Annotated in this window: 123 protein-coding genes, 1 tRNA gene and 2 pseudogenes (1 of these 126 only partly in view); 55 read left to right on the top strand and 71 right to left on the bottom strand. The window is 62.5% G+C overall.

The features are described from left to right. From ABMA59_RS23795 to ABMA59_RS23780, 4 genes are all read left to right on the top strand, one after another. On the top strand, positions 1-221 hold the 3' portion of the coding sequence (locus ABMA59_RS23795) for a helix-turn-helix transcriptional regulator (protein WP_349007879.1). 10 nt of this gene lie to the left of the window's left edge; only the last 221 of its 231 coding nucleotides appear in the window; its start codon lies off the left edge, out of view; the stop codon is at positions 219-221. 72 nt (positions 222-293) lie between these two features. Further along, positions 294-497, top strand: a complete 204-nt coding sequence (locus ABMA59_RS23790) for a hypothetical protein (RefSeq protein ID WP_349007878.1) — start codon at positions 294-296, stop codon at positions 495-497. A gap of 34 nt (positions 498-531) precedes the next feature. Beyond that, a complete protein-coding gene (locus tag ABMA59_RS23785) occupies positions 532-891 on the top strand; it encodes a hypothetical protein (protein WP_349007877.1) in 360 nt (119 codons plus the stop codon). 709 nt (positions 892-1,600) lie between these two features. Further along, positions 1,601-1,882: a hypothetical protein gene (locus ABMA59_RS23780; RefSeq protein WP_349007876.1), complete on the top strand. Its 282-nt coding sequence runs from the start codon at positions 1,601-1,603 to the stop codon at positions 1,880-1,882. Positions 1,883-2,003: 121 nt separating this feature from the next. Here ABMA59_RS23780 and ABMA59_RS23775 read toward each other — a convergent pair whose 3' ends face one another. After that, positions 2,004-2,726, bottom strand: a complete 723-nt coding sequence (locus ABMA59_RS23775; RefSeq protein WP_349007875.1) for a Crp/Fnr family transcriptional regulator — start codon at positions 2,724-2,726, stop codon at positions 2,004-2,006. A gap of 171 nt (positions 2,727-2,897) precedes the next feature. Between ABMA59_RS23775 and ABMA59_RS23770 the strand changes: the two genes are divergently transcribed. Both ABMA59_RS23770 and ABMA59_RS23765 read left to right on the top strand, forming a co-directional pair. After that, complete coding sequence (locus ABMA59_RS23770) at positions 2,898-3,188, top strand: hypothetical protein (RefSeq protein WP_349007874.1); 291 nt, start codon at positions 2,898-2,900, stop codon at positions 3,186-3,188. 59 nt (positions 3,189-3,247) lie between these two features. Continuing rightward, on the top strand, positions 3,248-3,490 hold the full coding sequence (locus ABMA59_RS23765; RefSeq protein WP_349007873.1) for a DUF6894 family protein: 243 nt from the start codon (positions 3,248-3,250) through the stop codon (positions 3,488-3,490). A 245-nt stretch (positions 3,491-3,735) separates the two neighbouring features. Here ABMA59_RS23765 and ABMA59_RS23760 read toward each other — a convergent pair whose 3' ends face one another. The 17 genes from ABMA59_RS23760 to ABMA59_RS23680 form a co-directional block, all read right to left on the bottom strand. After that, positions 3,736-3,927: a hypothetical protein gene (locus tag ABMA59_RS23760; protein ID WP_349007872.1), complete on the bottom strand. Its 192-nt coding sequence runs from the start codon at positions 3,925-3,927 to the stop codon at positions 3,736-3,738. A 184-nt stretch (positions 3,928-4,111) separates the two neighbouring features. Then, the gene (locus tag ABMA59_RS23755) at positions 4,112-4,864 is read right to left on the bottom strand and encodes a hypothetical protein (RefSeq protein WP_349007871.1); all 753 of its coding nucleotides are present in this window, start codon (positions 4,862-4,864) and stop codon (positions 4,112-4,114) included. Then, on the bottom strand, positions 4,861-5,640 hold the full coding sequence (locus ABMA59_RS23750) for a hypothetical protein (protein WP_349007870.1): 780 nt from the start codon (positions 5,638-5,640) through the stop codon (positions 4,861-4,863). Before ABMA59_RS23750 ends, ABMA59_RS23755 begins: the two co-directional genes overlap by 4 nt. Beyond that, positions 5,637-7,169: a M15 family metallopeptidase gene (locus ABMA59_RS23745; RefSeq protein ID WP_349007869.1), complete on the bottom strand. Its 1,533-nt coding sequence runs from the start codon at positions 7,167-7,169 to the stop codon at positions 5,637-5,639. The genes ABMA59_RS23750 and ABMA59_RS23745 overlap by 4 nt, the downstream gene beginning before the upstream one ends. 95 nt (positions 7,170-7,264) lie before the next feature. Further along, on the bottom strand, positions 7,265-7,507 hold the full coding sequence (locus tag ABMA59_RS23740) for a hypothetical protein (protein WP_349007868.1): 243 nt from the start codon (positions 7,505-7,507) through the stop codon (positions 7,265-7,267). Beyond that, positions 7,498-8,007 carry a hypothetical protein gene (locus ABMA59_RS23735; protein WP_349007867.1) on the bottom strand — a complete coding sequence of 170 codons (510 nt, stop codon included), beginning with the start codon at positions 8,005-8,007 and terminating at the stop codon, positions 7,498-7,500. Before ABMA59_RS23735 ends, ABMA59_RS23740 begins: the two co-directional genes overlap by 10 nt. Before the next feature lie 2 nt (positions 8,008-8,009). Then, positions 8,010-8,282 carry a P27 family phage terminase small subunit gene (locus tag ABMA59_RS23730; protein ID WP_349007866.1) on the bottom strand — a complete coding sequence of 91 codons (273 nt, stop codon included), beginning with the start codon at positions 8,280-8,282 and terminating at the stop codon, positions 8,010-8,012. Between the two features lie 335 nt (positions 8,283-8,617). Further along, positions 8,618-8,782 carry a hypothetical protein gene (locus ABMA59_RS23725; RefSeq protein WP_349007865.1) on the bottom strand — a complete coding sequence of 55 codons (165 nt, stop codon included), beginning with the start codon at positions 8,780-8,782 and terminating at the stop codon, positions 8,618-8,620. After that, on the bottom strand, positions 8,779-9,147 hold the full coding sequence (locus tag ABMA59_RS23720; RefSeq protein WP_349007864.1) for a hypothetical protein: 369 nt from the start codon (positions 9,145-9,147) through the stop codon (positions 8,779-8,781). The genes ABMA59_RS23725 and ABMA59_RS23720 overlap by 4 nt, the downstream gene beginning before the upstream one ends. 260 nt (positions 9,148-9,407) lie before the next feature. Beyond that, positions 9,408-9,917: a hypothetical protein gene (locus ABMA59_RS23715; protein WP_349007863.1), complete on the bottom strand. Its 510-nt coding sequence runs from the start codon at positions 9,915-9,917 to the stop codon at positions 9,408-9,410. Positions 9,918-9,953: 36 nt separating this feature from the next. Next, the gene (locus tag ABMA59_RS23710) at positions 9,954-10,184 is read right to left on the bottom strand and encodes a hypothetical protein (RefSeq protein WP_349007862.1); all 231 of its coding nucleotides are present in this window, start codon (positions 10,182-10,184) and stop codon (positions 9,954-9,956) included. Between the two features lie 280 nt (positions 10,185-10,464). Further along, positions 10,465-11,634, bottom strand: a complete 1,170-nt coding sequence (locus ABMA59_RS23705) for an AAA family ATPase (RefSeq protein WP_349007861.1) — start codon at positions 11,632-11,634, stop codon at positions 10,465-10,467. Between the two features lies 1 nt (position 11,635). Next, positions 11,636-11,896 carry a hypothetical protein gene (locus ABMA59_RS23700; protein ID WP_349007860.1) on the bottom strand — a complete coding sequence of 87 codons (261 nt, stop codon included), beginning with the start codon at positions 11,894-11,896 and terminating at the stop codon, positions 11,636-11,638. Then, complete coding sequence (locus ABMA59_RS23695; RefSeq protein ID WP_349007859.1) at positions 11,893-12,768, bottom strand: hypothetical protein; 876 nt, start codon at positions 12,766-12,768, stop codon at positions 11,893-11,895. The genes ABMA59_RS23700 and ABMA59_RS23695 overlap by 4 nt, the downstream gene beginning before the upstream one ends. After that, positions 12,765-12,995 carry a hypothetical protein gene (locus ABMA59_RS23690; RefSeq protein ID WP_349007858.1) on the bottom strand — a complete coding sequence of 77 codons (231 nt, stop codon included), beginning with the start codon at positions 12,993-12,995 and terminating at the stop codon, positions 12,765-12,767. The genes ABMA59_RS23695 and ABMA59_RS23690 overlap by 4 nt, the downstream gene beginning before the upstream one ends. Next, on the bottom strand, positions 12,952-13,161 hold the full coding sequence (locus ABMA59_RS23685) for a hypothetical protein (protein WP_349007857.1): 210 nt from the start codon (positions 13,159-13,161) through the stop codon (positions 12,952-12,954). Before ABMA59_RS23685 ends, ABMA59_RS23690 begins: the two co-directional genes overlap by 44 nt. Position 13,162: 1 nt before the next feature. Continuing rightward, positions 13,163-13,342, bottom strand: a complete 180-nt coding sequence (locus tag ABMA59_RS23680) for a helix-turn-helix domain-containing protein (RefSeq protein ID WP_349007928.1) — start codon at positions 13,340-13,342, stop codon at positions 13,163-13,165. Positions 13,343-13,530: 188 nt separating this feature from the next. On the opposite strand from ABMA59_RS23680, the gene ABMA59_RS23675 reads away from it, so the two are divergent. The 6 genes from ABMA59_RS23675 to rimO all read left to right on the top strand — a co-directional run bounded on the left by ABMA59_RS23675 (position 13,531) and on the right by rimO (position 19,198). Further along, positions 13,531-13,980, top strand: coding sequence for a hypothetical protein (locus tag ABMA59_RS23675; protein WP_349007856.1), 450 nt, complete (start codon positions 13,531-13,533; stop codon positions 13,978-13,980). Next, a complete protein-coding gene (locus ABMA59_RS23670) occupies positions 13,970-15,127 on the top strand; it encodes a tyrosine-type recombinase/integrase (RefSeq protein ID WP_349007855.1) in 1,158 nt (385 codons plus the stop codon). The genes ABMA59_RS23675 and ABMA59_RS23670 overlap by 11 nt, the downstream gene beginning before the upstream one ends. 97 nt (positions 15,128-15,224) lie before the next feature. Then, positions 15,225-15,314, top strand: a tRNA-Ser gene (locus ABMA59_RS23665). A 993-nt stretch (positions 15,315-16,307) separates the two neighbouring features. Further along, positions 16,308-16,772 (top strand): Ros/MucR family transcriptional regulator, encoded by a 465-nt coding sequence (locus tag ABMA59_RS23660; protein ID WP_349007854.1) that lies wholly within the window; start codon positions 16,308-16,310, stop codon positions 16,770-16,772. A 260-nt stretch (positions 16,773-17,032) separates the two neighbouring features. Beyond that, positions 17,033-17,728, top strand: a complete 696-nt coding sequence (locus ABMA59_RS23655) for a TerC family protein (protein WP_349007853.1) — start codon at positions 17,033-17,035, stop codon at positions 17,726-17,728. A 150-nt stretch (positions 17,729-17,878) separates the two neighbouring features. Continuing rightward, the gene (gene rimO / locus ABMA59_RS23650) at positions 17,879-19,198 is read left to right on the top strand and encodes a 30S ribosomal protein S12 methylthiotransferase RimO (protein ID WP_349007852.1); all 1,320 of its coding nucleotides are present in this window, start codon (positions 17,879-17,881) and stop codon (positions 19,196-19,198) included. On the opposite strand, the gene ABMA59_RS23645 is transcribed toward rimO, so the two are convergent. After that, a complete protein-coding gene (locus ABMA59_RS23645; protein ID WP_349007851.1) occupies positions 19,199-19,852 on the bottom strand; it encodes a glutathione S-transferase family protein in 654 nt (217 codons plus the stop codon). It abuts the gene before it with no gap. A gap of 163 nt (positions 19,853-20,015) precedes the next feature. Here ABMA59_RS23645 and ABMA59_RS23640 point away from each other — a divergent pair, with 163 nt between their 5' ends. Next, a complete protein-coding gene (locus ABMA59_RS23640) occupies positions 20,016-21,161 on the top strand; it encodes a Gfo/Idh/MocA family protein (RefSeq protein WP_349007850.1) in 1,146 nt (381 codons plus the stop codon). A 115-nt stretch (positions 21,162-21,276) separates the two neighbouring features. Here the strand turns inward: ABMA59_RS23640 and ABMA59_RS23635 are convergent, their stop codons facing one another. The 14 genes from ABMA59_RS23635 to ABMA59_RS23570 all read right to left on the bottom strand — a co-directional run bounded on the left by ABMA59_RS23635 (position 21,277) and on the right by ABMA59_RS23570 (position 34,816). Beyond that, on the bottom strand, positions 21,277-21,720 hold the full coding sequence (locus tag ABMA59_RS23635) for a hypothetical protein (protein WP_349007849.1): 444 nt from the start codon (positions 21,718-21,720) through the stop codon (positions 21,277-21,279). A gap of 210 nt (positions 21,721-21,930) precedes the next feature. Next, positions 21,931-22,935 (bottom strand): substrate-binding domain-containing protein, encoded by a 1,005-nt coding sequence (locus ABMA59_RS23630; RefSeq protein WP_349007848.1) that lies wholly within the window; start codon positions 22,933-22,935, stop codon positions 21,931-21,933. 134 nt (positions 22,936-23,069) lie between these two features. Continuing rightward, entirely contained in the window at positions 23,070-24,074 is a 1,005-nt protein-coding gene (locus ABMA59_RS23625; protein ID WP_349007847.1) for a substrate-binding domain-containing protein, read from the bottom strand. 58 nt (positions 24,075-24,132) lie between these two features. Further along, positions 24,133-25,236, bottom strand: coding sequence for an ABC transporter permease (locus tag ABMA59_RS23620; protein ID WP_349007846.1), 1,104 nt, complete (start codon positions 25,234-25,236; stop codon positions 24,133-24,135). After that, positions 25,226-25,966 (bottom strand): ATP-binding cassette domain-containing protein, encoded by a 741-nt coding sequence (locus ABMA59_RS23615; RefSeq protein ID WP_349007845.1) that lies wholly within the window; start codon positions 25,964-25,966, stop codon positions 25,226-25,228. Before ABMA59_RS23615 ends, ABMA59_RS23620 begins: the two co-directional genes overlap by 11 nt. A gap of 156 nt (positions 25,967-26,122) precedes the next feature. Continuing rightward, entirely contained in the window at positions 26,123-26,344 is a 222-nt protein-coding gene (locus ABMA59_RS23610; RefSeq protein ID WP_349007844.1) for a hypothetical protein, read from the bottom strand. A gap of 216 nt (positions 26,345-26,560) precedes the next feature. Continuing rightward, positions 26,561-27,631 carry a BMP family ABC transporter substrate-binding protein gene (locus ABMA59_RS23605; RefSeq protein WP_349007843.1) on the bottom strand — a complete coding sequence of 357 codons (1,071 nt, stop codon included), beginning with the start codon at positions 27,629-27,631 and terminating at the stop codon, positions 26,561-26,563. Positions 27,632-27,703: 72 nt separating this feature from the next. Continuing rightward, on the bottom strand, positions 27,704-28,624 hold the full coding sequence (locus ABMA59_RS23600; RefSeq protein WP_349007842.1) for an ABC transporter permease: 921 nt from the start codon (positions 28,622-28,624) through the stop codon (positions 27,704-27,706). A gap of 2 nt (positions 28,625-28,626) precedes the next feature. Then, complete coding sequence (locus ABMA59_RS23595) at positions 28,627-29,742, bottom strand: ABC transporter permease (RefSeq protein WP_349007841.1); 1,116 nt, start codon at positions 29,740-29,742, stop codon at positions 28,627-28,629. Further along, positions 29,742-31,313, bottom strand: a complete 1,572-nt coding sequence (locus ABMA59_RS23590) for an ABC transporter ATP-binding protein (RefSeq protein ID WP_349007840.1) — start codon at positions 31,311-31,313, stop codon at positions 29,742-29,744. Before ABMA59_RS23590 ends, ABMA59_RS23595 begins: the two co-directional genes overlap by 1 nt. 107 nt (positions 31,314-31,420) lie before the next feature. Beyond that, on the bottom strand, positions 31,421-32,398 hold the full coding sequence (locus ABMA59_RS23585; RefSeq protein ID WP_349007839.1) for a quinone oxidoreductase family protein: 978 nt from the start codon (positions 32,396-32,398) through the stop codon (positions 31,421-31,423). A 102-nt stretch (positions 32,399-32,500) separates the two neighbouring features. Continuing rightward, positions 32,501-33,319 carry a phosphatidylcholine synthase gene (pcsA, locus tag ABMA59_RS23580; protein WP_349007838.1) on the bottom strand — a complete coding sequence of 273 codons (819 nt, stop codon included), beginning with the start codon at positions 33,317-33,319 and terminating at the stop codon, positions 32,501-32,503. Then, positions 33,292-33,906 (bottom strand): DUF1326 domain-containing protein, encoded by a 615-nt coding sequence (locus ABMA59_RS23575; protein ID WP_349007837.1) that lies wholly within the window; start codon positions 33,904-33,906, stop codon positions 33,292-33,294. Before ABMA59_RS23575 ends, pcsA begins: the two co-directional genes overlap by 28 nt. Positions 33,907-33,922: 16 nt before the next feature. Continuing rightward, the gene (locus ABMA59_RS23570) at positions 33,923-34,816 is read right to left on the bottom strand and encodes a DUF2182 domain-containing protein (protein WP_349007836.1); all 894 of its coding nucleotides are present in this window, start codon (positions 34,814-34,816) and stop codon (positions 33,923-33,925) included. 84 nt (positions 34,817-34,900) lie between these two features. Between ABMA59_RS23570 and ABMA59_RS23565 the strand changes: the two genes are divergently transcribed. Continuing rightward, a complete protein-coding gene (locus ABMA59_RS23565) occupies positions 34,901-36,115 on the top strand; it encodes a UbiH/UbiF family hydroxylase (RefSeq protein ID WP_349007835.1) in 1,215 nt (404 codons plus the stop codon). Here the strand turns inward: ABMA59_RS23565 and ABMA59_RS23560 are convergent. After that, positions 36,086-37,054, bottom strand: a complete 969-nt coding sequence (locus tag ABMA59_RS23560) for an AEC family transporter (RefSeq protein WP_349007834.1) — start codon at positions 37,052-37,054, stop codon at positions 36,086-36,088. The two genes, ABMA59_RS23565 and ABMA59_RS23560, sit on opposite strands and share 30 nt — an antisense overlap. Before the next feature lie 123 nt (positions 37,055-37,177). On the opposite strand from ABMA59_RS23560, the gene hspQ reads away from it, so the two are divergent. Genes hspQ through ABMA59_RS23545 form a run of 3 tightly spaced genes read left to right on the top strand, consistent with a single transcriptional unit; the run spans position 37,178 to position 38,420 of the window. Next, entirely contained in the window at positions 37,178-37,501 is a 324-nt protein-coding gene (gene hspQ / locus ABMA59_RS23555) for a heat shock protein HspQ (protein WP_349007927.1), read from the top strand. Positions 37,502-37,509: 8 nt separating this feature from the next. Then, on the top strand, positions 37,510-37,788 hold the full coding sequence (locus ABMA59_RS23550; protein ID WP_349007833.1) for a hypothetical protein: 279 nt from the start codon (positions 37,510-37,512) through the stop codon (positions 37,786-37,788). After that, entirely contained in the window at positions 37,767-38,420 is a 654-nt protein-coding gene (locus tag ABMA59_RS23545; RefSeq protein WP_349007832.1) for a nucleotidyl transferase AbiEii/AbiGii toxin family protein, read from the top strand. Before ABMA59_RS23550 ends, ABMA59_RS23545 begins: the two co-directional genes overlap by 22 nt. A gap of 131 nt (positions 38,421-38,551) precedes the next feature. Here the strand turns inward: ABMA59_RS23545 and ABMA59_RS23540 are convergent, their stop codons facing one another. After that, complete coding sequence (locus tag ABMA59_RS23540) at positions 38,552-39,808, bottom strand: L,D-transpeptidase family protein (RefSeq protein ID WP_349007926.1); 1,257 nt, start codon at positions 39,806-39,808, stop codon at positions 38,552-38,554. A 415-nt stretch (positions 39,809-40,223) separates the two neighbouring features. On the opposite strand from ABMA59_RS23540, the gene ABMA59_RS23535 reads away from it, so the two are divergent. The 8 genes from ABMA59_RS23535 (at position 40,224) to aat (ending at position 47,825) form a co-directional block, all read left to right on the top strand. Beyond that, complete coding sequence (locus ABMA59_RS23535; RefSeq protein ID WP_349007831.1) at positions 40,224-40,517, top strand: DUF982 domain-containing protein; 294 nt, start codon at positions 40,224-40,226, stop codon at positions 40,515-40,517. A 712-nt stretch (positions 40,518-41,229) separates the two neighbouring features. Next, a complete protein-coding gene (locus ABMA59_RS23530) occupies positions 41,230-42,447 on the top strand; it encodes a phytanoyl-CoA dioxygenase family protein (protein WP_349007830.1) in 1,218 nt (405 codons plus the stop codon). A gap of 74 nt (positions 42,448-42,521) precedes the next feature. Further along, positions 42,522-43,922: a M48 family metalloprotease gene (locus ABMA59_RS23525; protein WP_349007829.1), complete on the top strand. Its 1,401-nt coding sequence runs from the start codon at positions 42,522-42,524 to the stop codon at positions 43,920-43,922. A 42-nt stretch (positions 43,923-43,964) separates the two neighbouring features. Beyond that, the gene (locus tag ABMA59_RS23520) at positions 43,965-44,774 is read left to right on the top strand and encodes a DsbA family protein (protein WP_349007828.1); all 810 of its coding nucleotides are present in this window, start codon (positions 43,965-43,967) and stop codon (positions 44,772-44,774) included. Positions 44,775-44,906: 132 nt separating this feature from the next. Then, positions 44,907-45,341 (top strand): type II 3-dehydroquinate dehydratase, encoded by a 435-nt coding sequence (gene aroQ, locus ABMA59_RS23515; protein ID WP_349007827.1) that lies wholly within the window; start codon positions 44,907-44,909, stop codon positions 45,339-45,341. Between the two features lie 32 nt (positions 45,342-45,373). Continuing rightward, positions 45,374-45,838, top strand: coding sequence for an acetyl-CoA carboxylase biotin carboxyl carrier protein (accB, locus tag ABMA59_RS23510; RefSeq protein ID WP_349007826.1), 465 nt, complete (start codon positions 45,374-45,376; stop codon positions 45,836-45,838). Between the two features lie 12 nt (positions 45,839-45,850). Beyond that, positions 45,851-47,194 carry an acetyl-CoA carboxylase biotin carboxylase subunit gene (gene accC, locus ABMA59_RS23505; RefSeq protein WP_349007825.1) on the top strand — a complete coding sequence of 448 codons (1,344 nt, stop codon included), beginning with the start codon at positions 45,851-45,853 and terminating at the stop codon, positions 47,192-47,194. A gap of 13 nt (positions 47,195-47,207) precedes the next feature. Beyond that, positions 47,208-47,825 carry a leucyl/phenylalanyl-tRNA--protein transferase gene (gene aat, locus ABMA59_RS23500; protein ID WP_349007824.1) on the top strand — a complete coding sequence of 206 codons (618 nt, stop codon included), beginning with the start codon at positions 47,208-47,210 and terminating at the stop codon, positions 47,823-47,825. A gap of 10 nt (positions 47,826-47,835) precedes the next feature. On the opposite strand, the gene ABMA59_RS23495 is transcribed toward aat, so the two are convergent. Beyond that, a complete protein-coding gene (locus tag ABMA59_RS23495; protein WP_425475975.1) occupies positions 47,836-48,273 on the bottom strand; it encodes a DUF2155 domain-containing protein in 438 nt (145 codons plus the stop codon). Between the two features lie 111 nt (positions 48,274-48,384). Then, on the bottom strand, positions 48,385-48,783 hold the full coding sequence (locus ABMA59_RS23490) for an NADH:ubiquinone oxidoreductase subunit NDUFA12 (RefSeq protein ID WP_349007823.1): 399 nt from the start codon (positions 48,781-48,783) through the stop codon (positions 48,385-48,387). Positions 48,784-49,000: 217 nt separating this feature from the next. Here ABMA59_RS23490 and ABMA59_RS23485 point away from each other — a divergent pair, with 217 nt between their 5' ends. Next, positions 49,001-49,333: a hypothetical protein gene (locus ABMA59_RS23485; protein WP_349007822.1), complete on the top strand. Its 333-nt coding sequence runs from the start codon at positions 49,001-49,003 to the stop codon at positions 49,331-49,333. A 66-nt stretch (positions 49,334-49,399) separates the two neighbouring features. Here the strand turns inward: ABMA59_RS23485 and ABMA59_RS23480 are convergent, their stop codons facing one another. Together ABMA59_RS23480 and gatB are read right to left on the bottom strand one after the other, a co-directional pair. Then, complete coding sequence (locus ABMA59_RS23480) at positions 49,400-49,891, bottom strand: GNAT family N-acetyltransferase (RefSeq protein ID WP_349007821.1); 492 nt, start codon at positions 49,889-49,891, stop codon at positions 49,400-49,402. A 1-nt stretch (position 49,892) separates the two neighbouring features. Next, the gene (gatB, locus tag ABMA59_RS23475; protein WP_349007820.1) at positions 49,893-51,395 is read right to left on the bottom strand and encodes an Asp-tRNA(Asn)/Glu-tRNA(Gln) amidotransferase subunit GatB; all 1,503 of its coding nucleotides are present in this window, start codon (positions 51,393-51,395) and stop codon (positions 49,893-49,895) included. 186 nt (positions 51,396-51,581) lie between these two features. On the opposite strand from gatB, the gene ABMA59_RS23470 reads away from it, so the two are divergent. Together ABMA59_RS23470 and ABMA59_RS23465 are read left to right on the top strand one after the other, a co-directional pair. After that, positions 51,582-51,947 carry a hypothetical protein gene (locus tag ABMA59_RS23470; protein WP_349007819.1) on the top strand — a complete coding sequence of 122 codons (366 nt, stop codon included), beginning with the start codon at positions 51,582-51,584 and terminating at the stop codon, positions 51,945-51,947. A 296-nt stretch (positions 51,948-52,243) separates the two neighbouring features. Then, positions 52,244-52,501 carry a YjhX family toxin gene (locus ABMA59_RS23465; RefSeq protein WP_349007818.1) on the top strand — a complete coding sequence of 86 codons (258 nt, stop codon included), beginning with the start codon at positions 52,244-52,246 and terminating at the stop codon, positions 52,499-52,501. Positions 52,502-52,542: 41 nt separating this feature from the next. On the opposite strand, the gene ABMA59_RS23460 is transcribed toward ABMA59_RS23465, so the two are convergent. Together ABMA59_RS23460 and ABMA59_RS23455 are read right to left on the bottom strand one after the other, a co-directional pair. Then, the gene (locus tag ABMA59_RS23460; protein WP_349007817.1) at positions 52,543-52,974 is read right to left on the bottom strand and encodes a CBS domain-containing protein; all 432 of its coding nucleotides are present in this window, start codon (positions 52,972-52,974) and stop codon (positions 52,543-52,545) included. A gap of 106 nt (positions 52,975-53,080) precedes the next feature. Further along, positions 53,081-53,812, bottom strand: a complete 732-nt coding sequence (locus tag ABMA59_RS23455) for a rhomboid family intramembrane serine protease (RefSeq protein ID WP_349007816.1) — start codon at positions 53,810-53,812, stop codon at positions 53,081-53,083. A 410-nt stretch (positions 53,813-54,222) separates the two neighbouring features. Here ABMA59_RS23455 and ABMA59_RS23450 point away from each other — a divergent pair, with 410 nt between their 5' ends. From ABMA59_RS23450 to ABMA59_RS23440, 3 genes are all read left to right on the top strand, one after another. Continuing rightward, positions 54,223-54,861 (top strand): PAS domain-containing protein, encoded by a 639-nt coding sequence (locus ABMA59_RS23450; RefSeq protein WP_349007815.1) that lies wholly within the window; start codon positions 54,223-54,225, stop codon positions 54,859-54,861. A gap of 119 nt (positions 54,862-54,980) precedes the next feature. Then, on the top strand, positions 54,981-55,598 hold the full coding sequence (locus ABMA59_RS23445; RefSeq protein ID WP_349007924.1) for a PilZ domain-containing protein: 618 nt from the start codon (positions 54,981-54,983) through the stop codon (positions 55,596-55,598). Between the two features lie 398 nt (positions 55,599-55,996). After that, positions 55,997-56,602: a transglutaminase-like cysteine peptidase gene (locus tag ABMA59_RS23440; protein ID WP_349007814.1), complete on the top strand. Its 606-nt coding sequence runs from the start codon at positions 55,997-55,999 to the stop codon at positions 56,600-56,602. Between the two features lie 125 nt (positions 56,603-56,727). On the opposite strand, the gene ABMA59_RS23435 is transcribed toward ABMA59_RS23440, so the two are convergent. Further along, positions 56,728-57,258: a gamma carbonic anhydrase family protein gene (locus tag ABMA59_RS23435; protein ID WP_349007813.1), complete on the bottom strand. Its 531-nt coding sequence runs from the start codon at positions 57,256-57,258 to the stop codon at positions 56,728-56,730. Between the two features lie 47 nt (positions 57,259-57,305). Beyond that, positions 57,306-57,629, bottom strand: coding sequence for a DUF6949 family protein (locus tag ABMA59_RS23430; RefSeq protein WP_349007812.1), 324 nt, complete (start codon positions 57,627-57,629; stop codon positions 57,306-57,308). A gap of 112 nt (positions 57,630-57,741) precedes the next feature. On the opposite strand from ABMA59_RS23430, the gene ABMA59_RS23425 reads away from it, so the two are divergent. Continuing rightward, the gene (locus tag ABMA59_RS23425) at positions 57,742-58,479 is read left to right on the top strand and encodes a hypothetical protein (RefSeq protein WP_349007811.1); all 738 of its coding nucleotides are present in this window, start codon (positions 57,742-57,744) and stop codon (positions 58,477-58,479) included. A gap of 51 nt (positions 58,480-58,530) precedes the next feature. Here the strand turns inward: ABMA59_RS23425 and ABMA59_RS23420 are convergent, their stop codons facing one another. From ABMA59_RS23420 to ABMA59_RS23400, 5 genes are all read right to left on the bottom strand, one after another. Then, positions 58,531-58,734 (bottom strand): DUF3126 family protein, encoded by a 204-nt coding sequence (locus ABMA59_RS23420; RefSeq protein WP_349007810.1) that lies wholly within the window; start codon positions 58,732-58,734, stop codon positions 58,531-58,533. Positions 58,735-58,890: 156 nt separating this feature from the next. Beyond that, on the bottom strand, positions 58,891-59,739 hold the full coding sequence (gene cysE / locus ABMA59_RS23415) for a serine O-acetyltransferase (protein ID WP_349007809.1): 849 nt from the start codon (positions 59,737-59,739) through the stop codon (positions 58,891-58,893). Between the two features lie 150 nt (positions 59,740-59,889). Further along, on the bottom strand, positions 59,890-60,663 hold the full coding sequence (locus ABMA59_RS23410; protein ID WP_349007808.1) for an alpha/beta fold hydrolase: 774 nt from the start codon (positions 60,661-60,663) through the stop codon (positions 59,890-59,892). Between the two features lie 14 nt (positions 60,664-60,677). Then, positions 60,678-61,196 (bottom strand): DUF192 domain-containing protein, encoded by a 519-nt coding sequence (locus tag ABMA59_RS23405; protein WP_349007807.1) that lies wholly within the window; start codon positions 61,194-61,196, stop codon positions 60,678-60,680. A 24-nt stretch (positions 61,197-61,220) separates the two neighbouring features. Further along, complete coding sequence (locus tag ABMA59_RS23400; RefSeq protein ID WP_425475974.1) at positions 61,221-61,814, bottom strand: cold-shock protein; 594 nt, start codon at positions 61,812-61,814, stop codon at positions 61,221-61,223. Positions 61,815-62,038: 224 nt separating this feature from the next. Between ABMA59_RS23400 and ABMA59_RS23395 the strand changes: the two genes are divergently transcribed. Next, positions 62,039-62,479, top strand: a complete 441-nt coding sequence (locus ABMA59_RS23395) for a VOC family protein (protein ID WP_349007806.1) — start codon at positions 62,039-62,041, stop codon at positions 62,477-62,479. A gap of 76 nt (positions 62,480-62,555) precedes the next feature. On the opposite strand, the gene ABMA59_RS23390 is transcribed toward ABMA59_RS23395, so the two are convergent. Then, positions 62,556-62,984: a VOC family protein gene (locus ABMA59_RS23390; RefSeq protein WP_349007805.1), complete on the bottom strand. Its 429-nt coding sequence runs from the start codon at positions 62,982-62,984 to the stop codon at positions 62,556-62,558. Positions 62,985-63,236: 252 nt separating this feature from the next. On the opposite strand from ABMA59_RS23390, the gene ABMA59_RS23385 reads away from it, so the two are divergent. The 4 genes from ABMA59_RS23385 (at position 63,237) to ABMA59_RS23370 (ending at position 68,213) form a co-directional block, all read left to right on the top strand. Next, positions 63,237-64,769 (top strand): acyl-CoA carboxylase subunit beta, encoded by a 1,533-nt coding sequence (locus ABMA59_RS23385; RefSeq protein WP_349007804.1) that lies wholly within the window; start codon positions 63,237-63,239, stop codon positions 64,767-64,769. A gap of 837 nt (positions 64,770-65,606) precedes the next feature. Further along, the gene (locus tag ABMA59_RS23380; RefSeq protein WP_349007803.1) at positions 65,607-66,164 is read left to right on the top strand and encodes a hypothetical protein; all 558 of its coding nucleotides are present in this window, start codon (positions 65,607-65,609) and stop codon (positions 66,162-66,164) included. Between the two features lie 158 nt (positions 66,165-66,322). Further along, a complete protein-coding gene (locus ABMA59_RS23375; protein ID WP_349007802.1) occupies positions 66,323-67,306 on the top strand; it encodes a carbohydrate kinase family protein in 984 nt (327 codons plus the stop codon). Beyond that, complete coding sequence (locus tag ABMA59_RS23370) at positions 67,296-68,213, top strand: pseudouridine-5'-phosphate glycosidase (protein ID WP_349007801.1); 918 nt, start codon at positions 67,296-67,298, stop codon at positions 68,211-68,213. The genes ABMA59_RS23375 and ABMA59_RS23370 overlap by 11 nt, the downstream gene beginning before the upstream one ends. A 4-nt stretch (positions 68,214-68,217) precedes the next feature. On the opposite strand, the gene ABMA59_RS23365 is transcribed toward ABMA59_RS23370, so the two are convergent. Beyond that, complete coding sequence (locus tag ABMA59_RS23365; protein ID WP_349007800.1) at positions 68,218-68,538, bottom strand: TfoX/Sxy family protein; 321 nt, start codon at positions 68,536-68,538, stop codon at positions 68,218-68,220. A gap of 95 nt (positions 68,539-68,633) precedes the next feature. Here ABMA59_RS23365 and ABMA59_RS23360 point away from each other — a divergent pair, with 95 nt between their 5' ends. Then, entirely contained in the window at positions 68,634-69,131 is a 498-nt protein-coding gene (locus ABMA59_RS23360) for a GFA family protein (RefSeq protein WP_349007799.1), read from the top strand. Positions 69,132-69,204: 73 nt separating this feature from the next. Here ABMA59_RS23360 and ABMA59_RS23355 read toward each other — a convergent pair whose 3' ends face one another. Together ABMA59_RS23355 and ABMA59_RS23350 are read right to left on the bottom strand one after the other, a co-directional pair. Beyond that, positions 69,205-70,521: a hypothetical protein gene (locus tag ABMA59_RS23355; RefSeq protein ID WP_349007798.1), complete on the bottom strand. Its 1,317-nt coding sequence runs from the start codon at positions 70,519-70,521 to the stop codon at positions 69,205-69,207. A 103-nt stretch (positions 70,522-70,624) separates the two neighbouring features. After that, positions 70,625-71,449: a cell envelope integrity EipB family protein gene (locus tag ABMA59_RS23350; protein WP_349007797.1), complete on the bottom strand. Its 825-nt coding sequence runs from the start codon at positions 71,447-71,449 to the stop codon at positions 70,625-70,627. Between the two features lie 138 nt (positions 71,450-71,587). Here ABMA59_RS23350 and ABMA59_RS23345 point away from each other — a divergent pair, with 138 nt between their 5' ends. The 4 genes from ABMA59_RS23345 (at position 71,588) to ABMA59_RS23330 (ending at position 74,635) form a co-directional block, all read left to right on the top strand. Further along, positions 71,588-72,052 carry a RidA family protein gene (locus ABMA59_RS23345; RefSeq protein WP_349007796.1) on the top strand — a complete coding sequence of 155 codons (465 nt, stop codon included), beginning with the start codon at positions 71,588-71,590 and terminating at the stop codon, positions 72,050-72,052. Between the two features lie 10 nt (positions 72,053-72,062). Further along, positions 72,063-72,791 (top strand): glycerophosphodiester phosphodiesterase, encoded by a 729-nt coding sequence (locus ABMA59_RS23340; RefSeq protein WP_349007795.1) that lies wholly within the window; start codon positions 72,063-72,065, stop codon positions 72,789-72,791. Between the two features lie 44 nt (positions 72,792-72,835). Then, a complete protein-coding gene (locus ABMA59_RS23335; RefSeq protein ID WP_425475973.1) occupies positions 72,836-74,065 on the top strand; it encodes a GNAT family N-acetyltransferase in 1,230 nt (409 codons plus the stop codon). Positions 74,066-74,209: 144 nt separating this feature from the next. Further along, positions 74,210-74,635: an HIT family protein gene (locus tag ABMA59_RS23330; RefSeq protein ID WP_349007922.1), complete on the top strand. Its 426-nt coding sequence runs from the start codon at positions 74,210-74,212 to the stop codon at positions 74,633-74,635. A 218-nt stretch (positions 74,636-74,853) separates the two neighbouring features. Here the strand turns inward: ABMA59_RS23330 and ABMA59_RS23325 are convergent, their stop codons facing one another. Both ABMA59_RS23325 and ABMA59_RS23320 read right to left on the bottom strand, forming a co-directional pair. Beyond that, on the bottom strand, positions 74,854-75,204 hold the full coding sequence (locus ABMA59_RS23325; RefSeq protein WP_349007793.1) for an AzlD domain-containing protein: 351 nt from the start codon (positions 75,202-75,204) through the stop codon (positions 74,854-74,856). Next, the gene (locus tag ABMA59_RS23320; RefSeq protein ID WP_349007792.1) at positions 75,201-75,947 is read right to left on the bottom strand and encodes an AzlC family ABC transporter permease; all 747 of its coding nucleotides are present in this window, start codon (positions 75,945-75,947) and stop codon (positions 75,201-75,203) included. Before ABMA59_RS23320 ends, ABMA59_RS23325 begins: the two co-directional genes overlap by 4 nt. A gap of 187 nt (positions 75,948-76,134) precedes the next feature. Here ABMA59_RS23320 and ABMA59_RS23315 point away from each other — a divergent pair, with 187 nt between their 5' ends. Beyond that, positions 76,135-79,161, top strand: a complete 3,027-nt coding sequence (locus ABMA59_RS23315) for a PAS domain-containing hybrid sensor histidine kinase/response regulator (protein ID WP_349007791.1) — start codon at positions 76,135-76,137, stop codon at positions 79,159-79,161. A gap of 100 nt (positions 79,162-79,261) precedes the next feature. Here ABMA59_RS23315 and ABMA59_RS23310 read toward each other — a convergent pair whose 3' ends face one another. Next, on the bottom strand, positions 79,262-79,687 hold the full coding sequence (locus tag ABMA59_RS23310) for an SRPBCC family protein (RefSeq protein WP_349007790.1): 426 nt from the start codon (positions 79,685-79,687) through the stop codon (positions 79,262-79,264). Between the two features lie 131 nt (positions 79,688-79,818). Here ABMA59_RS23310 and ABMA59_RS23305 point away from each other — a divergent pair, with 131 nt between their 5' ends. Together ABMA59_RS23305 and ABMA59_RS23300 are read left to right on the top strand one after the other, a co-directional pair. Next, positions 79,819-80,910, top strand: a complete 1,092-nt coding sequence (locus tag ABMA59_RS23305; protein WP_349007789.1) for an adenylate/guanylate cyclase domain-containing protein — start codon at positions 79,819-79,821, stop codon at positions 80,908-80,910. Between the two features lie 114 nt (positions 80,911-81,024). Then, positions 81,025-82,236, top strand: coding sequence for a DmpA family aminopeptidase (locus tag ABMA59_RS23300; protein WP_349007788.1), 1,212 nt, complete (start codon positions 81,025-81,027; stop codon positions 82,234-82,236). 166 nt (positions 82,237-82,402) lie between these two features. Here ABMA59_RS23300 and clpA read toward each other — a convergent pair whose 3' ends face one another. The 3 genes from clpA to ABMA59_RS23285 form a co-directional block, all read right to left on the bottom strand. Continuing rightward, positions 82,403-84,880, bottom strand: coding sequence for an ATP-dependent Clp protease ATP-binding subunit ClpA (gene clpA, locus ABMA59_RS23295; RefSeq protein WP_349007787.1), 2,478 nt, complete (start codon positions 84,878-84,880; stop codon positions 82,403-82,405). A gap of 6 nt (positions 84,881-84,886) precedes the next feature. Further along, positions 84,887-85,216 carry an ATP-dependent Clp protease adapter ClpS gene (gene clpS / locus ABMA59_RS23290; protein WP_349007921.1) on the bottom strand — a complete coding sequence of 110 codons (330 nt, stop codon included), beginning with the start codon at positions 85,214-85,216 and terminating at the stop codon, positions 84,887-84,889. A 261-nt stretch (positions 85,217-85,477) separates the two neighbouring features. Beyond that, entirely contained in the window at positions 85,478-85,807 is a 330-nt protein-coding gene (locus ABMA59_RS23285) for a phasin family protein (protein ID WP_349007786.1), read from the bottom strand. 276 nt (positions 85,808-86,083) lie between these two features. Here ABMA59_RS23285 and ABMA59_RS23280 point away from each other — a divergent pair, with 276 nt between their 5' ends. Beyond that, complete coding sequence (locus ABMA59_RS23280) at positions 86,084-87,490, top strand: serine hydrolase (protein WP_425475972.1); 1,407 nt, start codon at positions 86,084-86,086, stop codon at positions 87,488-87,490. A gap of 87 nt (positions 87,491-87,577) precedes the next feature. On the opposite strand, the gene ABMA59_RS23275 is transcribed toward ABMA59_RS23280, so the two are convergent. Further along, positions 87,578-88,276, bottom strand: a complete 699-nt coding sequence (locus ABMA59_RS23275; RefSeq protein WP_349007785.1) for a DnaJ domain-containing protein — start codon at positions 88,274-88,276, stop codon at positions 87,578-87,580. Continuing rightward, the gene (locus tag ABMA59_RS23270; protein ID WP_349007784.1) at positions 88,273-88,986 is read right to left on the bottom strand and encodes a VWA domain-containing protein; all 714 of its coding nucleotides are present in this window, start codon (positions 88,984-88,986) and stop codon (positions 88,273-88,275) included. Before ABMA59_RS23270 ends, ABMA59_RS23275 begins: the two co-directional genes overlap by 4 nt. A gap of 100 nt (positions 88,987-89,086) precedes the next feature. Here ABMA59_RS23270 and ABMA59_RS23265 point away from each other — a divergent pair, with 100 nt between their 5' ends. Further along, positions 89,087-89,467 (top strand): YkvA family protein, encoded by a 381-nt coding sequence (locus ABMA59_RS23265; protein ID WP_349007783.1) that lies wholly within the window; start codon positions 89,087-89,089, stop codon positions 89,465-89,467. 107 nt (positions 89,468-89,574) lie between these two features. Further along, on the top strand, positions 89,575-90,855 hold the full coding sequence (locus ABMA59_RS23260; RefSeq protein WP_349007782.1) for a DUF2865 domain-containing protein: 1,281 nt from the start codon (positions 89,575-89,577) through the stop codon (positions 90,853-90,855). On the opposite strand, the gene gltX is transcribed toward ABMA59_RS23260, so the two are convergent. Beyond that, entirely contained in the window at positions 90,773-92,149 is a 1,377-nt protein-coding gene (gene gltX / locus ABMA59_RS23255) for a glutamate--tRNA ligase (protein WP_349007781.1), read from the bottom strand. The genes ABMA59_RS23260 and gltX overlap by 83 nt on opposite strands. A gap of 160 nt (positions 92,150-92,309) precedes the next feature. On the opposite strand from gltX, the gene ABMA59_RS23250 reads away from it, so the two are divergent. The 3 genes from ABMA59_RS23250 to ABMA59_RS23240 all read left to right on the top strand — a co-directional run bounded on the left by ABMA59_RS23250 (position 92,310) and on the right by ABMA59_RS23240 (position 96,536). Next, on the top strand, positions 92,310-94,004 hold the full coding sequence (locus ABMA59_RS23250) for an NAD+ synthase (protein ID WP_349007780.1): 1,695 nt from the start codon (positions 92,310-92,312) through the stop codon (positions 94,002-94,004). 17 nt (positions 94,005-94,021) lie between these two features. Further along, entirely contained in the window at positions 94,022-94,414 is a 393-nt protein-coding gene (locus tag ABMA59_RS23245) for a GNAT family N-acetyltransferase (protein ID WP_349007779.1), read from the top strand. A 622-nt stretch (positions 94,415-95,036) separates the two neighbouring features. Then, positions 95,037-96,536, top strand: a complete 1,500-nt coding sequence (locus ABMA59_RS23240; RefSeq protein ID WP_349007778.1) for a calcium-binding protein — start codon at positions 95,037-95,039, stop codon at positions 96,534-96,536. Positions 96,537-96,619: 83 nt separating this feature from the next. On the opposite strand, the gene ABMA59_RS23235 is transcribed toward ABMA59_RS23240, so the two are convergent. The 4 genes from ABMA59_RS23235 to ABMA59_RS23220 all read right to left on the bottom strand — a co-directional run bounded on the left by ABMA59_RS23235 (position 96,620) and on the right by ABMA59_RS23220 (position 98,803). Continuing rightward, the gene (locus ABMA59_RS23235; protein ID WP_349007777.1) at positions 96,620-97,228 is read right to left on the bottom strand and encodes an ATP-dependent Clp protease proteolytic subunit; all 609 of its coding nucleotides are present in this window, start codon (positions 97,226-97,228) and stop codon (positions 96,620-96,622) included. A 36-nt stretch (positions 97,229-97,264) separates the two neighbouring features. Continuing rightward, positions 97,265-97,636: an SRPBCC family protein gene (locus tag ABMA59_RS23230; protein ID WP_349007776.1), complete on the bottom strand. Its 372-nt coding sequence runs from the start codon at positions 97,634-97,636 to the stop codon at positions 97,265-97,267. Beyond that, positions 97,633-97,947: an ArsR/SmtB family transcription factor gene (locus ABMA59_RS23225; protein WP_349007775.1), complete on the bottom strand. Its 315-nt coding sequence runs from the start codon at positions 97,945-97,947 to the stop codon at positions 97,633-97,635. The genes ABMA59_RS23230 and ABMA59_RS23225 overlap by 4 nt, the downstream gene beginning before the upstream one ends. Before the next feature lie 142 nt (positions 97,948-98,089). Continuing rightward, positions 98,090-98,803 carry a DNA-3-methyladenine glycosylase I gene (locus ABMA59_RS23220; RefSeq protein WP_349007774.1) on the bottom strand — a complete coding sequence of 238 codons (714 nt, stop codon included), beginning with the start codon at positions 98,801-98,803 and terminating at the stop codon, positions 98,090-98,092. 91 nt (positions 98,804-98,894) lie between these two features. Between ABMA59_RS23220 and ABMA59_RS23215 the strand changes: the two genes are divergently transcribed. Both ABMA59_RS23215 and ABMA59_RS23210 read left to right on the top strand, forming a co-directional pair. Further along, positions 98,895-99,458, top strand: coding sequence for a DUF1003 domain-containing protein (locus ABMA59_RS23215; protein WP_349007773.1), 564 nt, complete (start codon positions 98,895-98,897; stop codon positions 99,456-99,458). Continuing rightward, positions 99,455-100,042: a DedA family protein gene (locus ABMA59_RS23210; protein WP_349007772.1), complete on the top strand. Its 588-nt coding sequence runs from the start codon at positions 99,455-99,457 to the stop codon at positions 100,040-100,042. The genes ABMA59_RS23215 and ABMA59_RS23210 overlap by 4 nt, the downstream gene beginning before the upstream one ends. 63 nt (positions 100,043-100,105) lie before the next feature. Here the strand turns inward: ABMA59_RS23210 and ABMA59_RS23205 are convergent, their stop codons facing one another. From ABMA59_RS23205 to ABMA59_RS23195, 3 genes are all read right to left on the bottom strand, one after another. Beyond that, on the bottom strand, positions 100,106-100,465 hold the full coding sequence (locus tag ABMA59_RS23205) for a diacylglycerol kinase (RefSeq protein WP_349007771.1): 360 nt from the start codon (positions 100,463-100,465) through the stop codon (positions 100,106-100,108). A 64-nt stretch (positions 100,466-100,529) separates the two neighbouring features. Beyond that, a complete protein-coding gene (locus ABMA59_RS23200) occupies positions 100,530-101,327 on the bottom strand; it encodes a DODA-type extradiol aromatic ring-opening family dioxygenase (protein WP_349007770.1) in 798 nt (265 codons plus the stop codon). 96 nt (positions 101,328-101,423) lie between these two features. Further along, positions 101,424-101,840: a GFA family protein gene (locus ABMA59_RS23195; RefSeq protein ID WP_349007769.1), complete on the bottom strand. Its 417-nt coding sequence runs from the start codon at positions 101,838-101,840 to the stop codon at positions 101,424-101,426. A gap of 348 nt (positions 101,841-102,188) precedes the next feature. Here ABMA59_RS23195 and ABMA59_RS23190 point away from each other — a divergent pair, with 348 nt between their 5' ends. Then, on the top strand, positions 102,189-103,256 hold the full coding sequence (locus tag ABMA59_RS23190; protein ID WP_349007768.1) for a GGDEF domain-containing protein: 1,068 nt from the start codon (positions 102,189-102,191) through the stop codon (positions 103,254-103,256). Between the two features lie 29 nt (positions 103,257-103,285). Here ABMA59_RS23190 and ABMA59_RS23185 read toward each other — a convergent pair whose 3' ends face one another. The 3 genes and pseudogenes from ABMA59_RS23185 to ABMA59_RS23175 form a co-directional block, all read right to left on the bottom strand. Further along, positions 103,286-104,659 (bottom strand): class II 3-deoxy-7-phosphoheptulonate synthase, encoded by a 1,374-nt coding sequence (locus ABMA59_RS23185; protein WP_349007767.1) that lies wholly within the window; start codon positions 104,657-104,659, stop codon positions 103,286-103,288. 191 nt (positions 104,660-104,850) lie between these two features. Beyond that, complete coding sequence (locus ABMA59_RS23180; protein ID WP_349007766.1) at positions 104,851-106,863, bottom strand: acetyl-CoA carboxylase biotin carboxylase subunit; 2,013 nt, start codon at positions 106,861-106,863, stop codon at positions 104,851-104,853. A gap of 171 nt (positions 106,864-107,034) precedes the next feature. Next, positions 107,035-108,181 (bottom strand): annotated as a pseudogene (locus tag ABMA59_RS23175) (porin). A 233-nt stretch (positions 108,182-108,414) separates the two neighbouring features. Here ABMA59_RS23175 and ABMA59_RS23170 point away from each other — a divergent pair. Continuing rightward, positions 108,415-108,498, top strand: a pseudogene (locus ABMA59_RS23170) (IS5/IS1182 family transposase); the annotation flags it as partial.

Raw genomic sequence — 108,498 nt, 5'->3', positions numbered from 1 at the left:
CTCAGCAAATCCGTGGCGCGCGTGCAATGCTCGGTCTCACACAGGCCGATCTTGCAAGGGAGGCTGGCATCTCGACAACAGGCCTCAACAACATCGAGAGCGGAAGCAGTGACCCGAAGACGTCGACCTTACGCGCCATCCGCGCCGCCCTTGAAGCGGCCGGCGTCGAGTTCATCCCCGAGAACGGTGGCGGCGCTGGCGTGAGGCTGCGGAAGGGGTGAGACTGACCGGAACAATGTGACCAGTGGGACATTGAGCAAGTACGCTTCCTCCGTCCGTACTGGATCAGCATCATGGAAAAGACCATTCCAGCCACAAAGGCACGACAAGGTCGTAAAGGCCTTGAGGTGCTCAGTGTCTTGGTCGTGAGCCTGATCTTCACATTCGTCGTCTGGGCGGCACTGGGTATTTGGGGTGAAATGATCGACGGTTCCGCGGCTGATAACCCGGGTGGCGTGACCACTTCCGCGCCACAGACAAATACCAAAAGCGATTGATCCTCTTATACCCCGGCCGAAGGTGCCTGTCTTAATGGCTCAGATTTCCGCAATACCCATGGATGTTAGAGAAGCTATGGGAGTTATTCTCGAAAGTGCCCGACAGCGCGATAGACCCTTTGGTGTGTCAGACGCGGTTGATCAGCTCAGGCAACAATTCCCAGACTTGGCGGTGTCCGACAACGATCTGGTTGGCGCTTTTGTCGGCGAAGCCGTGACTGCGGATGTGAAGCTAAGTTTGATGATGTCGACCGCAAATCGTGCAGCCTCTACTGTGGAGGTTGACAGTTCAGAGGTGAACCCCCGGCAGCGTCAAGGTAGGCGAAGATACTCGGAAAATCAGCACGCACAACCCACGCTATCTGCAGGCGACAAGATCGATCAACAGCCGTGAATCCAACGAAGGACAGGCTAGCACAATCACGCGATGCGGCAGAACGATACGCACCAATGCCGAAGGGTTCCTCGCTTCTTTACGGCGTAATAGCAGTGACAGTGGCCGGCATTGCGATTTGGACTGCTGGGTTATTCTACAACTACAACTTGTTTCTCCACCCAATTTTTATTGGCATCCTGGCGGCTTGTTCCTTCGTCGGGGGTGTTATGCTTCGACAGCTGAGGAAACGTCGACACAATATAGCATATAAGTGGCATAATAAAAACCGGCCTTGAGCAGTGAATTGGCTGACGTTAGAATGGCGCGCTTATAGTTAATGATCTTCGCCTAGCCTTGAAATTGCTTGCAGCACAGCACTCAGATCGTCTCTGGTATCATCAGTGTTTTCTGGAGATTGCGAGGCCCGGCGGAGGTCTTTCGCTTGAGAGGCAATCTCTTGCAACCTTCGCAGCTTGTCGCCACGAGATAGGGCCGCATCATTTTCGATACTGGATACAATCATTGCGTAGTAGGACATAGATTCTTGGACCTCGGCGCGCGCCTCCTTGCTCTAGCGAAGACAAGGATTGCAGCCTATGATCTAATCATGGCTGTAATTGTCTAAACATAATCGTGGACTGAAAGTTCCTCAGGAAGAAAGGTGACGTAGGACGTTCGGCAGCACCAGAGAAAGGCACGCTCTGGTATTGCGGCGAGCACCGCGAGGATGGAGAAAGCAAGCGCCGATGAGGCAATTGCGCTTGCTGTGATCCCCTGCCATCCTGCCGCCATGAGCGTTGTCCCGCCCAAGAGCTACCACGCCTATCCCGATCGGCACATCGATTGCCAAGAGGCGTTGGAAGACGAAATCAAGGCCCCTATTGCGCGAGCCCAGGCCGCCGGCTGGACACTGGACGATATCGCCCGGGCGGTCGGTGATCTGCTTTGGGCTCAAATGATACGGGCGACCGAGCGAGCGCGGCGCTATCTGTCACGTTGGTTCGCCTGAATGGTCAAGCACCTTCCCTTGCGGGGGAGACGGCTTGCGCGCGCGCACGGCTAGCCGGGATGTTTAAAATAGCTGGCTGGTGTGCCCGCTGCCCGTCAGCGCCCATGGCAGCCAGCGAAATCTATGCGGCGCTACGCAGTCGCCGGTGTAGATAATTCGCATCGAACCCTGCAATCTGGACCAGCTTTCCTGGGTCCGTAATGAGCAGATGTCCTCTTTGGAGGTCCATAGCCCCTTCGTGTCTCAACTCTTTCAGCACCCGATTGAGATGTACGGGTGTCATGCCAAGGGAGTCGGCTAACATTAGTTGAGACAAGGGCAATGCGAGGTAAGGTTCAAAATCGAGGCCGATGTTTCGGGCTCGCAGATAAAGTTCACACATCAGATGCGCCACCCGCTCGATACTGCTGCGGCGTCCCATGCTTGTGATCCACGCTCGCATGGTGCCTTCGTCGACCAACTGGGCTATGTACATTGCCTTGGCAACGCCCTTGTGGCGATCCATGATCGCATCCATTTCGAGACGATCAATAGTCGCGACAACGGCCGCAGTGATCGTTTGTATGCTGTGGTCCATCTCTGCCAACAAACCGACATGGAGGTCGCAGCAGTCACCCGGCATCAGATATGCAAGTATCTGGCGACTGCCGTTTGGCAAGATTTTGTAACGGCAGGCCCACCCTTCTAGGATGACAAAAACCGGACCGGGGCGATCACCTTCACGAATCAAGTCCTTCCGTGGCGCTACCTTTCGCGCATTTGAAGTGGCTGAGATAAGCGTCGATTGCTCATTGGCGCTCAAAGGCCCAAAGTTCGACAATTTTCCGACAAACCGGTTGCTCATGGGGCCATAGTCCCACGTCGCCGCATATTTTAATATTGTCCAAAGTTAATGTCGAATGTTGATATAGGTGGTGGTTCGGATGCAAAATGCCTGTAGGATGAGGGATCGTCGGCCCCATCCCGGCTCCGGCGGCTGAGAGGCAAATCACTCTCGCCCAACCGGAGAACGGGCATGACCACCGAAATCTTCAACGATAACAACCCGACTAAGTCGGACATGGAACTTCGTGGGCCCGATGCACACGGACAGGCTGCGATGCTGCTGGTTGAAAGCCTTCTTCACGGTCTGATTGCGCGTAAGGTCTTGAGCGTGGCGGAGGCGGTCGAGATCGTGGCAACCGCCGCCGAGATTAAGGTCGAAGTCGCGGCCGAATGGGGAGACTCTCCCGCGACGATGCTCAGATCACTCGACATTCTCGGCGCTATTCAAACCAGCTTGCAACGCGACATCGCCGACAAATGAAGGCCCTGTTTGGACCCGTGTGAGCCTCGGTCTGTCATGTAGGGGTGGAGATACTGAGAATGCCTCGCTATTATTTCGATGTGTGTGACGGAGCGGACGTCATGTATGACCAGGTTGGCATCGAACTTGATCGTGACGACTTGGTGGCGGGCCATGCGATAAGAGCACTGCCGGAAATGGCCCATGATGAATTACCGAACGGCCCGCAACGGGATTTTTGGGTAAAGGTCCGCGACGAGACAGGCACCTACATTTTCGTGGCGGATTTAAAGTTTAGGTCAAGCTGGCTTCGGCGGCGTTAAATGCGCCGGAACTGGGCCAAACCCAGGCGCATTCGCTGTCCCTCGGCAAAAGAGATCGCATAGTCTTCGATTTCGAAATCGGCAATACGGGTCTTACGCCCCGTCTCGACAACCCGAACCAGCCAATGGCCGCAGCCTTCGACCAATTCAACACTGCCAGATTCAGAGTTGGACTTTTTAATAGAACACATCGGCTGTGTCCGTGACCGATCTAGGGCTCTACATGTAACCCATCTGGCTAGGACTCAATCAAATGCTTCGCGAGCCGCCCTAAGGCGTTTCGACTGTTTGAATATCCGCGCTTCCCAGCGCAGCGCTCGAATATCGAAACCTGCTCTCTTCACAATTTGAAGCGCTTCGTGTTCAGAGATCGCGGTCTCCTCCGCGAGACACTTAGCCTGCTCGAAAAGCAAATCGTTCAGTAATACAGGAGTCATGGTTCCCGCCCCGGTGTCCAATCATGGCAGCCTACGACTGAGAAAACAGGGCAACCATCACATAGGTTATTGTCGGCAACGAATAATCCATGCGGCCGGCATCAGCGCCGCGGAATTGGAGATCAAGCAACTGACGAGGATGGGGTAGTTGTCACAAGCCCGCCACTCTCACAGCGATGAAGGTCTAAGCCCTTAGCCCCCACTCAGCCGAGCGGCGCTGCTGGCGGTTCAGCGGCGTCACGTTGCCGCCGGGCGGATTGATCCGCTCGCCAATTCGGTCGGGCCAGGTATGGAGGGTGCGGACACGAACGCCTTCAGCGTCGACAACGGCCATCTCCAGCCGGCCGCCAATCAGGTATTGAGGTGCCCTGTCCGGCTCGCCCCACTTCGCGGGCTCCCATGGAATGCGGCGATAGTGCTCGAACATCTGCACGCCGGTTTCCGAGAAATATTCCTCTGGGCTCTCGCCACGGTACGGCTTCCGGCACCCGGTCGCGGCGAGGCCGGTCTGTTCACCTTCGGCGCCGGTGGCGATGCCGGCGTGCATCTGTCCAGGATGACGGAGTTCCAGTGCTGGCCAGCCAGAATTCTCGAAGTTCTGAAACGTCATATGGCGGGCGCCGTGGGTTTCGGACATGCCGGCAATGAGCCAGTCGCCCTTGTTGCCTCGGTCGGGCCAAAGAGCGAACTCTTCCATCATGCCCGCCAGGTGCTTTATCCCCTGGTCAAAACCGTAGGCTTCGATCAGGTCCAAAATCGCCTTGCTGACGGTGTCTCCGAAGCCGATCTGTCCGCGTGAAACGACCGCAAGCGGAACCTTCTCCGACACCCGGATTTTGCTTTGGATGCCCATGATCACGCCGTCCCGATTATAGGCGGCGCAATCGCTAAGAACGACGACGGCGTAGTCAGTCTCGGCTGATAGCACCGCGCTCATGCAAAGCTCCGATTATTCTGGTTGTGAGGCTTGCGCGCCTCGCGTTCGGCCGCGCGACGCTGTTGCCGGGTTGGCGGCTGCAACAGGGCAGCAGCGGCGCCCGCGAACGGATCAATCGCCGAGCCGACCTTATCGCCATAGTCCCGAACGCGGGTGACTGTGACGCCCTCGGCAGTGATCGAGGCGAGTTCGACAGTCCCGCCGATGCAATATCTGGGTGCGCCGATCGTGTCGGGCAGTGGCTCGCCTTTTCGGACGCGCATGATGTCGAATATCTCTCCGGCCCGCGTTTTTGCCCAAACTGAAGGATTGCCCCGAACAGGCCAGATGCCCAGCCGGACAAGCTCCTGGGGATCGAACATCGTTCCGGCGGCAACGAAGGTATCCATCTCGTTCAGTCTGAAGGCGGGGAAGCCCGGAAGTGTCGGGTAGGTATGCACCCGGAAATGACACGGCCCTCGCGTCGGGGAGAACGCACCAATGGCCAGATCGAAGTTCTGATCTTCGTGGCGGACTTCGTCCTCGATGCGTTCGGCCACAACCGCTGCCGCTTGCAGGAATACGTCAATTCCATGCTGGTCGGCCTGCCTGCATAACCCATCTGCGAATAGCAGGGCGAAGCGGGATGCGCCTCGAACGGCGATTGCCAGAGGCACCTGCTTCGCCGTCCTGATGGTCCGTTCGAAGCCGACGACGTTGCCGTCTTCATCGTAGGCAGCGCTGTCGGCGAGGAGCTCGACGGATTTGGGAAATTGGACTGAAAGGAAAGCAGTCATCTTTTGATCCTTGACGGTCTGCCGCCCATGCCCATCACTGCCTTACGGGCGTCAGAGCCGGGGCGATTAATTGCTGCTGCGACGCGCTTCTCGATGATAACGTGGGTGCGATAGCCGCCGCTTTCGTCCTGCGTCGTTTCCTCGCTGACCTCGACGCCAGCCCTGTTTTCAATGACGGTCTGGTGGTTGAGTGTGACGCCGCCTCCAGCCGCCATCGCCTTTGACGTTGCGTTGTTGCGGATGGTCTCGCCGCCACGCATACGCATGAGTTCCGGGCCGCGCTCGCCGATCCATGCCCAGCCGGGAGGGGCGTTTTCGGTGCCGTTGGCATATCCAGGATTGTGCGTTGACATCATCGGCGAAGCTGCAAAGCGTAGCCCGCCCCAAGGATCGCCACCGGCTCCGACAGGATCGCCGTAAGTGTTCGGCCCGCCGAACAAGTTGGCTATCCAGTTGGAAATGCCACCGAACAGGCCACCTCCACCGCCGCCACCTCCACCGCCTGAAGCAGCCCGCGAGAGGGCGCTTCCGACCTGATCAAAGCCCTTGCCGAGCGTGCCCAGGCTGTTGCCCGCGCCGATCGCATTCGTGGTCATGTGGTCGACGGATACGCCGGCCGCATCCATCTTTTTGCCAAGCACCTCGAAGTGCATGGCATCCTTTTTGGAATTCCAGTCACCGCCCCAGCCGATGCCGTAGCGGGCTGCCATCTCACTCACGCCGGGAGGCATGTCTGTGATCAGACGGCCACCTCTCCCGGTATCTGGATTTGTCAGCGGGTTGATGTCGATGGCGTTCCCGTAGGCGTGGTTTGAAAGACGGTTTGTCCCAGCGATGTTGCGGTGATTATATCCGCCGAGCGAATTGATCTGATAACCGGATGCCTGAAGCTCGTTGATGAAACCCTGGAAGCGGTCGGCATAGGCGGCATTGACTTGCGCCACCAGAGTGCCGGCCGTGACATTGGCGAGAGGGATACCGCCCTGTGTCGTTCCTATGGCCGGAAGGGCCGCCCGCGCCACAGGTTCAACAGGAGCAGCACCCAGTCGCATATTCGCCCAGGGATCGCCGCCGGCAGCCGGATTGTTCGGAGCGGGAACGCCAGCGCCGCCGAGCAGGTTGTTCACCCCGGCGCCGCCCACGATGACAGTGGCCGCAGTCATGTTCACGGTGCCAACGTTCTGCATTTCGGGCATGGCCAAGTCTTCCAGCCCAAACATCTTCATGCCGCCGGTGACGATGTCCTCGATCAGTTTGTCAGACAGCTTCGTCGCATAGCTGGTGGCCGCGTCAGCGACACCCTGCATGATCGCTTCGCCGAGATTTTCCGAGCCGGACAGCGCGCCATCGCGAATGCCCGACAAGAGATCGATGCCCAAGTCTTTGTAGCCCTGAAGCTGATTGGTGCGGCGCATGTAGGTCGCCTCGTAGCTATCGAGGCCGTAGCCCGTTCCACGAAGCCGACTGGCGATTGCCTGATCCTCAGAGTTGCGGAAAACCTGGCTGCGCTCGAACTGGAAGTCATCCATCAACCTCATACGCGCCGCGGCTTCGGCGGCGACGCCGTAGGCCTCAGACTCGGGCGGCATCTCACAGCAGTCGTCGGCGAGTTTCCTTGCGGCGTTCATGCTGCCTCCTGCAATCGGGCTTGCAGTGCCACGGCCTGCCGCCAGGTCTCTTCGCCCCACGAATGCCGGTGAGCCGGGTCGACCCCGAGCGGCGTAATGCTGGCGGGCAGCGGCGAGGCTTCCCAAGGTCGGAGGCCAAGCGCGAGATGTAGCGCGGCGAATTCGCCGGCGCGGAATGCCTCGACGGCTTCCGGTGTGATCCGCTGCCGAAGTTTCGAGGTTCGCCGTTTCACTGGCATCGGGCGGCCTCCCCATCAAAGAGAAGCCCCAGCCGAGCGAGATATTCCGCCTCACTCTCGAAGGTCGGCGGGTCATCGGGATCGTAGACATCTGCAACGAAGTCGCCTGGCTTGCGCTTCTCATCGATCAAGTGGCCATCCACGTGCCGGTGAATGCCGTTGTAATATTCGAACTCCCACTGATCGACGTAGCTCGTCGGCATGCCGTACTCGAAGTCAGGGACGTAGTTGAGCACCTCGAACTTCGGGGTTCCTTTGCCGCCGGTGCGAATTCGGTTCTCCGGCGCGTCGAACATCCACCAGCCGCGCGGCCGCGTGCCGGGGTGGTCCAGCACCCACTGCGCCAGCAACTCATCGCGCCAGCGCTCCCACATCTGGCGCACCTCGGCGTCGCTCCACCAAAAAACGAACTGGTGTTCCGGGTCGCCGAGGAAATGGCCCTCCACTTCCTCGGGCAGCCCGCTCTCTCGGCGTATTGCCTTCTTGCGTTTCACAGGCATAGTTATCTCCTGTTGCTGCCGATGGCAGGCGGACGCGTCGGCTCACCGCCAGGGCCTTCGCCGTCCAGGTCCAGTTCACGAATGGCCCGCATGAAGGCGATGCGCGCATCCCTTTCGATGGAAACCTCCGGACGAACCTTCACGCCGCCCTTCTCGTCGACGAACGTCAAACCGAATTTGGCAACGGCCTTTCGGGCCTCTTCCTTCCGGTCCCATGCTTCGGCAGCGGCGATGAGCACTCGCAGATGCCAGGACTCCAGCGAGAACTCGGCCACGATGCTTTCGAACCATTCCCGCGTTGCAGGTGCCAGATGCTTCGGAGCGGATGGCGTCGCCTTCGACGCGGATGGACGAGGCTTTTCCGCCGAATTGCTGGCGACGACGGTCAGTGATGCGGCAGATTGAGGGCCTCGGGCACCCATTTCACTCACTCCTCGCGCGCGGGTTGAACCGGGGCATCGGAACTGAAAACGTTTGGCCGGACCGGTCTATGGGTAGGTCGATGCTAGATTTCGGACCTAGCCCCCCGGTAGGGTCGACCAGCCACCCGCCAGGCGAGCACGGTGGTGAGTGGCTGATCTCTGACGATCGCCGAGCGTACGTCGTCATCTCAGTGAACCGCCGGCTTGGGTTCGAGAGCCTTCGCCATCATGACGATCAAGGCGTCAATCTCATCGTTGACCAGTCGACGGCCCAGCGCAGCTTCCAGGCCAAGCGCAGCCGTAAGCAACGCATACTTGCCATCCGTGGTGCTGAGCCTGTCGAGGCCGGTCATCTGCCCTTGCCTCCTGCTATGAGGCGCGGGCGGCCAGCAATGATGCGCGGCTGAGCGTCGCGCTCGGCGAGCCTGGCTTCAAGCGTGGCTATGCGGTCCTCTAATTCGATGCGCCTCTCGTACTGTGAAATTCGATAGGCGCTGATGTAGCCAGTGATGGCGCCGGCGACACTCATCAGCGCTCGCCTGTCAGAAAGCTCTCTGATGTCTTCAAACAGTTTGCGCCCAAGATCATGATCTTCGACTCTGGCCATGGCCGCGAACTCGTCGAGCGTCACGCGCTCGCCGCGATCGAGCCTGGCCCGTATGTCGTAGGCGAGCACGCGCTGGCGTGCCTCTTGTTCCATTGCTACGCGATCGGCCATCGTCGTGCCTCAGCGTCCCGGTGTCATTTCGCGCGTGAAGTAATTGACAGCGCGCTCAGGCGGATAGTGCGACTTCGCCCCGCTCTCTTGCGGTTGCGGACTGACCTTGCGAAGAATCGTTCGCCGAACGCCTCGGGTCGTCTCGACGCACACCTGTCGCAAGGTGCCGTAGAGCCAGACATAGGTCCCGTTCGGATATGTTTTGTTGAACTCGTAGTGCTCGGCTCTGATTGCGTTCCTGCTTCTCATGATTGGTTACCTCAGCGGCAGTTGCGACGGATTTGTGAGACGATGCCGCCCATGTCGCGGCAGTTGAGCGGCAGGCGGTTGCGCAGGCTGACACGCGCTGCGGCTGCGGCGGCATGGAGTGCCACACCTCGGCTCAGGACTTCCTCCAGGCGGTCGGCTATGTCGAGAATTTCGTCACGAAGCCCGGCGCAGCCTTGATCGACCTGCAAATGAAGCGACGCTTCATAGTCGGCTTTCGCACCATCGCGCCTGATCTGCGCAAGCTGCTGCGCCTCATATGCCTCCCGCAACTTCACACCTGCCTCGTCAACCTCGCGAGCGGTGATGCTGGGGATGGTGCCGGGTTGCATATGGCGAAATTGATCCAGCGCGGCTGCCTGGATCGCCTGCGCCGACTTGAGTTCGGTCGTGGCCTTGTCCAGCGTCTGCTCGGCCTCAGTCAGGGCCGCCGGCCTCGGCGGGATTTTCAGCAGATCAGCGTAGCTCTGCGGTTCAATGGATTTTGGCGTCCGGGCCAGCATCTCGGTTCTCCGTTTCGTTGGAAGAACCGTACCCACCTATTTGCGATTTGTGCCCAACGCGTTGGCGCAGCCTTCCATCGCGGCGCGCTTTATCGCCTCGGCGAGTTTCCGCTTACTGCGGCTGCCCCGGTCATCGATCTTGCCGGCGGCCAGCATCATCTCGACGAACTGGTGGTCGACTGGCAACGGCACGATGCTTTCGCCCCGGTCTTGACGATCTCGCCATCGGCGCCAGCGAACAGTACTGGGGTTCTCGGCATCGCTCATGCGGCACCTGATGCCGGGGGGCGAGGATCAGAAATTGTCCCACGGCCAAGGGTGATACCGGCCGGTGGCGCAAATCTAGACGCCGCAGGTTTCGGCAAAAAGTTCCGTTGGCATCCCTGTAATTTCGCGTGCGCCCGGCCCTCAGAGAGGGCGCAACGCGCTATAGGGGTATGGGGGGATGTGTGTGTAGGGCGTCTGAAGGCGTCTGAAGCCCGTTTGAAGGGCGTCATAAAGGCGTTCGAACCCCCGTTTGAAGGGCGTCTGAAGGGCGTCTGAAGGCTCATTTGTCCCTCACGACGGCGACCCGTTTCAGCCGGCGAGAAGCTGGCCCGGTCTCTTCGATTGTGATCTTGCCGGCTTCGAAAAGCCTGTTCATGGCGTCTACGAAGCCGCGTTTGCGGATGCCTTCAGCCTTGGGGTCTTTCTCAAAAACCGTCGGTGCATAGTTGGCAGATGGCGACGCGCTGACGTAGCGCCCCTGCGCGGCATAGGTGTCCACCAGATCAAGAAATATGCGTTCGGCCTTCGATTGGACCGCCATGGCGGACATGCTGTCCTGCCTCGTTGCCGGGACGAATGTACCTGCCTGCCAGCGCAGCCGGATTTCGTCACCGAGCTGGGCATAGTTGCTCTTGACGACACGCAGCACGCGCAGGTCGGGGTCAGGTTCGTCACCGTCATCAGCCTTCACCCGCTCGAGAAACAGCCGGGAGCGAACTGAATTGCTCCATGCGGTGGAGCCTGACAGGCCTGTGCCGGTGGAGATGCCGGACAGGCTCGGATGCGCCAGAACGACGACGGTTACTTCCTGTTCGGTGCACAGGCGCCGCAGCAAACCGACGAACTGCCGGACCTGTGTTCGAATGTTCTCGTCGGCGCCGTACACGTCGGCGAGCGAGTCCAGGATGATGATATCGGCCATCGTGGGTATGACCGACCGCACCAGCTTCTCGTAGAGGTCCGTGGGGACGATGGCGCCGTTCTTCGGGTTGAGATTGGCAAGTACGGAATTCTCGCCAGCGCGCGGCAGGAGATGTAGATTCCTGACATCCGCGAGCGAAACGCTGGTCGCCTCCGAAATGTTGGCCAGCCTGCGGTGGAGCTCGTCCAGGTCGTCTTCCGCGCTCCAGTAGATCACGCGGGAGGGACGGACTTCACGCCCGGCCCAATAGCCATCGGTGTTGGCGGCGAAGGCCAATTGAAGGGCGAGGAGCGACTTGCCCGTTCCGCCGTCGCCGCCGAGCAGCGTGACGTTGTATCGCGGTACCAGGCCCTCCACGACCCATTCGCGTGGAGGAACCGGCTTGCCGGCCAGGGACGCCGCATGGACAAATCTGAAGCCGGACGAAGCTTCCGGCCTGTCATAGTCGATGTTTCGATAAATCTCTTCGTCCCGATCGGCGTCGGCAATCATGCGCGCGGCAATGGCGTTGCTGTCCTCGGCGCCCATGTCAGTAAGTCCTGCGATGCGCGCGACGCCATTCGGCAGCCGATCGCGCGATGTTCTCGGGGATGTTGTCGGGCGGCGGCGGCCGGCCAGCCCATGTGGCAATGAGACCGCTGGCGCCGGAATACAGGCTGTTGAGCGTGGCGCAGTCGTAGCCCGCATCGTCGAGGTGCAGGACGGCGGCGTGGAGCGCATTCCTTGCCAGCCGCACATGCCGGACGGCAATGGCGACCTGGACAGGCGTGGTGACTGGGATGGCGTTCATTGCGCCCTCCAGCCCGACAGGATGGTCTGCAGGGATTCCAGTTCTGCCGCGTTGACGGTCTCGCAGCGTGCCCATGCTTCCGGCTCGATGAGGTAGTCGATTTCCCGCTCGATGCACTCGCGCAGGTCGCGCGGGTCCATGGCGTCGAGTTCCCAGCACCGCGTCCCGTGGTTCTCGACGAACCAGCCGTGGCGCTTGTCCGAGCGCTTGTCGGAGGCAGGGAAGGACGGGAGACCTTCCGTCTGTTCTGGCCTCAAAGCGATGCGCTGCAACTTGACGTGGCTGCCGCCATATTCGTCGAGCCTGCGGGGCAGGTCTTTCTCCGACATGTAGAGGCCGCTCGGATCGAAGTCGCCGCAGTAGAGCACGACCAAGTCACGGCCATCGTCATCCTTGGCAATGTCGTTGACCGTGGTCGCGGAGGCGAAGCCGTGCATGACGCGGAATCCAACCGCATAGTGATTTAGCACCGGCTTCAGGACGCCGCGCACCGTTCCTTTTTCGGACCAGACTTCGACGCGGTAGGGCTGCTGATTCCAGAAATCCCGGCGATACGACCGGGCTACCGCTCGAGCGTACTGCGCCGGGTCATCCCATGTCGAAACCCGCTCCAGTTCGCGGGTCTCGTCAACAATCCATTCCCACGGAATGTTGCCCTGTTCGCGGGCGATCCGCAGAAGGCGATAGACCTTCTGCATCTCGTTGGTCGACATCGACGGGATCATGCCGGAGGTGAAGAGCTTGTAGCCGATGCCGCGTCCCGTGATCGGCTGGACCGCCTCGGCGATGGCGCGCATGGCGGCGATCAGGTCGAGCGAGGTGCTCGACATGCCGCGACCTTTTTTCAAACCCGGTTGAAAATGCTCGCTCATGCCGACCTCCAATGGAGTTCGGCCACGGCCAGCGCCGCCGACAGGCTGATGCCGGGCTGATGCCGCTGGACACGGAAAGCTTGAAAAACGAGGGGTGGGAGGCTATCCTCCAGAACATCGAACTTGCCGCAAAGCCTGTCGATATTCTGGAAGCCCGCTGCCTGAACCGCAGCGGGTTTTCCATTAGGGAGAAGCATGATGGGCGCCTCCCTGAACAACTCGGTCATGCAGGATCGCCGGTCGGAACTCGCGCTGGAGCCGAAGCCCCTCTGAAAGCGCCGACCAATAATCCCGGTGCTTGGGGATGAAGGTGGCGGAAATGTCGTGGGCCACCGCGACTAGATAAACGCCGGGGTTGTCGGCGGCGCGGTCAATGGTGATCTCGACCGCCATGTTATGCGGCCTCGCCGTTAAGCATCCGATCCAGCGCCGCGCGCGGAACCAAAAGCCGTTTTCCAATTCTTATTGAAGGGATTTCGCCCCGGCGGACGCCTTCGTACCCAGCGTTGCGGCCAATGCCGAGAAGTTCGGCAGCTTCCTCAACCGTGACAGTCAATCGATTTGTATCTGCCATTTTCTGCTCCTGTATGACCCCGGATGTGGGGCTATGTGAAGCAGTAATATTATAGCCCCACATGTGGGGTCAACCCCACTTGCGGGGCTATGCACCGCGTGTTACACAGAGCGGGATGAAACAACATCAACGGGCATACAAACATGAGTGGACGACCCGACTCCGCAACAGTTGACGTCAAGCTACGGATGAAGGAGCCGCTTCGCGCTTCACTTGAAGCGGCCGCGAAGAGACTCGGGCATTCCATGAACTCCGAGATTGTGCGCCGTTTAGAGCGCTCGTTTGTCGATGATGACCTCTTCAGCAGCCAAGAAATTCACATCTGGGCAATCCTCTTAGCAGAAGAATTCCACAAGGCCGGGTCTTCGGCCGCCGCCCACGCTGATGATGATACAGCCGATCGAAATTGGCGCGGCCATCCCGACTATCTGATGCTGGCGACACTCGCGGTGATGAGAAGCCTGGTGCGCGATTTTGTCCGCCTGCCCGGCGTCAAAGGTGACGATGTCGTTTTCCTGATTGATCAACTGAAGTCCGGCGTCGCGTCTGAATTGGTCTACGCCGGCAAAGCGAAGTGGGTCGACAAGGATGGAAAAGAGATTCGATCCGGCTTCATAGGAGATGACGATGCGCGGTAATATCACTCGGCGCGGCAAGGGCTCATGGCGCCTGAAATTCGACCTTGGCACCGATCCCGCCACGGGCAAGCGTCTCACTCAATACGTGACCGTGCGCGGCACGAAAAAGGAGGCTGAAGCCGAGTTGAACAAGCGGCTAAATCAGATCGATGAAGGGACATTCGTCGAGAAGACGGCGACATCGGTTGAAGAGTATGCTCGGCATTGGCTGAAGGCGATTGCGCCGTCGAAAGCGGCGGCCAAGACGCTCGAAAGGTATGGCGAGATCGTCGACCAACATATAGTCCCGCAGATTGGCAGGGTTGCCCTCCAGAAACTCGACGGTGCGCGTATCGACGAGTTCTATGCTCACTTGCGAATAAATGGACGCCGCGACGGCAAAGGCGGACTGGCGCCGCAAACCGTCCAACACATCCACCGGCTGCTATCTCAAATCCTGTCGTCGGCCGTGAAGGCCCGGAAGGTACGGCAATCGCCCATGCAGGCGGTTCAGACCACACCGAAGGTTCGGCGCGAGGAAATCCAAGTTTTGGACGACGCCGAGTTGGTAGGTCTTTTGAAGTACCTGAAAGGGCGGTCGCTCTACATGCCGGTCATGTTGGCCGCGTCGACGGGCATGCGCCGGGGCGAGGTCTTGGCGCTCCGCTGGAAAGACATAGACCTTGACCGGGCCTCGCTTCAGGTTGCGCAAGTCGTGGAACAGACCAAGGCCGGCATATCGCTGAAGGAGCCGAAGACAGACCGTAGCCGCCGCACGATCGCATTGCCCGTGCGTCTCGTTGTGGAACTACGTCGGCATCGCAAAGAGGAAGCGGAAACACGCCTGAAGCTCGGTCTCGGTAAGAGCGATCACGATCTGGCCTTTCCGACATGGGACGGGCAGATGCGTAGCCCGCGACCGTTCTCAAAAGAGTTCGCCCGAGAAGCTGCTGCGGCCGGCGTCGCGCACGTCACGTTCCACGGACTGCGGCACACCCACATAACCCATCTGCTGCGCAGCGGCGTGCCGGTGCATGTCGTATCGGCGAGGGCAGGGCACGCGAACCCGTCGGTGACACTGAACATTTATGCGCATCTCCTGCCTGGACAGCAGGAAGGTGCAGCCGCCGTAGTTGACGCGGCCCTGACTGCCGCACTACAGGAATGAAGCGCGAACCGGTCGGGAACGCCCTCGGTGCCAATTCGGTGCCAACATCAGGGCAGGGCGGTTCAGCAAGTTTCCTAAGTGATTGAAAAATCACGATGGAGGGATGGCCGAGCGGTTTAAGGCACCGGTCTTGAAAACCGGCGTGGGCGCGAGTTCACCGTGGGTTCGAATCCCACTCCCTCCGCCAATATTGGTGATTTCATTGGGCTTTTTCTCTTTTTCACCCAATGATAAAACCTGAAATACTCAGCGAAGAGAGCGCCAGCCATGAAGCGTTCGCGCTCGCCAGCCCCCAAGAGGTAAGGCGCGAAGTCTATAGCGGTCCAGGGGCTACAGGCGAAACACTTCTGGGAAAAGTAACCGCCGGACCAAAACCCAACCCGCCCTTGGTCCGGCGGTCTTTAATTTCCCGATCTGGTACATCGGGTGCCACGGGAGGAAGTGACTAGCTTATACGAAGCAAAAGCCGTGCCAGTCGCCGCCTACGCCAACCTCCGGATTCACCCAACCCGGTATACCCGCAGCCTCGAGCACCGAGGCGGCCGTTGCCGGTAATCGCCTTGCAGGCCGCCACCAGGACCGCCTTCGGGGATGGCGGCAAATAACACCGACCCATTCAGCAACATCAATACAATCAGAGGTAGATATCGTTCTCATATACAAGTATTGCCTGAATTCTTATATTTCACCGCAAAGCTGCCAATAGCCGTCGAAGCCGACGTTCAGCAGTGGAATCTTCGTCGTCGGCATTCGCCCCGGTTGCTCTGGGAAGGCGCATCCGGGTCATCAGGCCGGGCAATACGGCAACGTTTTCGCGGGTTTCGACGCGACATTTAGTCACTGCTAATTTTCCACATTTCAGTGATCCAAAAGCGGCGATCCAGCGTTTGGCGGAATCGAAATAATTCCAAGCGCAACCAGACCAGAAAGCTCCGGAAACAAGACGTACTGGAACCGCCGAGGTGCACCTGCCATTTGGTTCGATCAAAAAGAGGAGAATGTATGAGATTGGTATTCTTCTTTTTCATCGATCTTTTGGGAACTCCGGAGGCCGATCCTCGTTCATTGGCGGCGCTTATCGATTCGAACACCGAAGCGTGCTAACGCGCGATTAAAGTTTAGTCTTGATTCGCCTGCATTTTAAGACAAACACATTCAGGTTACTTTGGAGAGAGCGAACGTGGAAGACGAACACACCTCTAGGCTGGAACTGACGGCGTCGATCGTCTCGGCCTATGTATCGAAGAACAGCGTGCCGATGGCCAATCTTGCCGAGCTCGTCGCCAGCGTCCATGCGTCGCTGGGGAAACTGGTCGGCAAGCCGGAGCCGGAACCTGTGCCGCTCGTGCCTGCGGTGCCGGTGAAGAAGTCGATCACACCAGAGTACATCATTTCGCTTGAGGATGGCCGCAAGTTCAAATCTCTGAAACGCCACCTCAGCACACAATATGGCATGTCGCCGGAACAATACCGCGCGAAGTGGAACCTGCCCTCCGACTATCCCATGGTCGCGCCCAACTATGCCGCGACCCGTTCGGCGCTGGCCAAGACGATGGGTCTGGGACGCAAGGGCGAACTGGAAGAGGAAGCACCACCGGTGCAGCCTGCGCCCCGCCGCAAGCGTGCGGCGAAAGACAAGGGATAGACTTGGGGACTGCCGTTTCGGCACTGCATCCCAGTCTGGAACCTTAGGCTGAAACCGGTCCAAGCCAGTAAGATGGCAACCGGCTCGCGTGCTGAGCAAGCCCGGGGCAAGAGCCGCTGATGACAGGTTGTCGGCAATAGCGCGCGGCCAATTGCCGTGCGCCGTTTTCGATGACGGGACGCTTCTCTTGTCTTGACGCCATAGCGCGTGGCCGATAGGCGGACACCGCGACCAGGCGTTTCACAAGGGTTCTCCATCCGATGGAAATTTTTACGGCGGCAGGCTTTTCCGCATTGTTGCAGGTCATCGCCATCGACCTCGTGCTTGCGGGCGACAATGCCATCGTCATCGGTCTCGCAGCGGCCGGTCTGCCCGCCGACCAGCGCAAGAAGGCGATCCTCGTCGGCATCGGCGCCGCCACCGTGCTGCGCATCTTCTTCGCCCTGGTCACGCAACAACTCCTGCAGATCGGGCCGATCCTGCTGATCGGCGGCGGCATCCTGCTGCTCTATGTCTGCTGGAAGATGTGGCGCGAGTTGCGGACGACCGACGAGGAAGAGCACGCGGCGACCGAGGCGCTGTCCGACACGGACCACGACAAGGACGGCAAGATCGGCGGCAGCGGCAAGCGCAAGACATTTGCCCAGGCCGCGTGGCAGATCGTGATTGCCGACGTGTCGATGTCGCTGGACAATGTGCTGGCCGTCGCCGGCGCGGCCATGGACCATCCGACCGTGCTGATCATCGGGCTGGCGCTCTCCATCGCGCTGATGGGCTTTGCCGCCTCCTTCATCGCGCGTCTGCTCCATCGCTTCCGCTGGATCGCCTATCTCGGCCTGCTGGTCATTCTCTATGTGGCCATCGAAATGACGCTGAAGGGCGCCTACGGCCAATGGCCGGATCAGCTTTCCGCGCTCGGCGCCTGGTTCGGTCCTCCCGGCGCTATCGGTCACTGACAACAGCGACACCGCCGCGGTTTTCCTGCCGGCGGAACTGTGTTATTGCGCCGCCAAAATCGAGCGCATCGACGCTTGACAGCAACAGCAACAATTCAGGCAAGCCGGGCCATCCTTGGTTCCGGCTTTCGCCGTTGAAGGCTAAGAACAATGTCCGCCACCGCACCCCGCGTCAGTTTCGTCAGCCTCGGCTGCCCCAAAGCCCTGGTCGATTCCGAGCGCATCCTGACGCGCCTGCGCGCCGAAGGTTACGAGATCGCGCGCAAGCATGACGGCGCCGACCTCGTCGTCGTCAACACCTGCGGCTTCCTGGATTCTGCCCGCGATGAATCGCTCAGCGCCATCGGCACGGCGATGAAAGAAAACGGCAAGGTCATCGTCACGGGCTGCATGGGAGCTACGCCGGAACTGATCCGCGAGAAGCATCCGAACGTGCTGGCGATCACCGGCCCGCAGGCCTATGAAAGCGTCATGGCCGCCGTCCACGAGGCCGCTCCGCCGCAGCACGACCCGCTGGTCGACCTGCTGCCGCCGCAGGGCATAAAACTGACGCCGCGCCACTATGCCTATCTGAAGATTTCAGAGGGCTGCAACAACCGCTGCACCTTCTGCATCATTCCCGCTCTGCGCGGCGACCTGGTCTCGCGTCCCGCCGCGGACGTGCTGCGCGAGGCCGAGAAACTGGCAAAAGCCGGCGTCAAGGAAATCATGGTGATCTCGCAGGACACCAGCGCCTACGGCGTCGACATCAAATACGAGGCCAGCCGCTTCCAGGACCGCGAGGTGCGGGCAAAGTTCCACGACCTCGCCAAGGAACTCGGCGAGCTCGGCATGTGGGTGCGGCTCCACTATGTCTACCCCTACCCGCACGTCGCCGACGTCATCCCGCTGATGGCCGACGGAAAGATCCTTCCCTATCTCGACATTCCCTTCCAGCATGCCTCGCCGGCGGTGCTGAAGAACATGCGCCGCCCCGCCCATGGCGAGAAGACGCTCGAGCGCATCCGCGGCTGGCGCGAGGTTTGCCCGGACCTCGCGGTCCGTTCCACCTTCATCGTCGGCTTCCCCGGCGAGACGGAGGAGGATTTCGAGATGCTGCTCGACTGGCTGGACGAAGCCAAGATCGACCGCGCCGGATGCTTCAAATACGAGCCGGTCAACGGAGCCCGCTCCAACGATCTCGGTCTCGCCGAAGTGCCGCAGGAGATCAAGGATAGCCGCTGGCACCGCTTCATGCAGCGCCAGCAGAAAGTCTCCGCGACCCAGTTGCAGAAGAAGGTCGGCAAGCGCCTGCCGGTCATCATCGACGAGGCCAACGGCACCGCCGGCAAGGGCCGCACCAAATACGACGCGCCGGAGATCGACGGGTCGGTGCATGTCTCGTCGCGGCTCCCGCTGCGCGCCGGCGATATCGTGACGGTCAAGATCGACCGGGCGGACGCCTACGATCTTTACGGCCAGGCGGTTTGATCACAGCCGCGGCGGGCCGTCCGGAAACATTTTCTGGAAATGCGGGATGCGCATCGCCGCTTCCTGGTCCTTTGCCTGGTAGCGCCGGTAGGTGGGCCGCCCAGCGATCCGCTCGAGATAGGCGCCGAAGGCCGGCCGCGCCGGAAGCACTTTCAGAACGTTCATCGTGTAGCCTATGGCGGAGGCAAGCTGCGTGTCGGCGGCGGTGAAGCGGTCGCCGGCGGCGAAATCGTTCTCGGTCAGGCGGCGCTCGACATAAGCAACCATGTCGTCGAACAGACCGAAGGAATAGTCGTTGCTTTGGTAGGTCAGCCCGTGGGCGCGCGCCGCCACGCAGGGATCGATCACGGAATCGCAATAGACGCATGTGGTGAGATACGGCGCCCGCAACGGATCGCCGATTGGCGGTGCAAGGCCTGCTTCCGGAAAAGCATCGGCCAGATAGGTGGTTATGGCGGCACGCTCGGTGATCACCGTGCCGTCATGCTCGATCGCCGGCACCTTCTTGTTCGGCTGGATCTTCCGGTATTCCTCCGGCACGCCGCCCTCGGCGCGGATGTCGACGTGATGGGTTTCGTAGGAAACCCCCAGTTCCTCCAGCAGCCACAGCACGCCGGAGGCGCGAGACCAGGGCGCATAGTAGAATTTCAGCATCTTACTCTCCCAGTTCTGGACCGATGGCTTCAGGCTAGCAGACCGCTCATGACAGCCGACCGTCAGCACATGCCGGCAACGGGGAAGCCGGATGATCGTTGCGCGTGGGGCCTTCCGCATCGAATTGCGCATGCTAGGTTGCGCCGCGTGGGAGGAGGGATTCATGGCAGAAAAACGCAGATTGCGCGTCGGGCTGGTTGGCACCGGCTTCATGGGGCGAACGCACGCCAACGCCTACGGACAGGTTTCAAAATTCTTCGACAGCGCCATTGCCGTCGAACTGACCGCCGTCTGTTCCCGCAACGCCGGCAAAACACGACGCTTCGCCGAACAATGGGGTTTTGCATCGCACGAGTCGGACTGGCGAAAATTGGTGGCGCGCGACGACATCGACCTGATCGACATTGCCACTCCCAATGACACCCATGCCGAGATCGCCATAGCCGCCGCACAGACCGGCAAGATAGTGGCCTGCGAAAAGCCACTCGGCCGCACTTTCGAAGAGTCACACCGGATGGCCGACGCCGTGAAAAAGGCCGGCGTCGCCAACATGGTCTGGTATAACTATCGCCGCGTGCCGGCGATTGCCCTTGCCAAGCAACTGATCGACGAGGGTTTTCTCGGCCGCGTCTTCCACTATCGCTCGAAATTCCTGCAGGACTGGACCATCTCGCAAGACGTGCCGCAAGGCGGCGCCGGGACGTGGCGGCTGGACAAATCCGTCGCCGGTAGCGGCGTGACCGGCGACTTGCTGGCGCATTGCATCGATGCCGCGCAGTGGCTGAACGGATCGATCAGAGAGGTAAGCGGCATGACCGAGACCTTCATCCGCGAGCGCGCCCATGTCGCCACCGGCAAACCACAGCCGGTCACCATCGACGATGCCAGCGCCTTCCTGGCGCGCTTCGAAAACGGTTCATTGGCGACGTTCGAGGCGACCCGCTACGCGCGCGGCCACAAGGCCCTGTTCACGCTGGAGATCAATGGCGAGCGCGGCTCCATCGCCTGGGACCTGCACGACCTCCACCGGCTGCAACTGTTCGACCACGGCGGCAAGGGGGCGTTGCGCGGCTGGCGGTCGATCCACGTCACCGACGGGGACCATCCCTATATGAAAGCCTGGTGGGTGCCGGGGCTGCAGATCGGCTACGAACACACTTTCATCCATCAGGTCGCAGATTTCCTGAAGGGTTTGGAATCGGGCAAGACGCTGGTGCCGGACTTCGAGACGGCGCTGAAGACGGATGCGGTTGTCGATGCGGTGCTGCGGTCAGCGCAGACCCGGCAATGGGAGCCAGTGCCCGGGTAAGCTGTTGCTATTTACACGAACACTAGCATCGCCAAGCGCACCTGGCGAATGGCGTTCGAATTCTCAACAACTTGGAGCCTAACCCGAAAGCCGGGCAGCGTCGCCCGTCCGGCGATCATGACGTATCGATGTGCTCCACTCCGCCGAAAGCGATTGCGCGCCGCGCCTTTATAAAACGGTCCCGCCACACCATTGCCGGTACGCGTTGCGTAAAGCGCCCGGTCGGCACGCTGCGAAACAGCGCCCGCCCGGCAAAATGCCGCAGGCCGCTGAAGACGGACGCCAGCGCGCGGAAGCAGCGGGCAAGCCGCAAAGCCTCGGCGCAGCCATCGTCATCCGCCCCGCCGACCGCGGCCATTGGCACGACACGTGCGCCACCGGCATGTTCGATGGCAAACACCCGCGCGGCAACCTCGGCCGGCCGCAGCAGCGACAACACGAAGGCGCGAACCGGGAACGGCACAACGCACAGGCGCTCGGCCAGTATAGCCAACCCAAGCAGCATCGCAACGATGCCCCTCAGCGTCTCCTGCGCATACCCGTATTCGGCGCGGTCCATTCCAGCCTCCGTTCAGAGCGCATAATAGCAAGGCAGCCGAGAATTTCAAGGAAAACTTTCCTATATTCGTTCTCCGCCGGCATCGCGTATCAGTGTGACAGTGCCGGCGACGTCCGACAGAAGCGGCGTCAAACATCAGACGCCATTGACATTGCCCAAGAAAAAGCCGGGCGAGGTTGCCCTCGCCCGGCCAATTTCTGCGGAACTCACTTACTTGGCGATGCAGGTGTCGGCCGTGTCCGGCGTGCACACGTCGAGGCCGGTATAGGTCGGGTCGGCCGGAGCCGGCTTGCCATCCTTCAGATCGGCAAAAGCCTTCATCACCTGGTAGCCCATTTCGAACGGGCGCTGGCCGACCTGGCCGTTGGAAAGACCCTCCTTCATCTGGTCGATCTGGGTCGGCAGGGTGTCGGCATAGACCACCGCCAGCTCATGCTTGGCGATCTTGTCCTTGAAGGGGGTCGTGGCGGCGCGATTGGCGTCCGGCACGAACTGGGCGAAGCCGCCGGTCGCGGCGAAGGCGTCGAGGTTCGGCATCTTGGTCAGCAGGTCCTGGAACTGCTGGGCAGCCAGCGGGAAATCGTCATTGGTGTAGAGCGGGCAGCCTTCCGCCTCGGTCCAGCCGTTTTGGCCGGTCAGCGGATCGCCGGGCGACTGCGCGGATTCCTTGCCCGCTAGCCCGTCGCGGATGCCCTGCATGCGCTCATTGAGGTTGGCGGCCGCTGCGCCGCCCGACTGGATGCAGATGACGCCGCCCTTAGGCTTCACCGTCTGCAAGATCTTGGCGATGTTGGTGCCGATCTCGTAATTGTGGGTGCCAATATAGGCGACGCGCAGGCCCTTGTTTTCCGGCAGCACGTCTGAATCGAAAGTCAGCACCGGAATACCCGCTTCCTTGGCGGCTTCCAGCGCCGGCACGATCGCGGCGGCGTTGGACGGCGACACGGCTATGCCGGCGACCTTCTTGGCGACCAGATCCTGGACGATCTGCACCTGCTCCTCGCCGCCGCCATGTTCGCCGGGGCCGATATACAGGCACTCGAAGGCGCCGTTCGACTCGGCTTCCGCCTTCTTGCACCCGGCCAGCGCCTGGTCATAGAAGGGATTGTTCATGGACTTCGGCACCAGCGCGTATATCAGCTTGTCCTGCGCATAGGCTTGTCCTGCCATCAGCGCCGAAAACGCGACCGCGACCGTCATTACATACTTCTTCACCTGAAACTCCTCCAAAGGTGCTGACCGATCGATACCCCGCCGTGCCAGCTCCGGCGGAACTTTTCACGGAAGCGCGGACGAAGGGATGTCCCTCGCCCGCGCCCCGAAATCGTGGTGAGCTGCTTGGCGATGTCCTATTTCGCGATGCAGGTGTCGGCGGTATCAGGCGTGCAGACGTCGAGACCGGTATAGGTCGGGTCGGCCGGCGCGGGTTTGCCGTCCTTCATGTCCTTCAGGAAGAACATGGTTTTGTAGCCCATCTCGAACGGCCGCTGGCCGACCTGGCCGAGCGACAGGCCTTCCTTCATCTGGTCCATCTGGATCGGCAGCGTATCGGCGACGACCAGCGCCAGTTCTTTCTTGGCGATCTTGTCCTTGAAGGGCTCGACAGCCGCGCGGTTGGCGTCCGGCACGAATTGCGGGAAGCCACCGGTCGGCGTGAAGGCGTCGACGTCGGGTGTTTTCGCCATGAAGTCCTGGAATTGCTGCACCGAGAGCGGGAAGTCGTCATTGGTGTAGAGCGGGCAGCCCTCGGCCTCGGTCCAGCCGTTCTGGCCCGTCAGGGGATCGCCGGGCGATGCCGCCGATTCCTTGCCGGCCAGCGTGTCGCGGATACCCTGCATGCGCTCGTTGTGGTTGGCCGCCGCGGCACCGCCGGACTGGATGCAGATCTTCCCGCCCTTCGGCTTGATCTGCTGCACGATCTTGGCGATGTTGACGCCGATCTCGTAATTATGCGTGCCCACATAGGCGGCCCGCAGGTCCTTGTTCTCCGGCAGCAGATCGGAATCCCAGGTCAGCACCGGAATGCCGGCATCCTTGGCCGCCTGCAGGGCGACCGCCATGGCCGCCGCGTTGGAAGGCGACACGGCGATACCGTCGACCTTCTTGGCGACCAGATCCTGCACGATCTGCACCTGCTCCTCGCCGCCGCCATGCTCGCCGGGGCCGATATACAGGCATTCGAACGCGCCGTTGGCCTCCGACTCGGCCTTCTTGCAGCCGGCGAGCGCCTGGTCGAAGAAGGGGTTGTTCATGTTCTTGGGCACCAGCGCGAAGGTGTATTTCTGCTGGGCGTAGCTCTGGCCGGCCATCAGCGCGGAAAACGCCACGGCGGCCGTCAAGATGTATCTTTTCACCAGTTCCTCCACTTGTTTTTGACGTCCACTATCCCCGGCGGCTTGCCGCCGCCGGATTCTATCGGCCCTTCCCGGTAAACATGCCCTCCAACATGGTTCGCAACGACCTCCCGGAGGTCTGCATGCCGAGAAGCACCGCAAGAATGATGAATGCGCCGACGAAGGCGCCTTGCCAGTTGGAATCGATGCCCGCCATCAGCAGCGCGTTGCGGATGACTTCCAGGAACGCCGCTCCGATCACCGCGCCGAACGCGGTGCCATAACCGCCCATCAGGTTGGCCCCGCCGATCACGGTGCCGGCGATGACGCGCAGCTCGTAACCCGTACCCATGGCGTTGATGGCAGAGCCGCTGTAGCCAAGCAGCAGCAGCGAGGCGACCGCGGCGCAGAACGCCGAAAACACGTAGGCCTGGAATTTGATCCGGTCGACCGGCACGCCGGTCATGCGCGCGGCGTTCTCGTTGCCGCCGATGGCGAACAGGTGGCGCGCCCAGGCGGTGAAGATGAAGACGGCGCCGAGCGCCAGCGCCATCACCACCATCACCCAGAAGTGCGATGACAGCGACGGAATCCAATGAGGCATCCATCCGTCGGGCGTGTGCACGGGCCACTTCGCCTGGCCGATCGCCTTGACGATCGGCGCGTCCGGGCCGAACTGGTAGAGCATCTGGTTGCCGGAGAGCACGACCGCCAGCGAACGCGCGATCGATAGCATGCCGAGCGTCACCACGAAGGACGGCATGCCGACATAGGCGACGAAGAAGCCGTTGAAGGCGCCGCAGGCAAGACCCGCCAGCAGCCCGGCGCCGAAAGCCGCGTACCACGGATAGTGCCACGTCAGCAAAAGGCCTGCGACGATCGCCACCAGACCCATCACCGATCCCACGGAAAGGTCGATCCCGCCGGTGATAAGCACCACCGTCATGCCGAGACCCATGATGGCTATCGGTGCGAAATTGCGGGTGATGTTGGTGACGTTGTCGACGGTGCCGAAGCTCGGCTCCAGCCAGGTCATGAACACCACCAGGACGAACAGCGCCACCGCCACCCAGAAGGCCTGGCTGGAAATGACGCTCTGGAGCGCAGTCTGCTCCTTGATGCCGACCACGTCGGCAATCGAGGCGTGGCCTTCTTCGAGAGTCTGGCTCTGGCTAGGCGGCACGGATCGCTCCCGTAATCAGGCCCGTGATCTCCTCGGGCGAGGTGTCGGCTGTGCGCTTGTCGGCGACCTTCGAGCCGCGGCGCAGCACGACGATGCGGTCGCACACCGCGAACACGTCCGGCATGCGGTGGCTGATCAGCATGACGGAAACCCCGCGAGCCTTCTGCCGTCGAATGAGTTCCAGCACCTCGGCCACCTGCCGCACCGAGATGGCCGCCGTCGGCTCGTCCATCAGCACCAGTTTTGCGTTGGAAAGGCGCGTGCGGGCGATGGCGACGGCCTGGCGCTGCCCGCCCGACATTTTTTTGACGAGGTCGCGCGGGCGTGTCTCGGATTTCAGTTCCTCGAACAGTTGCCCGGCCCGTCCGATCATCGACTGCTTGTCGAGGATGCGGAACGGCCCAAAACCCTTCTTCATCTCCCGGCCGAGAAAGACATTCTGCGCGGCTGTCAGATTGTCGGCCAGCGCGAGGTCCTGGTAGACGACCTCGATGCCTTCGGCGCGCGCCTCGATCGGCTTGTGGAAATGGCAGGCCTTGCCGCCGACGACGATCTCACCTTCGCTGGGCGGGAAGTTGCCGGCGATCAGCTTGACCATGGTGGATTTCCCGGCGCCGTTGTCGCCCATAAGGCCGACGACCTCGCCGCTCTCCACTGAAAAACTGACATCGGATAGGGCGCGGATGGCCCCAAAGCTCTTGCCCACGCCGCGCACTTCAAGCAGCGACATTCATGTCTCCTCCTCCGCCCGCCAGTTTGTTCACCACTGGTCGGACCAGATGAAAAGCTAGCAGAGAAACTTTGCTCCGTCACCTTCTCTCTGGCGCCCGCGCACCAATTGCATTGCCCCTAGATGCGCGAGTCATGCGGGTGCGGTCGGGCTCCCTTACCTCTGGAGATACGGGATGATCTTCAGTCCGTGATAGACAGGGTTGGCGGCAAGATAATCCTTTGCAGCGAAGAGCAAGTCGCCCAGCGCATCGCGATCGAAGGCGGGATCTTTCTCCGAGAGAGCAAGATCCGTCTCGATGACATAGATCGGCTTCGCAGCCCCCTTGACCGTCCCGTATGCCGGACGGATAGCCCGGACGTGAAGGTGCTCAAGCATGATCGTCCTCCCCGAACAGTGCCGAGATGGGTCCGGTGGACGGGCGGCGATACGAGCCTTCGACGGCTGCGGACATGACGGTTCTCCTCGTCTGGCGTCTCCCTTTTAGCAGGGGGCTCCTGACAGCCTTTTGTCAGGAGCCGGCAGCAGCCGGCCCAAAAGAAAAGGGCGCCGAACCGACGCCCTTTCCCCCGTTGGAAAAACGCAGCTTCAGGCTTACTGCGGCAGCTTGTCGTCGACGCCCTTGACGTAGAAATTCAGGCCGAGAAGCGTGCCATCGTCGGCGCTTTCGCCGGCCTTCAGCCACTCGGTGCCGTCCTGCTTGGTGATCGGGCCGGTGAACGGCTTCAGTTCGCCGGATTCGATCTTGGCCTGGGTTTCCTCGGCCGTCTTCTTCACGTCGTCCGGCATGTTGGTGTAGGGCGCCATTGTCAGGATGCCGTCCTTCAACCCGTCCCAGCTCGACTCGCCACCCTTCCAGGTGCCGTCAAGCACCATCTTGATGCGCTTGACGTAATACGGACCCCAGGTGTCCTCGATCGCCGTGAGCTGCGACTTCGGGCCGGCCTGGATCTGGTCGAAGGCCTGCCCGAAGGCATGGATGCCGCGCTCTTCCGCGACCTGCATCGGGCCGGTCGAATCGGTGTGCTGGGTGATGATGTCGACGCCTTGGTCGATCAGCGCCTTGGCGGCGTCGGCTTCCTTGCCGGCGTCGAACCAGGAGTTGACCCACACGACCTTGAGCTTGAAGTCCGGATTGACCGATTGCGCGCCGAGGATGAACGAGTTGATGCCCTGCACGACTTCCGGGATCGGGAACGAGGCGATGTAGCCTGCAACGCCCGTCTTCGACATCTTCGCGGCGATCTGGCCGATGATGTAGCGGCCTTCATAGAAGCGCGAATTGTAGGTGGTGAGATTCGGCGCGGTCTTGTAGCCGGTCGCGTGCTCGAACTTCACGTCCGGGAATTTTGCGGCGACCGCCACCGTCTGATCCATGAAACCGAATGAGGTGGTGAAGATGATGGCGCATTTGGAGCGGGCGAAACGCTCGATGGCGCGCTCGGCGTCGGGGCCTTCCGGCACGTTTTCGAGGAAGGCGGTCTCGACCTTGTCGCCAAGTTCCTTCTCGACCAGCTGGCGGCCCTGTTCGTGCGCCTGCGTCCAGCCGCCATCCGTCTTGGAGCCTACATACAGGAAGCAGGCCTTGATCTTGTCCTGCGCCATGGCCGGCATGGCGACGCTGAACGCCAGCGCCGCGGCCAGTCCGAATACGATCTTTTTCATTTCCGTCCGATCCTCTGTGGTTTTGAGCAATAGCGGGCTTTTGCCCTTATCGTTCTTCTACAATTCCCTACCCTATCTGTCAGGCACGAAGGCGCGGCCAAGCGAAGCCGGCGTGTTCATCATCGTCAGCCGTCGATTGCGCGAAATTAGTACGAGAACGATGACCGTTGCCAGATAGGGCAGCGCAGAAAGCAGTTGAGAAGGTATGCCGAGACCCAGCGCCTGCGCATGCAACTGCCCGATCGTCACCGCGCCGAACAGATAGGCGCCGGCCAGCACCCGCAGCGGCCGCCAGGAGGCGAACACCACCAGCGCCAGCGCGATCCAGCCGCGGCCGGCCGTCATGTTCTCCACCCACTGCGGCGTATAGACCAGCGACAGATGCGCGCCGGCAAGCCCCGCGCAGGCGCCGCCGAAGATCACCGCCAGATAGCGGTAACGGATGACCGGGATGCCGAGCGCATGCGCCGAGCCGTGATTGTCGCCGATGGAGCGCAACGTCAGCCCGGTCCGCGTGCGGAACAGGAACCAGATGACGCCCACCGTCAGCGCGATCGACATGTAGAAGATCGGATCCTGCCCGAATATCAGCTTCCCGATCAGCGGGATGTCGGAGAGGACAGGAATGTAGAGACTGGGCAGCCGCTCGCCTGCCGAACCGACAAAATTCTCGCCGATCATGCCGGACAGGCCAAGGCCGAGCAGCGTCAGCGACAGGCCGGTCGCCACCTGGTTGGTGGCGATGGAAAGTGTCAGGAAGGCGAACAGCAACGAGAATACCGCGCCGGCCACTATGCCGCCGAACACGCCGATCCAGGGCGAACCCGTCAGCGCGGCAGCCACGAAGCCGCAGGCCGCGCCCATCACCATCATGCCTTCGACGCCGAGGTTGAGCACGCCGGAGCGCTCGACCACCAGTTCGCCGAGTGCGGCGATCAGCAGCGGCGTCGCGGCCGTGGCTATGGTGAGCAGGATGCTTTCAGCTATACCCATGATCACGCTCCCTCGGCCGCCTTGAGCGCCGGCGTCTCGACTGGCTTCGGCGCGGCGAAGCCCACAAAACGCACGCGATAGTGGATGAGCGTGTCGCAGCCGAGCACGAAGAACAGCAGCATACCCTGGAAGACACGCACGACCTTGTCGGAGAGCCCGAGCGAGATCTGCGCCGCCTCGCCGCCGAGATAGGTGAGGCCGAGGATGAGACCCGAAGCGATGATGCCAAGCGGGTTCAGCCGGCCGAGGAAGGCGACGATGATCGCCGTAAAACCGTAGCCGGGCGAAATCGTCGGCTGCAGATAGCCGATCGCCCCGGAGACCTCCGATATGCCGGCCAAGCCCGCCAGCGCTCCGGAAACCATGAAGGCGAAGAACACCATCTTCGATGAACTGAAACCCGCGAAGCGCCCTGCCCTCGGGCTGCCGCCAAGCACGCGGATCTCAAAACCCTTCAGCGTGCGAGTGACCAGTATCCAGGCAAGCACCGCCGCGACCAGCGCGAAGACGATGCCGAGATTGGCCGAATCGCCGTTGGGCAGCAGCTTCGGCAAAACCGCGTCGTCGCTGAAGGTGATGGAGCGCGGAAAATTGTTGCCCTTGGGATCGCGCCACCAGCCGCGCACCAGCCAGTCGAGGAAAAGCTGGGCGATGTAGACCAGCATGAGGCTGGTCAGGATCTCGTTGGTGTTGAAGCGCGTCTTCAGCAGCGCCGGGATGGCCGCGTAAAGCGCGCCGCCGATCATGCCCATGATCAGCATCAGCGGCAGAAGCAGCGGCCCCTGGAACTCCGGCACCATGACCGGCAGGATCGAGCCGAAGATGCCGCCGATGACGAACTGGCCCTCGGCGCCGATGTTCCAGTTGTTGGAGAGGTAACAGATCGACAGGCCGACGGCGATAAGGATCAGCGGCGCCGCCTTCACCGTCAGCGCTTCCAGCGACCACATTTCGCGCAGCGGGTCGATGAAATAGAAGTAAAGCGCGTCGAACGGGTTCTTGCCGAGCAGCGAAAACAGGATCGCGCCGAAGATCAGTGTCAGCACCAGCGCGATGAAGGGCGAAAGCGCCGAAAACAGCGCGGATTGCTGGGGTCTTTTGACGAGTTCGACGCGCATCAGGCCGTCTCCATCCCAACGGCGGCGTGGCCGGGTTCGGCGCCGCCCATCAGCAGGCCGATCTTCTCGAACGTCGCCTCGGCGATCGGCAGCGGCTTCGACAATTCGCCATTGTGCATGACCGCGATGGCGTCGGAAATCTCGAACAACTCGTCGAGGTCCTGGCTGATCACCAGTACGGCCGAGCCGGAGCGCGCCAATTCGATCAGCGACTGGCGGATCTTTGCCGCCGCACCTGCGTCGACGCCCCAGGTCGGCTGGTTGACGACCATCACCGAAGGCCGCCGGTCGAGTTCGCGGCCGATGATGAACTTCTGCAGATTGCCGCCCGAAAGTGCTGCGGCCTCGGGGTCGCGGGCGCTCTTGCGCACGTCCATCACCTCGATGATGCGCTGCGCGGCCGCGTCGACCGCTGATGTCTTGACCATGCCGCCGGCTGCTACAAAAGCCTTATGGTCGGTCGCGTAGCGAGACAGCAGAAGATTCTCCGAGAGCTTCATGCGCGGCGCGGCGCCATGCCCGAGGCGTTCCTCCGGCACGAAGGCGGCGCCCTGGAGGCGGCGGCCGGTGATCGACAGACGCCCGGCATCCTTGCCGCGGATACGGATGGTGCCGGCATCCGCCTGCATCGCTTCACCCGACACCGCTTCGAAGAACTCGCCCTGCCCGTTACCGGCAACGCCCGCGATGCCGATCACTTCGCCGGCGCGCACGTTGAGGCTGATGCCGCGCAACGGGATCGAGAACGGGGTCGCCGGGCTTCGCGACAGGTTCCTGATCTCCAGAAGTGCCGCGGCCTTGTCCATGCCGGCCACCGGCTGGCGCACGACGGCCTGCACCTCGTTGCCGACCATCATGCGGGCCAGCGACGAGGCCGTCTCCTTGCGCGGGTCGCAATGGCCTACCACCTTGCCGTGACGCAGGACGGTTGCGGCGTCGCACATGCGCTTCACCTCTTCGAGGCGATGCGAGATGTAGAGGATCGACTTTCCTTCGGCGCGCAGCCGGTCGAGCGTCTCGAACAGCTTGTCGGCCTCCTGCGGCGTCAGCACCGAGGTCGGCTCGTCGAGGATGATCAGCCTCGGCGTCTGTAAGAGGCAGCGGATGATCTCGATGCGCTGGCGTTCGCCGACCGAAAGGTCGCCGACCAGCGAGTAAGGATCGAGCGGCAGGCCATAGGCATGCGACAGCGCCTGCGCCTTGGCCGCGATGGTGGAGATCGGCGTGTTGTCGTCAAGCGAGAGCGCTATGTTCTCGGCCGCCGTCAGCGCGTCGAACAGCGAAAAATGCTGGAAAACCATGCCGATGCCGAGCTTTCTCGCAGCACTCGGGCTGGCGATGCGCACCGGCTGGCCCTGCCAGCGGATCTCGCCGGCATTGGGCTCAAGCGAGCCGAAAAGCATTTTTACCAGCGTGGATTTTCCCGCGCCGTTCTCGCCGAGCAGCGAATGGATCTCGCCCTTGCCGACGGTGAGGTCGACATGGTCGCACGCTTTCAGCGCGCCGAATATTTTTGTGAGGCCACGCACCTCAAGCAGAGGCGCGGCTTGCCCGCCGTTTAGTGCACTCACGGTGCCCCCAGTCTGTTTGCCAGCTGTGTTTTATGTTCCCGGCACCATGGTAGGCGCGACACGCCCCGAACGCAAAGATTTACACGCTTGAAAGAGCTTCAAGAAAATCAGGGGATAAGGACGGTCGTGCCGGTGGTTTTCCGGGCCTCCAGATCGGCATGGGCGCGGGCCGCATCCGCCAGCCTGTGGCGCTGGTTGACGACGATCTCCACCGTCCCGTCGGCAATGACGCTGAACAGCGCTGCGGCCGCCTCTTCCAGTTCCTGCCGCTTGGCGATGTAGGTGAACAGCGTCGGCCTTGTCGCGTAGAGCGAGCCTTTTTGCGACAGGATGCTCATCGCAAACGGCGGGATTGGGCCGGAGGACTGGCCGAAGCTGACGAACATGCCGCGCGGCTTCAGGCAGTCGAGCGAGCCGGGAAACGTGTCCTTGCCGACAGAATCATAGACCACGTCGCAGAGTTTGCCGCCGGTGATATCCTTCACCGCCGCGACGAAATCCGTTTCGCGGTAGTCGATGACATGGTCGTAGCCGTGGCTTTTGGCCAGCGCCACCTTGTCGGCGGAACCGGCCGTGCCGATGACGGTGGCGCCGAGATGTTTCGCCCACTGGCCGGCGATCAGGCCGACGCCGCCGGCCGCCGCATGGAACAGGATCGTGTCTCCGGGTTTCACCGCGAAGGTGCGGCGCAGAAGGTATTCCGCTGTCAGCCCCTTAAGCATCGAGGCCGCCGCCTGCTCGTCGGTCACGCCGTCCGGCACCGTCACCAGTCGGTCGGCGGCGATCACGCGCTCCTCCGCATAGGCGCCGAGGGGGGTCGTATAGGCGACGCGGTCGCCGACCTTCAGCCCGCCGACGCCCTCGCCGATCTCCTTGACCACGCCCGCCGCCTCGCCGCCGGGCGTCAGCGGAAGACCGTTGGGCGGCGGATAGAGGCCTGTGCGGTAATACACGTCGATGAAGTTCAGCCCGATCGCCTTGTGCGCGACAAGGACCTGCCCAGGCCCAGGCTTGCCGGGGTCGGCGTCCTCATAGGTCAGGACTTCGGGACCGCCATGGGCATGGATGCGGACTGCTTTGGACATGTGAACTCCAGGACAAGTGCCGGGGACAGTTTACTTTTTGCCCCAGAAAGGCGTCGACGCTTCAGGGTAGTTGCGGGGGGCAAAAAGTAAACTGTCCCCTGCCTATCCCTTCTTGGCGCCGAGACTGGGGAAAAACTGCATCACGATGCCGATCGAGAAAAGATAGATGCCGGTGACCGAGATGCCGACCTTGGTGAAGAAGCTGACGTTCTCCGTCAGGAGCCCGATCTTGTTGTACCAGGCGGCAAGGGCCGCCTCCAGAAGCGCCAGCGCGCCAAAGGCGCACCATAGAAGCGTCATGCCGAGATTGATCGGCCTCAACCGGACCACGCGCACGGGATGAATGAAATAGACGGGCACGAAGGTCATGATGCCGGCGATCACCACGACGGCGAACGACGTCCAGGGACCGGGCTCGATGACGAAAAGCGTGAACACGATCATGTTCCAGACGACCGGGAAGCCTTTGAAAAAGTTCTCCTTCGTCTTCATGCCGGTGTCGGCGTAGTAGATCGCGCTCGACACGACGATGATGGCCGCCGACAGGAACGACAGCCCCTCGCCCATCAGCCCGCGCTGGTAGAGCGCGAAGGCCGGGATCAGCACGTAGGTTACGTAGTCGATGATGTTGTCGAGGAGTTCGCCCGACCATGTCGGCAGGATTTCCTTGACCTCGAGTTTTCTCGCGATCGGCCCGTCAATGCCGTCCACGAACAGCGCCAGCCCAAGCCACCAGAACATCGCCGTCCAGCGTTCCTCGCTGGCCGCGACCAACGACAGGAAGGCCAGGAACGAGCCGGACGCCGTGAGCAGGTGAACGGAAAACGCCCGCGCCTGCGGCCACGTCACCTTCTTCTTCGGTTTCGGAATGCGTTCTGAAAGCGGCTTGCCGGTCACGGTCCGTGCCAATCCAGCTTGCATATCTCGGCCGAGCGCCCGGCGAAATTCCAGTTGCGGCCGAAGGCGCGCATGCGGCTCTTCTCGGCCTTGGCGACGATGATCTCCGGCGCGATCCAGTATTCGGAATTGGTGATAACGGTATCCTTGCCGCGATCCTTGCCGGGGATCGGCGTCACCGCGCCATCGATGATTTTTGGTATCTGGAAGATGCGGGTGCGGTCCAGGGTCTCATAGACGATTGGCGCCTGCTCGACGCCGAGGAACTTTCCGACGAGGATCGACAGCAGCGAGGTCGTGCCGCCCGCCTTGCCGGAGAAGATTTTGGCGAAAGCCTTTTGCGCGTAGATGGAGGCGCGCTTGTCGACGAACAGGCCGGCAGTCCAGTTGCCTCGGCTCATGTAACCGGGAATTTCCATGATCAGGCCAAGGTTCAGGCCGGAAAGATCGACCTCTCCGAAATGCCCGGCATCGATGCGGAACCCCGCCCAGGTCTGGCAATAGCCTTCCGTCGGCGGGTGCGATCCCAGCGACAACACACACGGGCAGAAGACGGTGCAATTGCAGGAGAGCACCAGCTCTCCCTTCATCGCCCAGCTTGGCTCGGCCATTTCTTCCCCCAGACTCTCACAAGGCAGTAAACAGCAGCGCGCCGGCCCATACAAGCAGGATCGTTCCGGCCAGCCGTCCGACCAAACGGCCCGGCACCTGCTTTTCCACAACGGCGAACAGCGCCAGCAGCACCATCCAGAACAGATTCATGGTGCCGACGGCGAACATCACCAGCATCAGCGCCCAGCAGCAGCCGAAGCACCAGACGCCCTCGTCGATACCGAGCCGGAAGATCGCCGCCGGCCTCGTACTCCAGCGCGAAAACAGGATCGGAAACGGCATCCGGCATTTTTTCAGGCAGGCCTCCTTCAGCGCGCTGAACTGATAGAGGCCGGCGATGGCCAGCAGCGTGGCCGCCATCCATGGCGATGCCGAGGCGAGCGGCGCGGCTGAAAATACAGAGCGAAGCGCCAGGTCGAGAGCGGCCAAAGCGACCGCTCCAGCAAGCCAGACCGATAGGTAGCCGGCGACCAAGACCAGCGGGTGAACGGCCCGTTCACCTTTCGCGGCGGCCGTGTCGGCAATCTCGCAATAGGTCTTCACCATCGGCGCCGCCGAGGGCAGCATCATCGCCACCGCCATCAGGAACCACATCGCTGTCGTGAGCAGAAACTGGCTCGGCGTCGATCCGGATGCGATGACCGGATTGAGGCAAAGCGATACCAACGAGTCCATGAAGGCCGGCAGGGGCAAGGAGGCGAACCCACCAAGAAGCCCGTCGCCGGCAAGACCTTCGCCCGGCGGCCTCGTTTCGACGGCCCGCTTTGCGAGCATGGCCAGCCCCGTCCACGCCAGCGCGATCGAGCCGGCAAGCACGATCCAGACGGCGACCGTCGGCCTTGCCGACAGGCGGCCCGCCGCGCGTGCCGTGCGATCCAGCGCCGGAAAATCGAAATTGTCGCTGCTCATAATCTGCCGGCGGCCAAACCGCCGCGTTGATCGAAACCGCACCGGACCATATACCGGTAGGCAGTTGCAACGGATAGCGGACGCATGGCTGAGAACAGCGAAAGCAGCGACGTCATCGTGGCAGGAACCGGGCCGGCGGGCATGCTCGCCGCCCTCGCCTTCGCGCGCGCCGGATTTTCGGTCGGACTGGCCGGCCCCGCCGCAAACAGGGCCGACGGGCGCACCACCGCGTTGATGGCGCCGGCCCTTGCCATTCTCGACAGCGTCGGGGTGCTTTCCGAGATCGAACCCGAGTCTGCGCCGCTTCGTATCATGCGCATCGTCGACGGCACGCACCGGCTGGTCCGCAGTCCCGTCGTCACCTTCCATGCCGGCGAGATCGGTGAGCGGCATTTCGGCCTGAACATCCCGAATCGGGTGCTGAACAGTGCCCTGGAGTCAGCCGTCCGCCAGGCGCCGGGTATTTTTTGGCACGAATCGCTGGTGGATGGTTGGGATATCGGCGAGGCGCAAATCGCGGCGCGACTGGCCGACGGTTCGGCGCTTGCCGCGAAGCTCGCTGTCGCCGCCGACGGCCGCAACTCGCCGGCTCGCGCCGCGGCAGGCATCCGTGTCTCGACGAAAACATATCCGCAATCGGCGTTGGTGCTCACCTTTGCCCACACGCGCGGCCACGCCTTCACCTCGACCGAATTCCATACCGAGAATGGCCCGTTCACCCAGGTCCCGCTTCCGGGCGACCGCTCCAGTCTCGTCTGGGTCATGCGGTCGAAAGAGGCGGAACGATTGGCCGCCCTGCCGAAGGACGAGCTTTCCCGCATCGTCGAGGCCCGCATGCAATCGATGCTCGGCAAGGTGACGGTCGATGCGGCCTGCCAGATCTATCCGCTTTCCGCCAGCCTGCCGGCGGCATTCGCGAAGAACCGCATCGCGCTTGTCGGCGAGGCGGCGCACATGTTCCCCCCCATCGGCGCGCAAGGGCTGAACCTCGGCATTAGGGATGTTCAGCAACTTGTTGAGATCGCTTCGAACAATCGCACGGATCCCGGCAGTGCCAAGGTCATGGCGGCCTATGACGCGAAGCGCCGGCCCGACATTCTGGCGCGTACCGGCGCGGTCAGCCTGCTCAACCGCTCGCTGCTGTCCGATCTCCTGCCGGCGCAGCTTGCGCGGAGCGCGGGGCTCGGCGCGCTCGCCGCGTTCGCTCCCCTGCGGGCCCTGTTCATGCGCGAAGGGCTGAGGCCGGGCAGCGGCTTTTTCTCGATCTTCTCAACGGTTCGGGAACAGGTCCGCAGGTAGGGCGCCGGTGGTGATCAGGTAGAGCAGCGCGGTCACCGTCACCACCGAGAGGCAGGTGGTGATCAGCACACTCGCGGAGGCGCGCTCGACCCAGACGCCATATTGCTGGGCGATGACAAAGACGTTGGTAGCAGTCGGCAGCGAGGCCAGCAGCACGGCCGTGTAGATCCAGCCATGCGGATAGTCGCCGATCCAGCTCAGCACCACATAGCAGAGCACCGGATGCACCGTGAGTTTCAGGATGGCAATCGGCGCAAGCTCGACCGGCATCCGCCGCAGCGGCCTGAGCGCCAGCGTCACGCCCATGGCAAACAAGGCGCAAGGGGCCGCGGCGCGCGCCAGGTAATCCAGCAAACGCTCGATCGGCATGGGCGGGCGGAATTCGAATGCCGCGGCCGCAACGCCGATCGCGGTCGCGATGATGAAGGGATGCAGCACGATCTTGCGGACCACGCCCAGCGCAAGCCGCAGCGGCGGCTCGCCCCTGCCCCCGGCCAGCGCCATCATCATCGGCGCCACGGCGAAATGCATGATGTTTTCGAAGCAGAAGATCAGCGCCACAGGCACCGCCGCTTCCTCGCCGAGCGCCAGCAAGGCGATGCCGGGACCCATGTAGCCGATATTACCGTAGGCCGCGGCGAGGCCACGCAGCATCGACTGCGCGATGTCTCCGCGCGAGGCGATCATCGAACCGATGAACATGATCGAGAAGACGATATAGGTCGCCAGCACCGCGCCGAATATGAAACCCCAGGCGGTCAGTTGCTCAATCGGCGTCTTGGCCAGAAGTTGGAAGAACAGCGCAGGCAACGCGACATAAAGGATGAAGGTGTTCATCCAGCCGAGCGCTTCCAGCGGTTGCCTGGTCAGCCGCGCAACTAAAAAGCCGACGAAGATGAGCCCGAAGAACGGGATGACGAGACCGATGACGTCGTACATGACTCGCGGGTGGGTTGAGGAGACGCCGCGCTAACGCGTTGTTCGATATGGCGTCAAGCTGAAGGATTGAAATTACCGATCGATTGCGCCAAATAGAAACCCAGGGTGCGTAACATGATCAATATGAAGGCGGCAAAATTCGGAATCGGCCAGGTGGTCCGCCATCGGCATTTTCCCTTCCGCGGGGTCATCTTCGACATCGATCCGGAATTCAACAACAGCGAGGAATGGTATCAGGCCATCCCCGCCGAGGTGCGGCCGCGCAAGGACCAGCCCTTTTACCATTTGCTCGCCGAGAATTCCGACACGGAATACGTCGCCTACGTGTCCGAGCAGAACCTTCTCGAGGACGAATCGGGCGAACCCGTCCGGCATCCCCAAGTGCGCGAGATGTTCCGCAAGGCGTCGGACGGGCGCTATCATCCGAAGGATACGATGAAACACTGAGTGGCGGCATGCTACGCAATACGGCACTGGAGTCGGCGGCTGCGCACGGTTCGACCAGCTACGGCCCCCTGACGCCGGTGCGACTGCATGCGGTCCTCCGAGGCAGCCAGCCAAGCAGGACCGAACTTGCAGCCGTGTATCAGGCTCTCTCCGAAACGCCGCTCCATAGACTTGCGACACTGGCGCGCGAGATTGACCTGCCATTCGATGCGCTCGACGAAAGGTTTACCGCGCTTTTCGGCAAGACGTTGAGGGAGGCGCAACAGTGGAACCTTGGCGGACACTGATCGGTATCGCCATCGAGCGCCTTGAAGGGATCGGGCTGGATAGAACGCAATGGATCTGGGGCGGCGGCACGGTGCTGATGCTCAGATATCACCATCGGTTGAGCCGCGACGTCGATATCTTCATCAACGATGTGCAGTATCTATCGTACCTGTCTCCACGTCTGAACGAGGCCGGATCGGATAACATTCTGGGCTACAGTGAGCAGGCAAATCATTTGCGGCTCGAATATCCTCAAGGCGAGATCGATTTCCTCACCGTAGCCCCCGTGTTCCCCCACATCATGCCCGAAATGAGACGACTGGAAGGTGTCGAAGACTTCGTTCAGCTAATGCCTGACAAGGAGATTCTAGCGCAGAAGCTCCACTATCGGGCCGCCGGTTTCACCGGACGCGACCTTTATGATTTCGCGGCGGTTACACAAGCCAACTCCGCGTTGCTTGGCGATGTCGACTTGCACAAGATTGCGGTGGAAAGGCGGGATGCGCTGGAAGTTTCGCTTCAATCGGCTGATTGCGCGCTCGGCTATGAGCAGGTCAGACAGCCAACGCTACACCTGTCGTTTGCGGATGCGCGGGCCGCGTTGATTGACTGGATCGGTGGTTTTGATCGCGCTCCGCGCTCGGCGGTATGATTCTTCAAGGACAGAGCCTGTCGGATGGTCATCCGTCAGCGCCTTAAGACCGCAACGGGCTAGATTGCCACAATCGGGCTTGGACAAAAGGCCGCCTTCGACGGCCTTTTTTTTGCTAATTATTCAAAGTCCTACAGCGACGACGTAATCTGCAGTTCCTCGACGCCGTCGCGGGCGTAGATGTCGTCGCGCAAGTGGACGACGCCTTCGCCGGTCGACCAGGCGGAGACATAGGTGAAATGGACCGGGACGGGATTGACGACCTGGATAGGCGTATTCTCGCCGCCCTTGATCGTCGCCTCGAGATGCTGCCGGTTCCAGCCGGGTGTGTCGCGCAGGATCCAGACGACCAGGTCGCGCACGTTCTGGACGCGCACGCAGCCCGACGAATCGAAGCGCATCAGCTTGTTGAACAAGCCCTGCGACGGCGTGTCGTGCATATAGACGTTTTCCGGGCTCGGAAAATTGATCTTCACCGAGGCCATGGCGTTGATCGCACCCGGATCCTGACGGAAGCGGAATTTTGCCGCATCCTCCGTCGACCAGTCGATGGTGGCCGGATCGATCTCGCCATCCGGCCCGAGGATACGGATGTAATTCTCCTTGAGGTAATTGGGGTTCTTGCGCATCAGCGGAATGATGTCCTTGCGAACGATCGATTCCGGCGCATTCCAGTAAGGATTGACGATGACCTCGTTGATCTTGGAGTCGAGCAGCGGCGTCTGCCGGTCGATCTTGCCGACGATGGCCGTATGGCGCGAAACGACGCGGTCGGCCTCGACCGCCTCGATCTGGGCGGCAGGAACATTGACGACGACGTAGCGGGGACCGAGCGTGCCGGCCTTGGCGGCAAGCCGCGAAAGGTTGGTCTGGAGCTGGCCAAGGCGGACCTGCGCCGAAACGTTCATCGCCTTGAAGCTGTACTGGCCCATCACGCCATCCGCGGGGAGGCCATGCCGTGCCTGGAAGCGCTTCACGGCCGCGTCGACATAGGTGTCGAAAGACGGCGAGATACCCGCATTGGGCGACAGGTCGCCCGAAACCATCAGGCGCTTGCGCAGCACCTCGACATCGGGATCGGAGACGCCGAGCTTGAGCTTCTTATCGGCCGGAACGACTGGCCAGCCGCCGGCCGCGACGATGCCCTGGTACTGGCCGATCGCCGCTTCGATGTATGAAACCGTCTGCTGGCTGAAGATCGGCGTGCGCGACGAAACCTTGGCGCCTCCGGTGGCCTTTGCGTCGAATTCGTCGTCCCAATTGCCGCGGCGCGACGATTTAAGCACCGCGCCAACCGCGTCCGTGTCCTCGGCTAAGGCGCTGCCCGCGACGAGCGATGCCGCGACGGCGGCAGTGCCGGTGAGAAACGAGCGGCGGCTTGTGGTAATGGACATTCCCGGCTTTTTCCTGCTTTCGACCACGGACCCAACGTGCCCGCAGATTAAATTAGTCAATCTTAACAATTGACCAACCATGACGAGGCGTCACCTCAATTCGGGCGACCGCAACGCAATTCCGCGTGATGAACCACCTTTAATAGGCTCCCTCAGGCTCGGGATTTCATCCGAATATGGCGGCAGCGTGACCAAAGGCGAGGCGTGCGAGCGATGAACCGTCCGGTGTGGCGGTGGAACCACAGACCGCTCCCCGGGGGACCGGTCCCGACGACGATTGGATTTTCGCAAGCCATTGCATGGCTGTCGCTGACCCTCGCCTTTTAGATGAGTGGCTCGCAACCCAGAGCTAAGTCGCGCGTTTCTCGCAGCCGGTTCATGATCGCCGGGCGCATGGGAGGAAAACAGGATGAGCCGCAATCGCTTTGCCCAACCGGTCTCGATCTTTGTCGGGCTGGGCTTTCCGCGTGACGTGGAAACGCCGCAAGAGGCCTTTCAGGTTCTGAACGAGTGGGCGGGGTCACGCGGGCCAACCCATGCCATGGCGCTCAATGTCTGCCGCATGGCGTTGGGCGATGAAATGAGCATCGAGGCCGCGCGCATCGCTTTCGAGGCATTTGCCGAGGCGCGCGGCATGCTGGCGCCCGATGCGATGATCGACGCCGCAAAGCGTGCTTCCGACGAGTGGCTGCCTGCTCACTGAAGCAACGGTGCCAGCTTTCATGCCGGTCGTCCGGCCTCCCCTAGCGATTGGCCGGCTCCTTTCCCGCTCTTGCTTCGCGACAGCGCGCTTCGTGGTTCGGAGCCGTGGCTCCGCGTGCACGGCGGACATCACCCTACGGGCATGAACATTGCAGTCGTCCCGCTGGCGTTGACTGAAACCAGACAACTGCTCCCGGCATCGGCCGGCGGATTTCCTTGCCAGGTAGGGGTCTCGCCTGCCTTCAATCCACCTGATGCACCGCCCTTAAGCGTCAGAACTGGACATCAAGACCTTGCATTGTCCGGTATGCCCCGAGGCAACCCTTGGGCAGCTTTTGAAATGACAATATTGGAGTGATCCGACACCTTCATGGAGTGGGATCACGACGCTGTCGTCAACCAGACATTATCTCACACGAAAAATATTACGAAGCATGGATTTATGGCGAACACCCGCAAACCAGCATCCGGAAACATTCCAGGAAAAAAGCCTTTGCTCCGCTCGATCCATGTGACGTAGCGCGGACAGCATTAACGCCAACTGCCCCGCGTCGTGCTTTTCGAACTCGACTGCCGTATTGCGACGAACAGGTGGCGCACCTTATTGTCAGGGGCTATTGAGTTGTACTACGATCCGCCGCTCGGAAGATGAATGTTTTCCGGAATCAGTATATCGATTTCTTTCGGTCTCGACCTTTTATGAAGGAGTAGAAATGAACGCTGCGTCAAAGATAAATTTACCTGCGAGTGACCGCGATCTTATTGAAGCTCACGATCAATCACTTCGTCTTGAAAAAAAGGCTACGGCAGAATTGCGTGACAGACTCGATAGCTATCTTGCGCCAAACTATCGATCCCGCAAAATGGTGGATCACTGGGATCGTTTCATCGATAGTCGCGGCTATATGACAGAAGAAGAGTATATGAATTTCCGTTACGCCTGCGAAGAGACTCGACTAGAGAGCAACATGGTTTTCTCGTCCGTGCTCGCCGACAACTTTTCTATTTCCAAAGTGAAAATGGAAGGATCAATATTCGACGACGTTCTGACCAAGCGGGTAGATAATACTGTCCGCCTGAATGGCGAAGACGACTCAGTTCAACTGTCAGATCCCTGGGCGAGCGTCATCGACGGCGGCTTTAAGCACTTGAAGAAATACGGTTACTGGAAAGTCCCTTCTCTCGCTCCCGCCGATCTGGTCAAGAATCTCCGGGCCAAGATCGAGCGCCAGTTGGCGAGCATTCAGGAAGAGGTCGACAAGACGATTGCAGGGAAGGACGGCGCGAAGCTCGCGCACTGGATCGGGACGAGCCAAGCCTTTACCTATGAAGACCTCCACAAGCTCGCCTCCGATCCTCTGATCTATTCCGTCGCGCAGAGGTATCTAGGCGTCCCACCGATCTTCACCACGCCAGTTTCTGTGCTTTCGGGCCCCGTGAGACCGAAGCAACAAAAGGAGATGTTTGGCACCGGCCAACTCTATCACTACGACATGCATCGACTGAAATTCGTCAAGATGTTCATCTACCTGACGGATGTTGGTCCGGGCTCCGGACCGCATACGCTCATTCCCGGCACGCATATCAAGCGCCCCGATTCCCTGTTGGAAGATCGACGGTACAGCGAGGAGGAGATGATCGCCTCAGGCCTTAAGGGGAACGAGATCAGCATCACCGGGCCCGCCGGAACGGTGTTTTTCGTGGATACGAGTTGCTACCATAAGGGCGCCTCTCCCCTGACTGATTATAGGATTATGGCACAGGTTCAGTTCAGCAACTCGTTGTTCGGAAAGCCCGTCAAGCCGGTCGAACACAAGATCCAGCATGCTCACTCCACCGATAAAATCAGCGGCACGCTGGAGAAATCTTGCAACCTCGTGCGCAAGTATGTGCGCCGCAGAGGCGTGCGGTTCATGCAAAACTATATCTGAGCGATCACAAGTTCCTGAAAACCGGAGCGTTGCCTTTCAATCGCTCCATTGCTCGGATACCAGTGATTCCGGTCATGAGGATAACCCCGATAGAGACTGTCTTCTCCAGAGCGGCGCGTGCGATTGCGGGCGTTTTGATCGCCGGCGCGGTGACGATTGCCGCGTCCGCTCAGGCCTATGCCCAGTCCAACCTGCCGGTGGTTCGCGACGCCGAGATTGAAGCTCTGGTCCGCGATTATGCGCGGCCGATCTTCAAGGCCGCGGGCCTGTCCAAATCCGGCATCGACATCATCCTGATTAACGACACGAGCTTCAACGCCTTCGTCGCCGGGCGCCGCATGTTCATCAATACCGGCGCGCTCGTGCAGGCCGAGACGCCGAACGAGATCATCGGCGTCATCGCCCACGAAGCCGGCCATCTGGCCGGCGGGCACCAGGAGCGGCTGCGCGACCAGTTGGCGCGCGCCCAGACCATGGCCATCGTCGCCGGTCTGCTCGGCATCGGGGCTGTCGCGGCGGGCGCCGCAACGAACTCCAGCGAACTCGCACAGGCGGGCGGCGGCATCGCCATGGGCGGCGGGGAATTCGCGCGGCGCGGTCTGCTCGGCTACCAGCGCAGCGAGGAGACCACAGCCGACCGCTCGGCGGTCACCTATCTGGAAGCCACCAGCCAGTCGGCCAAGGGCATGCTGAAGACCTTTGGCCGCTTCCAGAACGCGCTTTCGCTTTCCGGCACGCGGGTCGACCCCTATCAGGTCAGCCATCCGATGCCGCGCGACCGCATCGCCAATCTCGAAACGCTGGCCACGGGCAGCAAATATTACGACGTCACCGATTCGCCGACTCTCCAGCAGCGCCACGACATGATGCGAGCGAAGATCGCGGCGTTCACCCAGGGCCAGTCGGCCGCCGCCCGGCTGTTCCGCAAGGATCCGAAGGGCATTGCCGCACAATATGGCGACACTATCGCGACCTATCTCTACGGCAACCTCAAGTCGGCGCAGAAGAAGGTCGACGCCCTCATAAAACTCCAGCCGAAGAACCCGTATTTCCAGGAGCTTCGCGGCGACATCCTGATGAAGTCAAACAAACCGAAGGAAGCCGCGGAAGCCTATCGCAATGCGGTGCGGCTCGACCCGGTGAAGTCGGGCATCATCCAGATTTCCCTCGGTCAGGCCTTGATCGCGTCGGGCGACCCCGCTTCGCTCAAAAAAGCGGTGAACGAAATCAGCGACGCGCTGGAACGCGACCGCGAGAATCCTGCCGGCTACCGCTACCTTGCCCAGGCCTACGGACAACTCGGTGAAATTCCCGAGGCAGAGCTGGCGACAGCGGAAGGTTACTATTATTCAGGTGCCTATCAGGACGCCAAAATCTTCGCGATGCGCGCGCAGACCAAGATGAAGCGCGGCGAACCCGGCTGGGTGCGCGCGCAGGACATCATCAACTACAAGATTCCGAAAAAGAAGGGTTAGCCGGCCGCCGCAGGAGTGGCGCCGTCGGCGGGAGATGAATCGATGAACAAGGCAATCCTGTTGGGCGCGAGCGGCGTCGCGGTGGCTTTCGCAATGCTGGCCGTCGGCTTCGTCGCCGGCAAGCAAGGCGCGGTGGCCGATACAGCGCCGCAGGCAATGATGTCGGAAGCGGTGATGGACCGGCCGGAGGTGGAACGGATCGTGCGCGAATATCTGATCGCCAATCCCGAAGTGATGCTCGAGGTCCAGGCCGCGCTCGACACCAAGCAGAAGGAAGAGCAGCGGGTCGCCAGCCTCCAGGTCATCCAGGATGCCAAGAGCGACATATTCAACTCGGCCCATGACGGCGTCGTCGGCAATCCCAACGGCAAGGTCACGATCGTCGAGTTCTACGACTACAATTGCGGCTTCTGCAAACGCGCCCAGGAGGACATGCTGGCGCTGACGGAGTCCGATCCAGACCTGCGCTTCGTGCTGAAGGAATTCCCGATCCTCGGCCCGGATTCGCAAAAGGCCCATGTCGTGTCGCAGGCTTTCAACAATCTCATGCCGGAAAAATACGGCGAGTTCCACAACCAGCTTCTCGGCAGCAAGGGCCGCGCCACCGAGGCCGCGGCAATGAAGATCGCGGTGTCGCTCGGCGCCGACGAGGCGAAGCTGCGCGAGGAGATGAAAAACCCGACCATCTCCGATACCTTCGCCAAGACCTACGACCTCGCCAACAAGCTGGCGATCACCGGGACACCCTCCTATGTGGTCGGCGACGAGGTCGTCTTCGGGGCGCTCGGCAAGGATGTGCTGACCAAGAAGATCGCCTCCGCCAAGGCAGCCTGCGCCAGCGCCGCCTGCTGAGACGGAATTTCCCAACCTGCCGATTGTGGACAGGCAAACAACGCGCTTGCGCTCTTTTCGGCGCGGGCTATGCCGTCTATAGAGGGCGCCGCGCGAATGAGCATTTTCCCGCGCGACTCGAAGGTTAATTGATTGAAGACGGTCTTCGTCCTGAACGGTCCCAACCTCAACGCGCTGGGCAAGCGCGAGCCGGGAATCTATGGCGGCAAGACGTTGGCCGCGATCGAGGCTGATTGCCAGGAAGCGGCAGGACTGCTCGGGCTTGCGATCGACTTCAGGCAGTCCAATCACGAGGGTGATCTGGTCGACTGGCTGCACGAGGCCGCCGACAAGGCGGTTGGTGTGGTGCTGAATGCCGGCGCCTACACCCACACTTCCATTGCGTTGCACGATGCGATCCGCGCGACGGCGCCCCTGCCGGTCGTCGAAGTGCATCTTTCGAATATTCATGCCCGCGAAGCGTTCCGCCACAAGTCGATGATCGCGCCGGTCGCCATAGGGATGATCTGCGGCTTCGGCCCGCTGGGCTATACGCTCGCCCTGCAAGCCATCGCCGCGCGGCTGTAGAACCGCGCGACAAGAAGGAAAAAGGTTTCGATATGTCGACAAAGAAAACGGATGTTGACCAGCAGCTCATCCGCGATCTCGCCGGGATCCTGAACGACACCAATCTTTCTGAAATCGAGGTCGAACTCGGAGACCTGAAAGTGCGCGTCGCGCGTCACGCGGCCCCTATCCAAGCCTATGCCCCGGCGGTCGCCGCCGCCGCGCCGGTGGTGGTCGCGGCAGCGCCGGCGGCAGTGGCGCCCCCCTCGCCCGCCGACCTCTCGAAGAATGCTGTGACCTCGCCCATGGTCGGCACCGCCTATCTCTCGCCCTCGCCCGACGCCAAGCCGTTCGTCGAACTCGGCCAGACGGTGCGCGAAGGCCAGACGCTCATCATCATCGAAGCCATGAAGACGATGAACCAGATTCCGTCACCGCGCGCCGGCACTGTTACGGCGATCCTCATCGAGGATGCCCAGCCCGTGGAATACGGCATGCCGCTGGTCGTAATCGAATAGGTCGCGGCACCGATGTTCCAGAAGATCCTCATCGCCAACCGGGGCGAGATCGCGCTCAGGGTGCTCCGCGCGGCCAAGGAACTCGGCATCAAGACCGTCGTCGTGCACTCGACCGCCGACGCCGACGCCATGCATGTGCGCCTTGCCGACGAAAGCGTGTGCATCGGCCCGCCGCCGTCGCGTGACAGCTATCTCAACATTCACCAGATCGTCGCCGCCTGCGAGATCACCGGCGCCGATGCCGTGCATCCCGGCTACGGTTTCCTCTCCGAGAATGCGAAATTCGCCGACATCCTCGCCGCCCACCACATCACCTTCATCGGCCCTTCGGCCGAGCACATCCGCATCATGGGCGACAAGATCGAGGCCAAGCGCACCGCCAAGCGCCTCGGCATCCCCTGCGTGCCTGGCTCCGACGGCGCCGTCACCGACGAGGCGGAGGCCAAGCGCATCGCTGCCGACATCGGCTATCCCGTGATCATCAAGGCGACAGCCGGCGGCGGCGGGCGCGGCATGAAGGTCGCCCGCACCGAGGACGACCTGATCGAGGCGCTGCAGACCGCCAGCACCGAAGCCGGTGCGGCCTTCGGCAACGATTCGGTCTATATCGAGAAATATCTGGAAAAGCCGCGCCATATCGAATTGCAGGTGTTCGGCGACGGCGCCGGCAAGGGCGTACACCTAGGCGAACGCGACTGCTCGCTGCAGCGCCGCCACCAGAAAGTGTGGGAAGAAGCCTTTTCGCCCGCTCTCAACGCCGAAGAACGTTCCCGCATCGGCGACATCTGCGCCAAGGCGGTCGCGGACCTCGGCTATTCCGGCGCGGGCACGATCGAGTTCCTTTACGAGGACGGCGAGTTCTATTTCATCGAGATGAACACGCGGCTCCAGGTCGAGCATCCGGTGACGGAGGCAATCACCGGCCTCGACCTCGTGCATGAGCAGATCCGCGTCGCTTCTGGTGGTGGCCTCTCGGTCACCCAGGCGGACGTGAAATTCCAGGGGCATGCTATCGAATGCCGCATCAATGCCGAGGACCCGCGCACCTTCGTGCCCTCGCCCGGCACGATCACGCATTTCCACACGCCGGGCGGGCTCGGCATCCGCGTCGATTCCGGTGTCTACTCCGGCTATCGCATCCCGCCCTATTACGACAGCCTGATCGGCAAGCTGATCGTGCATGGGCGCAACCGCGTCGAATGCATGATGCGGCTGCGGCGCGCACTCGACGAATTCGTGGTCGACGGCATCAAGACGACCCTGCCGCTGTTCCGCGAGCTTGTAGGCAACAGCGACATCGCCAATGGCGACTACGACATCCATTGGCTGGAAAAATACCTGGCCGAAAGCGATTGATCCGGCACGGCCGATGACACGCCCCTTCGCGCCAGGCCACCGCATACCGACCGACCTTTTGCTGAAGGCCTACGCCACCGGCGTCTTTCCGATGGCGGAAAGCGCCGACGACCCGGAAGTCTTCTGGGTCCGCCCGGAGGCGCGAGGCATCATTCCGCTGAACACGTTCCACGTCTCGAAAAGCCTGCGCAAGACACTCAAGCAGAACCTGTTCAACGTCAGCATCGACACCGACTTTCCCGGCGTCATCGACGCCTGCGCGGAGGAGCGGGACAATCGCCACTCGACATGGATCAACGCGCCGATCCGCGAGGCCTATATCGAGCTCCACCGCATCGGCCACGCCCATTCGGTCGAGGCCTGGCGCGACGGGCGGTTGGTCGGCGGTCTCTACGGCGTGACGCTCGGCCGCGCCTTTTTCGGCGAGAGCATGTTTTCGCGCGAGACGGATGCATCGAAGATTTGCCTGGTGCATCTGGTCGAGCGGCTGCGCGAGCGGAAATTCACGCTGCTCGACACGCAGTTCACCACCGAGCACCTGAAGCGCTTCGGCGCGGTCGACGTGCCCCGCCGCAAATACGAGATGCTGCTGGCCGAAGCGCTGGAATCGACGGCGAAGTTTTTTCCGTAAGCGAAGCTTATCAGTTCGTCTTCGGCGTTTCCGGCGCCGGCACGTCGGAGCTCTGCTTGCAACTCTTCAGCCACACGTCGTAGACGGCGTGTTCGACGGCGTTGAGCCCGGGGCTTTCGGCGAACATCCAGCCGGTGAAGATGCGCCGGATCTTGCGGTCGAGCGTGATCTCGTCGACCTCGACGAAGGAATCGGTCTTCGGCTCCTCCTCCTTGGCCCGCGAATAGCAGACGCGCGGCGTAACCTGCAGCGCGCCGAACTGCACGGTCTCGTTGATATACACGTCGAAAGTGATGATGCGTCCGGTGATCTTGTCGACGCCGGTGAACTCGGCGACCGGATTGGCGATGCGCTCCGCCGACGCGGGCTGGACGGGCGCGAACAAGGCCATGCCGGCGCTCAACAATGTCGCCAGCCCTGCGCTGCTCCGTCTCGGGGAAAAGATCATGCGGACGAATCCGGAAAGAGGTTGCCAGACGACCAGTGGGCCTTATTGGCCGGCATGGTCAACATGCGGTTAATTCCGGATTGTGGCGATAACGGACCGCAACGGCAAAACTCAACCGCCCGGCGTCCAGGCGTCGTAGTCGCCGGTGACCTGCGGCCGGTGCGAACCATGCGCCAACGAGCCCGGCGGACGATAGGCGGCAGGGCTGCCGGTCAGGTTCGGGAGATGCGGCTTCTGCCATTCGCGCGGCTTGTAGCTTTCCTGCGGCGGCGCGACGTCGACGCGATGATGCATCCAGCCATGCCATCCCGGCGGGATGCGCGACGCCTCGGCGAGGCCGTTGTAGATCACCCAGCGGCGCGTGCGGCCTTCCGAATCGGTGCCGCCCTCGTAATAGGTGTTGCCGGCCTCGTCCTGCCCGACCTTTTTGCCATAACGCCAGGTGTGGAAGCGCGTGCCGAGCGTCTGGCCGTTCCACCAGGTGAAGAACTGGACAAGGAAGTCTTTCATCGCATCCCTCGGCCGACCGGCGCCAAAAAAGCGCGTCGCGGAATTCGGCCCGTTATGGCCTTGCCCGCCGTCCGTTGCAAGTGTGCGGCGATGTCTCACCCAACTTCTCCGGCTCGCTTGGCGAGGTGCGGCACGGAACGGCAGCGCCGCTTTCGGCGGAACCAAGCCGGGTGAAGCTGGTTCTGTCCTCAGGCACCCATTCAAGGAGGACCATGACATGAGACTTCTTTCTTCATTGCTGCTGGCAGCGGGCCTGTCGCTTGCCGCCGGTACGGCTATGGCCGCCTGCCCCAACGGCGCGGCATCGGGCACGGATATGAACAAGACCGGATCCATTTCCAAGGACGGCACGCACGCGCCGCTGGAAACCCCGGATGCGCAGCAGCAGGCCGGCAATCCGACCGCCAAGGACGGTGCCACCATGCCGCTGGCCACACAGGAAGGCGGCGGCAACAAGGACTTGGCCACGTCCCAGCAGGACGTCGAGGCCCAGCAGCACGGCGACAAGACGGCCGCCGCAACCGCTGAAGACGACAAGTGCAAGGAATAAGCACGTCGCTGTCGGTTCGCCACGCCGGCGGACCGACCCGCATCCATCTTGCGCCGGGATAGACTCTCAGCCCAAACGCTTCTCGTAGACGAGTGCCGGAATGGCGAAGGCCGAACCGCAGCAATTGACGACGTCGCCCTGCTGCGCAAAACCGTTCTTGCTGTAAAAGGCGACAGCCGGCAGGTTCTGCGCTTCCACCTCGAGCCGGATCGTCCGGGCATCGGGAAAACTGTCCTCGATCTCGTCCAGCAGCAGCCTTCCCAGCCCGCTGCGCTGCAATGCCGGCCGCACATAAAGCTGATGCAGGATCACGATTTTCGGCTCGCTCGTGGCTGCCGCATAAGCCATGCCGCCGAGAGTCTTGCCGTCATCGGCGACGATGAACTCGGCGTTCGGTCTCACCAGCCGCGCCTTCAGTGACGCGATCGAATGCCAGTCATCGGTGATCTCGGTGACCTTGGCGGCGCCATAGATCGAATCGTAGGTGGCGTGCCATGTCTCCACCAGCAGGGCGCGGACCGCCGGCAGGTCGCGCTCGCTGGCGGTGCGCAGGAACATCTTATCCCTCGATGCCGAGTTTCGCCTTCACCAGGTCGTTGACCGCCTGCGGATTTGCCTTTCCACCCGTCGCCTTCATCACCTGGCCGACGAACCAACCGGCGAGCGTCGGCTTCAACTTGGCCTGCTCGGCCTTGTCCGGATTGGCGGCGATCACGTCGTCGACGGCCTTCTCGATCGCGCCGGTGTCGGTCACCTGCTTCATGCCGCGGCTCTCGACCAGCGCCTTCGGGTCGCCGCCCTCGTTCCAGACGATCTCGAACAGGTCTTTTGCGATCTTGCCGGAAATCGTGCCTTCCTTGATCAGGTCGATGACGGCGCCGAGTTGGGTCGGCGAAACAGGAGACTCTTCAAGGCTTTTGCCGGCCTTGTTCAAGGCGCCCAGCAAGTCGTTGATCACCCAGTTGGCGGCGAGCTTGCCGTCGCGGCCGGCCGCGACCTGCTCGAAATAGTCGGCAATCGCCTTTTCCGAAACCAGCACCGAGGCGTCGTAGGCCGACAGGCCGAGGCCGGAGATCAGGCGCGAACGCTTGTCGTCCGGCAATTCCGGCAGGCCCTCGGCCAGCGCGTCGACATAGGCCTGGTCGAACTCCAGCGGCAAGAGGTCGGGATCGGGGAAATAGCGGTAGTCATGCGCCTCCTCTTTCGAGCGCATCGACCGCGTCTCGCCCTTGTTGGGGTCGAACAGCCGCGTCTCCTGGTCAATCTTGCCGCCGTCCTCGAGGATCGCGATCTGGCGGCGCGCCTCGTATTCGATCGCCTGGCCGATGAAACGGATGGAATTGACGTTCTTGATCTCGCAGCGCGTGCCGAACGCGCCGCCCGGCTTGCGCACCGAAACGTTGACGTCGGCGCGCAGCGAGCCTTCCTCCATGTTGCCGTCGCAGGTGCCGAGATACCGCACGATGGTCCGCAGCTTCGTCACATAGGCTTTCGCCTCTTCGGACGAGCGCAGGTCCGGCTTCGACACGATCTCCATCAGCGCGACGCCCGAGCGGTTCAAATCGACATAGGACATGGTCGGATGCTGGTCGTGGATCGATTTTCCGGCATCCTGCTCCAGATGCAGGCGCTCGATGCCGACCTCGATCTCCTCGTATTGGCCCTTCGAATCCGGCCCGACGGCGACCGAGACGACGCCCTCGCCGACGATCGGCTGCTTGAACTGTGAGATCTGATAACCCTGCGGCAGGTCGGGATAAAAATAGTTCTTTCGGTCGAAGACCGACTTGTGGTTGATCTCAGCCTTCAGCCCCAACCCCGTGCGGATCGCCTGGCGCACGCATTCCTCGTTGATCACCGGCAGCATGCCCGGCATGGCCGCGTCGACCAGGCTGACATTGTCGTTGGGCGCCGCGCCGAACGAGGTCGACGCCCCCGAAAACAGCTTTGCCTCGGAGGTCACCTGCGCGTGGACCTCCATGCCGATGATCACCTCCCAGTCGCCTGTGGCGCCGGGGATAAAACGTTTCGGATCGGGCGTGCGGGTGTCGATGAGGGTCATGTCGGCCTGGATCGTTCGATTGTCCGATGCGGTTTTCGCACGGCGGACTGTCGTCTTTCGCTAGTGCAAAGCAGGGAGCGAGGCAAGGCTTGGGCGGTGGATCGGGTTGGATGTCGGCGGTGGCTGGGAAGCTGACCCACGCAATCTGCGATAAAATGCGGATCGCGCCTTCACGGAGCCCCAACGATGAGCGTCATCTATTCCTCAGTCAGGCGGTTTGAGTGCTGGGCGTATACAGTAAGCCATCAGAAGCTTCTTCTCCGTTCCCCTAAAAATGACACGCATTCGACGAGAGTGGATGTATTATTTTCTGAGATCGAGGCTCACTTGATTTTCCCGGTGTTCCCGGCACTCTCGATCTTGCAGAGTGGTAATCTGGGCCGTTTTCCTGTCCAACTTCCTGCCACCAACCTTACATTTCAGCCATTTCTGTTTGAACTTCAGTCTGCGCGAGTGACGGGCTACATCGTGGCAAGATCGATACAGTTTATGGAAGACGATGGCGAATACCACGAACCGGATGCATGGGGAGTGCTGCCTTCGAAGGGTTAAGCAAATTAGCATGGCGGTGTGAGCCCCCACGCGGCGAGATGACCGAAATGGGGGTCGACACCGGACATTCAAACCGACACGCAATCAAGCCCTCCGCCCCGCTTCCCTTTTCCAGCCCTCTCCGCTATACGCACCGCTCCCGATGGAGTGTGGATGTCTACCTACGCTGAGACCCGCTGAAGCCCTGCCTTTTTGGCAAGGCAGGGCATGAAAACCTGAACCCCGTGCCGCGAACCTTCGCGGCTGCGGTTTTTTGTTTTGGCCATTCGGCCAGGTTTTCCCGGGACATTTTTCCAATGGACATCTCGCGCACGGAACAGCGCATATTGCACCTGCTCGCCCAGGGCGGGCGCATCGAAATCGAGAAGAACGCACGCAAAAGAATAGAGGCGGCGCATTGCCTGACGCGCGACGGCTGGCGCTATCCGGGCTTCGATCTCGACCTCTTCCGCAAGCTGAAACGCAAGCGGGCGGTCGCATCGTCCGAAGGCGGCCCCTATCGCATCACCCGGCGCGGGCTGGAGCTGGTGCGGTCGGAACTCGACAACCGTTAGGAAGACAAAGCCGGCCGGGTTCGACTCGGCCGGCCCGGCTGTCACGCCGTCGCGATATATTCGCGGATCTGCTCCGCCTCGCGCTCGACATCCTCGATCCGGCGCTTGACCACGTCGCCGATCGAGACGATGCCGTCGAGTTGGCCGTTCTTCTCCACCGGCAGGTGGCGAAAACGGCCTTTCGTCATGATCTCCATGACCTCGTTCACGGTATGGTTCTCGTTGCAGATGCTGACCTTCGGCGTCATCACCTCGCGGACGCTGCGGTCCAGCGCCGCGGCGCCTTCCCTGCCGACCTGCCGCACGATGTCGCGTTCGGAGAGGATGCCGACGATCTTGCGGTCGCCATTGGTGACGACCAGCGCGCCGATGCGCCGCTCCGCCAATATCTGCACGGCGGTGGAGAGCTGTTCGTTCGGGCCGATCGTCAATACGTCGTGGCCCTTGCTTTCAAGGATTGCCTTCACCGTCATGGCGTCCTCCACCTGTCGTTGAGCGAACGCGGCGCGACCGCACGCCGATCCGTGGCGTATCGTGCCCGTCGAACAGGACCAATGCAAGTGTTTGAACTGTTGCGGCCTAGCTTCGCCGGCGATCGGCGCTGCCCAGGAAATAGGGAAGCCCGAGGAAGCCGAGGACGAAACCGCCTATATGCGCTTCCCAGGCAATCGCAGCGTCCGCGCCCGGCCCGAAACCGTAGAGGCCGGTCGCCAGGTTGATGATCATCCAGAAGGCGAGGAAGGTGACCACGCTGCGCGAGCGCAGCACCACGCCCACCGGCAGCGCCGGCCCGCCGAAGGCCGCGCGCCCTCCCCGCCGCTCCATGCGGAACGCAAAACGCGCCGCCGCTCCCATCATTCCGGAAATCGCACCGGAAGCCCCGATCAGCGGCCCCTGGTCGAGCGGATGGATCGCCCAGTGCAAAGCGGCGGCTGCAAGGCCGGTCAACGCCCAGAACAGCAGGAACCGCGGCGCTCCCAGGCGGTTTGCCAGCGGCGAACCGAAGGCGGCCAGCCACACCATGTTGATGCCGAGATGCAGCCAGTCGCCATGCAGGAACGTGTAGGTGAAAGGCGTGGTGAAGGCGTAGATGTCGAGGGGAAAGATCCCCGAATAGCGTACCGGAATGAAGGCGGTCCGCAGCAGCAGGTCGGTGTCGGCGTCGATGCTGAGCATGTAGACGCGGACCACATGGACGGCGGCGCAGAGCGCGATCAGCAGAAGCACGACGCCGGGTATGTTGAAGACCGGTTCGTGTGGCGGCTCCTGCGGCTGCGGCAGCGGTTCGTCGGTGGGATGCGGATTTGTCATGCGTGCTTGCTAAAGCATGGCGCGCGAAAGCTGAATGCCCTGCCCGTTCAAAGCATGGAGATTCTGCGCGCCGCCACCTGCACGCCCGAATCGCTATCCAGCCAGCACGAAAAAAAGGCCGCCCGGGAAATAACCCAGACGGCCGGTCGAGCCCCCGCTCTCCCCAAAAAACTTTGACTGAAGTGGCGCCGTCGCTGTCCGCAACCGCGCCGTGGAGTGGTTTCATTAATGTCACGGCGGCCCGGGACGCGCAATCTAAACCAAAAATTAACCTTACCGGCCCGCAGGCGTGAACAACCCGAGGCCGCACTGGCACGCTTCCTGCTCCGCCCCGCATGTAGATAACCAGCGGACGCGTTTTTGTCTGTCCCTGACACAGAAGACGGCAAAAGCGCGTGGAATGGAGCGGTATGAAACGGGAAGCTTCGGTGAACCTGTTCCAATATTGGAACCGACTGCGGGACGGGCGTCCCGCACCCAAGCGCACCGAGATTGAGCCCGCCGACATCAAGGCTCTGCTCGGCGACACGTTCATTCTCGAGAGCGATTCGCGCGGCGAGGCCGTCTTCCGGCTCGCCGGCACGCGGCTCTGCGCGATCTATGGCCGCGAGTTGAAGGGCTTCGCCTTCTCATCGCTGTGGCGGGAAAAGGACAGCCGCATGGTGATGCGCCTGGTGCGCGGCGTCTTCCAGGACAAGGCGGTGCTGGTGATGACCTTCGACGGCATCTCCCGCACCCAGCGCTCGGTGCCGATGGAACTGCTGCTCCTTCCCCTCGATGGCGGCCAGGAGAACCGCCGCGCGCTCGGCATCGTCTCGTCGGAAACCAAACCCTACTGGCTTGGCGCCGATCCGGTCAGCGACGCAACCGTCGAGACCGTGCGGATCGTCGACCCGGACCGCGAGCCGATGCTCCTCAAGAACAGGCCGGCCGTTCGCGTCCCAGCGCTGGAAGCAGGCACCCTGGATGACGCATACGATGGCCCGATGCGGTTTGGGGCGCGCCGCATCCGCCACCTGCTTGTTCTGCCGGGCGGACGCACCGAATAGGTGGTACAGATCACGAAAGACGTGCTACAATTACTCCCCGTTAACCTGTCTGACGATATCTAGTTGCCTCACAGCTAATATTGCGCGGATTGTGACGGTCGAGCGGAGCAGCAAGAGTGATCAGGGCGACGGCAGTGGACCAATCGCCATCGAAGGTCGAGCGACGCAACTTCCAGCGCGTCCGCGTCAAGATTTATGGCCGCTTCATGCTTGAGGATCGCACCGAGCATCCGTGCCAGGTGATCGACATGTCGCCCGGCAATGTCGCATTGCGCGCCGACGAGATCGGACAGCCCGGCGAGAAGGTGATCGCCTATATCGATCATATCGGCCGCGTCGAAGGCGTCGTCACGCGCACCATGGAAGATGGTTTTGCGATGACGATCATCGCGTCCGACCGCAAGAAGGACAAGCTTGCCGCCCAGTTGACCTGGCTGGCGAACAAGCACGAGCTGGACCTGCCGGAAGACCGCCGCCACGAGCGCGTCGCGCCGCGCGATCCGCTCACCACCATGCAACTCACCGACGGCCGCCAGTACCAGTGCCGGATCATCGACCTTTCACTCTCCGGCGCGGCCGTGGAGATCGACGTCAAGCCGGCGCTGGGCGTCCAGGTCATCCTCGGAACCATGCGCGGCCAGATTGTCCGTCACTTCGAGGACGGCGTCGCCGTGGAGTTCGCCGTCGTTCAACGCAGCGAAACGCTGGATTCGGAATTCAACAGCGGGCAGGACTGAGCCGCCCTTCCGTATCTTCTCCCCGTCGGGAAACGATGCGCCCCACGCTCAGCCGGGGCGCATTTTTGTCTGCGCATGAATCGCATACCGGACACGTCACTGCCGATTGCATCGAGACGCGCCGGCGATAGATGCCATTGTTCGGCACGCAGCATCACTGGCATTGCCCGCGACCGCTCGCCTTCAGCCGTCTTTTCAAGACGTTACCGATGCGCTCCGTGAGCGGCGCCGCGCAAGACCATCCTTAACAAATCGGAATCAGATTCAGTTAAATTTTATACTCACTAAACTCAATGTAGTTTACAATACCTTCCAACTTCTATTCAATATCTACTGCGCGGTTTTGCGTCAAATAAATCCGCCTCTGTCATTGTCTCCTCGAACGGGGAGACGGGACGATGTTGAAAACGAAGGGGATGCCGCTGCTGTTCGCGGCGGTCTTGGGTGTGTTGAGCATGACGGGCGCCGCGGGGGCGGCTGGTTCGTTCATGAAGACCGGGGGCCGCACGACCCAGCCGGTCGGTCACTATGAGTTTTGCCAGAAACTTCCGGACGAGTGCCGGCAAAAGACGGCAAAGCGCGCGCCGGTGGAATTGTCACGGCGCCTGTGGTCGGCAATCATCAGCGTCAACAATGTTGTGAATGCGTCGGTCGCGCCGAAAACGGACATGGAGATCTGGGGCCGCGAGGAAGTGTGGTCCTATCCCAATGGCGAGGGCGACTGCGAGGATTATGTGCTCGATAAGCGCCGCCAGTTGATGGCGCTCGGCGTTCCGGCCGGCGATCTGCTGATCACGGTGGTCCGCCAGCCCAACGGCGACGGCCATGCGGTGCTGACCGTCCGCACCAGCCTCGGCGACTATGTGCTCGACAATCTCGAACCGCGCGTTCTGGCCTGGGACGAGACGCCCTACACCTATCTCAAGCGCCAGTCGGAAACCAATTCGGGCGTATGGGTGAAGATCAACGACGGGCGCGCCGAGGCGGTCGCCAGCGTCCGCTAGAACGGGTTTCAGGGAAAACCCGGTCGAGTCCCCACCCTCCCCGTCCCCAACGACCGGGTTCAGGAGCCGGCCCCCATCCCCGGGGCCGGCTCCGCTCTTTTTGGGAACGTTTTTCGAAAGCGGTCCTAACGCAGCTTCCTCAGGCCCGCGCGGAACCGCCGGCCATTTGCGACATAATGTTCGGCAGACTGGGTCAGCCGCGCGGCGGCCTGGTCGTCAAGCACCCGCACCGCCTTCGCCGGCGAGCCGACGATCAGGGAATTGTCCTCGAAGACTTTTCCCTCGGTGACCAGCGCGCCGGCGCCCACCAGGCAATTCTTGCCGATGCGCGCGCCGTTGAGCACGATAGCGCCCATGCCGATCAGGCTGTTGTCGCCGATTGTGCAGCCATGCAGGATGGCACGGTGACCGACCGTGCAGCCGACCCCGATATCGAGCGGGAAACCGATATCCGTGTGCATGATGACCTGCTCCTGCACGTTGGTGCCGGCACCAACGGAAATGCGTTCATTGTCGCCCCGCAGCACAGTACCGAACCAGAACCCCGCATCCTTGCCGACATGGACATCGCCGATGAGAGTTGCGTCCGGCGCGATCCAATTGCTGGCCTCGTCCTCGAATTCAGGGGCTTTGCCATCGATGGAATAGATGGGCATTAAAATCTCCGCGCTACCGCTCGCCTTCCGCTCAACGGAACGATCCCTCATAGAAGTCCGGCCAGCCGTGCCGCAAGACCGATCGCGACGATGCCCAGCGCTATCGCCCAGACAAGCGCGGTGCAGACGCAGAAACCGAGATAAAGTCCCGAGATCGCCTTTTGCCTGCGAGCGAAGAGTGCATCGTTGGCGAGCATCATCGGACCGGCGCAGACGGCCGACACGATCGAGCGCAGGATGCGGCGCGGCGAGACATAGGGTTCCGAAAACGACAGCGTGCGTCCCGTCGCCAGTTCCATCAGAGAGCCGGCTATCCCGGAGACCGTGACGCCGGCCATCAGTGCGAACGCCATTTCCATGATGCCGCCCATGCGTTTACTCCTCGTTTACCATGCCGATGCACAGTCGTGATGGAAAGTCAGCAAGACTCGTGCCGCTTCCGGACGTGCCGGAACCGGACAGTGTTGCAACCAAGGCGCCGGAATGACCGCAGCCACCGCAGATGCAGCCGACGACGGCGGGGAAAACCCGATCGGATCGCGTCTTATGACGCGGATCTTCATTGCCTTTGCGGTGCTCGCGCTGGTTTCGCTGGCGCTGAGCATGGCCGGAAAATGGTTCGGCTCGTCGATCGCGCTTGCCGGCTACACCGACGATCCCTCGCCAAGGGAAGTCGTCATCGGCAACAATGTGATCGCCGCTCCCGCCAATACGATCCGTTTCGAGCGGGCACGCCGGGACGGCATCGCCTCGCGGCTCGACCTCTATCTGCGCTGGCCGCTGCTGGACGGCTACACGCAGGAGTCACGCAACGACTTCAACAATGTCGGCGGCGTCCGCAACATCCTGTTCCTGGGCTTCGAGGAACGCATGATGTCGCGCGACATGAGCGGCCGTTTCGCGCCCATTTACCGCTCGCTGATCGTGACGCCGGGCCGCAAGGGACCGGCGGGTCTGACGATCTACGAATTTACCAAAAAATCAGGCTATCTGAACGAAGTTCTGGCGGTTGCGCCGCGCGGCTCGAAGGAGCCCTTCGTCGCCCGCTGCCTTAGCGGAGCGAGCGCCGAGGAATCGCTGGCGCCCTGCGAACGTGACGTCGATTTCGGCGACAATCTGAGCCTGACCTACCGGTTTCCGCGCGAATTGCTGGCCGATTGGAAGACGCTCGATGCCGCCGTGCTCGCCAGGGCGACGGGAATGCTCAGGACCGCGCGCTGAAGCATCGCCGTCAATCAGGCGATTGCCGGCAGACAGGCCCATGCAAAAGTCTCAGCCGAGATCGATGTCGAGGATCGCCATCGAGAAATTGTAGTCGCCGTCTTCCTCGTCCTTGAACACCAGGCCGAGGAACTCGTCACCCACATAGACCTCGGCCGAGTCGGTCTTGCGCGGACGCGCCTTCACCTGCATTTCCGGATTACGGAAGGTGCGTTTGAAAAAGGCGTCCAGCTTCTTGATCTCGTCGGGCTTCAAGATGTTCTCCCCATTCTGGGACTGAGTGCGATTGGAGCGCGCTTCTGGCACGCGGGAGAACGGACTGTAAAGGCTGTCGTTCCGCATTGCCCTGTGGGCAGTACCTAGGGCGAGCGGCAGAGCGGGATCGGCTAGAGCCGTCCCGCTCGTCGAAAATCAGATGTCGAAGCTGACGACATGATCCATCGTCTGCGACGGCAGGAACTGGTCCATCTGCCGGGACGGCCGGTCGCAGCCGGTCTCGCCGACGACACGCGCGGGAACGCCGGCGACCGTCTTGTTGTGCGGCACGGGCGAAAGCACCACCGAGCCGGCCGCGATCTTCGAGCAGTGGCCGACCTCGATATTGCCGAGGATTTTCGCGCCGGCGCCGATCAGCACGCCGTAGCGGATTTTCGGATGCCGGTCGCCGCCGGCCTTGCCGGTGCCGCCCAGCGTCACTCCATGCAGGATCGAGACGTCGTCCTCGATCACCGCCGTCTGGCCGACGACGAGACCGGTCGCGTGGTCGACGAAGATGCCCTTGCCGATCCTCGCGGCGGGGTTGATGTCCGTCTGGAACACGGCGGACGACCGGCTCTGCAGGTAGAGCGCGAAATCCTGCCTGCCCTGGTTCCATAGCCAGTGCGCCAGGCGATGCGTCTGGATGGCGTGGAATCCTTTGAAATAAAGGACCGGCATCATGAACCGGTCGCAGGCCGGATCGCGGTCGTAATAGGCCTGGATGTCGACGCGCACCGTGTTGCTCCAGTCCGGCGTCTCGGCGACCATCGACCGGAATGTCTGGCGGATCAGGTCCGCACCGACATCCGGGTGATCCAGCCGCTCGGCGATGCGATGGATGACGGCGTCTTCCAGCGACTCCTGATTGAGGATCGTCGAATAGAGGAAAGCCGACAGCAACGGGTCTCGCGCCACCGCTTCGAGCGCTTCGCTGCGCACCGAACTCCAGATAGGATCGACGGGCTGGACCGCCGTCGGCTTCATCAGGTTCATCGTGCTCATCGAATGTCTCCGTACCGCGAGCGGTCGCGCCTATATACTCTCGACTATAGCGAGATTGAACTCAAATTTCTTCACCCTCTCGTCAAATGGATTGGATTGGCGGGTTTTCAAGCACCCATGGCAGCGGGTTCCCGCCTCGCCGTCTGGTCCTCACAGAGGATACTCGGCCAAAAACTCCAGCACCCGCTTCTTGAACGTCCGGTCCCCGACCGACAGCATATGGTCGCGGCCTTCGATTTCGAAGGCCTCGGCATTCGGCATCAGCGCGGCGAGTTCCGCCGCTGAACCGCCGATATCGTCCTTCGTGCCCACGGCAACCAGCGTCGGCTGGGCGATGCGCGCCACTTCCTCCTCTGAAAGCAGGGTCCGCGATGTCATGATGCAGGCTGCAAGCGCGCGCCGGTCGCTCTTGGTCTGGTCGGCGAACATGCGAAATGTTTTTCCACGCGCATGGGCTATCGTCGACGGGTCCGGTGCCGACAGCGCCTCGGCGATCGGGTCCCATTCACCCACGCCGTCAACCATGCCGATGCCGAGCCCGCCGAACACCAGCGTTGCGACGAGCGCCGGCTCGGCCAGCGCCAAAAAAGCGGAGATGCGGGCGCCCATGGAGTAACCCATGACGTGAGCCCGGCCGATGCCCAGATGCCGCAGGAGCGCGGCCGCGTCGCCCGCCATCTTCTCCGGCGTATAGTCCGCCGGTTCATAACTTTTCGACGACTGGCCATGGCCGCGATTGTCGAAGGCGATGACGCGGTAGCCGGCTTCATTGAGGGTCTTTGCCCAGCCGGGGCTGATCCAGTTGACCTGCAGGCTGGATGCAAAACCGTGGATGAGCAGGATGGGATCGGCCTGGCCGCCTTTGTCCGGCGCGCGGTCGACATAGGCGAGGTCAAACCCCTCGTGGTTGAAGAATGACGTCAATGTGCCCTCGGATATCAGCCGGGATTGCTGGCGCCGGCGGCATGATCGATCGCCGGATGGCGGAGTTCGGTGCCCGCGACGATGCCGGCCTTGGCGGCCATGCCGGCCTTCAACTCAAGCACGAAGCGCACGGGAACGCCCGGCGAGATCGTCGCTTCCGAAAACGGCTCGCCCTTCTTGATGGCGCGCACCGTCCCGTCCTCGGCGACGAACACCAGGTCGAGTGGCAGCGGCGTGTTCTTCATCCAGAAGCTCACCGGCTGCATCTGCTCGAACACGAACAGCATGCCGCGGTCGTCCGGCATCGTCTCGCGGAACATCAGCCCGGTCGACCGTTCCGCCGGATCGTCCGCGACCTCGATGTCGAAGGATTTCACGCCCGAACCGGTGATTGCGACCAGCGGGGTCGGATCGACAGGCAGGTCCTGAGCCTGGCTGGTCGCCGGCCCGGCCGTCTGGAAAAAAAGGAACGCGGCGACCGCGAGCGCGGCCACGGTCGCGGTACCGGCGAAGATCCAGGGTTTGCGGGGCATCGGAACTCCGTTGGTGCCCGCACCTCAGTGCGAAGACGGCAGCGTTCCGATATCGGGGTGAATTTCGGCAGCCATAAGGCCTTTGTCGCCGCGGCCGAACCGCACCAGCACGACCTGCCCCGGCCGCAGTTCAGCCAGCCCGTAACGCCGCAGCGTCTCCATGTGGACAAATATGTCCTCGGTGCCCTCGCCGCGCGTCAGGAAGCCGAATCCCTTGGTGCGGTTGAACCACTTGACCAGCGCGCGTTCCAGCCCGCTCTCGGCCACGACCGTGACATGCGTGCGCTGCTCCGGCATCTCGGCAGGATGCACCGCCGTCGAATTGTCCATGCTGACGACGCGAAAGGCCTGCATGCCGCGCTCGCCACGCTTTGCCAGGCAGACGACACGTGCCCCCTCATGCGCTGTCTGAAAGCCGTCCCGGCGCAGACACGTTACATGGAGAAGAACATCGCCGGTGCCCTCGTCGGGCATGATGAAGCCATAGCCCTTGGCCACATCGAACCATTTGATGGCGCCCGAGACCTCGACCACACCTGGAACCTCGTCGCTGTCGAGGTGCTGCGGGGCGTCGCCGATTTCCAAGCCTCGCCCCATCGAAGAGGCTTTGTCCCCCATCCGAACGCACCCTTTCCTGACAAAAAACACGTGATTCTTTACACAGAATAACATCGCGTGTTCGGGCCAGTGCAAGGCCTGATCTGCCTTTTTTCACCTTGGCGTATGCGGATTGCCGGCTATCATCGCGCAACGGCAACACTTCGATAAAAGGCCGCAAGTCGCTCGCAACCGGCCACTCGCGGCGCCACGCCGTGCCAGGGCTCGAATAGGAAAGGAATACAATGCGTTACCTGCACACCATGGTGCGAATCACCAATGTCGACGCCTCGCTGGATTTCTATTGCAACAAGCTCGGCTTGGTCGAGGTGCGCCGCCACGAGAACGAAAAAGGCCGCTTCACGCTGATCTTCCTCGCGGCGTCCAAGGACAAGGGCACTTCCGCGTCCAGCCGCGCGCCCGAACTGGAGCTGACCTTCAATTGGGATCCGGAAAACTACACAGGCGGCCGCAATTTCGGCCACCTCGCCTACAAGGTCGACAACATCTACGAGACCTGCCAGCGGCTGATGGACGCCGGCGTCACCGTCAACCGCCCGCCCCGCGACGGCAACATGGCCTTCGTCCGCTCTCCCGACAATATTTCCATCGAACTTCTGCAGGAAGGCGACCCGCTGCCGCCGGCCGAGCCGTGGGTTTCTATGCCGAACACCGGCGTGTGGTAAGGTTGCGCGGTATCGGGTGTGGGCTCCGAAAGGACGGCCCACACCCGAAACGGCAAGATTATGCCTTTGCGGCCGGTCAGGCGGCCGCCCCAGCCTCTCCGCTCGCGACGGCGGCCGGGTCCATCCACATCACCTCCCACACATGGCCGTCCGGATCCTCAAAACTGCGGCCATACATGAAACCGTAGTCCTGCTGCGGATTGGGATCCACGACACCGCCCGCCGAGCCCGCACGCCCCACCACCGCATCGACCTCGTCGCGGCTGTCGGCGGAAACCGCGATCATGAACTGGCTGGTCTTGTGCGCATCGGCGATCGGCCGCGTCGTGAAGCTGCTGTATTTCTCATGCGTCAGCAGCATGGCGAAGATCGTCTCGGAAAACACCATGCAGGCGGCCGTGTCGTCGGAAAACTGCGGGTTCTTGGTTCCGCCCACCGCCTCGTAGAATTTGGTCGAGCGCGTCAGGTCGGTCACCGGCAGGTTGACGAAGATCATCTTGGGCATTTCAACTTTCCTCTTTTCTGCTCGACCCGTCCGGGTGCGTTTGGTCGCGCGGCAGCGCACTGGTTGATGGATACGCGGCTAGGACGAACGCCGCTGTGAAAATCCGACACCGCGGATTGAGAAAAGCAGCGCGACCATAAAAATCGAGCCCGATCCCGGCAATTCCGAAGTGCTTGCCTTGGCAAAATCGTGCCGCTACACGCAAAACCTCCATCGCTGCCCCGCATTCGTGCCCCACCGGGAGGATCTGTCATGAAAGACGTGCTCGAGGAACTCGCCCGCCGCCGCGACATCGCCCGGCTCGGCGGCGGCCAGGCCCGCATCGACGCCCAGCACAAGCGCGGAAAACTGACTGCGCGCGAACGCATCGACATTTTTCTCGACGAAGGCTCGTTCGAGGAGTTCGACATGTATGTCGAGCACCGCTCCACCGATTTCGGCATGGAGAAACAGAAAATCGCCGGCGACGGCGTCGTCACCGGCTGGGGCACGGTGAACGGGCGGCCCGTCTATCTCTTCGCCAAGGATTTCACCGTGTTCGGCGGCTCGCTGTCGGAGGCGCATGCCGAGAAGGTGATGAAGGTACAGGACATGGCGCTGCGCAACCGCGCGCCGATCATCGGCATCTACGACGCCGGCGGCGCCCGCATCCAGGAAGGCGTCGCGGCGCTTGGCGGTTATGCCGAAATCTTCCAGCGCAACGTGCTCGCCTCGGGCGTCATCCCGCAGATTTCGGTCATCATGGGCCCCTGCGCCGGCGGCGACGTCTATTCGCCGGCCATGACCGACTTCATCTTCATGGTTCGCGACACCAGCTACATGTTCGTCACCGGACCCGACGTGGTGAAGACCGTCACCAACGAGACGGTTACGGCCGAGCAGCTCGGCGGCGCTTCGGTCCATACGACCAAGAGTTCGATCGCCGACGGCGCATACGACAACGACGTGGAGGCGCTGTTGCAGATGCGCCGGCTGGTCGACTTCCTGCCCGCCTCCAACACGTCGGAATTGCCGGAGATCGAGTGCTACCAGTCGGTCACCGAGCACGATTTTTCGCTCGACCGGCTGATCCCCGACAACGCCAACAAGCCCTACGACATCAGGGAATTGATCCTGAAGACCGCCGACGAGGGCGATTTCTTCGAGATCCAGCCGAGTTTCGCCAAAAACATCGTCACCGGCCTCGGTCGCGTCGAGGGCCGCACGGTCGGGTTCGTCGCCAACCAGCCGATGGTGCTTGCCGGCGTGCTGGACAGCGACGCCTCGCGCAAGGCCGCCCGCTTCGTGCGCTTCTGCGACTGTTTTAACATCCCGATCGTCACCTTCGTCGACGTGCCCGGCTTCCTGCCCGGCACCGCCCAGGAATATGGCGGGCTGATCAAGCACGGCGCCAAACTTCTGTTCGCCTATGCCGAGGCGACCGTGCCGAAGGTCACCGTCATCACCCGAAAAGCCTTCGGCGGCGCCTACGACGTGATGGCGTCGAAACATCTGCGCGGCGACATGAACTATGCCTGGCCGACCGCGCAGATCGCGGTGATGGGCGCCAAGGGCGCGGTCGAGATCATCTACCGGAAAGACATCGGCGATGCCGAGAAGATCGCCGAGCACACCAAGCGCTACGAGGACCGCTTCCTCTCCCCCTTCGTCGCCGCCGAGCGCGGTTATGTCGACGAGGTGATCATGCCGCACTCCACCCGCCGCCGCGTTGCGCGCGCTCTGCGCATGCTGCGCAACAAGGATTTGCAGAATCCCTGGAAGAAGCACGACAACATTCCGTTGTGAGCTACGGCGTCGGGCGCAGCCGCCAAGGGGCCGCATCCGACCGCCAAGGCGCCGGCGACGGCGGCATGTCCTGACGCGATCGCGCACGGTTCATGCCCCGCACGGGGTGGCGCGACCTGGCAGTCCAAGCCCGCTTCGCCGGCCGACGATCCATGCAATCGATGTTATCCCCGGCGCGACGCGGTCGACGAAGATTCGGGGACAGTCGCCGGATAGATCGATGAACACTTGCCGAGCGCCAAGCAGGGGATGAAATTTTCGTCCCGCCCGGATATTTTTTCGGATGTCGCGTTACGAAGTCTGCCAAGCCATTGTTTTTGCTGATTGCGCTTTCTCCCACCCAACAGGTGAGATGCCGGCGCATTCGATTTTCATCCCCCTCTCGAAAACCCGCCTCATACTTGCCGCCGGCTTCCCACGAAAGCGCCGTCATCACGGCGACGGCTGGGGGAGCCGCCTCTGGGCCTGCTGAAACCACGGCTAAGGTCCGTCTGGCAAACCGAGGCCGCGAAAGGGAATGGCGATGAACGGCACAGCGGCAATCGAGCGAAACTGGGAGGCGCTGAAGCGCATTCTCGTCACGCTCGTCGCCATGGCCGAGATGGGTGGCGGGATGTCGGGCGCTGGGGGCCTTGGCACTGGGGGCAGTTTACTTTCTTTCCGCGCAAAGGCGCTGCCGCTCCAAGGCTGGCTCAAGCGGAAAAAAGTAAACTGTCCCCGGCACTTAATCCGGCGCTTACCCTCCCCCGCCACCTCTACCTCGCCATCCTGCGGCTGCTGCGCCCAGCCGAAGCCGCGGCGCGGAGGCTGATCATCGCGGCGGCACTTGGGATCGTGGTGGCCCTGCCGCCGCCACGCCCACGCAAGCCAAAACCCGCGACGTTGCGAGGGCCGCGCGCCTTCCTGCCAAAGGGGCCGAAGAAACGTCCCAAGCCCACCCTGCGCACATGGAGCCTGCCGCTGCTCGATCCGCCGCGGCGGCTATTCCGCGTCCCGCGCCGCGCTGTCCCGGCCCACGCCGCCCCGCGCATCTTGTCGCTCGATTTCAACGCGACGTACCGGCCGCTGCCTCCCCCTCCATCGCCCGACGATCCGATCGACGCCGCGCGCCTTGGCCAGCGCCTTGCCGCGCTCACCGCCGCACTCGACGACCTGCCGGGACAGGCACAACGCTTCGCCCGCTGGAAGGCACGGCGCGACGCCGCCGCGACGCGGGACGGACCGATCTCCGGCCAGCGCCTCACGCCGCTGCGGCGCGGGCGCCCGCCCGGCGGGCGACTGTCGCGTTACGAGCCGGGCGCGCCGCATCCGCGAAAAATCCGCGAGGTCGACGAAATCCTGGCGCATGCCCATGCGCTGGCCGTCTATGCCTTGGACGACCACGATACGTCCTGACGCGCGACGGGCAGGGTTGAATTTCAAAAGCGGAGAAGAACGACCCGCGCAGGTTGCGCGGGGCGATCCGTGCTGTCCGCAAGGACCGCTGTTGAATCTGGTGGCGAAGCCCGCCAAACCTGTTTAGCTCCTGGCGGACGCATCGAGACTCGTTTGGCATGAGCGCGGAAAAGCAAAAGTTCATCCTCGGCATAGGCGGTGCGCATATCGACCGGCGCGGCCAGCTTTCCGTCGACTTCGTACCAGGCGCATCGAACCCCGGCACGATGCGCGAGGACGTCGGCGGCGGCACGTTCAACGCGCTGCGCAACGCGGTGCAGCGCGGGGTGGGCGGTTCGCTGCTGTCGGTGCGCGGCGGCGATGCGTCAGGCGTGACGGTAGCGAGCGCCATCGCCGCGGCGGGAATCCGCGACCTCTCCGTCACCTTCCTCGACCGCCGCACCCCGAGCTATACGGCGCTGCTCGACCGCCATGGCGATGTGGTTGCAGCACTTGCCGACATGGGCCTCTACGATCTCGTCTTCGCAAAACAGTTGCGCCGCGCCTCGGTGCGCGCGGCGATCGCGCAAGCCGACGCGATCTTCACCGACGCCAACCTGTCGGGCGACGCGCTGGCGCGCCTTCCGAAACTCGTGGAAGGGAAGCCTATATTCGCAATCGCCATCTCGCCGGCCAAGGTCTTGCGGCTGAAAGAAATCCTGCCGGCGCTTTCCTGCCTGTTCCTCAACACACGCGAGGCGGCCGCGCTGACCGGCCTTTCGCCCGACGCCCATGCGCCCGCGATGCTGGATAGACTGAGAACGCTCGGGCTGAGGCGCGCAGTGCTGTCCAAGGGACCCAATCCGGTGCATGTCCTCGATGGCGACCGGACGTTTTCGATAACGCCCCCTGCTCCCAGAAGCATAGCCGACGTCACCGGCGCCGGCGACGCCTTGGCCGGCGCGACTTCAGCCGCCATGCTGCGCGGCCTGCCTTTCGCCGACGCCGTGCGCGAAGGCATGGCGGCCGCGCTTCTCGCGCTGGAGAGCGCCGACGCCGCGCCGGTCCTTTCGAGCGCCACCTTCAAGGCCGCGCTCGCGCTTGTCCCAACGGCCGAAACCCTGCATGGGGCACCGAGCAGAGGAGAAGCGCATGTCGCCTGACACGGCCATGGCCCATATCGACATTTTCGCGCCGGTGGCCGAGGCGCTGGCCGCCGGCCGTCCCGTGGTGGCGCTGGAAAGCACCATCATCACCCACGGCATGCCGTATCCGGACAACAGCCGCATGGCCGGCAATGTCGAGCGCATCATCACCGACGAGGGCGCGACGCCGGCCACCATCGCGGTGGTCGACGGACGCATCAAGATCGGCCTGTCGCCGGCCGAGCGCGAGACGCTGGCCCAGGCGCAGGGCGCGATGAAGCTGTCGCGTGCCGATATCGGTTTCGCCGTCGCAGAGCGGCGCACCGGCGGCACCACTGTCGCCGCGACCATGATCGCCGCGCGGCTGGCCGGCATCTCCGTCTTCGCCACCGGCGGCATCGGCGGCGTGCACAAGGGCGCCGAGTTGAGCTTCGACATCTCCGCCGACCTCGACGAGCTTTCGCGCACGCCGGTCATCGTGGTGTCCGCCGGTGCGAAAGCCATCCTCGACATTGAAAAGACGCTTGAAGTGCTGGAGACGCGCGGCGTGCCCGTGGTCGCCTACCAGTCGAACGTGATGCCCGCCTTCTGGTCGCGCACATCGCCCTACCCCGCCCCGCTCAGGCTCGATGCACCCGAAGCCATCGCCAATTTCTTCAAGACCCGCCGCGCGCTTGGCCTCGACGGCGGCATGCTGATCGCCAATCCGGTGCCGGAGGCCGACGAGATCCCGGCGGAGCGAATGGCGGGCTATATCGCAAGGGCACAGCAGGCGGCGACCATGCAGGCCGTCTCCGGCAAGCGCGTGACGCCCTTTCTGCTGCAGACGATTTTGGAATTGACGAGCGGCGAAAGCCTGAAGACCAACATCGCTCTGGTGGAGAACAATGCCCGGCTGGCGGCTCGAATCGCGAGGGCGCTTTGAAGCCTCAGCCTGCCCTCAGCCCAGCCTCGTACGACTTCCGCGCCCAGCGCGCCATTTCGTCGGGATCGTCGACCGCCTCGTCGGGCACCGTCCAGTACGGCATCGCCACCAGCCTGCCGTGCCGCGACCCGGTATAGGTCCATTGCTTGCAGCCCGCCGCCGCGAACTCGCCGGCCACCTCGGCGTCGGCCTTCAGCATCAGTTCGCCGCGCAGTTCGATGGCGACGATCACGCCTTCGAAATAGATGCCCTTGCCACCAAACAGCCGCTTGATCGTTATCGGGCCGAGGCGGGAAAACAGATCGGCGATGGCGTCATTGTCCATGCCCGCTATTATGGCAGCAGCCGCCGCCCCTGTCATCGCGCAGGAAACAATGGCGCCGCCGCTTGCGCGACAGAGACAAAGACTGGAGAGACCCCTTGCCACTTCTTCTCAAAGGTTCCTGCCGCTGCGGCGCCGTCGGCTTCGAAGTCGAGAGCCACACGCCCGTCCCCTTCATGCTGTGCTACTGTTCGATCTGCCGCAAACAGCAGGGCGGCGGCGGATACGCCATCAACCTCGGCGCTGTCTTCGAGACGCTGAAGGTCACCGGCACGGGCAACCTCGGCCTATACCGCGCCGAGATCGTGGACGACGAGCGCACGCGCTGCGAGGTCTCGACCGGCGAGCGCCGCTTCTGCACGAAATGCGGATCGGCGCTATGGCTCTACGATCCGACCTGGCCCGACCTCGTCCATCCCTTCGCCTCGGCCGTCGACACCGACCTGCCGAAGGCGTCCGAGCGGGTTCACATCATGCTGAAATACAAGGCCTCCTGGGTCGAACCGGATATCCGCAAAGGCGACCGGAGTTTCGACCTCTATCCCGAGGATTCCATCGCGGATTGGCACAAGAAGCATGGGCTGTGGGTGGATTGACCGCGGCGCCTCCTCGTCGCGATCGAGAGCCTTCGACCGGAGGACGCACCGCGAACGTACCGGCCAGCCCGACCTAGTCTTTCACAAATGGATTCGGATAACTGCGCAGTCCGCCGGCCCTCGCCAAATCGACATTGATGTCGTCCAGCGCGCCTTGCAACCTGCGCCTCAATTCGGCAGTCAGCGCTTCGGCGTCTCCGCCGAAATCATGGACCGCTATCGGCTCCGGCACGCGGATGATCGCCTGGCGCGGGCCGACCGGTTGCGGCACGAAGCGGTTCAGCGTGTCACGGAAAGTGCCCGAGCAATAATCGTTGCGGATGCGCTTGATATGCTCGGCCGCCTGCTCCTGCGTCATCGCCGGGCTTGCCCAGGCGAACGGCCCGAGCCGGCAAAGCCTTTGCAGCATATCGGCGTTCGCCTTGACCGCTTGCGCCTTCCCATTATCCATCCCCGCGTCCGAACCCCGCAGCCAGCGCCGCACGGCGCGCAGCATGTCTGCACTGCCTGGGGATGCGTCCGAGCCGATCTCGCCCGCAACCCTCCGGGAAAGCTGGGCGATCAGCGCGTCCAGCCGCTCCGCGACGGGCTTCGAACGGTCCACGGCCACGCCCGCCTTCTCCTCGTCGCGTGCCAGCAGCGCCTCGTAGATGGCGTAGACCCGTTCGGCCGGCGTGGCACCGCGACCAACGGTTTCGATCCGCAGCCGCCGCGCGACATAAGCGCATTCCGTCCGCAAGCCGGCATCGGCATCGTGCAAAAGCACCAGCTTCCAGACCACCGGCGCGATCCACGATTGGAACGCCGGATCGGCGGCGCACCCTTGCGCCAGCGCCGCAATCGCCATTTCGGCGGCGCCCGGCATCAGCGGCGCGACCCAATCGCCATGCCAGCCGACCGCGCCTTCCGGATGCAGCAGCACGCCATGACCCTTGACGGCCCAGTCGACCGAATACTGGCGGGCGCTGTCGCTGTTACCGGGGATCTGCGCGATCAGATTGTTGGCCAGCCAGAATTTCTGCGCGAACCGGCCCAGACCGTTGACGACCCCGTTGGTCGCCCACGATGCGGTCAGCGGCGCGACCTTCGACACGATCTCCTTGTCGATCATCCAGTCGGTGAAGAATTCCGGATGGTTCGGCGTCAGGAACGTCGCCTTGTCTCTTCCGCAAACGCCCGCCAGCCGTGCCCGGTCGGTATCCGGAAAATCGATCTGGCGGACATTAGCGATGCCGCGGACGCCGGCGATGCGGTTCAGCACCGGCACGTCGCGCAGCAGCGGCAGACCCTTGAGCATGAGCACCCGGTTCACGGGCGTCATCAGCTTGATCAGCAAACGATTGGGTTTCGGTGCTACGAACGTGTTGAGACGGCCCGGCTTTTCCCCCACGCGCCGCTCCTATCCAAGCCAGCTTCGAAGCACGTTCCCACGGCTTACGCGCGATGTCCGGCAAGACGGTGCGGAGGTGCGCAAGCAGGCGTGCCCGCGAAAACTATTTGCAGGTCTGTGGCGGGGTGTCGAACACCGAGAGGTTGACCAGCTTGCCGGTCATCGTGAAGTCGCCATAGTCCATGGTGAGGTCGCGCGTCAGGCCGTTTTCGTGCAGCTTGAAGGCGATACGGTATTCCGGCACCTCCTCGCCGCCGTCGTTGGCCTCGTCGAAATAAGCGATGTCGACCGGCCAGTACTGGTCCTTGGCGAGCGTCTTCAGCACCGGCAATTCGGGATCGTTGGCGGACGCATCCGTCTTCTTGCCCACGATCACCGTGGTGGTCATCACCTTGTCGCCATTCTCCGAACCGTCGAAGAGGTTGGTTTCGTAGAAGGTTTCGCCGGTGTTGGCCTTTTTGATCAGCTCCTCCAGATGCTGGGTCGGGAACTGGGTCTTGCGCAGCTCGAGGCTGTTCTTCTCCGGCTTGTCGATCACGACCTTCAGCCCGTTCGGCTCCCGTGTCGCCGTGCCCTTCAACTCGCGCTCCAGCGCCTGGTCAGTGAAGGATTTGGTCACGAAGGAGAAGGATTTGCCGCCGCTGTCCTCGAAGGTCGTGGTCTGCTGGTCGGTGACGCGCGTGTTCTCGCCGGTGTCTATGCGGGTCACGAAGCGGAAATTGACGGTGTATCCTTCGCAAGGCGACCCATTGAACTCATAGACCATGCGGCCATGCAGTCCGGTGATACCCGAGCGGTCGGAGGCCTTGTCGAGCGCCAGGTCGTAGACCGCGCGGTGAGAGATCAGCGGCGCGGCGGCAAGGCTCTGGCTGACAGCAAGCGCCGCGATTCCGGCTGAGGCAAGGACGGCAAGGCGCGATACGCGCATGAGAAACTCCGATCGGGCATAGAAGTATGGCCTGCAAACTAGACTGATACCTCTAAAAAAGTCATGGCGGAAGCGAGGCAAAAGTTGCAGGTTCCAGCCTCGAAACGACCCGCATGATGACAGAGATAAGGAACGACGATGGGCGACACAATCGAAAAGCGGCTCAGCGAACTCGGCGTCACCCTGCCCGTGGCCGCCGCCCCGGCTGCCAACTACCTGCCCTTCATGCGCAGCGGCAATCTGCTGTTCACGGCCGGGCAGCTCCCCTTGAAGGACGGCAAGCTGATCGCCACCGGCCTGCTCGGCCGAGACCTTGACGTGGCAACCGGCCAGGAAGCCGCGAAATATTGCGCAATCAATATTCTGGCGCAGGCCAAGGCCGCGCTTGGCTCGCTCGGCCGGATCGGCAAGGTAGTCAAGATCACAGTCTTCGTTGCCTCGGCGCCCGACTTCACCGAACAGCATCTGGTCGCAAACGGCGCATCGGATTTTCTGGTCGCGGCACTTGGCGAAGCCGGAAAACACGCCCGTTCGGCGGTCGGCACGGCGTCCCTGCCGCTCAACGCGCCGGTCGAGATCGAAGCCATCATCGAAGCCGCCTAAGGCCTTGAACATGAGCGATATTTCGTGGCTCACCAAGCGCCCGATCGCGCATCGCGGCTATCACGACATGAACGGCCGGGTCTGGGAGAACACGCTCTCGGCCTTCGGCCGGGCGATCGACAACGACTATGCGATCGAATGCGATGTCCACCTGAGCCTCGACGGCGAAGTCATTGTTTTCCATGACAATGACCTGCGCCGCCTGGCCAGCCAGGAAGGTTTCGTCTGGCAGAAGACCGCAGCCGAGTTCGCGGCGCTCAAGATCGGCGGAACGAAGGACCATGCGCCGACACTGAAGGAGATGCTGGATTTCGTCGCCGGCCGCGTGCCGATCGTAATCGAGCTGAAGGGCATTCCGGGCCATGATGCTGGACTTGTCGCCAAGGTGGGCGCCTTGCTGAAAGGTTACAAAGGCAAGGTCGCGATCATGTCGTTCGACCATTGGCTGATACGCGATTTTTCGCGCTACATGCCGGACGTGCCCGCCGGCCTGACCGCCTGGGGCCACCAGCAGCAGGAAATCGAAGCGCATTTTTCTATGCTGGCCCATGGAATTTCGTTCGTGTCCTACGCCGTCGAACAGTTGCCGAACCCATTCGTGACTTTTGTCCGCGATCGGCTGTCCATGCCGGTGATAAGCTGGACCGTGCGGGATCAGGCGGCGGTCGACCACACCTTTGCGCATGCGGACCAGATGACCTTCGAGGGTTTCGAACCGCAAAAGGTCGGGGTTGCGTGAAATGGCCCTTGCCGCGCCGCTTTCGCAGTGCACATAACACTGCGATGATGCAGCGCAGCACAAATGGCGGCGACGCTTCCCGGACCGGGCATGCGATCCGGATTGCCGGATCGATGGACGATTTCTCCCGCCAGGAATGGGAGAGCCTGACCGGGACGACGCGCGAGTGCACCGGAGCTTCCGGTTACAACCCCTTCCTATCGTTTGATTTTCTACGCTCGCTGGAGGAGTCCGGCTGCGCCATCGCGCGCACTGGGTGGCAGGCCAGCCATTTGCGCTTGGAGGACGAGAACGGAAATTTACTCGGCGCGGTGCCGGCCTATCTGAAATCGCACAGCCAGGGGGAATATGTCTTCGACCAGGGCTGGGCCGACGCGTTCGAACGAGCCGGCGGCGACTACTATCCGAAGTTGCAGGCGTCCATTCCTTTTACACCGGCGACCGGCCCTCGCCTGCTGGTTCGCCGCGACCTCGATGCGGATGTGACCAAGGCGACTTTGGCAGCAGGTCTGAGGGCCGTGACGGACAAATTGAACGTGTCTTCGGCCCATGTGACATTCGCCAATGACGAGGACATGCACGCGCTGGCGGGCGCTGGCTACCTGCGGCGCACCGACCAGCAGTTCCATTTCTTCAACGACAACTATCTGAATTACGACGATTTTCTGGGCACGCTCGCCTCCCGCAAACGCAAGGCGTTGAAGAAGGAACGCCGCGAGGCGCTGGCCGCCGGCCTCAGCATCGACTGGCTGACCGGCAGCGACCTGACCGAAAAAGCCTGGGACGATTTCTTCGCCTTCTACATGGACACCGGCGGCCGCAAATGGGGCCGCCCCTATCTCAACCGCAGGTTTTTTTCGCTGATCGGCGAAAGGATGGGAAAAGACGTTCTTCTGGTCATGGCGAAGCGCGCCGGGCGGTATGTGGCGGGGGCGATCAACTTCATCGGATCGGATACGCTCTACGGCCGCAACTGGGGCTGCATCGAGGACCATCCGTTCCTGCATTTCGAGGTCTGCTATCACCAGGCCATTGATTTTGCGATCGAAAGAAAGCTCCGCGTGGTCGAGGCCGGTGCCCAGGGCGAACACAAGCTGGCGCGAGGCTACCGGCCGGTGACGACGCAATCGGCGCATTACATCGCCCATCCCGGCCTGCGCAACGCGGTGGACGACTATCTCAGGCGCGAGCGACAGGAAGTGGCGCGAACCACCGAATATTTCGAGCACCACACGCCGTTCCGCAGGGAAAACCAGGAGGTTGAGCGGGAGTAGCAAATCCTGCCGCCCCTGCCCGGATGGGACGCCGCTGGACGGGGCGCCTTGGAAGACGACCACGGCACCGTGGTTGCGGCTGGCGGGCAAGAATCGGATTGGCTATTGCGGGAAGACACGTTCTCCCTGCCGAAAGGTTCGCCGATGCCCGCTTCCTATGACCCGAACAACGTCTTCGCAAAAATCCTGCGCGGCGAGATTCCCTCGCACAAGCTTTTCGAGGACGAGGCGACCTTCGCCTTCATGGACATCATGCCAAGGGGCGACGGGCACTGCCTGGTGATCCCGAAGGAGCCCTCCCGCAATATTCTGGACGTCGAGCCCGATAGTCTCGCGGCGGTAGCGGCGACGACGCAAAAATTGGCACGCGCCGTGGTCAAGGCATTCTCGGCCGATGGCGTGACGGTGCAGCAGTTCAACGAGCCGGCCGGCGGACAGGTGGTGTTCCACCTGCATGTCCACATTCTTCCACGCTTCGACGGCGTAGCGCTGAAGCCGCATACGGGACAGATGGAGAAGCCGGAGGTGCTGGCGGCCAATGCGGAGAAGATCCGCGCGGCGCTGGGTTGACCCTCCCCCTTGCGGGGAGGGTCGCGGAGAAAGCCGAGCGGAACGCCAGGATTTCGACGCGGGGTGGGGTCGGCGATGAAGCGCTCCATCCTGAGGTGGCGATGCCGGCAAAGCTTGTCGCGTTTCGTTCAGAGGCGGCCCCAGCCCGGCTTGCTCAACGCCACTTCGTTGCGTTGGGTCGCCGACCCTCCCCGCGAGGGGGAGGGTAAGCGGCGCAGCTACCACCCCATCGCCATGCCGGCGATAAGCGCCGCCTCTCCGGTGACGATGCCGACCAGCATGCGCTTTCCCGAAAGAAGATAGACGGCGAAGCCGGCGACCGCGGCGCCCATGCGCAGCGCTGGCGCGGTTTCGGCCAGCGAGCCGCTGGGGAAGACGATGAGGTTGCCGATGACGGCGGCGACGAGCGCGGTGGCGACGGCGCGCACGAACACCAGCGCCTCGGATTGTTCCGACATGCGGCCGCCGAAATGCACGCCGAGGAACCGCCAGATGTCGGTGGCGAGCCCTCCGGCGACAAGCACGAAGAGGAACGGCCACCACCAATTGTCGAAAGACTGGAAGGTCATCGGCCGACGCGCCTCGCGGTCAGCCGGTGGAAGGCGAAGGCGACGACGCCACCGACCAACCCGGCGGCCAAAAGGTCGAAGCGCGGCCAGAGCATGTGGAAGATGGGGCCGAGCACGAGGCCGCACAGCATCGCCACATGCGCGGCACCCTCGCGGGCCGAGCCCCACAGCGAGGTCAGGAAATAGATCGGCGTGAGGAAGAGCAGCGCCGCCGTGACCGGCGCCGGCAGGCTGCCGACCAATAGATAGACAATCCCCACCAGCACCGTGTTGGTGACGAGCAGCGTCGAGCCGAGCCCGAGAAACCAGACCGTGCGCATGTCGCGGGGCACGCCGCGCACGCGCTCCATCGCCAGCACCCAGGAGGTGACGGCGACGAAATGCGACAGGAAATACAGCGTGAGCCTGCGGGTGCGCTTGCCCTTGAGTTCCGGCATCAGCGCCACCACCATCGGCATCATGCGGAACGACGACAGCGCGACCCCGAAGGCCGCCCATGGCAGAGACGCGCCGGACAAGATGCCGCCGATCAGCACGACATTGGCCGGCAGCGCCCAGACGATTGCCGTCATGAACACGGTTTCGCCCAGCGTGAAGCCGGATTCCTTGGCGAGCCCGGCGAAGCCGACATAGGCGGTGGCGAGTATCCAGCCCGGCAGGGAATATGCGGCACCCACGCCGCGCAGATACCAGCGGCGGCGGTTATGCGACCACGGCGGCGGGATGGATGCGGCACCTGACATGGGGTCCGCCGCATAACACGGGATTGCGATGAAGTCAGCGAAAGACTGGCCGGGGAGATGCGCCGATCAGCATCCAGACAGCCTCGGCCATGCCCTACACGGGAAAATCGACAATGCCGGGAACCCGTTGTTTGTTCAAGCGTTTGGGCATCTGGCTGAGGGGACACACAAGAATATGCGGGCAGAAATGAAGCACCCGTTTCTCGCCGGAGGGGGCGACGCCGCGGACATAATTGCCAACTTCCACTGGGCGTCGACGCCGCTCGGACCGATAGACGGCTGGCCGCCCAGCCTGAAGTCATCGATTTCGTTGATTCTCCGCTCACCGGTGCCGATCGTCACTCTATGGGGCGAAGACGGCATCATGATCTACAATGACGGATATTCCGAGTTTGCCGGAGGCCGGCATCCGGCGCTTTTCGGCAGCAAGGTGCGCGAGGGATGGCCGGAAGTCGCCGACTTCAACGACAATGTCATGAAGGTCGGCCTGGGCGGCGGCACGCTCGCCTATCGCGACCAGGTGCTTATCCTGTCGCGCAACGGTTCGCCCGAAGATGTCTGGCTCGACCTGGACTATTCGCCGCTGCTCGACGAGAACGGCATTCCGGCCGGCGTCATGGCGATCGTCGTGGAGATCACCGACAAGATCAAGGCACGGCAGGCGCTTGACGCCGAACGCGAAAGCCTGCGGCGAATGTTCGACCAGGCGCCCGGCTTCATCGCGATGACGACCGGGCCGCAGCACCGGTTCACCATGGCCAACGACGCCTACAACGCGATGGTCGGTTACCGCGAGGTCGTGGGCAAGACGGTCGGCGAGGCTCTGCCCGAGGTTATCAGCCAGGGTTTTATCAAGCTGCTCGATCAGGTCTATCAGAGCGGCCAGCCCTTTGTGGGACGCGCCGCCCGGGTGGACCTGGCGGGGGCCGACGAGGAGCCAGACGAGCGGTATCTCGACTTTGTCTATCAGCCTATCATCGCCGAAGGCGGTTCTGTCAGCGGCATCTTCATCCAGGGACATGACGTGACCGATCAGAAGCGCACCGAACTCGCGCTTCGTGAAAGCGAGGAGCGGTTCCGGCTGGTCGCCGAAAATGCGCCGGTCATGTTGTGGATGGGCGACCAGGACAGCCGCTGCGTCTATCTCAACAAGGCGCAGCGCGAGTTCTGGGGCGTTTCACAAGACGACGTGCCCGCTTTCGACTGGTTCGCAACGGTCAAGCCGCATGACCACAAGCTTCTGAAGCCATTTCAGGACTCCATGCGAACCCACACTCCGTTCTCCATCGAGACGCGGATGCGGCACGCCGACGGCTCCTACCGCATCGTCACGACGAACGCCCAGCCGCGCTTCGGCCCGCGCAAGGAATTCATCGGGATGATCGGCGTCAATGTCGACGTGACCGAAGCGCGCAAGACCGAAAGGGCGATCCGCAAAGAGTCCCAGAAGCTCTCCATCCTCAACCGCACGGGCGCCTCCGTCGCCGAGGAACTGGATGTCGAGCGCATCGTCCAGATCGTCACGGACGCCTGCACCGAACTCGTCGGCGCGCAATTCGGGGCGTTTTTCTACAATGTCATCAATGCCGCGGGCGAGAGCTACATGCTCTACGCCCTTTCAGGCGTTCCGCGCGAGGCGTTTTCGCAGTTCCCGATGCCGCGCAACACCGCGGTCTTCGAGCCCACCTTCAAGGGCGATGGCGTGGTGCGGTCCGACGACATTCTTCTCGATCCGCGATACGGCAAGAACGAACCCTATAAGGGCATGCCTGTCGGTCATCTGCCCGTGCGCAGCTATCTCGCCGTGCCGGTGGTGTCGCGCGCCGGCGAGGTGATCGGCGGCCTGTTCTTCGGCCACGAGGAACCGGGCCGCTTCAAGGCCGACCACGAGGAACTGCTGATCGGCATTGCCGGCCAGGCGGCGACGGCAATCGACAATGCGCGGCTCTTCCAGGCGCGCGAGCGCGAAGTGGCCGAGAGGCGGCGAACGGAGGCAGCGCTTCAGACGCTGAACGCCACGCTGGAGCAGCGCGTGCTGGACGAGGTCGCCGAGCGCTCCAAGGCCGAGGAGCAGTTGCGCCAAGTCCAGAAGATGGAGGCCGTCGGCCAACTCACGGGCGGCATCGCGCATGACTTCAACAACATGCTGGCCGTCATCCTCGGCGGGCTGAACCTTTTGCAGCGCAAGCTCAGGAAAGGCGAGACCGATGTCGAGCGGTTTGTCGAAGGTGCCATCGACGGAGCGCAGCGCGCCGCGGCGTTGACGCAGCGCCTGCTGGCGTTCTCCCGGCAACAGCCGCTCGCGCCCGAGCCGATGAACGCCAACCGGATGGTCTCGGGTATGAGCGAACTGCTCGCCCGCACCCTCGGCGAGCAGATCGACGTAGAGACTGTGCTCACCGCCGGGCTCTGGCAGGTCAAGGCCGATCCGGGCCAGCTTGAGAATGCTATCCTGAACCTATCGGTCAACGCGCGCGACGCGATGTCCAACGGTGGGCGGCTGACCATCGAGACCTCCAACGCCTTCGTGGATGACGCTTTCGCCAAGGAATTCGCCATTACGCCCGGCCAGTATGTGCTGATTGCCGTCGCGGATACCGGCACCGGCATGAATCACGAGGTCATCGCCAAAGCCTTCGACCCGTTCTTCACAACCAAGAGCGTCGGAAAAGGCACCGGGCTAGGCCTGAGCCAAGTCTATGGATTCGTGCGCCAGTCCGGCGGCCACGTGAAGATTTACTCCGAAGTCAATGTCGGCACGACGGTCAAGGTCTACCTGCCGCGCTATTACGGGGACTCCTCGGAGATGGAGCCGAGATCCAATGCTTCAATCACCAATCGCGGCCTGCCGACGGAAATCATCCTGGTCGTGGAAGACGAGGACCGGGTGCGCGCCGTCTCGGTCGAAGCGCTGAGCGAACTGGGCTACGGCGTCATCGAGGCATCGCGCCCGTCCGAGGCTCTGCGCAAGCTTGAGAGCGGACCCAAAGTCGCGCTTCTCTTCACCGATGTGGTGATGCCGGAGATGTCGGGCCGCGAACTGGCCGATATGGCGCGCAAGATGTATCCCGACCTGAAGGTGCTCTACACGACCGGCTATACGCGCAATGCCATCGTCCACAACGGCATCCTCGATCCGGGCACGAGCCTGCTGACAAAACCCTTCAGCCTCGAGGATCTCGCGGCCAAGGTGCGCAAGATTTTGGATGGCTAGCCGAGGTAGGCGCACTGTCAGGCGGCTGAGGTCAGCACGGACGTGATACGTGCAGGCGAGCGCCAGCCGAACTTCCGGCAGCGGGTGGCTGCCCGCCCGGTCACATCTTGTCCGGCCCAGGGTCGCCGCCGGCCGCGGCGATCGACAGCCTGCGCAGATAATGGTTCCAGCCCTTCTCGTGGCTGGCGCGCTCTTCCTCGTTCGGCAAACCGCTATGGGTGAAGCGCACGAGCGTGCCGCCATCCTTTGCGACCAGATCGATCTCGACAAGACTGGAACCGGGCGGCACCGCCTCCCGGCCTTCCCAGCCAAAGCTGTAGGCGAGGCGATGAACCGGGATGACCTCGGTGAACTCGCCGCGGGCGGCGTGCCTGTCGCCGACGCTGACGAGATAGATGCCGCCGGGACGGGCGTCCGTCGTCGCAGTGCCCAGCCAGCGGAGAATCTTGTCGGGATCGGTGAGGAAGGCGAAGACGGTCGCCTGCGGGGCTGCGATCTGAATTTCGGTTCGAAGCGTTTCGTTCATCGGCGGCTTCCTCCGGCAAGGGACGGCGTTTCGTCCCGGCAGTGGCTACAATGTAGGCCAGGGACCGTCCGGCGCAAGAAACTTCCTGCCCGCTCATGACAAGCGCCTGACATGATTGCATGATCTCCCGCATGCAACTCTCCTCCACCCTCGCCTGGCTGGTCGACGAAGCAAGCACGGTCCCCGGCGCCGAGCATTTCATGACGAGGCTCGGCGAAAGGCTCGTCGCCGACGGCCTGCCGCTCGCCGGCGGCGCGCTGACCCAGGCCGCGCCGCATCCGATCATCGCCCGGCGCACCTGGCTGTGGCGGGCGGACACCGGCGAGGTCATCGAGGCCCTGGGATTCGGCTCGCTGGGCGCGGTTGGGCTCGAACCGGCAAGCGTCGGCCGCGACTGGCTCACCGGTCTCGGAACGGGGATCGTGCAGGAGAACGTCGTCGGTCCGACGGGCGACGGAGCGTCGGACGCCCCCGTGCTGGGTTGGGCTGCGTCGCGGCCCTTGACGAAGGCCGAATCCGAGTTGCTTCTTGAAGTGGCCCGCTTTGCCGCGGCGCCGCTCGGAGTGCTTGCCGCGCAGTCGACACTCGCGGCGCTGCTCGAGACCTATCTCGGCCGGCGTAGCGCCAGGCAGGTCCTAGCCGGCCAACTGCGGCGCGAGACTGGCGAGACCATACGCGCGGTTCTGCTTTATGCCGACCTGCGCGGCTTCACCGAACTTTCGGAGGCAACGGCGCCAACATCGGTCGTCGCCGCGCTGGATGCATGGTTCGACCGAATCGCCGGCGCCGTTCATGCCTTCGACGGCGAGGTGCTGAAGTTCATTGGCGACGGGGTCTTGGCGATCTTTCCGGTGGGAGAACGCCCTGCTTCGGCGGCCTGCGATGCGGCATTGCGCGCCGTCGCGGCGGCGCGTGCCGGCATGGCCTACCTTGATCGCGAGCGCGCCGGGCAGGGCCTGCCGCCCTTGCCGTTCGGCATGGCGCTACATCTCGGCGATATGTTGTGGGGCAATATCGGCACCGCCGACCGTCTGGATTTCACCGCGATCGGGCAGGCGGTGAACCTGGTCAGCCGGCTCGAGGGCCTGTGCAAACCCCTCGGCCGCGACGTGTTGATTTCCGGCGCATTCGCCGCGGAAACGACGAGGGATATGATTTCAATGGGCGAGCACAGGTTGCGCGGCATCGCCGATCCCTGCCCGGTTTTCGCTTTGCCTGCTTGATTCGTTTTTCAAGATGAACCCGCCCGATGGCACAACGCAAACGCGGGCGCGGTCCATAGGTGTCGGCGAGGCTGCGTACTAGGCTCCGCCCGCATCTTCATGCAGGGAGGGATCATGAGACATTTTGGAACAGGTTTTGCCGCCGCGCTGCTGGCGGCATGCGCGGCGACCGGCGTCCACGCGGCGGAGCGGGCACGCGATCTCGGCGTGCCGTTTGCCGGCAAGGCCGGGCCGCTCAACGCCATCACCGACGTCAAGGGCGTCGAGGTCGGCCATGTCACGCTCATCAGCGGCGAAGGTAAGCGGGAAAAGGGCGTCGGGCCGGTGCGCACCGGGGTGACCGTGGTGCTGCCGCGCGGAAAGGAAAGCGCCAAGCCGGTTTACGGCGGGTTCTTCAACCTCAACGGCAATGGCGAGATGACCGGCCAGTCCTATCTGCAGGATTTCGGCATGGTCTATGGACCTATCGGCATCAGCAACACCAACGCCATCGGCCAAGTCTATGCCGGTATCCAGCAATGGACGTCCAACAAGTTCGGCGACGCGCTGTGGCCCGTAGTGGCCGAGACCTATGACGGCGGCCTGAACGATATCGAGGGCTTCCATGTAAAACCCGAGACGGCGATGGAGGCCATCGACAAGGCGTCCGGCGGCGCGGTCGCGGAAGGCAATGTCGGCGGTGGCACCGGCATGCGCTGCTTCGGCTTCAAGGGCGGTATAGGCACCGCGTCGCGCATCATCGAGGTTGAGGACAAGTCCTACACGGTCGGCGTGCTGGCGCAGTGCAACACCGGGCTGCGCACGGTGCTCAGGATCGCCGGCGCACCGGTCGGCGAGGAACTGGCCAAGACATGGCTGCCTTGCTACGCGGCAGACGTGGCGGGCTCGGAGGAGAAGAAGCCCAAATGCGCCGCCGACGGCAAGGGCGGCACCCCTCTCCCGGATGACGGATCGATCATCATCGTCGTAGCGACCGACGCGCCACTGCTGCCGCACCAACTCAATCGTATGGCCCGCCGCGCCTCACTCGGCCTCGGCCGGCTGGGCTCGTTCTCCGGCAACACGTCGGGCGACCTGATCGTGTCCTTCTCGACCGCCGAAGGCGCCAACGACGTGTCCGACGAAGAGGTCGCGCCGTTCAAGCAGGTATCGCAGGGCAACATGGACCCGATCTTCACGGCGACGGTGGACGCGACTGAAGAAGCGATCGTCAACGCCATGGTGGCGGCCGAGACAATGACCGGCGGCAACGGTTATCGGCTGTTCGGTCTGCCGCATGACCAGTTGAAGGCGATTTTGAAGAAGTATGGGCGGGCAGCGAATTAATACCAACCACTGTTTCCCTTGACGTTTGTGCCCGCCCCTCACTGTTCTGCCGTACTGTGAAGGAGCGGGCACATATCGTCGAGACGGACAGCGGGAAGGTTTCCGCCTTCAACGAAAACGGCCGCCTCGCGGCGGCCGGTCTTCGTTTCGGGAACTTACGTTCGAACTACCCCTTGCGCGGCAGTTGCGGCACGAGGCTGCGCTTGGCGACATCCTTGGCAGGCGGCGCCAGCTTCGGTTTCTGCGCGACGGCCTTCTTCGGCGCGGCCTTCTTGGTGGAAGCTTTTCGGGCCGGCTTGCTGCGCGGTTCTTCTTCCTTCTTCGGCTTGACAGGCACCTCGTCGGCGACCGCCTCGAGATTCAGGCCCTTCTCGCCGCTTTCCTTGGTCTCGACACTGACGCGGACCGTGCCGCCTTTCTTGAGCTTGCCGAACAGCACCTCGTCGGCCAGCGGCTTCTTGATGTGCTCCTGGATGACGCGGGCCAGCGGACGCGCACCCATGCGCTCGTCGTAGCCCTTGTCGGCCAGCCAGGCGATGGCGTCCGGCTGCAGGTCGAAGGTGACGCCGCGGTCGGAAAGCTGCGCCTCCAGCTGCATCACGAACTTCTGCACCACCTGGTGGATCACCGGCACCGGCAGCGAGCCGAACGGTATGATCGCATCGAGCCGGTTGCGGAACTCCGGTGTGAACAGGCGGTTGATCGCCTCCACGTCGTCGCCCTCGCGCTTGGTCGAGCCGAAGCCGATCGCCGCGCGCTGCGCATCCGACGCGCCCGCATTGGTCGTCATGATCAGGATGACGTTGCGGAAGTCGATCTGCTTGCCGTTGTGGTCGGTCAGCTTGCCGTGGTCCATGACCTGCAACAGGATGTTGAACAGGTCCGGATGCGCCTTCTCGACCTCGTCGAGCAGCAGCACGCAATGCGGATGCTGGTCGACGCCGTCGGTGAGCAGGCCGCCCTGGTCGAAGCCGACATAGCCGGGAGGCGCGCCGATGAGGCGGCTGACCGTGTGTCGCTCCATGTATTCCGACATGTCGAAGCGCAGAAGTTCGACGCCGAGCGAGGAAGCAAGCTGCTTCGCCACCTCGGTCTTGCCGACCCCGGTCGGACCCGAGAACAAGTAGCAGCCGATCGGCTTCTCCGGTTCGCGCAAGCCGGCACGCGCCAGTTTGATCGCCGAGGACAGAGCCGAGATCGCAGTATCCTGTCCATAGACGACACGGCGCAGTTCTGCGTCGAGCGTCTGGAGAACCTGCTCGTCGTCGGCCGACACGGTCTTGGGCGGGATGCGCGCCATGGTGGCGACTGTCGCTTCGATCTCCTTGATGGTGATCGTCTTCTTGCGCTTGGCCTCGGGCAGCAGCATCTGCGACGCGCCGGTCTCGTCGATCACGTCGATTGCCTTGTCCGGCAGCTTGCGGTCGTTGATGTAGCGCGCGGAAAGCTCCACCGCCGCCTTGATGGCGTCGTTGGTGAACTTCACCTGGTGGAAATCCTCATAATAGGGCTTCAAGCCCTTCATGATCTCGATCGTGTCCTCGATCGTCGGCTCCTTCACGTCGATCTTCTGGAAGCGCCGCACCAGCGCACGGTCCTTCTCGAAGAACTGGCGGAATTCCTTGTAGGTCGTCGAGCCGATGCAACGGATCGCACCCGACGACAGAGCCGGCTTCAACAGGTTGGACGCATCCATCGCGCCGCCGGACGTCGCGCCGGCACCGATCACCGTATGGATCTCGTCGATGAACAGGATGGCGCCGGGAAACTCCTCGAGTTCCTTGACCACCTGCTTCAGCCGCTCCTCGAAGTCGCCGCGATAGCGCGTGCCGGCAAGCAGCGTGCCCATGTCCAGCGCGAAGATGGTAGCGCCGGCCAGAACCTTCGGCACGTCGCCCTCGACGATGCGCTTGGCCAAGCCCTCGGCGATCGCCGTCTTGCCGACTCCGGGGTCGCCGACATAGAGCGGGTTGTTCTTGGAGCGGCGGCAAAGGATCTGGATCGTGCGGTTGATCTCGTCGGTGCGGCCGATCAGCGGATCGATCTTGCCCGACTTGGCCTTCTTGTTGAGGTCGACGCAATAGGCAGTCAGCGCGTCCTGCTGCTTCTTCTTGCCGTTGCCGCTCTCCTCCTGCTCCCCGCTGCCCTGGGCGCCGTTCTGCTCTTCCTCGGCGCCACGCGGCGTACGGCTCTCGCTGGAGCCGGGGCGCTTGGCGATGCCATGCGAGATGTAGTTGACCGCGTCGTAGCGGGTCATCTGCTGTTCCTGCAGGAAATAAGCGGCGTGGCTCTCGCGCTCGGCAAAGATGGCGACGAGCACATTGGCGCCCGACACCTCGTCGCGGCCGGAAGACTGGACATGGATGACGGCGCGCTGGATGACGCGCTGGAAACCGGCGGTCGGCTTGGAATCCTCGTCATAGCCGGTGACGAGGTTGTCGAGTTCGGTGTCGATGTAGTTGAGAACGGTGCGGCGCAGTTCGTCGAGATCGACGTTGCAGGCGCGCATGACCGCGCCCGCCTCGGAATCGTCGATCAGCGCCAGCAGCAGATGCTCCAGCGTCGCATATTCGTGGTGGCGCTCATTGGCGAAAGTGAGGGCCTGATGAAGGGCTTTTTCGAGCCCCGGGGAGAAAGCCGGCATGTTACCTCACTTCTTTTCCATTACGCATTGCAGCGGATGTTGATTCTGACGGGCGAAATCCATGACCTGGGCCACCTTGGTCTCGGCCACTTCGAATGTATAGACGCCGCATTCGCCCACCCCGTGATTGTGAACGTGAAGCATGATGCGCGTGGCGCTTTCCCGATCCTTCTGGAAAAACCGCTCCAGAATGTGGATCACGAACTCCATCGGCGTGTAGTCATCATTCAGGATGAGGACGCGATAGAGGCTGGGTTTCTTGGTCTTCGGTTTGGTGCGCGTGATCACTGCCGTGCCCCGGCCCGGTCCACGCCCGTCCTGGTCACCGCCTTGCATTCTTGCCACTTGCCGCACCGTGGCTTCCCCGCCTTGTCTCACAGGTCCTTTCCTTCCGCGGGTGTTTCTCCCGCCCGTCACATGTAGGTCGCTGCGTCGTGATTTTAAGCCCTTCTATTGGGGTGACAATATGGTTGCGTCATCAGTCGGCCCGTTCACTGACGATTGATGCCTCGGCGGGCAACAAAAAACCCGGCCGCGAAGCGCGGCCGGGTCTGCCGGCGAACCGGCGATCTGAAAAAGGCGACTGCCTGCCGGCCGTCACTTCGCCTTGGCGACGATCGATTCGAACGGCTTGTAAGCTTCCTTCGCCATGTCGGCATAGAGGCCGGAAAGCTTGCTCGATTCGGCCACGAAGCCCTCATAGGCCTTCTTGGCAAAGTCGGTCTGGATCTCGACGGCGCTCTCCAGCGACTTGGCCGCGAAAAGCTTCTCGAAGGTGGCTGCGCCGGCCTCGTAGGATTTCTTGGTGTAGTCGGTGGCTTCGGTGACGATCGCCTGGGCGGCCTTCGAAACGGAGGCAAAGCTCTTCAGGCCCTTGTCGACGAATTCCTTGCCGTATACGCCGGCATCTTCAAACATCGTGGTCATGAACAGTCCTCGTGCGGGAGTGGACGGAGCAGTTATATGCGCCGCATGAGTATTTATTGTGCATTGCACAAAATGTCAAGGGACCCTTGCGGCCCAAGGCTTTGCGCAACCGGTACGGCTCAAGTTTGTGTCGTTGTGATCTAAAGCCCGAACGAATTCCTGAACGATCTGGTTACCATAAACGGATTGGTAACGCGCCCAGCCTACTGTCACCGTTCGAGGCAGGATCCTTTGCCGCCTCCCGGGTGCAACGGCAATCTCAAAGGGTGTTCAACAGTGCGTCAGGCGACTGCTCTCCGTTTTTTCAAAGCATTGTGCTCCCCGGCGACAATCGCGGCCGGCCTGCTTGCCGCCGTCGTCGGCATGACCCCGGTCGCCGCCTCGGCGGCGGACTCGCGTTATGCCGCGATCGTGATCGACGCCAACACCGGCAAGACGCTGTTTTCGGCGAATGCCAATTCCCGGCGATATCCCGCCTCGCTGACCAAGATGATGACGCTCTATCTAACCTTCGAGGCGATGAAGAGCGGCAAGATCAAGAAGTCGACGCCTGTAACCTTCTCGGCGCAGGCAGCCGCGCAACCGCCTACCAAGCTCGGCGTAAAGGCGGGCAAGTCCGTCACGGTCGAGACCGCGATCTATTCGCTGGTCACCCGCTCGGCCAATGATTCGGCCGAGGCGCTGGCTGAACTGCTCGGAGGCTCGGAAGCGGGCTTCGCCCGCATGATGACGTCGAAAGCCCGTGCGCTCGGCATGGAAGGCACCATCTTCCGCAATCCGCACGGCCTGCCCAACACCGGACAATTCACCACAGCGCATGACATGGCGACGCTCGGCATCGCGCTGCGCGAACATTTTCCTCAGTACTACGCATATTTCTCGGTCCGCTCCTTCACCTACGGCAAGCAGCGCATCGCCAATCACAACCGGCTGCTCGGCAAGATCAAGGGCGTCGACGGCATCAAGACCGGCTATACCCGGGCGTCCGGCTTCAACCTCGTCTCGTCGGTTTCCGACGGCAACCGCCGCATCGTCGCCGTCGTCATGGGCGGGCAGAGCGGTGCGAGCCGCGACCGCCAGATGGCCGAACTGATTGAGGAATATCTGCCGAAGGCCAGTGGCCGCAAGGGCGGCCCGCTGGTGGCCAATGCCGGCGGTGGCACGGTCATGGACATCGCCAAGGCAATGCTACCGAAGAAAAAGGCCCCGACGCCGGACGCCCGCCCCGAGGACGATCAGGACGAGCAGGTCGCCGCGTTCGTCGAGCGCACCGAAGCTGCGCGGCCCGCCGCCAAGGCGGTCGCGAAGGTCGCCGCGGAAGCGCCGGCCGAGGCGAAGGAGACCACGGCCACCGCGGTGCTGGAGGAAGCCTATGCGCCGCCGGCACCGCGCCCCTCCGCCGAGGTCGATACCGTCAAGACCGCTTCCGTGGAGCCCTCCGGCTGGGTGATCCAGGTTGCATCCTCGCCGAGCAAGGCGGAAGCCACCAAGGCGCTGGAAGCCGCCACCCGCAAGGCGCCGCAGATACTGGCATCGGCGTCGGGCTACACGGTGCCGTTCGACAAGGACGGCGTGACGTATCATCGTGTACGCTTCTCCGGCTTTGATACGAAGGCCGCGGCCTGGAAAGCCTGCAGCCAGCTCAAGAAAAAGGATGTGGGCTGCTACGCAGTCCAGAACTGATACCGTTGCCTGCGGTCCGGCCATCGGCTCCGGCTAGCCTGAATTGAACGTCGACCTGTTCCGAATGTGTACCGAGTATCGGGAGAGTTAGTGGTGATTGGCGAGAAGGACATCCTTGGCTTCGTTGATGCGCGCCGCGAGGAACGACGTCCCCCCGAGGTCGGGGTGCAGGCGCTGCATCAGGCGGCGATGCGCCTTGCGGATATCCGCCGGGGAGGCCCCCGCTTCAAGACCAAGGATCTTGTAGGCCTCCTGCTTAGTCATGGCGCCCGCACCTGGCGCAATTCTCTCCCCGTCGCCACTTTGCGCCTTCGCGTGTTCGCGCCAGACGGGAAACCGGCTGTCAAGGTACGTCTCAAGTAGCTGCCGGCTCTCCCAGTCCTCCTTCAGGTCCTCGTATAGTTCGCGCAATTCCCTGAGCGACATGGTGCTGAGCATGCGCTGCTCGTGACGCCCGGCCAGCACCAGGCCTTCCAGCCCTCCCGTGTCGTGGTCGAGTTCCATCTCAAGAGCGGCGGTGCGCACGCTGGAACGTTTTCCCGCGGTCTTCGGCCTTGCCGGCGCGGCCATGCGTGAGGCGCCGTACCAGGCCAGCGCCAGCGAAAACATCAGGCCGCCGACCCCCGCCCTGCCGAGCAGCAACAGCGCCAATCCGACGACGCCAAGCATGATCGGCCCGGCCGAGCGCAGCATGCGCGCCAGCTTGACGGCATCCGCCTTCAGAAAGGCCGCGACCGCCAGAAGGACGGCGAGCAACACGACCAGGCCGCCAATCAGGTAGGTCATCGGTCGGCGCCACCGCGCATATGTTCGATCAGCAATCGATCCTCCGGCAAGTTGCGCGCCTCAAGCGCCCTCACCCCTCCCGCCGCGAAGACTGCCACCGAAGCGAGCAGTTTCGCAAGCGTGGCGGCCGCGGCTCGGTCGAAGCGGAACCATGCGCCCTTCGACAGGCGCGCGATCTCGCGGAATGCGCTCTCCGCCCGGGAATCCCTTCCTTCCTGGAAGACGAAGACCGGAACGCCGAGCAGGCCGAGCTTGCCCGCCTGCTCGGCCAGAGCGTCGATCTCCTCCTCGAAAGCATCGCCGATATAGACGAGCGCATCCACCTTCTGGCGCGCGGTCTCCTTCAGCGTATGAGACAGGATTTTTCCGATCTGGGTGTTGCCGGCGCGGCAGTCGATACGGATCATCAGGTCCTTCAAAGCACCCGTATCGCGCACGAACGCGGAAGAACGGCATTCGGCGAAGCCGCGGAAATAGGCGAGTTGCACGGCCAGGCTGCCGGTCTTGCCGGCGGCGTCGAACATCTGGCCCTGTAGCTGGCAGGCAAGATCCCAGGTTGGCTGCCGGCTCATCGTCGCATCGAGGGCCAGGATCAGCCGCCCGGTCGCCGCACCCTTGGAGACCGCGACCGCTTTCGCCAGCCGCACGAAATCATCGATCTCGCGCGAGCCGGAAATGTCGAGCGACTTGCCGGGGTTGTCCTTGCCCATACACACAAAATGTGTCGGACTGGCGCGGCTTGCAAGGCCGACAAAGGGTCAGGTGTAAGCCGGCGATTGCGCATCATGCGCTGGCCGCTATGGTCGCGCCATGATCGGCAGACTGAAAGACTGGGCGCGCGCGATCAAGCGCGATGCACATGCGGTCTACCTTGCCGCACGCGACCCCCGCACCCCGTGGTATGCGAAGGCCCTGGCACTGTTCATCGCCGGATACGCGTTGTCGCCGATCGACCTGATCCCCGACTTCATTCCGGTGCTCGGCTATCTGGATGATTTGATCATCCTGCCGCTCGGCATCGTGGCGGTCGTAAAAATGATCCCGCCTGAAGTGATGGCCGAGCACCGGGCGGCGGCCGCGCTCGCAGCCGAACGCCCGGTGAGCCGCGCCGCCGCCATGGCGATCTTCTGCCTATGGGTGGCTGGCATCTTGCTCGCCGCATGGCTCGGATATCGCTACTTCACCGACTGACAGGCGGGAAGAACAGCTACGTCCGGTAAAGTTGCGATGGCCGACAAGCGGATGATAGATTCGAGAATCGCCGCAGTGCCGCGCGACGCGGCAGGCCGGGAGACGGAATGAAAGGTTTGCGGATCGGGTTCGGCGGCGTCGCCTTGCTGGCGGGCCTAGCCATGCTCGTCTTCACGACGACCCAGCCGGTCGGGGCGAGCACGCGGCTCTGCCGGCAGCTCGAGGCCGAACTGGTTAGCGCAGACAATGGTGGGGGCGGCGGGCGGGCCGGCAGATATGACGACGCTATCGCGAGGCAGCGCGAGCAGATGGCGATTGCCCGCGAGCAGGCACGGGACGCAGGCTGCGGTTTTGCGCTGCTCGGCCGCACCGTGCGGCAATGCGCGGCGCTGAACGCCACGATCGACCGGATGGAGCGCAATCTCGAGAAACTTCAGCAGCACCGTGGCCGGATGGCGGACGGCGGCGGCGGAAGACGCTCGCGCGCCAAGGTTCTGGCCGCGCTGGAGGCCAATGGCTGCCGTGAAGAGGCCATGGCCGAGCGCCCGAGCATCGAGGATCCGCGCGAGGCGTTGGCCGATCCGGATGACGACGGGCGGGTCAGGACGCCGCTGGAATTGATGCTGGAGGAAGGCGGATCGGGCGAGGCGCCGGAAGCCAGGGCGGGGGAAAGCTACCAGACCATGTGCGTGCGCACCTGCGACGGCTATTTCTTCCCGATCTCCTACGCCTCGACAATCGGCGACTTCGACCGCGACCAGACGAATTGCGAGACCTCCTGCCCCGGCACCGAGATGCAGGTATTCTTCGGCCCGAGCGGCATCGACGAGCCGGCGCAAATGGTATCGACTAAAACCGGCCGGTACTATTCCGACCTGCCGACCGCCTTCCTGCACCGGCAGGCCTCGGTTGCGCAGCCGGTGGGATGCGGCTGCAATCCCAAGAAGGATTTCAAGGTGATTGCCGGCACGCCGCCTCCGCAGGTCATGAGCCGGCCGGCGGAGACTTTTGTTCCAGGGAACGAGACTCCGAAGCAAGACGATGCTGACCAGAACGCGGCATTGCCGCTACCGACAACAAAGCCGGACACGAGTACGGCACCGGATGTCGCCGCGACACCTCCCGAGGAGGCGATGCCGCCATTCGAGGTTCAGCCGCTCGACGCGCCGCCGGAGTCGAGCATCGTCGCCATTCCGTTGCCGGAGCCGGTCACACCAGCCGAAACTGTCGCTCCGCAAGAAACTGCACCGGCGGATGCCGCGAATGACGCGCCCGCCAAGCCGGAAAAACAGGCCGAGCGAAAGGTCAGGGTCGTCGGGCCAGCGTTCCTTCCCGACCCAGAAGCGGCAGCAGTTCCGCAAGCTCAGGCCCCGACGCAAGGCCCGTGAGTGCCAGCCTCAGAGGCATGTAGAGCACCTTGCCCTTGCGTTTGGTTTCCTGGAAGACGGCCCTGGTCCAGGTCTTCCAGGTCGTTCCGTCCCACGGCTCTTCCGGCAGCAGATCGAACGCGGCGCGCAGGAAGTCGCGGTCCTCGTCGGAGAACTCGATCGGCGTCGCGGGTCCGTCGCGCAGCACGCGCCACCAGGGCAGCGCATCCGCCACCGTATCGATATTGCCGCGCACCGCCAGCCAGAAAGCCTCGGCTTTGTCGCCCGTAACACCCAGCACGGCCAACCGGTCGCGCGCCTCGGCAAACGGCATGTGCTGGAGCAGCGTACGGTTCAACGTGGTCAGATCGGCGGGATCGAATTTGGCAGCCGACTTGGAGGCGGTTTCCGGTTCGAAACGTTCAGCGAGTTCCGCCATCGACGCAACGGCGGACGTATTCTCCGACGTTCCGATCAGCACGGCCAGCGAGGCCACCGCCATCGGCTCGATGCCCTGCTCGCGCAGGCTGCCGATCGACAGCGCGCCGGTGCGCTTCGACAGGCCCTCGCCCGTCGTCGTGGTCAGAAGATTGTGGTGGCCGAACCGCGGCGGCTCGGCGCCGAGCGCGCGAAACAGCGCGATCTGAACGCCGGTGTTGGTGACATGGTCATCGCCGCGGATGACGTGGGTGATGCCCATCTCGATGTCGTCCACCACCGAAGGAAGCGTGTAGAGATAGGTGCCGTCCTCGCGCACCAGCACGGGATCGGACAGCGAGGCGAGGTCGACGGTCTCCTCGCCGCGCACGAGGTCGGTCCAGGAGATTTCGGTGCGCACGGTCTTTTCCGGGTCGCCCTCCTCGTAGTTGGGCAACAGGAAGCGCCAATGCGCCTTGCGGCCCTCTGCTTCGAAGGCGGCCATCTCGGCCGACGTCAGCGCCAGCGCCTCGCGGCCATAGACCGGCGGCAACTTTCGCGACAGCCTCACTTTCCGGCGCAGCTCAAGCTCTTCCGGCGTCTCATAGCAGGGGTAAAGCAAGCCCGCCGCCTTCAGGCGCTCGACCGCGTCGTCATAATGCTCGAAACGCCGCGACTGGTATTCCGTCGCGTCCGGATAGATGCCCAGCCAGTGCAAGTCGTAGAGGATGGCGTTGGCGTATTCCTGCTTGGAACGGGCAACGTCGGTGTCGTCGAAGCGCTGGATGAAGCGCCCCTTGTGCTTCAGCGCGAACAGCCAGTTGAACAGCGCCGTGCGAGCGTTGCCGATGTGGATGTTTCCCGTCGGCGACGGGGCGAAACGAACGGTAACGGTCATGGCGGCGGGTTAACGGAAGAACCGGGCTATTTCAAGTTCCGCGAGGGAAAGCGGGCCTGGGAATGCCCATTTCCACTGGATCAAGAGCAATTCCTGACTGAGATATCGCTAACGTCCGCCTCGCGTTGCACGCAACGCGCCGCCACGCTACATCGCTGGTATGAGCACCGAGCCCGCCCCCGACGTCCTGCGCATCGCCGTCGCCCAGTTGAACCCGATCGTCGGCGACGTCGCCGGCAATCTCGCCAAGGCGCGCGAGGCCCGCGCCGACGCGGCACGCCAAGGCGCCGACCTGGTCCTCTACACGGAACTGTTCATTTCCGGCTATCCGCCCGAGGACCTCGTGCTGAAACCGGCCTTCCTCGCTGCCTGCGAGCGGGCAGTGAAGGAATTCGCCGCCGACACCGCCGATGGCGGGCCGGGTGTCATCATCGGCACGCCGCTCCAGCGCAAGACCGGCCGGCACAATTCGGTGGTCGTCGCCGACGGCGGCAAGATTATCGCCGAGCGCTATAAGGTCGACCTGCCGAATTATGGCGAGTTCGACGAAAAGCGCGTCTTCGACGAAGGCTCGATCCAGGGGCCGTATAATTTTCGCGGCGTCAGGATCGGCATTCCGATCTGCGAGGAGATCTGGAACGATCTCGATATCTGCGAGACTCTTGCCGAAAACGGCGCCGAAATCCTTCTGGTGCCAAACGGCTCGCCCTATTATCGCGGCAAGGTCGATGTGCGCCACCAGGTGGTGCTGCGCCAGGTCATCGAAAGTGGATTGCCGATCCTGTTCGCCAACCAGCTTGGCGGCCAGGACGAACTGATCTTCGACGGTGCGAGCTTTGCCATCAACGCCGACAAGGCGCTGGCCTGCCAGATCAGCCAGTTCGAGGAGACTGTCGCTGTTACCACCTGGAAGAGAGGCGGCCGGGCGGACGCACACGAGGGCTGGGCTTGTACAGACGGGCCGATGTCGAAAATTCCCGAAAGAGAGGAAGCCGACTATCGCGCCTGCCTGCTCGGCCTGCGCGACTACGTCAACAAGAACGGATTCAAGAACGTCGTCCTCGGCCTGTCAGGCGGCATCGACTCGGCGATCTGCGCCGCGCTCGCGGTCGACGCTCTCGGCGAAGAGCGCGTACGCTGCGTGATGATGCCCTACCGCTACACCTCGAAGGACTCGCTGAAGGACGCCGAGGACTGTGCTCGCATGCTCGGATGCCGTTACGACATTGTGCCTATCTTCGAGCCGGTCGAGGGCTTTTTGCACGCTCTGACGCAACTCTTCGAAGGCACCAAGGAAGGAATCACCGAGGAGAACCTTCAGAGCCGCGCCCGAGGCACCATTTTGATGGCGATCTCCAACAAGTTCGGCTCCATGGTGGTTACCACCGGCAACAAGAGCGAGATGTCGGTGGGTTATGCCACGCTCTATGGCGACATGAACGGCGGCTTCAACCCGATCAAGGATCTCTACAAGATGCAGGTCTACGCGCTGTCGGCCTGGCGTAACGACCATGTGCCGCCGGGCGCGCTCGGACCATCGGGCAAATTGATCCCGCAGAACATTATCGACAAGGCACCGTCCGCGGAGTTGCGCGAGAACCAGACCGACCAGGATTCGCTGCCGCCCTACCCCGTGCTCGACGACATTCTGGAATGCCTGGTCGAGAATGAGATGGGTGTCGAGGACATCGTCAAGCGCGGCCATCCGCGAGAGACGGTGACCCGCGTCGAGCATCTCTTGTACATCGCCGAGTACAAGCGCCGGCAGGCCGCGCCCGGCGTGAAGATCACCAAGAAGAATTTCGGTCGGGACCGGCGCTACCCGATCACCAACAAGTTCCGCGACCGGGGCTGATCGCTACAGGCCGCATTATGGAAATCACGCACGATCTTGCCCGCCTGGATTTCCAGGCGACGTCCGACCTGCTGAAGGCGAGCTACTGGGGCAAGCAGCGCACGGACGAAATCAATCGCCGCGCCTTCGCCAATTCGGTCTGCGCCATAGCACTGATCGACGGAAAACAGGCCGGTTTCGCTCGCGCCTCGGGCGACCGCGCGGTGTTCGCACGCATCTCCGACGTCATCGTCTGGCCGGAGCATCGCGGCAAGGGCGTCGGCAAGGCGCTGGTGCAGGCGCTGGTCGACCATCCGGACCTTCGCTCGGTCTCGGCCTGGATGCTGAACACTTCCGACGCTCACGGGCTCTACGCGCAATTCGGTTTCCGCCCGGTCACCGACGGCAACGAGATGCGGCTGGATCGGTAAACGCTGCCGCCGTCGCGGGTAGCTAAGCAGGCAGCCCCGGCCGCTGGGTAAGGATCATCCCCAAGCCGGCTCACGACTTCACTGAAACTGATAGGTGAATACCCGCGATTGCAGCCAGCGGGACTCTCTCGCGACCGGACATCGTGCGCCAACTTGACGAACAGGACGTGAAGGCCAGCGGGGAGGACGGACATCATCACTTATTGCGGAGAATTCCAAATGAAAACCCAAATGTATTAGTCATAACTCGAGGTGATCAGCGAAATACCTTCGCAGCGTGTAATAAATTTCAATCTAATCGAGATAATTTCAATCAGGCTTTGCCGTTCTACTTCGAAGAAATAAGCTGATGTCTCGGGGAAATTTAAGTCGATCTGAATTTTCTAGGCGCAAAAATTGTGGTAACATATCTCAGGCAGGTGATTTTCAGGCTTGCGTGAGGGTGGCGTGGTTTTCGCGCACTTTCCTCTGACATTGACCTCGTTTGGTCCCAAGAACCGGCAGTAGTCCGGTCGCGATACTCAAGTGCACAGCAGCCACTGCGGGCATGAAATGCCGCCGCGGCAACGATTCCGTTCGGCTGAGCCTCGCTGATGAGCTGCGTCAGCTCAAGGAGGTATTTATGGCTATTATCAATGGCGACAATCTCGCCAACGTTTTGTTCGGCACCAATCTGGCCGACACTATTAGTGGCCTGGGTGGCGACGACATCATCGTCGCGCTTGACGGCAATGACACCCTCGATGGCGGAACCGGCGCCGACACCATGGTCGGAGGCCTCGGCAACGACGTCTACATCGTCGACAATGTCGGCGACAGGATCGCGGAGAATGTCAACGAGGGTATCGACCGGGTCGAAAGCTCGATCAGCATCAGCCTTAGCGTGGCAGGCAGGTTCGATGTCGAAAATCTCACCCTGACCGGAACTGCGATCACTGGTATCGGCAACGCCCTCAACAACATCATCATCGGCAATGCGTCGAACAACTCGCTGAGCGGGCTTGCCGGAAACGACAGTCTCTTCGGGTTGGGTGGTAACGACAATCTGTTCGGCGGCGATGGCAACGACTTCCTCAATGGCGGGGTCGGCGCCGACAAGATGACCGGGGGTGCCGGAAACGACACTTATGTATTCGACAATGTGGGCGACGAACTCTCCGAACTGGCCGCCGGCGGCACCGACACAGTTCAGAGTTCCATAAGCCTGAGCCTGAGCGATCCGGACCGGTTGCAGGTCGAGAACCTTACCTTGACCGGCACTGCGATCACCGGCATCGGCAATGCCCTGAACAATATCATCAACGGCAACGCGTCGAACAACACACTGAGCGGGCTTACCGGAGACGACAGGCTGTTCGGCCAAACCGGCAACGACAACCTGTTCGGCGGTGACGGCAACGACCTGCTCAACGGCGGGATTGGCACTGACGCGATGACCGGAGGCGCCGGAAACGATACCTACGTGGTCGACAATGCCGGCGACGTCGTTACTGAAGCGGCAGCAGGCGGCACAGACACGATCCAGAGTTCAATCACCTTGAGCCTGAATGTCGCCGGACGTTTCGATGTCGAGAATCTCACACTGACAGGAGCAGCCGCCATTAACGGCTTCGGAAACGCCCTTAACAACATCATAATCGGCAACGCCGCCAACAACACGCTGAGCGGCGCGGACGGCAATGACAGGCTCTTCGGCCAGGGCGGCAATGACAGCCTTTTCGGCGGCGTGGGTAACGACGTGCTGAGCGGCGGCACCGAAAATGACTTCCACAGCGGCGGCACCGGCAGCGACACCATAGCGACCGGGACCGGCATCGACACGGTTCTCTTCGATACCGCGCTGGGCGCCGGAAACATCGACACTTTGACCGATTTCGCCCCGGTCACCGACACGATCCGGTTGGAGAACGCGGTCTTCACTGCCCTGCCCGCGGGCGTGCTTGCCGCTGCCGCCTTCCGCATCGGTGCCGCGGCTGCGGACGCCACGGACCGAGTGATCTACAACGCGGCGACCGGCGCTCTCTTCTACGATGCCGACGGCACCGGCGCGGCCGCGCAGGCGCAGTTCGCGATCGTAGGCGTCGGACTGGCGATGACCAACGCAGATTTTGTCGTGGTCTAGCCTCGGTCGAAGCCGGTTGAACGCACCTTCGTTGAAAACCTGCAGGGAGCCCGGCCACGGGCTCCCTGTTTGCAAGGGCGCCGCTATTCCTGCAAACCCAATCGGTTTCGTCGAACCTCATCCACGATTCCCCATGCCTTGGCTTCTTCCGCCGACATGAAGAAATCGCGGTCGAGCGTGCGCTCCACCTCTTCGACCGTGCGGCCGCAGTGTTTTGCGTAGAGGCCGGTCATATGCCGCTTCACCTTGATGATGTCGGCCGCATGGCGCTCGATGTCGGAGGCCTGTCCCTGGAAGCCACCGAGCGGTTGATGCACCAGAATGCTGGCATTGGGCAGCGCGACGCGGCGGCCGGGCTCACCCGCCATCAGCAGGAAAGAGCCCATCGAGCGCGCGGTGCCCATGCAAAGCGTCGCGACCGGGCATTTGATGAACTGCATCGTGTCGTAGATAGCGAAGCCGCTGGTCACCACGCCGCCGGGCGAGTTGATGTAGAAGGAGATTTCCTTCTTCGGATCCTCGGCTTCAAGGAAGAGCATCTGCGCGCAGATGAGCGCCGAGGAATTGTCGTCGACGACGCCGTTGAGAAAAATGATCCGCTCGCGCAGCAGGCGCGAAAAAATGTCGAACGACCGTTCGCCGCGCGGCGACTGTTCGACGACCATGGGGACGAGTTGCATCGTGGCGCTCATGGCGCGATCCTCCGTTCGGTGATGAGATGGCTGTTGCTAGGCGGCGAGCGCCATCGGCGTGTTGCCGTTGGCGGCAACTGGCAGCATCGCAGGCGGGCGATGCGTCAGCCTGAACCAGGTGTTCTGCGGGCCGCGCGGCGCGATCTCGACGGTGACAAAACTATCGCCGCGCGCATCCAGCGAGCCGTCACGCCAGCGATAGGTCAGTCGCGAAAAGGGCTTTGCATCGACGATCTCAAAGCTATTAGCCCGGCCGCCTCCGCCGTTCCCGCTGGAAGCGGGCATTGCACCGAGCCAGTCGGCCGCGAGCTCGGGTACGGACAGCGCCCGCCAGACCCGTTCGGCCGGCGCGTCGAGGCCGCATTCGACGACGATCTCGCCATCCTTGCCGACGCTGCTTGTCGTCATTGGTCCATCTCCCTGAGCAGGTCCTTCAGCCGGTCGACGCGCGCCGGCCAGAAGGCGCGGTGGCGTTCGATCCAGCCCAGCAGCGGCTCCAGCCCCTGCGGTTCGACGCTGTAGTTCACATGCCGTCCCTCGCGCCGCTCGCGGATCAGCCCAGCGCCGCGCAGCACCGCCAGATGTTGCGAGATCGCCGGCTGCGACACGCCGAAACCCTCGCGCAACTCGGTCGCATTCTTCTCGCCCGCCGCCAACCGCTCGAACACGGCCCGGCGGGTGGGGTCGGAAAGCGCGCGAAACACATCCGTCTCGTTCATGGCGAACAGATAAGCAGATACTTATCTCAATAGCAAGGGACTCATGGAAACGTTGGCCGCTCAATTGGCTTCCAGCGCCACAATTCGCACAGCGGCAGTGGTTCGCCGAGCCCAGGTGGCCAAGGGCACCCCAAGACCCGCGTCATTCGCCCATATATTCGCCAAGCTCCTGCGGCGTACGGTTCACGCCGATCGACATGGCAAGGATGCGCGAAACGTGTTTTCGCGGCAGTCCGGTTTCCGACACCCAGGCGTTCACCTGGTCCTGAATCTTCTGGAGGTCCTTCTTCGAGGTCGGACTCTCAGCGATGTCCAATCCGGCGTCACGCAAAGCCGCTGCCATGTCGGACGAGATGATGAAGGAATCCCAGCCGATCCAACGCAGGAAATATTGCCCCGTATTGCCACCCAACCGGCTGCCGTTCTTGCCCAGGAAGGCCATCAGCCCGACCTGATCGTCGGCAGGCCATTGCGCGAGGAACTTTCCGAAGCCGCCATGCTCGCGCGACACGCGGTCGACAAAAGCCGCGTTTTCCTTCACCGAACGTATCTTCTGCGGGTTGCGGACGATGCGGCTGTCGGAAGCGAGGTCATGCCAGAAATCGTCGGGCTGGAAGAGCAGGCGTTTGGGCTCGAAACCGAGGAAGGCTTCTTCGAAGCCCGGCCATTTCTGCTCGATCACCCGCCACACGAAACCGGCAGCGAAGACACGCTCGACAATGGCCGATAGAATGCGGTCGTCCCCCACCTTCGCCACGTCGCCATTGTGAGGCGCGGCACCGAGGAGATTGTCGAGAACGGCGTCGCCACCCTTGCGTTTTGAAGCCCTCGCACGAATTGCCGCGAAATCCGCCATTCTGCTAATCCTCCATGACGAAGACGCGCCACGACCTATTTACAAGCCCGCCTGCCCAACCGAATACAGCCGCCGTCCGACGGAGTGTGCCATGCAGAAATCCCTCGCAGAAATCGCCAGACGCTGGCTGACGCGCAGGCCGGAGTCGCTCAGCGAGACTGAGAAGGGCGTGCTGCAGAGCGCCATCGACCGCCGCACGATATCGCGCGACATCAACGCCGTCCACGAGCACAAGATGTCGACGGGCGACCGCATCGCCGACGGCATCGCCCGCATCGGCGGCTCATGGAGCTTCATTCTCTCCTTCCTGGTGTTCCTGGTTATATGGACGGTGGGCAACACGCTTCTCCTGGCAAGCGGGGCGTTCGATCCCTACCCCTACATCTTCCTCAATCTGGTACTGTCGATGTTGGCGGCAATCCAGGCACCGGTCATCATGATGTCGCAGAACAGGCAGGCCGAGCGCGATCGCCTCGACGCCTCGCACGACTACGAGGTGAATTTGAAGGCCGAGATCGAGATCATGGCGCTGCACGAAAAGTTCGACGACATAAGACACCAGGACATCCTGACCGTGCGCGACGAGATTGTCGCGTTGCGCGCTATGCTGGAACGCATCGAGAGCCGTCTGGCCGAGACCGGCCGGCCGGCATGAGCGACACCATCCATCTCCTCATCGAGCGTTATGGCCTTATCGCCGTATTTGCCGGTTGCCTGACCGAGGGTGAGACGGCTGCGATTCTGGGCGGGTTTTTCGCTCACCAGGCGGTGTTCGTGCCCTGGCATGCCTACGCCGCGGCCTTTCTTGGGGCGTTCGGCGGCGACACCTTTTTCTTCCTGATGGGGCGGCGTTTTGCCGGCCACGCAATCGTGCGGCGGCTGATCGCCAAGCCGGGCTTCAGCCATGCCCACGACTTCCTGCACAATCATCCAAACCTGTTCATCTTCGCCAACCGCTACATCTACGGCATGCGGCTGTTCGGCGGTGTCGCCGCCGGGCTTTCCGACATCCCATTCCGCCGATTCGTCGTCATCAACATGCTGTCGTCGCTGCTGTGGGCGGCGATCTTCTGCGGTCTCGGCTATTTTTTCGGGCTCGGCGCCGAAACGCTGCTAGGCGAAACGATCCGCAAGCATCATCGGCTGCTGATCGCGCTGGGCATCGGAATTGCGGTGCTGGTGTTCGGCCATTTCGCCGCACGCTGGGTGCGGACAAGGCAGGCAAGGCGAATAGCCTAATAGTGGTGCGTCAGACTTGGACGACCGTTAGGAAGCACCGTGATCGGGATCGCCGCCGCCCGGTCAGGCCTGCAGGGCGCCCAACCGTTCGACGATCGCAAAACCCCAGACGCCGATTGCGAGGATGATGGCGATCAGCACGGCCAGCGAGCCGCAATCCTTGGCAAGCTGGATCTCGACGTTGAACTCGCGCGAGAAAGCGTCGCATGCCGCCTCGATGCCGGTATTCAGCACCTCGACCATGATCAGCACGAGGATCGAGGCAATCAGCAACGCGTAAACCATCCAGGACGTGGCGACGAACCAGCCGACCGGGATGGCGACGATCAGCAGGCCGAGTTCCTGCTGGAACGCCTTTTCGGTGAGCGTCAGCCTGCGCAGCGCCCGCATCGAATTCCAGAAAGCGCTGATGATACGTTCCATAGTCGAAAAACCGCCCTGCCCGTTGCCGCTCTGATCGAGAACGGCTCTTAGCGAAAAGCAGCGCTTACTGGAACAGGTAGGAATCGTTGGCGAAAAAACCGTGATTGACGGAATCGTGCACGCGCCGGCCATGTGCGCCCTCGCCCGCCGCGCCATAGGCGAAGAAAATCGGCATCAGATGCTCGTCGGTCGGATGGTTCTCCGCGGGGAATGGCGCCCGATGCTTCCAGTCGAGCAGCGCTTGCGTATCGCCCTTCGACAGTTCATCCGCGAACCAGTCGCTAAATGCCTTCACTTTTGCGGGTAGCGCCGGATCTGGCTCGGCCCCCTGGCGCACCACGGAGAAGAACGCGCGCAGATTGTGGGTGATATGACCGGAGCCGATCACCAGAATGTCCTCGCCGCGTAGAGGCGCCAGCGCGCGACCGACGGCATGATGCCAGGCGGCGTCGCGGTTGGGATCGATCGACACCTGCACAACGGGTATGTCGGCTTGCGGATAGGCAAGCTTCAGCGGCGTCCAGGTGCCGTGGTCATAACCACACCTGGCTGCACGGCTCGGTGAAAGGCCAGCTTCGCCAAGGAGGCCAAAGACACGCTCGGCCAGCGCCGGGTCACCTGGGGCTGGATATACCATCTCGTAAAGCTCGGGCGCGAAACCGCGGAAATCATACATCATTTCCGGCGCGGGATCGGTGACCACCGCGACGCCGTCTGTCTCGAAATGGGCGGACGAAATGACGATCGCCTTCGGACGCGGCAGCAGCGAAGAAAGCGCTTCGAGATAATGGCGCGCCGGCGTGTCCGAAATCACGATATTCGGCCCGCCATGCGAGATGAAAAGCGACGGCAGAGTGGTCATGGGCTTGCTCCTGACGCCTTTTTATCCCGAAGCCGCCATAGCCGCGAGCCCGCAATGCCACGACGCTGCGTTCAGCAATCGTGGACGCGGAACCGGTCACTGCTCTATGGGCTCGGCCGGCCACCATTGCGCATGGACAGGAAGACCATCATCAATCGTGTAGTAGTCGCCTTTGTCGGCTGCGAAAATGTGCATCGAAGCCTTCAGGCCGGTCGGTCGGTCGAACGCACCGGCGAGGATGGAGACCGTCTCGCCGCCCTCATGCTTCCAGAACAGCGCGGCGCCGCAGATATGGCAGAAGCCGCGCCGGGCTCGCGGTGACCCGGCATACCAGGTAATCGCTTCCTCGCCTTCGACGGCGAGTTTAGCCGCAGCGACGCTGGTCGCCGCGAAGAAATGACCGGACTGTTTCCGGCACTGGGAACAATGGCAATAGACGACATCGCGCAGCTTGCCGCTGGTACGGAACCTGACCGCGCCACAGTGGCACGAGCCGGTGTGGATATTGTCCATGAACCTCTCCGACCAAGTTTCGTTTCGCCTGGACGCACAACGTCGCATCGATCGGATGGCGTCGTCGGCTTGAATGCGACGTCGCATTGGCCGGCCTGTGACAAAGGCGGCACCCCTGTCCGGCGGAAGACGCAAGACCTTGAAAGATTTTGCAAAGTCGTCTGCAAGGTATTCCCGATTAAGGAAACATTAGAGGGAGTGCTGCAATCTTAGACATCGGGATGCGCGTATGACGCTCGCGTCCCCGCTTCTGCCGGGCAGGGCCACCTGCTCCGGGCCGGCATGAATGCCCGGCCCAGAAACACAGGCCGGGCCAGCCGGCACGCGCGTGCGTTGGAGTAGTCGTAGATGCAACCGGCGATAACTCCTTCGGAGAAGTCGAACGACATCGCCATGAGCGTCGTCACCACCATGCGCCAGATGGGCGTGATGGGCCTGCCGCGCAATTACGAGATTTTCTACGAGGCGCTGACCGGGTCCAATCACGACCTGACGATGGAGGTCGTGTCGCTCAGCAGCCGCCCCTCGCAGGAGGAACTGGACCGCATCGGCCGGAAATATTTTGCGCAGAACCATGAGCATGCCATCGTCGCGACAGCGCGCGAAACGCTGGCCAAGGAACTGGAGGATGTTGCGCGCCTGCTGCGCAGCGAGCGCTCGCATATCGAGAAATACGGCGCGATTCTGACCGAGACATCGGACGGGCTGACCAGCCGCCATGCGATGAGCCGCGAACTTCTCCAGCGGATCGTCTCGGTGATGAGCGTCGCCACCAATTCCACCATCGACCACGGCAAGCAGGTCGCGACGACTCTGAGCGAGAAGTCGGCGGAACTGGAGAGCGTCAAATCGGCGCTCGAAAAGTACAAGATCCTAGCAGACACCGATCCGCTGACGCATATCTGGAACCGGCGCGCCTTCGACAAGCAGATCGCCGACATCTACAACGACCGCAAAAGCGTGATGTTTGGCGCACTGGTGCTGGCCGACATCGACCGCTTCAAGGAGATCAACGACCGCTTCGGCCATCCCGTCGGAGACAAGATCATCCAACTGATCGCGGAAATCCTGCGCGGCAATCTGCACAGCGACATGTTTGTGGCGCGCACCGGGGGCGAAGAATTCGCACTGATCCTCGAGGGCGCCGGCGAACAGGCAACCTACGATCTCGCCGACGGCTTGCGCGCGCTGATCGAGCAAACGGTTTTCTCTTCACCGACCGGGGTGAACTACGGCCCCGTGACGGTGTCGATGGGCATCTGCATGGCGTCTGAAGCCGACGGTCCGGACGACCTTTATTCGAAGGCCGACCGGGCGCTCTATCGTTCGAAAATCACCGGCCGCAACCGGGTGACGAAATTCTCGACCGTACAGGATCGGCCGCTGAAGAGCTGGCTGCTTTACAAGAAGGATTGACCGGCAGCGCCGCGGCGCTGCCGAAACATTCAGCCGTTCACGACCTTGCGGTGGGTCACGCCGGCGCCCTTCTTGAGGAGTTCCGAGACGAGAAACGCCAATTCGATCGCCTGGTCGGCGTTGAGGCGCGGATCGCAATGGGTATGGTAGCGGTCCTGCAGCTCGTCGTCGCGGATGGCGCGGGCGCCGCCCGTGCATTCGGTGACGTTCTTGCCGGTCATCTCGATATGGATGCCACCCGGATGCGTGCCCTCGGCACGATGCACCTCGAAAAAGGTCTGCACTTCCTTGAGGATGCGATCGAACGGCCGGGTCTTGTAGCCGGCCGCCGTGATCGTGTTGCCATGCATCGGATCCGACGACCAGACGACGTTGCGGCCTTCCTTCTTTACCGCGCGCACCAGCTTCGGCAGGTGGTCGGCGACCTTGTCCGAGCCGAAACGGGCGATCAGCGTCAGCCGCCCCGGCTCGTTTTCCGGATTGAGCAGGTCGATCAGTTGCAAGAGGCCGTCGGCAGTCAGCGACGGTCCGCATTTCAGGCCAAGCGGGTTCTTGATGCCGCGGCAGTATTCGACATGCGCGTGGTCGGGCTGGCGCGTGCGGTCGCCGATCCAGATCATGTGGCCGGAAGTTGCATACCAGTCACCCGACGTCGAATCGACACGGGTCAGCGCCTCCTCATAGCCGAGCAGCAGAGCCTCGTGGCTGGTGTAGAAATCAGTCTCGCGCAGCGAATAATTGCTCTCCGAGGTGATGCCGATGGCCTGCATGAAGTCCATCGTCTCGGTGATGCGGTTGGCCAGCGATTCGTAGCGCTCGGCCTGCGGGCTGTCGGCGACGAAACCGAGCATCCAGCGATGCACGTTCTCCAGACTGGCATAGCCGCCCTGGGCGAAGGCGCGCAACAGGTTGAGCGTGGCCGCCGACTGGCGGTAGGCCATTTCCTGGCGCACCGGATCGGGGATGCGCGACTTCTCGTCGAAGTCGATGCCGTTGATGATGTCGCCGCGATAGCTTGGCAGCGTCACGCCGCCCTTGGTCTCGTTGTCGGACGAACGCGGTTTTGCGAATTGGCCGGCGACGCGGCCTATCTTCACCACCGGCTGTGCGCCGGCGAAAGTCAGTACCACCGACATCTGCAGGAAGACGCGGAAGAAGTCGCGGATGTTGTCCGCGCCATGTTCGGCGAAGCTCTCGGCGCAGTCGCCGCCCTGGAGGAGGAACGCGTCACCGGCAGCCACGCTTGCAAGCTGCTTCTTCAGCTTGCGCGCCTCACCTGCAAAAACCAGCGGCGGAAAGCTTGCGAGACGGGCCTCCGTGTCGGCAAGCGCTGCCGCATCCGGATAGGCCGGAACCTGCTGAATAGGCTTGGCTCTCCAGGAATTCGGGGACCATTTCGTCATCGTCGCACCCAATCGTCGCTGGCAAGGGCGAAATACCCCGCCATCCCGTCCTTCGGGAAGGCGGCTCTATACAGGAACGAAGCCGGCTATTCCAGACCGGAGTTCGCCGGGTGGCGAGGCACCTTCGAGTGAGACACGGCGATTGCCCGGTGCATCGCCCCCTATTGCCGACTGCCCACTGCCTAAGGGGATCAGGCAAACTCCATGATCACCGCGTCGACAGCAAGGCTGTCCCCCTGCTTGGCGTTGATCTTCGCAACCGTTAGGTCGCGCTCAGCGCGCAACACGTTCTCCATCTTCATCGCCTCGACCACGGCGAGGATGTCCCCGGCCTTGACCTGTTGTCCCTCATCTACGTTCAGGGACACCACCAACCCCGGCATCGGGCAGAGCAACAGTTTCGATGTATCCGGCGGCAGCTTGATCGGCATCAGCCGGTCAAGTTCGGCCGTGCGCGGCAGCATGGCGCGAGCCGTCACCGTCATGCCCTTCCAATCGATGCGGTAGCCGCTCTCCACCGGCCGAAGCTGTGCGACCACTTTGTGGGCGCCGACCATGCCGCGCCAGACCGGTTCTCCCGGTCGCCAGTCCGAGGCAACCGTCAGCGGCTTGCCGCCGGCAACCATCATGTCGATTTCCATCGGCACCGAGATCAGGCCTTCGCCGAGATGCACGGGGACGTAGTCGGTGCCGATCTTCACCTCCCACTCGGATTTCAGCACGCCGGAATGCGGAGCGAGCCGTCCGCTCAACCGGTCGAGCCGGTCGCGGCGCAGCAGTTCCACGGCGCAAGCCACTGCCGCAATCACCACTTTCTCCTCGTCGGTCGGCACGATCGGGGCAAAACCGTCCGGATACTCCTCGGCGATGAAGCCCGTGGAAAGCCGCCCTTCCCGCCAGCGCGGATGGCGCATAAGCGCCGCCAGGAACGGTATGTTGTGCTGAATACCGTCAACGACGAATTCGTCGAGCGCATCCGACATCGCGTCAATTGCGGTGAGGCGGTCCGGCGCCCAGGTGCACAGTTTTGCGATCATCGGATCGTAGAACATCGAGATTTCCGAGCCTTCGGTGACGCCGGTGTCGTTGCGCACCACGACCTCGTCGAAGCGGCCCTCCTCGGGCGGGCGATAACGCGTCAGCCGGCCGATCGACGGTAGAAAATTGCGGTAAGGGTCTTCGGCATAGAGCCGACTTTCCACCGCCCAACCGTTGAGCCTCACGTCCTCCTGGCGGATGGCGAGCTTTTCGCCAGCGGCCACGCGGATCATCTGCTCGACCAGATCGACGCCGGTGACGAGTTCCGTCACCGGATGCTCGACCTGCAGGCGCGTATTCATCTCAAGGAAATAGAAGTTCTTCTTCGCGTCGACGATGAACTCGACCGTGCCGGCGCTCTGGTAGTCGACGGCTTTGGCCAGCGCCACCGCCTGCTCGCCCATGGCTTTTCGGGTTTTTTCGTCGAGGAACGGTGACGGGGCCTCCTCCACGACCTTCTGGTTGCGGCGCTGGATCGAGCATTCGCGTTCGCCGAGATAGATAGCTTTGCCGTGGCCGTCGGCCAGCACCTGGATCTCGATATGGCGCGGCTCGACCACGAATTTCTCGATGAAGACTCGGTCGTCGCCGAACGAACTTTTCGCCTCGGAGCGGGCGCGGACAAAACCGTCCCGCACCTCGTCCTTCGACCAGGCGATGCGCATGCCCTTGCCGCCGCCGCCCGCCGAAGCCTTGATCATCACCGGATAGCCGATCTCGCCGGCGATTCTTTCGGCATGATCGCCGTCCTCGATGACGCCGAGATAGCCGGGCACGGTCGAGACCTTCGCAGCGTTGGCGAATTTTTTCGATTCGATCTTGTCGCCCATCGCTTCGATGGCTTTTGGCTTCGGGCCGATGAAGACGATGCCCTGCGCTTCCAGAGCGGCGCAGAACGAAGCGCGTTCGGAAAGGAACCCGTAGCCGGGATGCACGGCCTGCGCCCCGGTCTCCTTGCACGCCTTGATGATCTTGTCGGCAACCAGATAGCTTTGCGCGGCGGGTGCGGCGCCGATATGCACCGCCTCGTCGGCCATCTCGACATGCACCGCGTCGCGATCGGCGTCGGAATAGACCGCGACCGTTGCGATGCCCATCTTTCTGGCCGTCTTGATGACGCGACAGGCAATCTCGCCACGGTTGGCGATCAGTATCTTGCTGAACATGAAGGCCGCTTTTCTCCCACGGAACGCCGCCCCTTCTTATGGGGATGACGGCGCAGGCTCAAGCGGCCTGTTGGACGCCGTGCCAAGGGTATGGCGGTATTGCCCCGGCACCGGCAACAAAAAACCCGGCGGTTGCCCGCCGGGTCTGCCTAGACCGATCGGTAAGGCCGATCAGAACGTGCGCTGGAAGCGCAGGTTGAAGCCCCACGAATCGCCGAACTCATCACCGTCCTCGTTTACGAGCCTATTACCGTTGCTGCCCTTGTCAGGGCTGTAATAGACGACTTCGGGCGTAATGGTGAAGCCGGGGACCAGATCGTAGGCAACGTTGGCCACAACGGAGAGGTTTTCGCCGTCGTCATAACCAACCTGGGCGTTGAACTTCGCCTTGTCGTTGAACTTGATCGACGTACCGCCCCAGACGCCCCAGTCGCCAGCCCACTGCGCGTAGTAGTTCGCGTTGTCGAAGCCCGCCGAATCCCAGCCGCCCATCACGAACACCGTAGCGGTTTCGGTGATCTTGACGTCTAAGCGGCCCTTGATGGCGACTTCTTCGTTCCTGCTGTCGTAACCGGCGACGACGCCGATCTTGCCCCAGCCCTGCGTGAACGACAGACCGCCGACCACATACGGAGTGTAGTCCTGGGTGATGCCGCTATACGGAAGGTCCGCGCGATAGTAGACCCCGCCCTGGTCGCCCTGCTCCAGAGCAGCGCCGGCCGCGAAGCCGTTTCCGCCGGTGTAGGTATAGGCGATCTGCAGCGAGCCGGTGTTAGGGCCGTAGTTGACGACAGTGTCATTCATGACCCCGCCCGCATAGTCGGTGAAGGTATTGAAGTAGGAGTCCGTCTTACCGATGCGGAAGCCGGCGAGCTCGATATAGGCATGCTCGATGCTCATGCCGTCGCTCATGTCATAGTCAGGAGTGTTGTTGCCGGACACCTGGTAGTTGAAGTTGATGGCGGCATAGGAACGCAGCGTGCCGTATTCGGTCTCGCTGCGGGCGTCGGCGCGCAGCTGGAAGCGGACGCGGTTGTTGTAGGTCTCGTCGCCGGCGGCGCTGCGGACGCCTATATGCTCATCATCGACGTATGCGGAGCCATAATAATCGCCGCCGCGAATGTCGACGCGGACATAACCGCCGATCTTCAGACAGGTTTCGGTGCCGGGCAGGTAGAAGAAGCCCGAACCATAGACGTCACAGACCCGCATATTCGACGGGTTCCGGCTCGGCAACCACGACCGCATCGGCCGCGCGCGCGCCGCTAACTGCGACCACAGCCGCAGCGGAGCCAAGAAGAAGGCTCTTGATGTTCACTTTCTGACCTCCAGAAAACTAGTTAAAAAAAATGGGCGTGCAAAAACAGTCACGCGGAACGGTGCCCCTCACGGCCCGCGTTAGAAAAGGCTTAAGATTTACTGGAAACCTCCTTTCCCTTAGTGTCCGTCCGGGAGCTTTGTGAATCGGTGGAATCGGTTAGCTGATTTGGGGTTGTAGGGTTTGAGTCTGCTATGATTCCCTGATTGGCGCTGATTCGAAAGGAAGCGCCGATGTGGACGGTTGAAAACCGGGCTCGCTACAACCGCGATCACCTGCGTTATCCGAGCGACCTTACGGACGAAGAGTGGGCTGTG

Source organism: Mesorhizobium yinganensis, from assembly GCF_040081985.1.
In the GTDB taxonomy this organism is placed as follows: Bacteria; Pseudomonadota; Alphaproteobacteria; order Rhizobiales; family Rhizobiaceae; genus Kumtagia; species Kumtagia yinganensis.
This window is presented reverse-complemented; position numbering and strand designations above follow the sequence as displayed.

Bases quoted from the DNA above. Each gene is read 5' to 3' on its own strand.
- ABMA59_RS23225 (WP_349007775.1), bottom strand. From the start codon at position 97,947: ATGAACGAGACGGATGTGTTTCGCGCGCTTTCCGACCCCACCCGCCGG.
- ABMA59_RS23725 (WP_349007865.1), bottom strand. From the start codon at position 8,782: ATGACCGGCCTCGACAGGCTCAGCACCACGGATGGCAAGTATGCGTTG.
- ABMA59_RS23435 (WP_349007813.1), bottom strand. From the start codon at position 57,258: ATGCCCATCTATTCCATCGATGGCAAAGCCCCTGAATTCGAGGACGAG.
- ABMA59_RS23750 (WP_349007870.1), bottom strand. From the start codon at position 5,640: ATGACTGCTTTCCTTTCAGTCCAATTTCCCAAATCCGTCGAGCTCCTC.
- ABMA59_RS23195 (WP_349007769.1), bottom strand. From the start codon at position 101,840: ATGGACAATATCCACACCGGCTCGTGCCACTGTGGCGCGGTCAGGTTC.
- ABMA59_RS23365 (WP_349007800.1), bottom strand. From the start codon at position 68,538: ATGGACAATGACGCCATCGCCGATCTGTTTTCCCGCCTCGGCCCGATA.
- ABMA59_RS23635 (WP_349007849.1), bottom strand. From the start codon at position 21,720: ATGGACCGCGCCGAATACGGGTATGCGCAGGAGACGCTGAGGGGCATC.
- ABMA59_RS23720 (WP_349007864.1), bottom strand. From the start codon at position 9,147: ATGGCCGATCGCGTAGCAATGGAACAAGAGGCACGCCAGCGCGTGCTC.
- ABMA59_RS23460 (WP_349007817.1), bottom strand. From the start codon at position 52,974: ATGACGGTGAAGGCAATCCTTGAAAGCAAGGGCCACGACGTATTGACG.
- ABMA59_RS23405 (WP_349007807.1), bottom strand. From the start codon at position 61,196: ATGCCCCGCAAACCCTGGATCTTCGCCGGTACCGCGACCGTGGCCGCG.
- ABMA59_RS23400 (WP_425475974.1), bottom strand. From the start codon at position 61,814: ATGGGGGACAAAGCCTCTTCGATGGGGCGAGGCTTGGAAATCGGCGAC.
- ABMA59_RS23685 (WP_349007857.1), bottom strand. From the start codon at position 13,161: ATGGCGGTCGAGATCACCATTGACCGCGCCGCCGACAACCCCGGCGTT.
- ABMA59_RS23470 (WP_349007819.1), top strand. From the start codon at position 51,582: ATGAGCGTCATCTATTCCTCAGTCAGGCGGTTTGAGTGCTGGGCGTAT.
- ABMA59_RS23455 (WP_349007816.1), bottom strand. From the start codon at position 53,812: ATGACAAATCCGCATCCCACCGACGAACCGCTGCCGCAGCCGCAGGAG.
- ABMA59_RS23740 (WP_349007868.1), bottom strand. From the start codon at position 7,507: ATGCCAGTGAAACGGCGAACCTCGAAACTTCGGCAGCGGATCACACCG.
- ABMA59_RS23305 (WP_349007789.1), top strand. From the start codon at position 79,819: ATGCAACTCTCCTCCACCCTCGCCTGGCTGGTCGACGAAGCAAGCACG.
- ABMA59_RS23350 (WP_349007797.1), bottom strand. From the start codon at position 71,449: ATGCGCGTATCGCGCCTTGCCGTCCTTGCCTCAGCCGGAATCGCGGCG.
- ABMA59_RS23710 (WP_349007862.1), bottom strand. From the start codon at position 10,184: ATGAGCGATGCCGAGAACCCCAGTACTGTTCGCTGGCGCCGATGGCGA.
- ABMA59_RS23265 (WP_349007783.1), top strand. From the start codon at position 89,087: ATGATCGGCAGACTGAAAGACTGGGCGCGCGCGATCAAGCGCGATGCA.
- pcsA (WP_349007838.1), bottom strand. From the start codon at position 33,319: ATGCAAGCTGGATTGGCACGGACCGTGACCGGCAAGCCGCTTTCAGAA.
- ABMA59_RS23785 (WP_349007877.1), top strand. From the start codon at position 532: ATGGCTCAGATTTCCGCAATACCCATGGATGTTAGAGAAGCTATGGGA.
- hspQ (WP_349007927.1), top strand. From the start codon at position 37,178: ATGAAGGCGGCAAAATTCGGAATCGGCCAGGTGGTCCGCCATCGGCAT.
- ABMA59_RS23260 (WP_349007782.1), top strand. From the start codon at position 89,575: ATGAAAGGTTTGCGGATCGGGTTCGGCGGCGTCGCCTTGCTGGCGGGC.
- accC (WP_349007825.1), top strand. From the start codon at position 45,851: ATGTTCCAGAAGATCCTCATCGCCAACCGGGGCGAGATCGCGCTCAGG.
- ABMA59_RS23430 (WP_349007812.1), bottom strand. From the start codon at position 57,629: ATGGGCGGCATCATGGAAATGGCGTTCGCACTGATGGCCGGCGTCACG.
- ABMA59_RS23565 (WP_349007835.1), top strand. From the start codon at position 34,901: ATGGCTGAGAACAGCGAAAGCAGCGACGTCATCGTGGCAGGAACCGGG.
- ABMA59_RS23715 (WP_349007863.1), bottom strand. From the start codon at position 9,917: ATGCTGGCCCGGACGCCAAAATCCATTGAACCGCAGAGCTACGCTGAT.
- ABMA59_RS23670 (WP_349007855.1), top strand. From the start codon at position 13,970: ATGCGCGGTAATATCACTCGGCGCGGCAAGGGCTCATGGCGCCTGAAA.
- ABMA59_RS23200 (WP_349007770.1), bottom strand. From the start codon at position 101,327: ATGACCACTCTGCCGTCGCTTTTCATCTCGCATGGCGGGCCGAATATC.
- ABMA59_RS23605 (WP_349007843.1), bottom strand. From the start codon at position 27,631: ATGAAAAAGATCGTATTCGGACTGGCCGCGGCGCTGGCGTTCAGCGTC.
- ABMA59_RS23585 (WP_349007839.1), bottom strand. From the start codon at position 32,398: ATGTCCAAAGCAGTCCGCATCCATGCCCATGGCGGTCCCGAAGTCCTG.
- ABMA59_RS23230 (WP_349007776.1), bottom strand. From the start codon at position 97,636: ATGACGACAAGCAGCGTCGGCAAGGATGGCGAGATCGTCGTCGAATGC.
- accB (WP_349007826.1), top strand. From the start codon at position 45,374: ATGTCGACAAAGAAAACGGATGTTGACCAGCAGCTCATCCGCGATCTC.
- ABMA59_RS23190 (WP_349007768.1), top strand. From the start codon at position 102,189: ATGCAACCGGCGATAACTCCTTCGGAGAAGTCGAACGACATCGCCATG.
- ABMA59_RS23215 (WP_349007773.1), top strand. From the start codon at position 98,895: ATGCAGAAATCCCTCGCAGAAATCGCCAGACGCTGGCTGACGCGCAGG.
- ABMA59_RS23440 (WP_349007814.1), top strand. From the start codon at position 55,997: ATGTTGAAAACGAAGGGGATGCCGCTGCTGTTCGCGGCGGTCTTGGGT.
- ABMA59_RS23645 (WP_349007851.1), bottom strand. From the start codon at position 19,852: ATGCTGAAATTCTACTATGCGCCCTGGTCTCGCGCCTCCGGCGTGCTG.
- ABMA59_RS23675 (WP_349007856.1), top strand. From the start codon at position 13,531: ATGAAGGAGCCGCTTCGCGCTTCACTTGAAGCGGCCGCGAAGAGACTC.
- ABMA59_RS23560 (WP_349007834.1), bottom strand. From the start codon at position 37,054: ATGTACGACGTCATCGGTCTCGTCATCCCGTTCTTCGGGCTCATCTTC.
- ABMA59_RS23525 (WP_349007829.1), top strand. From the start codon at position 42,522: ATGAGGATAACCCCGATAGAGACTGTCTTCTCCAGAGCGGCGCGTGCG.
- ABMA59_RS23655 (WP_349007853.1), top strand. From the start codon at position 17,033: ATGGAAATTTTTACGGCGGCAGGCTTTTCCGCATTGTTGCAGGTCATC.
- ABMA59_RS23610 (WP_349007844.1), bottom strand. From the start codon at position 26,344: ATGCTTGAGCACCTTCACGTCCGGGCTATCCGTCCGGCATACGGGACG.
- ABMA59_RS23780 (WP_349007876.1), top strand. From the start codon at position 1,601: ATGGAGAAAGCAAGCGCCGATGAGGCAATTGCGCTTGCTGTGATCCCC.
- ABMA59_RS23640 (WP_349007850.1), top strand. From the start codon at position 20,016: ATGGCAGAAAAACGCAGATTGCGCGTCGGGCTGGTTGGCACCGGCTTC.
- ABMA59_RS23205 (WP_349007771.1), bottom strand. From the start codon at position 100,465: ATGGAACGTATCATCAGCGCTTTCTGGAATTCGATGCGGGCGCTGCGC.
- ABMA59_RS23310 (WP_349007790.1), bottom strand. From the start codon at position 79,687: ATGAACGAAACGCTTCGAACCGAAATTCAGATCGCAGCCCCGCAGGCG.
- ABMA59_RS23250 (WP_349007780.1), top strand. From the start codon at position 92,310: ATGAGCACCGAGCCCGCCCCCGACGTCCTGCGCATCGCCGTCGCCCAG.
- ABMA59_RS23755 (WP_349007871.1), bottom strand. From the start codon at position 4,864: ATGAGCGCGGTGCTATCAGCCGAGACTGACTACGCCGTCGTCGTTCTT.
- cysE (WP_349007809.1), bottom strand. From the start codon at position 59,739: ATGAGCACGATGAACCTGATGAAGCCGACGGCGGTCCAGCCCGTCGAT.
- ABMA59_RS23680 (WP_349007928.1), bottom strand. From the start codon at position 13,342: ATGGCAGATACAAATCGATTGACTGTCACGGTTGAGGAAGCTGCCGAA.
- ABMA59_RS23535 (WP_349007831.1), top strand. From the start codon at position 40,224: ATGAGCCGCAATCGCTTTGCCCAACCGGTCTCGATCTTTGTCGGGCTG.
- ABMA59_RS23775 (WP_349007875.1), bottom strand. From the start codon at position 2,726: ATGAGCAACCGGTTTGTCGGAAAATTGTCGAACTTTGGGCCTTTGAGC.
- ABMA59_RS23335 (WP_425475973.1), top strand. From the start codon at position 72,836: ATGATGCAGCGCAGCACAAATGGCGGCGACGCTTCCCGGACCGGGCAT.
- ABMA59_RS23315 (WP_349007791.1), top strand. From the start codon at position 76,135: ATGAAGCACCCGTTTCTCGCCGGAGGGGGCGACGCCGCGGACATAATT.
- ABMA59_RS23370 (WP_349007801.1), top strand. From the start codon at position 67,296: ATGTCGCCTGACACGGCCATGGCCCATATCGACATTTTCGCGCCGGTG.
- ABMA59_RS23375 (WP_349007802.1), top strand. From the start codon at position 66,323: ATGAGCGCGGAAAAGCAAAAGTTCATCCTCGGCATAGGCGGTGCGCAT.
- ABMA59_RS23530 (WP_349007830.1), top strand. From the start codon at position 41,230: ATGAACGCTGCGTCAAAGATAAATTTACCTGCGAGTGACCGCGATCTT.
- ABMA59_RS23520 (WP_349007828.1), top strand. From the start codon at position 43,965: ATGAACAAGGCAATCCTGTTGGGCGCGAGCGGCGTCGCGGTGGCTTTC.
- ABMA59_RS23425 (WP_349007811.1), top strand. From the start codon at position 57,742: ATGACCGCAGCCACCGCAGATGCAGCCGACGACGGCGGGGAAAACCCG.
- ABMA59_RS23745 (WP_349007869.1), bottom strand. From the start codon at position 7,169: ATGGATGACTTCCAGTTCGAGCGCAGCCAGGTTTTCCGCAACTCTGAG.
- ABMA59_RS23765 (WP_349007873.1), top strand. From the start codon at position 3,248: ATGCCTCGCTATTATTTCGATGTGTGTGACGGAGCGGACGTCATGTAT.
- ABMA59_RS23550 (WP_349007833.1), top strand. From the start codon at position 37,510: ATGCTACGCAATACGGCACTGGAGTCGGCGGCTGCGCACGGTTCGACC.
- gatB (WP_349007820.1), bottom strand. From the start codon at position 51,395: ATGACCCTCATCGACACCCGCACGCCCGATCCGAAACGTTTTATCCCC.
- ABMA59_RS23695 (WP_349007859.1), bottom strand. From the start codon at position 12,768: ATGAGCGAGCATTTTCAACCGGGTTTGAAAAAAGGTCGCGGCATGTCG.
- ABMA59_RS23320 (WP_349007792.1), bottom strand. From the start codon at position 75,947: ATGTCAGGTGCCGCATCCATCCCGCCGCCGTGGTCGCATAACCGCCGC.
- ABMA59_RS23450 (WP_349007815.1), top strand. From the start codon at position 54,223: ATGAAACGGGAAGCTTCGGTGAACCTGTTCCAATATTGGAACCGACTG.
- ABMA59_RS23700 (WP_349007860.1), bottom strand. From the start codon at position 11,896: ATGAACGCCATCCCAGTCACCACGCCTGTCCAGGTCGCCATTGCCGTC.
- ABMA59_RS23185 (WP_349007767.1), bottom strand. From the start codon at position 104,659: ATGACGAAATGGTCCCCGAATTCCTGGAGAGCCAAGCCTATTCAGCAG.
- ABMA59_RS23270 (WP_349007784.1), bottom strand. From the start codon at position 88,986: ATGGGCAAGGACAACCCCGGCAAGTCGCTCGACATTTCCGGCTCGCGC.
- ABMA59_RS23325 (WP_349007793.1), bottom strand. From the start codon at position 75,204: ATGACCTTCCAGTCTTTCGACAATTGGTGGTGGCCGTTCCTCTTCGTG.
- ABMA59_RS23490 (WP_349007823.1), bottom strand. From the start codon at position 48,783: ATGAAAGACTTCCTTGTCCAGTTCTTCACCTGGTGGAACGGCCAGACG.
- rimO (WP_349007852.1), top strand. From the start codon at position 17,879: ATGTCCGCCACCGCACCCCGCGTCAGTTTCGTCAGCCTCGGCTGCCCC.
- ABMA59_RS23760 (WP_349007872.1), bottom strand. From the start codon at position 3,927: ATGACTCCTGTATTACTGAACGATTTGCTTTTCGAGCAGGCTAAGTGT.
- clpS (WP_349007921.1), bottom strand. From the start codon at position 85,216: ATGCAAGGCGGTGACCAGGACGGGCGTGGACCGGGCCGGGGCACGGCA.
- ABMA59_RS23235 (WP_349007777.1), bottom strand. From the start codon at position 97,228: ATGAGCGCCACGATGCAACTCGTCCCCATGGTCGTCGAACAGTCGCCG.
- ABMA59_RS23480 (WP_349007821.1), bottom strand. From the start codon at position 49,891: ATGTTCCTGCGCACCGCCAGCGAGCGCGACCTGCCGGCGGTCCGCGCC.
- ABMA59_RS23245 (WP_349007779.1), top strand. From the start codon at position 94,022: ATGGAAATCACGCACGATCTTGCCCGCCTGGATTTCCAGGCGACGTCC.
- ABMA59_RS23615 (WP_349007845.1), bottom strand. From the start codon at position 25,966: ATGTCGCTGCTTGAAGTGCGCGGCGTGGGCAAGAGCTTTGGGGCCATC.
- ABMA59_RS23705 (WP_349007861.1), bottom strand. From the start codon at position 11,634: ATGGGCGCCGAGGACAGCAACGCCATTGCCGCGCGCATGATTGCCGAC.
- ABMA59_RS23770 (WP_349007874.1), top strand. From the start codon at position 2,898: ATGACCACCGAAATCTTCAACGATAACAACCCGACTAAGTCGGACATG.
- ABMA59_RS23385 (WP_349007804.1), top strand. From the start codon at position 63,237: ATGAAAGACGTGCTCGAGGAACTCGCCCGCCGCCGCGACATCGCCCGG.
- ABMA59_RS23180 (WP_349007766.1), bottom strand. From the start codon at position 106,863: ATGTTCAGCAAGATACTGATCGCCAACCGTGGCGAGATTGCCTGTCGC.
- ABMA59_RS23575 (WP_349007837.1), bottom strand. From the start codon at position 33,906: ATGGCCGAGCCAAGCTGGGCGATGAAGGGAGAGCTGGTGCTCTCCTGC.
- ABMA59_RS23345 (WP_349007796.1), top strand. From the start codon at position 71,588: ATGGGCGACACAATCGAAAAGCGGCTCAGCGAACTCGGCGTCACCCTG.
- aat (WP_349007824.1), top strand. From the start codon at position 47,208: ATGACACGCCCCTTCGCGCCAGGCCACCGCATACCGACCGACCTTTTG.
- ABMA59_RS23330 (WP_349007922.1), top strand. From the start codon at position 74,210: ATGCCCGCTTCCTATGACCCGAACAACGTCTTCGCAAAAATCCTGCGC.
- ABMA59_RS23285 (WP_349007786.1), bottom strand. From the start codon at position 85,807: ATGACCACGATGTTTGAAGATGCCGGCGTATACGGCAAGGAATTCGTC.
- ABMA59_RS23275 (WP_349007785.1), bottom strand. From the start codon at position 88,276: ATGACCTACCTGATTGGCGGCCTGGTCGTGTTGCTCGCCGTCCTTCTG.
- ABMA59_RS23340 (WP_349007795.1), top strand. From the start codon at position 72,063: ATGAGCGATATTTCGTGGCTCACCAAGCGCCCGATCGCGCATCGCGGC.
- ABMA59_RS23300 (WP_349007788.1), top strand. From the start codon at position 81,025: ATGAGACATTTTGGAACAGGTTTTGCCGCCGCGCTGCTGGCGGCATGC.
- ABMA59_RS23790 (WP_349007878.1), top strand. From the start codon at position 294: ATGGAAAAGACCATTCCAGCCACAAAGGCACGACAAGGTCGTAAAGGC.
- ABMA59_RS23595 (WP_349007841.1), bottom strand. From the start codon at position 29,742: ATGCGCGTCGAACTCGTCAAAAGACCCCAGCAATCCGCGCTGTTTTCG.
- ABMA59_RS23395 (WP_349007806.1), top strand. From the start codon at position 62,039: ATGCGTTACCTGCACACCATGGTGCGAATCACCAATGTCGACGCCTCG.
- ABMA59_RS23485 (WP_349007822.1), top strand. From the start codon at position 49,001: ATGAGACTTCTTTCTTCATTGCTGCTGGCAGCGGGCCTGTCGCTTGCC.
- ABMA59_RS23600 (WP_349007842.1), bottom strand. From the start codon at position 28,624: ATGGGTATAGCTGAAAGCATCCTGCTCACCATAGCCACGGCCGCGACG.
- gltX (WP_349007781.1), bottom strand. From the start codon at position 92,149: ATGACCGTTACCGTTCGTTTCGCCCCGTCGCCGACGGGAAACATCCAC.
- ABMA59_RS23690 (WP_349007858.1), bottom strand. From the start codon at position 12,995: ATGACCGAGTTGTTCAGGGAGGCGCCCATCATGCTTCTCCCTAATGGA.
- ABMA59_RS23210 (WP_349007772.1), top strand. From the start codon at position 99,455: ATGAGCGACACCATCCATCTCCTCATCGAGCGTTATGGCCTTATCGCC.
- ABMA59_RS23390 (WP_349007805.1), bottom strand. From the start codon at position 62,984: ATGCCCAAGATGATCTTCGTCAACCTGCCGGTGACCGACCTGACGCGC.
- ABMA59_RS23465 (WP_349007818.1), top strand. From the start codon at position 52,244: ATGGACATCTCGCGCACGGAACAGCGCATATTGCACCTGCTCGCCCAG.
- ABMA59_RS23220 (WP_349007774.1), bottom strand. From the start codon at position 98,803: ATGGCGGATTTCGCGGCAATTCGTGCGAGGGCTTCAAAACGCAAGGGT.
- clpA (WP_349007787.1), bottom strand. From the start codon at position 84,880: ATGCCGGCTTTCTCCCCGGGGCTCGAAAAAGCCCTTCATCAGGCCCTC.
- ABMA59_RS23240 (WP_349007778.1), top strand. From the start codon at position 95,037: ATGGCTATTATCAATGGCGACAATCTCGCCAACGTTTTGTTCGGCACC.
- ABMA59_RS23570 (WP_349007836.1), bottom strand. From the start codon at position 34,816: ATGAGCAGCGACAATTTCGATTTTCCGGCGCTGGATCGCACGGCACGC.
- ABMA59_RS23495 (WP_425475975.1), bottom strand. From the start codon at position 48,273: ATGATCTTTTCCCCGAGACGGAGCAGCGCAGGGCTGGCGACATTGTTG.
- ABMA59_RS23735 (WP_349007867.1), bottom strand. From the start codon at position 8,007: ATGCCTGTGAAACGCAAGAAGGCAATACGCCGAGAGAGCGGGCTGCCC.